The sequence below is a fragment of the Carbonatibacter coralli genome (genome assembly GCF_039592655.1).
Classification (GTDB): domain Bacteria; phylum Pseudomonadota; class Alphaproteobacteria; order Kiloniellales; family Kiloniellaceae; genus Carbonatibacter; species Carbonatibacter coralli.
This window is the reverse complement of sequence record NZ_JBBUTJ010000002.1, coordinates 506,943-620,538: the sequence shown is the minus strand read 5'-3', so window position 1 is coordinate 620,538 and position 113,596 is coordinate 506,943. Positions and strand designations below refer to the sequence as shown.

General features: G+C 54.8%; 100 protein-coding genes and 1 riboswitch (2 of these 101 only partly in view). Of the genes, 36 read left to right on the top strand and 64 right to left on the bottom strand.

The window, feature by feature from the left end; translation table 11 throughout:
- Window positions 1-295, top strand: partial view of an HdeA/HdeB family chaperone gene (locus tag AAAH10_RS08340; protein ID WP_343562442.1) — the 3' portion only. It extends 23 nt beyond the left edge of the window; only the last 295 of its 318 coding nucleotides appear in the window; its start codon lies beyond the left edge, outside the window; its stop codon occupies window positions 293-295.
- 130 nt (window positions 296-425) lie between these two features.
- The gene (locus AAAH10_RS08335) at window positions 426-1,121 is read left to right on the top strand and encodes a Crp/Fnr family transcriptional regulator (RefSeq protein ID WP_343562440.1); all 696 of its coding nucleotides are present in this window, start codon (window positions 426-428) and stop codon (window positions 1,119-1,121) included.
- An 8-nt stretch (window positions 1,122-1,129) separates the two neighbouring features.
- Here AAAH10_RS08335 and AAAH10_RS08330 read toward each other — a convergent pair whose 3' ends face one another.
- Window positions 1,130-1,834 (bottom strand): type 1 glutamine amidotransferase, encoded by a 705-nt coding sequence (locus tag AAAH10_RS08330; RefSeq protein WP_343562438.1) that lies wholly within the window; start codon window positions 1,832-1,834, stop codon window positions 1,130-1,132.
- Between the two features lie 162 nt (window positions 1,835-1,996).
- Here AAAH10_RS08330 and AAAH10_RS08325 point away from each other — a divergent pair, with 162 nt between their 5' ends.
- The 3 genes from AAAH10_RS08325 to AAAH10_RS08315 all read left to right on the top strand — a co-directional run bounded on the left by AAAH10_RS08325 (window position 1,997) and on the right by AAAH10_RS08315 (window position 6,245).
- Complete coding sequence (locus AAAH10_RS08325) at window positions 1,997-2,989, top strand: MDR family oxidoreductase (protein WP_343562492.1); 993 nt, start codon at window positions 1,997-1,999, stop codon at window positions 2,987-2,989.
- Between the two features lie 181 nt (window positions 2,990-3,170).
- Window positions 3,171-5,627 (top strand): YgiQ family radical SAM protein, encoded by a 2,457-nt coding sequence (locus AAAH10_RS08320; RefSeq protein ID WP_343562437.1) that lies wholly within the window; start codon window positions 3,171-3,173, stop codon window positions 5,625-5,627.
- Between the two features lie 87 nt (window positions 5,628-5,714).
- Window positions 5,715-6,245 (top strand): hypothetical protein, encoded by a 531-nt coding sequence (locus tag AAAH10_RS08315; protein ID WP_343562436.1) that lies wholly within the window; start codon window positions 5,715-5,717, stop codon window positions 6,243-6,245.
- A gap of 3 nt (window positions 6,246-6,248) precedes the next feature.
- On the opposite strand, the gene AAAH10_RS08310 is transcribed toward AAAH10_RS08315, so the two are convergent.
- Window positions 6,249-6,722: an Lrp/AsnC family transcriptional regulator gene (locus AAAH10_RS08310; RefSeq protein ID WP_343562434.1), complete on the bottom strand. Its 474-nt coding sequence runs from the start codon at window positions 6,720-6,722 to the stop codon at window positions 6,249-6,251.
- Window positions 6,723-6,860: 138 nt separating this feature from the next.
- Here AAAH10_RS08310 and AAAH10_RS08305 point away from each other — a divergent pair, with 138 nt between their 5' ends.
- Window positions 6,861-8,102, top strand: a complete 1,242-nt coding sequence (locus tag AAAH10_RS08305; protein ID WP_343562432.1) for an aminotransferase class V-fold PLP-dependent enzyme — start codon at window positions 6,861-6,863, stop codon at window positions 8,100-8,102.
- Between the two features lie 55 nt (window positions 8,103-8,157).
- Here the strand turns inward: AAAH10_RS08305 and AAAH10_RS08300 are convergent, their stop codons facing one another.
- The 3 genes from AAAH10_RS08300 to AAAH10_RS08290 form a co-directional block, all read right to left on the bottom strand.
- A complete protein-coding gene (locus AAAH10_RS08300) occupies window positions 8,158-9,141 on the bottom strand; it encodes a sensor domain-containing diguanylate cyclase (RefSeq protein WP_343562430.1) in 984 nt (327 codons plus the stop codon).
- Entirely contained in the window at window positions 9,138-9,377 is a 240-nt protein-coding gene (locus AAAH10_RS08295) for a hypothetical protein (protein ID WP_343562428.1), read from the bottom strand. The genes AAAH10_RS08300 and AAAH10_RS08295 overlap by 4 nt, the downstream gene beginning before the upstream one ends.
- A 105-nt stretch (window positions 9,378-9,482) precedes the next feature.
- The gene (locus tag AAAH10_RS08290) at window positions 9,483-10,385 is read right to left on the bottom strand and encodes a LysR substrate-binding domain-containing protein (RefSeq protein ID WP_343562426.1); all 903 of its coding nucleotides are present in this window, start codon (window positions 10,383-10,385) and stop codon (window positions 9,483-9,485) included.
- A gap of 71 nt (window positions 10,386-10,456) precedes the next feature.
- On the opposite strand from AAAH10_RS08290, the gene AAAH10_RS08285 reads away from it, so the two are divergent.
- Complete coding sequence (locus tag AAAH10_RS08285; RefSeq protein ID WP_343562424.1) at window positions 10,457-11,776, top strand: NAD(P)/FAD-dependent oxidoreductase; 1,320 nt, start codon at window positions 10,457-10,459, stop codon at window positions 11,774-11,776.
- Between the two features lie 55 nt (window positions 11,777-11,831).
- Complete coding sequence (locus AAAH10_RS08280; protein ID WP_343562422.1) at window positions 11,832-12,707, top strand: dihydrodipicolinate synthase family protein; 876 nt, start codon at window positions 11,832-11,834, stop codon at window positions 12,705-12,707.
- A gap of 95 nt (window positions 12,708-12,802) precedes the next feature.
- Here AAAH10_RS08280 and AAAH10_RS08275 read toward each other — a convergent pair whose 3' ends face one another.
- A complete protein-coding gene (locus AAAH10_RS08275; RefSeq protein WP_343562420.1) occupies window positions 12,803-13,342 on the bottom strand; it encodes an NADPH-dependent FMN reductase in 540 nt (179 codons plus the stop codon).
- A gap of 166 nt (window positions 13,343-13,508) precedes the next feature.
- Between AAAH10_RS08275 and AAAH10_RS08270 the strand changes: the two genes are divergently transcribed.
- From AAAH10_RS08270 to AAAH10_RS08260, 3 genes are all read left to right on the top strand, one after another.
- Complete coding sequence (locus tag AAAH10_RS08270) at window positions 13,509-14,888, top strand: MFS transporter (RefSeq protein WP_343562418.1); 1,380 nt, start codon at window positions 13,509-13,511, stop codon at window positions 14,886-14,888.
- 139 nt (window positions 14,889-15,027) lie between these two features.
- Window positions 15,028-15,963, top strand: coding sequence for a DMT family transporter (locus AAAH10_RS08265; RefSeq protein ID WP_343562417.1), 936 nt, complete (start codon window positions 15,028-15,030; stop codon window positions 15,961-15,963).
- Between the two features lie 84 nt (window positions 15,964-16,047).
- Window positions 16,048-16,878, top strand: coding sequence for a substrate-binding periplasmic protein (locus AAAH10_RS08260; RefSeq protein WP_343562416.1), 831 nt, complete (start codon window positions 16,048-16,050; stop codon window positions 16,876-16,878).
- Between the two features lie 94 nt (window positions 16,879-16,972).
- Here the strand turns inward: AAAH10_RS08260 and AAAH10_RS08255 are convergent, their stop codons facing one another.
- Window positions 16,973-17,575 (bottom strand): YceI family protein, encoded by a 603-nt coding sequence (locus AAAH10_RS08255; protein WP_343562414.1) that lies wholly within the window; start codon window positions 17,573-17,575, stop codon window positions 16,973-16,975.
- 219 nt (window positions 17,576-17,794) lie between these two features.
- Window positions 17,795-18,394, bottom strand: a complete 600-nt coding sequence (locus AAAH10_RS08250) for a YceI family protein (protein ID WP_343562412.1) — start codon at window positions 18,392-18,394, stop codon at window positions 17,795-17,797.
- A gap of 255 nt (window positions 18,395-18,649) precedes the next feature.
- On the opposite strand from AAAH10_RS08250, the gene gmhA reads away from it, so the two are divergent.
- Entirely contained in the window at window positions 18,650-19,216 is a 567-nt protein-coding gene (gene gmhA / locus AAAH10_RS08245) for a D-sedoheptulose 7-phosphate isomerase (protein ID WP_343562410.1), read from the top strand.
- A gap of 12 nt (window positions 19,217-19,228) precedes the next feature.
- Here gmhA and cutA read toward each other — a convergent pair whose 3' ends face one another.
- The 6 genes from cutA to AAAH10_RS08215 form a co-directional block, all read right to left on the bottom strand.
- Window positions 19,229-19,567, bottom strand: a complete 339-nt coding sequence (cutA, locus tag AAAH10_RS08240; protein WP_343562408.1) for a divalent-cation tolerance protein CutA — start codon at window positions 19,565-19,567, stop codon at window positions 19,229-19,231.
- 7 nt (window positions 19,568-19,574) lie between these two features.
- Window positions 19,575-20,219 (bottom strand): ABC-type transport auxiliary lipoprotein family protein, encoded by a 645-nt coding sequence (locus AAAH10_RS08235; protein ID WP_343562407.1) that lies wholly within the window; start codon window positions 20,217-20,219, stop codon window positions 19,575-19,577.
- A 28-nt stretch (window positions 20,220-20,247) separates the two neighbouring features.
- Entirely contained in the window at window positions 20,248-21,282 is a 1,035-nt protein-coding gene (locus AAAH10_RS08230) for an MlaD family protein (RefSeq protein ID WP_343562405.1), read from the bottom strand.
- An 18-nt stretch (window positions 21,283-21,300) separates the two neighbouring features.
- Entirely contained in the window at window positions 21,301-22,089 is a 789-nt protein-coding gene (locus tag AAAH10_RS08225) for an ABC transporter ATP-binding protein (RefSeq protein ID WP_343562403.1), read from the bottom strand.
- Window positions 22,090-22,093: 4 nt separating this feature from the next.
- Entirely contained in the window at window positions 22,094-23,239 is a 1,146-nt protein-coding gene (locus AAAH10_RS08220; protein WP_343562402.1) for an ABC transporter permease, read from the bottom strand.
- 89 nt (window positions 23,240-23,328) lie between these two features.
- Window positions 23,329-23,991: a hypothetical protein gene (locus tag AAAH10_RS08215; RefSeq protein WP_343562401.1), complete on the bottom strand. Its 663-nt coding sequence runs from the start codon at window positions 23,989-23,991 to the stop codon at window positions 23,329-23,331.
- A gap of 194 nt (window positions 23,992-24,185) precedes the next feature.
- On the opposite strand from AAAH10_RS08215, the gene AAAH10_RS08210 reads away from it, so the two are divergent.
- Both AAAH10_RS08210 and AAAH10_RS08205 read left to right on the top strand, forming a co-directional pair.
- A complete protein-coding gene (locus tag AAAH10_RS08210; RefSeq protein ID WP_343562400.1) occupies window positions 24,186-25,343 on the top strand; it encodes an aminotransferase in 1,158 nt (385 codons plus the stop codon).
- A 2-nt stretch (window positions 25,344-25,345) separates the two neighbouring features.
- Window positions 25,346-26,020: a LysE family translocator gene (locus AAAH10_RS08205; protein ID WP_343562399.1), complete on the top strand. Its 675-nt coding sequence runs from the start codon at window positions 25,346-25,348 to the stop codon at window positions 26,018-26,020.
- Window positions 26,021-26,334: 314 nt separating this feature from the next.
- On the opposite strand, the gene AAAH10_RS08200 is transcribed toward AAAH10_RS08205, so the two are convergent.
- Window positions 26,335-26,613 carry a hypothetical protein gene (locus tag AAAH10_RS08200; protein ID WP_343562398.1) on the bottom strand — a complete coding sequence of 93 codons (279 nt, stop codon included), beginning with the start codon at window positions 26,611-26,613 and terminating at the stop codon, window positions 26,335-26,337.
- 84 nt (window positions 26,614-26,697) lie between these two features.
- Between AAAH10_RS08200 and AAAH10_RS08195 the strand changes: the two genes are divergently transcribed.
- Window positions 26,698-27,240: a glycine cleavage system transcriptional repressor gene (locus AAAH10_RS08195; protein WP_343562396.1), complete on the top strand. Its 543-nt coding sequence runs from the start codon at window positions 26,698-26,700 to the stop codon at window positions 27,238-27,240.
- A gap of 81 nt (window positions 27,241-27,321) precedes the next feature.
- On the opposite strand, the gene ung is transcribed toward AAAH10_RS08195, so the two are convergent.
- From ung to AAAH10_RS08180, 3 genes are all read right to left on the bottom strand, one after another.
- The gene (ung, locus tag AAAH10_RS08190) at window positions 27,322-28,047 is read right to left on the bottom strand and encodes a uracil-DNA glycosylase (RefSeq protein ID WP_343562394.1); all 726 of its coding nucleotides are present in this window, start codon (window positions 28,045-28,047) and stop codon (window positions 27,322-27,324) included.
- 4 nt (window positions 28,048-28,051) lie between these two features.
- The gene (locus AAAH10_RS08185) at window positions 28,052-28,981 is read right to left on the bottom strand and encodes a LysR family transcriptional regulator (protein ID WP_343562392.1); all 930 of its coding nucleotides are present in this window, start codon (window positions 28,979-28,981) and stop codon (window positions 28,052-28,054) included.
- A 116-nt stretch (window positions 28,982-29,097) separates the two neighbouring features.
- On the bottom strand, window positions 29,098-30,387 hold the full coding sequence (locus AAAH10_RS08180; RefSeq protein WP_343562390.1) for an FAD-dependent monooxygenase: 1,290 nt from the start codon (window positions 30,385-30,387) through the stop codon (window positions 29,098-29,100).
- 335 nt (window positions 30,388-30,722) lie between these two features.
- Here AAAH10_RS08180 and AAAH10_RS08175 point away from each other — a divergent pair, with 335 nt between their 5' ends.
- Together AAAH10_RS08175 and AAAH10_RS08170 are read left to right on the top strand one after the other, a co-directional pair.
- A complete protein-coding gene (locus AAAH10_RS08175; protein ID WP_343562388.1) occupies window positions 30,723-30,950 on the top strand; it encodes a hypothetical protein in 228 nt (75 codons plus the stop codon).
- Between the two features lie 202 nt (window positions 30,951-31,152).
- The gene (locus AAAH10_RS08170; protein WP_343562386.1) at window positions 31,153-31,539 is read left to right on the top strand and encodes a GFA family protein; all 387 of its coding nucleotides are present in this window, start codon (window positions 31,153-31,155) and stop codon (window positions 31,537-31,539) included.
- Here the strand turns inward: AAAH10_RS08170 and ligA are convergent, their stop codons facing one another.
- The 23 genes from ligA to AAAH10_RS08055 all read right to left on the bottom strand — a co-directional run bounded on the left by ligA (window position 31,540) and on the right by AAAH10_RS08055 (window position 60,709).
- A complete protein-coding gene (gene ligA / locus AAAH10_RS08165; protein WP_343562384.1) occupies window positions 31,540-33,654 on the bottom strand; it encodes an NAD-dependent DNA ligase LigA in 2,115 nt (704 codons plus the stop codon). It abuts the gene before it with no gap.
- A gap of 33 nt (window positions 33,655-33,687) precedes the next feature.
- Window positions 33,688-35,412 carry a DNA repair protein RecN gene (gene recN / locus AAAH10_RS08160; protein WP_343562382.1) on the bottom strand — a complete coding sequence of 575 codons (1,725 nt, stop codon included), beginning with the start codon at window positions 35,410-35,412 and terminating at the stop codon, window positions 33,688-33,690.
- Window positions 35,413-35,468: 56 nt separating this feature from the next.
- Complete coding sequence (locus AAAH10_RS08155; protein WP_343562380.1) at window positions 35,469-36,305, bottom strand: outer membrane protein assembly factor BamD; 837 nt, start codon at window positions 36,303-36,305, stop codon at window positions 35,469-35,471.
- Between the two features lie 165 nt (window positions 36,306-36,470).
- Window positions 36,471-37,433: a UDP-3-O-acyl-N-acetylglucosamine deacetylase gene (gene lpxC, locus AAAH10_RS08150; RefSeq protein ID WP_343562378.1), complete on the bottom strand. Its 963-nt coding sequence runs from the start codon at window positions 37,431-37,433 to the stop codon at window positions 36,471-36,473.
- A 218-nt stretch (window positions 37,434-37,651) separates the two neighbouring features.
- Complete coding sequence (ftsZ, locus tag AAAH10_RS08145) at window positions 37,652-39,370, bottom strand: cell division protein FtsZ (protein WP_343562376.1); 1,719 nt, start codon at window positions 39,368-39,370, stop codon at window positions 37,652-37,654.
- A 90-nt stretch (window positions 39,371-39,460) separates the two neighbouring features.
- Complete coding sequence (ftsA, locus tag AAAH10_RS08140) at window positions 39,461-40,732, bottom strand: cell division protein FtsA (protein ID WP_343562374.1); 1,272 nt, start codon at window positions 40,730-40,732, stop codon at window positions 39,461-39,463.
- Between the two features lie 81 nt (window positions 40,733-40,813).
- Window positions 40,814-41,734, bottom strand: coding sequence for a cell division protein FtsQ/DivIB (locus tag AAAH10_RS08135; RefSeq protein WP_343562372.1), 921 nt, complete (start codon window positions 41,732-41,734; stop codon window positions 40,814-40,816).
- Entirely contained in the window at window positions 41,731-42,666 is a 936-nt protein-coding gene (locus AAAH10_RS08130) for a D-alanine--D-alanine ligase (RefSeq protein WP_343562370.1), read from the bottom strand. Before AAAH10_RS08130 ends, AAAH10_RS08135 begins: the two co-directional genes overlap by 4 nt.
- Entirely contained in the window at window positions 42,663-43,652 is a 990-nt protein-coding gene (murB, locus tag AAAH10_RS08125; RefSeq protein WP_343562368.1) for a UDP-N-acetylmuramate dehydrogenase, read from the bottom strand. Before murB ends, AAAH10_RS08130 begins: the two co-directional genes overlap by 4 nt.
- A 30-nt stretch (window positions 43,653-43,682) precedes the next feature.
- The gene (gene murC, locus AAAH10_RS08120) at window positions 43,683-45,107 is read right to left on the bottom strand and encodes a UDP-N-acetylmuramate--L-alanine ligase (protein ID WP_343562366.1); all 1,425 of its coding nucleotides are present in this window, start codon (window positions 45,105-45,107) and stop codon (window positions 43,683-43,685) included.
- Window positions 45,104-46,273 (bottom strand): undecaprenyldiphospho-muramoylpentapeptide beta-N-acetylglucosaminyltransferase, encoded by a 1,170-nt coding sequence (murG, locus tag AAAH10_RS08115; protein WP_343562364.1) that lies wholly within the window; start codon window positions 46,271-46,273, stop codon window positions 45,104-45,106. The genes murC and murG overlap by 4 nt, the downstream gene beginning before the upstream one ends.
- Window positions 46,270-47,421 (bottom strand): FtsW/RodA/SpoVE family cell cycle protein, encoded by a 1,152-nt coding sequence (locus AAAH10_RS08110; protein ID WP_343562362.1) that lies wholly within the window; start codon window positions 47,419-47,421, stop codon window positions 46,270-46,272. Before AAAH10_RS08110 ends, murG begins: the two co-directional genes overlap by 4 nt.
- Window positions 47,418-48,875, bottom strand: a complete 1,458-nt coding sequence (gene murD / locus AAAH10_RS08105) for a UDP-N-acetylmuramoyl-L-alanine--D-glutamate ligase (RefSeq protein WP_343562361.1) — start codon at window positions 48,873-48,875, stop codon at window positions 47,418-47,420. Before murD ends, AAAH10_RS08110 begins: the two co-directional genes overlap by 4 nt.
- A 3-nt stretch (window positions 48,876-48,878) precedes the next feature.
- Window positions 48,879-49,964: a phospho-N-acetylmuramoyl-pentapeptide-transferase gene (mraY, locus tag AAAH10_RS08100; RefSeq protein ID WP_343562359.1), complete on the bottom strand. Its 1,086-nt coding sequence runs from the start codon at window positions 49,962-49,964 to the stop codon at window positions 48,879-48,881.
- A complete protein-coding gene (locus AAAH10_RS08095; RefSeq protein WP_343562357.1) occupies window positions 49,964-51,409 on the bottom strand; it encodes a UDP-N-acetylmuramoyl-tripeptide--D-alanyl-D-alanine ligase in 1,446 nt (481 codons plus the stop codon). Before AAAH10_RS08095 ends, mraY begins: the two co-directional genes overlap by 1 nt.
- Window positions 51,406-52,947: a UDP-N-acetylmuramoyl-L-alanyl-D-glutamate--2,6-diaminopimelate ligase gene (locus AAAH10_RS08090; RefSeq protein WP_343562355.1), complete on the bottom strand. Its 1,542-nt coding sequence runs from the start codon at window positions 52,945-52,947 to the stop codon at window positions 51,406-51,408. The genes AAAH10_RS08095 and AAAH10_RS08090 overlap by 4 nt, the downstream gene beginning before the upstream one ends.
- Entirely contained in the window at window positions 52,934-54,700 is a 1,767-nt protein-coding gene (locus tag AAAH10_RS08085; protein ID WP_343562353.1) for a peptidoglycan D,D-transpeptidase FtsI family protein, read from the bottom strand. The genes AAAH10_RS08090 and AAAH10_RS08085 overlap by 14 nt, the downstream gene beginning before the upstream one ends.
- On the bottom strand, window positions 54,700-55,035 hold the full coding sequence (gene ftsL / locus AAAH10_RS08080) for a cell division protein FtsL (protein ID WP_343562351.1): 336 nt from the start codon (window positions 55,033-55,035) through the stop codon (window positions 54,700-54,702). Before ftsL ends, AAAH10_RS08085 begins: the two co-directional genes overlap by 1 nt.
- Window positions 55,032-56,144 carry a 16S rRNA (cytosine(1402)-N(4))-methyltransferase RsmH gene (rsmH, locus tag AAAH10_RS08075; RefSeq protein ID WP_343562349.1) on the bottom strand — a complete coding sequence of 371 codons (1,113 nt, stop codon included), beginning with the start codon at window positions 56,142-56,144 and terminating at the stop codon, window positions 55,032-55,034. Before rsmH ends, ftsL begins: the two co-directional genes overlap by 4 nt.
- On the bottom strand, window positions 56,141-56,626 hold the full coding sequence (gene mraZ / locus AAAH10_RS08070; protein WP_343562347.1) for a division/cell wall cluster transcriptional repressor MraZ: 486 nt from the start codon (window positions 56,624-56,626) through the stop codon (window positions 56,141-56,143). The genes rsmH and mraZ overlap by 4 nt, the downstream gene beginning before the upstream one ends.
- Before the next feature lie 810 nt (window positions 56,627-57,436).
- Window positions 57,437-58,330, bottom strand: coding sequence for a LysR family transcriptional regulator (locus tag AAAH10_RS08065; RefSeq protein ID WP_343562345.1), 894 nt, complete (start codon window positions 58,328-58,330; stop codon window positions 57,437-57,439).
- A gap of 194 nt (window positions 58,331-58,524) precedes the next feature.
- Window positions 58,525-59,475: a thioredoxin-disulfide reductase gene (gene trxB, locus AAAH10_RS08060; protein ID WP_343562343.1), complete on the bottom strand. Its 951-nt coding sequence runs from the start codon at window positions 59,473-59,475 to the stop codon at window positions 58,525-58,527.
- A gap of 148 nt (window positions 59,476-59,623) precedes the next feature.
- The gene (locus tag AAAH10_RS08055; protein ID WP_343562340.1) at window positions 59,624-60,709 is read right to left on the bottom strand and encodes a mitochondrial fission ELM1 family protein; all 1,086 of its coding nucleotides are present in this window, start codon (window positions 60,707-60,709) and stop codon (window positions 59,624-59,626) included.
- A 266-nt stretch (window positions 60,710-60,975) separates the two neighbouring features.
- Here AAAH10_RS08055 and AAAH10_RS08050 point away from each other — a divergent pair, with 266 nt between their 5' ends.
- From AAAH10_RS08050 to AAAH10_RS08040, 3 genes are all read left to right on the top strand, one after another.
- Complete coding sequence (locus AAAH10_RS08050) at window positions 60,976-61,473, top strand: Lrp/AsnC family transcriptional regulator (protein ID WP_343562338.1); 498 nt, start codon at window positions 60,976-60,978, stop codon at window positions 61,471-61,473.
- A gap of 126 nt (window positions 61,474-61,599) precedes the next feature.
- Window positions 61,600-62,136 carry a pentapeptide repeat-containing protein gene (locus tag AAAH10_RS08045; RefSeq protein ID WP_343562336.1) on the top strand — a complete coding sequence of 179 codons (537 nt, stop codon included), beginning with the start codon at window positions 61,600-61,602 and terminating at the stop codon, window positions 62,134-62,136.
- A 21-nt stretch (window positions 62,137-62,157) separates the two neighbouring features.
- The gene (locus tag AAAH10_RS08040; protein ID WP_343562334.1) at window positions 62,158-63,921 is read left to right on the top strand and encodes a chloride channel protein; all 1,764 of its coding nucleotides are present in this window, start codon (window positions 62,158-62,160) and stop codon (window positions 63,919-63,921) included.
- A 57-nt stretch (window positions 63,922-63,978) separates the two neighbouring features.
- Here the strand turns inward: AAAH10_RS08040 and AAAH10_RS08035 are convergent, their stop codons facing one another.
- Window positions 63,979-65,928: a methyl-accepting chemotaxis protein gene (locus tag AAAH10_RS08035; RefSeq protein WP_343562332.1), complete on the bottom strand. Its 1,950-nt coding sequence runs from the start codon at window positions 65,926-65,928 to the stop codon at window positions 63,979-63,981.
- A gap of 339 nt (window positions 65,929-66,267) precedes the next feature.
- Here AAAH10_RS08035 and AAAH10_RS08030 point away from each other — a divergent pair, with 339 nt between their 5' ends.
- Together AAAH10_RS08030 and AAAH10_RS08025 are read left to right on the top strand one after the other, a co-directional pair.
- Window positions 66,268-68,625: an ATP-dependent helicase gene (locus AAAH10_RS08030; RefSeq protein ID WP_343562330.1), complete on the top strand. Its 2,358-nt coding sequence runs from the start codon at window positions 66,268-66,270 to the stop codon at window positions 68,623-68,625.
- 68 nt (window positions 68,626-68,693) lie between these two features.
- Window positions 68,694-69,590 carry a 50S ribosomal protein L11 methyltransferase gene (locus tag AAAH10_RS08025; protein ID WP_343562328.1) on the top strand — a complete coding sequence of 299 codons (897 nt, stop codon included), beginning with the start codon at window positions 68,694-68,696 and terminating at the stop codon, window positions 69,588-69,590.
- 188 nt (window positions 69,591-69,778) lie between these two features.
- Here AAAH10_RS08025 and AAAH10_RS08020 read toward each other — a convergent pair whose 3' ends face one another.
- Together AAAH10_RS08020 and AAAH10_RS08015 are read right to left on the bottom strand one after the other, a co-directional pair.
- The gene (locus tag AAAH10_RS08020; protein ID WP_343562326.1) at window positions 69,779-70,060 is read right to left on the bottom strand and encodes a DUF1127 domain-containing protein; all 282 of its coding nucleotides are present in this window, start codon (window positions 70,058-70,060) and stop codon (window positions 69,779-69,781) included.
- A gap of 474 nt (window positions 70,061-70,534) precedes the next feature.
- Window positions 70,535-70,921, bottom strand: coding sequence for a DUF1127 domain-containing protein (locus AAAH10_RS08015; protein ID WP_343562324.1), 387 nt, complete (start codon window positions 70,919-70,921; stop codon window positions 70,535-70,537).
- Between the two features lie 490 nt (window positions 70,922-71,411).
- Here AAAH10_RS08015 and AAAH10_RS08010 point away from each other — a divergent pair, with 490 nt between their 5' ends.
- A complete protein-coding gene (locus tag AAAH10_RS08010) occupies window positions 71,412-73,229 on the top strand; it encodes an aminopeptidase P family protein (RefSeq protein ID WP_343562322.1) in 1,818 nt (605 codons plus the stop codon).
- Window positions 73,230-73,300: 71 nt separating this feature from the next.
- On the opposite strand, the gene AAAH10_RS08005 is transcribed toward AAAH10_RS08010, so the two are convergent.
- From AAAH10_RS08005 to AAAH10_RS07995, 3 genes are all read right to left on the bottom strand, one after another.
- On the bottom strand, window positions 73,301-73,768 hold the full coding sequence (locus AAAH10_RS08005) for a DUF302 domain-containing protein (protein ID WP_343562320.1): 468 nt from the start codon (window positions 73,766-73,768) through the stop codon (window positions 73,301-73,303).
- 181 nt (window positions 73,769-73,949) lie between these two features.
- Entirely contained in the window at window positions 73,950-75,188 is a 1,239-nt protein-coding gene (locus AAAH10_RS08000; protein WP_343562318.1) for an aromatic ring-hydroxylating oxygenase subunit alpha, read from the bottom strand.
- 121 nt (window positions 75,189-75,309) lie between these two features.
- Window positions 75,310-75,506: riboswitch (cobalamin riboswitch) on the bottom strand.
- A gap of 207 nt (window positions 75,507-75,713) precedes the next feature.
- Window positions 75,714-76,799 (bottom strand): FAD-binding oxidoreductase, encoded by a 1,086-nt coding sequence (locus AAAH10_RS07995; RefSeq protein WP_343562316.1) that lies wholly within the window; start codon window positions 76,797-76,799, stop codon window positions 75,714-75,716.
- Window positions 76,800-77,235: 436 nt separating this feature from the next.
- On the opposite strand from AAAH10_RS07995, the gene AAAH10_RS07990 reads away from it, so the two are divergent.
- From AAAH10_RS07990 to AAAH10_RS07975, 4 genes are all read left to right on the top strand, one after another.
- Window positions 77,236-78,219, top strand: coding sequence for a class I SAM-dependent methyltransferase (locus AAAH10_RS07990; RefSeq protein ID WP_343562314.1), 984 nt, complete (start codon window positions 77,236-77,238; stop codon window positions 78,217-78,219).
- 185 nt (window positions 78,220-78,404) lie between these two features.
- Window positions 78,405-78,530: a type B 50S ribosomal protein L36 gene (gene ykgO, locus AAAH10_RS07985; protein WP_343562312.1), complete on the top strand. Its 126-nt coding sequence runs from the start codon at window positions 78,405-78,407 to the stop codon at window positions 78,528-78,530.
- A gap of 220 nt (window positions 78,531-78,750) precedes the next feature.
- Window positions 78,751-80,238: an FAD-linked oxidase C-terminal domain-containing protein gene (locus AAAH10_RS07980; protein ID WP_343562310.1), complete on the top strand. Its 1,488-nt coding sequence runs from the start codon at window positions 78,751-78,753 to the stop codon at window positions 80,236-80,238.
- 54 nt (window positions 80,239-80,292) lie between these two features.
- On the top strand, window positions 80,293-81,540 hold the full coding sequence (locus AAAH10_RS07975) for an FAD-binding protein (protein ID WP_343562308.1): 1,248 nt from the start codon (window positions 80,293-80,295) through the stop codon (window positions 81,538-81,540).
- Between the two features lie 58 nt (window positions 81,541-81,598).
- Here AAAH10_RS07975 and AAAH10_RS07970 read toward each other — a convergent pair whose 3' ends face one another.
- Window positions 81,599-83,122: an aldehyde dehydrogenase gene (locus tag AAAH10_RS07970; protein WP_343562306.1), complete on the bottom strand. Its 1,524-nt coding sequence runs from the start codon at window positions 83,120-83,122 to the stop codon at window positions 81,599-81,601.
- Window positions 83,123-83,125: 3 nt separating this feature from the next.
- Window positions 83,126-84,037 (bottom strand): dihydrodipicolinate synthase family protein, encoded by a 912-nt coding sequence (locus AAAH10_RS07965; RefSeq protein WP_343562305.1) that lies wholly within the window; start codon window positions 84,035-84,037, stop codon window positions 83,126-83,128.
- 257 nt (window positions 84,038-84,294) lie between these two features.
- Between AAAH10_RS07965 and AAAH10_RS07960 the strand changes: the two genes are divergently transcribed.
- Both AAAH10_RS07960 and glcF read left to right on the top strand, forming a co-directional pair.
- Window positions 84,295-85,002 carry a GntR family transcriptional regulator gene (locus AAAH10_RS07960; protein WP_343562304.1) on the top strand — a complete coding sequence of 236 codons (708 nt, stop codon included), beginning with the start codon at window positions 84,295-84,297 and terminating at the stop codon, window positions 85,000-85,002.
- A 175-nt stretch (window positions 85,003-85,177) separates the two neighbouring features.
- The gene (gene glcF, locus AAAH10_RS07955; RefSeq protein ID WP_343562303.1) at window positions 85,178-86,539 is read left to right on the top strand and encodes a glycolate oxidase subunit GlcF; all 1,362 of its coding nucleotides are present in this window, start codon (window positions 85,178-85,180) and stop codon (window positions 86,537-86,539) included.
- Window positions 86,540-86,626: 87 nt separating this feature from the next.
- On the opposite strand, the gene AAAH10_RS07950 is transcribed toward glcF, so the two are convergent.
- Entirely contained in the window at window positions 86,627-87,484 is an 858-nt protein-coding gene (locus tag AAAH10_RS07950) for a DUF748 domain-containing protein (RefSeq protein WP_343562302.1), read from the bottom strand.
- A 561-nt stretch (window positions 87,485-88,045) separates the two neighbouring features.
- Here AAAH10_RS07950 and AAAH10_RS07945 point away from each other — a divergent pair.
- A complete protein-coding gene (locus AAAH10_RS07945; RefSeq protein ID WP_343562300.1) occupies window positions 88,046-88,732 on the top strand; it encodes a cell wall hydrolase in 687 nt (228 codons plus the stop codon).
- Window positions 88,733-89,019: 287 nt separating this feature from the next.
- A complete protein-coding gene (locus AAAH10_RS07940) occupies window positions 89,020-90,411 on the top strand; it encodes an alanine/glycine:cation symporter family protein (RefSeq protein WP_343562298.1) in 1,392 nt (463 codons plus the stop codon).
- Window positions 90,412-90,562: 151 nt separating this feature from the next.
- Here the strand turns inward: AAAH10_RS07940 and AAAH10_RS07935 are convergent, their stop codons facing one another.
- The 11 genes from AAAH10_RS07935 to AAAH10_RS07885 all read right to left on the bottom strand — a co-directional run bounded on the left by AAAH10_RS07935 (window position 90,563) and on the right by AAAH10_RS07885 (window position 103,854).
- Window positions 90,563-91,078, bottom strand: a complete 516-nt coding sequence (locus AAAH10_RS07935) for a molybdenum cofactor biosynthesis protein MoaE (RefSeq protein ID WP_343562296.1) — start codon at window positions 91,076-91,078, stop codon at window positions 90,563-90,565.
- Window positions 91,079-91,081: 3 nt separating this feature from the next.
- Window positions 91,082-91,336, bottom strand: a complete 255-nt coding sequence (moaD, locus tag AAAH10_RS07930) for a molybdopterin converting factor subunit 1 (RefSeq protein WP_343562294.1) — start codon at window positions 91,334-91,336, stop codon at window positions 91,082-91,084.
- Complete coding sequence (locus AAAH10_RS07925) at window positions 91,333-92,610, bottom strand: molybdopterin molybdotransferase MoeA (protein WP_343562293.1); 1,278 nt, start codon at window positions 92,608-92,610, stop codon at window positions 91,333-91,335. The genes moaD and AAAH10_RS07925 overlap by 4 nt, the downstream gene beginning before the upstream one ends.
- A 39-nt stretch (window positions 92,611-92,649) precedes the next feature.
- Window positions 92,650-93,195, bottom strand: coding sequence for a molybdopterin-guanine dinucleotide biosynthesis protein B (gene mobB, locus AAAH10_RS07920; protein ID WP_343562291.1), 546 nt, complete (start codon window positions 93,193-93,195; stop codon window positions 92,650-92,652).
- A gap of 125 nt (window positions 93,196-93,320) precedes the next feature.
- The gene (gene uvrC / locus AAAH10_RS07915) at window positions 93,321-95,225 is read right to left on the bottom strand and encodes an excinuclease ABC subunit UvrC (protein ID WP_343562490.1); all 1,905 of its coding nucleotides are present in this window, start codon (window positions 95,223-95,225) and stop codon (window positions 93,321-93,323) included.
- A gap of 1,025 nt (window positions 95,226-96,250) precedes the next feature.
- Window positions 96,251-96,631 (bottom strand): dihydroneopterin aldolase, encoded by a 381-nt coding sequence (gene folB / locus AAAH10_RS07910; RefSeq protein ID WP_343562289.1) that lies wholly within the window; start codon window positions 96,629-96,631, stop codon window positions 96,251-96,253.
- 110 nt (window positions 96,632-96,741) lie between these two features.
- The gene (locus AAAH10_RS07905; protein ID WP_343562288.1) at window positions 96,742-97,713 is read right to left on the bottom strand and encodes a calcium/sodium antiporter; all 972 of its coding nucleotides are present in this window, start codon (window positions 97,711-97,713) and stop codon (window positions 96,742-96,744) included.
- 226 nt (window positions 97,714-97,939) lie between these two features.
- Complete coding sequence (gene msrB, locus AAAH10_RS07900) at window positions 97,940-98,335, bottom strand: peptide-methionine (R)-S-oxide reductase MsrB (RefSeq protein ID WP_343562286.1); 396 nt, start codon at window positions 98,333-98,335, stop codon at window positions 97,940-97,942.
- A 193-nt stretch (window positions 98,336-98,528) separates the two neighbouring features.
- Window positions 98,529-100,079 (bottom strand): sensor histidine kinase, encoded by a 1,551-nt coding sequence (locus AAAH10_RS07895; protein ID WP_343562285.1) that lies wholly within the window; start codon window positions 100,077-100,079, stop codon window positions 98,529-98,531.
- A gap of 215 nt (window positions 100,080-100,294) precedes the next feature.
- The gene (gene uvrB, locus AAAH10_RS07890) at window positions 100,295-102,400 is read right to left on the bottom strand and encodes an excinuclease ABC subunit UvrB (protein WP_343562488.1); all 2,106 of its coding nucleotides are present in this window, start codon (window positions 102,398-102,400) and stop codon (window positions 100,295-100,297) included.
- A gap of 77 nt (window positions 102,401-102,477) precedes the next feature.
- Window positions 102,478-103,854 (bottom strand): hypothetical protein, encoded by a 1,377-nt coding sequence (locus AAAH10_RS07885; RefSeq protein WP_343562284.1) that lies wholly within the window; start codon window positions 103,852-103,854, stop codon window positions 102,478-102,480.
- A gap of 344 nt (window positions 103,855-104,198) precedes the next feature.
- Between AAAH10_RS07885 and AAAH10_RS07880 the strand changes: the two genes are divergently transcribed.
- The 3 genes from AAAH10_RS07880 to msrP all read left to right on the top strand — a co-directional run bounded on the left by AAAH10_RS07880 (window position 104,199) and on the right by msrP (window position 107,393).
- The gene (locus AAAH10_RS07880) at window positions 104,199-104,738 is read left to right on the top strand and encodes a peroxiredoxin (RefSeq protein WP_343562282.1); all 540 of its coding nucleotides are present in this window, start codon (window positions 104,199-104,201) and stop codon (window positions 104,736-104,738) included.
- A gap of 228 nt (window positions 104,739-104,966) precedes the next feature.
- The gene (locus AAAH10_RS07875) at window positions 104,967-106,169 is read left to right on the top strand and encodes an aspartate transaminase (protein WP_343562280.1); all 1,203 of its coding nucleotides are present in this window, start codon (window positions 104,967-104,969) and stop codon (window positions 106,167-106,169) included.
- A gap of 222 nt (window positions 106,170-106,391) precedes the next feature.
- Window positions 106,392-107,393, top strand: a complete 1,002-nt coding sequence (msrP, locus tag AAAH10_RS07870) for a protein-methionine-sulfoxide reductase catalytic subunit MsrP (RefSeq protein ID WP_343562279.1) — start codon at window positions 106,392-106,394, stop codon at window positions 107,391-107,393.
- Window positions 107,394-107,529: 136 nt separating this feature from the next.
- Here msrP and AAAH10_RS07865 read toward each other — a convergent pair whose 3' ends face one another.
- Entirely contained in the window at window positions 107,530-108,360 is an 831-nt protein-coding gene (locus AAAH10_RS07865; RefSeq protein ID WP_343562278.1) for an alpha/beta fold hydrolase, read from the bottom strand.
- 94 nt (window positions 108,361-108,454) lie between these two features.
- On the opposite strand from AAAH10_RS07865, the gene AAAH10_RS07860 reads away from it, so the two are divergent.
- Window positions 108,455-109,336 (top strand): LysR substrate-binding domain-containing protein, encoded by an 882-nt coding sequence (locus AAAH10_RS07860; RefSeq protein ID WP_343562276.1) that lies wholly within the window; start codon window positions 108,455-108,457, stop codon window positions 109,334-109,336.
- A gap of 93 nt (window positions 109,337-109,429) precedes the next feature.
- On the opposite strand, the gene AAAH10_RS07855 is transcribed toward AAAH10_RS07860, so the two are convergent.
- Window positions 109,430-110,860 carry an NAD(P)(+) transhydrogenase (Re/Si-specific) subunit beta gene (locus AAAH10_RS07855; protein ID WP_343562274.1) on the bottom strand — a complete coding sequence of 477 codons (1,431 nt, stop codon included), beginning with the start codon at window positions 110,858-110,860 and terminating at the stop codon, window positions 109,430-109,432.
- 13 nt (window positions 110,861-110,873) lie between these two features.
- Entirely contained in the window at window positions 110,874-112,445 is a 1,572-nt protein-coding gene (locus AAAH10_RS07850; protein WP_343562272.1) for a Re/Si-specific NAD(P)(+) transhydrogenase subunit alpha, read from the bottom strand.
- Window positions 112,446-112,959: 514 nt separating this feature from the next.
- On the opposite strand from AAAH10_RS07850, the gene AAAH10_RS07845 reads away from it, so the two are divergent.
- A protein-coding gene (locus tag AAAH10_RS07845; RefSeq protein WP_343562270.1) for an MFS transporter crosses the window boundary here: on the top strand, window positions 112,960-113,596 show its 5' portion. The gene runs 386 nt beyond the window's last position; the window shows 637 of its 1,023 coding nt (coding positions 1-637); its start codon is at window positions 112,960-112,962; the stop codon falls past the right edge of the window.

The following is a 113,596-nucleotide window of genomic DNA, read 5'->3' as shown; positions in this document are numbered from 1 at the left end:
CCTGGTGACGGCTCTGGCTGCGGGCATGGGAAGCTCCGTTGTATCAACAGCGCTGGCGGCAGAGGAAATTGATGTTTTTGATTCCTACACCTGTACCAGACTTGTTGCGCTCGACTACGCCTATGTTCCGACCGCTCTCTATTACATTCAGGGCTATCTTGATTCTGCAGGGGATGAGGAAGTCGACTTTGAGGAAGACTTCAGCGCCATCCCCGTTGAGAGGGTCTACAGCTATTGTGTGCAGAACCCCGGGGAAGTCGTTGTGGATGTGATTGGCAAGCACACAGACGGATAAGGTAAAACGTGTTGTGTCATTCCCCCTGCGGACAGGTTTTCGCAGGGGGATTTCAATTTTTCTCCACAGTTTGGTTACAAAAACAGCGCCTTTGTCTGTTTGTGTCATCTTCTGGAAACCGGGATGGATGATGAACGTGACACATTGGCATATGGCTTCCCTGAACTGGCTGGATCAACTGCCGGAGGAGGCCCTGCTTCAGCTCAGGGACAGCGCGGTTGAAATCGGTTTCTTTGATGGCGAACACATTTTTGAACCGACGGCCTCTCCGGAGTTTGTTTATTTGCTGGAAAGAGGGCTGGTACGCATTTACTGCCTGACCGAGAACGGTGAGGAGTTTACTTTTGGCTTTGTCGAGCCGGGAGAAGTCTTCGGAGAACTGCCGGTTGTCAGTGAAGGGTCCCGGGAGAGCTTTGCTGTCGCAGTCGACCTCTGTTCGGTTGTCCGGGTTCCCCGAAAGATCTTTTCCGGGCTGATGAAAGACACAGCGGCCCTCTCGTTCAGGGTTTCCGCCCAGCTTGCCCGGCGTTTCCGGCGATCAGAGATGAGGGCGGTTGATCTTGTTTTCCGCAGTGCAGCCTCGCGTCTGGCTGGTATTCTGCTCCTGCTGGCTGAGGATTTCGGAGAGAGGACCGGGAAGGGGACGGTAATTCAGCTGCGCCTGAAACAAACGGAACTTGCCTCCCTGATCGGGGCGTCCCGTCCGACAGTCAATCTGTCTCTGAACGCATTCAGAAAGCAGGGATTTGTCTCCATTGATGACGGCTACATCACTGTCCGGCAGGCGGAGGCCCTGCAGGCTGTCGCAGCACAGCTGAGGAGCTAGCCGGTTTTTCAGCGTTCCTTGAAGAAGCGTTCGATCACATCCCCGATGGAAGAGGACGACAGGACAGAAGCATCCATCCTGCTCATCGCACCATCATAGATTTCTTCGGGGAGGATATTGCGGCGAAGATTGGCCAGATCTGTCACGAAACCTTTGGTGAATTCCGGGTGGGGCTGCAATGTGAGGGCCCGGTCGCCATATTGAAGTCCGGCAATCCTGCAGAAATCGGAAGAGGCAATAACAGTTGAGCCTTCCGGCTTTTCCAGAACCTGGTCCTGATGGTAGGCCAGAACCGTGATGCTGTCGCTTTTCAGGTGTTCTGTCAGGGGGGAGGGATTGGGCAGGTCGTATTTTGTAGGGCCGACAGACCAGCCGCCCGAGAACTTTTCAACACGTCCTCCAAGAGCCTGTGCCATGATCTGGTGGCCGAAGCAGATGCCAACCATGGGAACGGCAGCAGCATAGGTTTTGCGGATAAAATCCTCCAGCAGCGGAATAAAGGCGTGATCCTCGTAAACGCCATGACGGGAGCCTGTCAGAAGCCAGCCGTCGGCTTCAAGAGGGCTTTCGGGCAGTTCACAGGCCTCGACATTGTAGGACACAAAGGTAAAACCGCGGTTTTCCAGAAACTTTCTGAACAGCCCGTGCGTTTGTCCGTGTGTTGGAACCATTTCGTCAGCGGGTTGTCCGTTCTGCAAGATACCGAGTTTCATTGAAAGCTGCCCTGTGATTTTCCTGTTCAAGTCAATTGGCATTTAAATGTAAGGCCCGTTCAGGCTTTTGCAACGCTTTTTGGAAGCGGAATAAAAGCACAATTGAGCAGGGGATTGTGGTAGCCTTTCTGAAAAGAACAAACGGACATGGGAGCAAGAAAGATGTTCAGGGCGCTGGTCGTTGATCGCAGTGAAGAAGGCGATATCTCGCAAAAAGTCACCGAGCTGGATGACAGTCAACTGCCTGCAGAAGGCGATGTGACTGTTGCCATTGAATACTCGACAGTCAATTACAAGGATGGTCTGTGCCTGACAGGCGGGGGCGGTCTGGTGCGCAATTACCCGCACATTCCGGGGATCGATTTTGCAGGCGTTGTGGAGAGCTCTGACAGCCCCTGTTACAAGCCCGGTGATCGCGTCGTTCTGACAGGATGGCGGGTTGGAGAGGTCTGGTGGGGCGGTTATGCGACAAAGGCAAGGGTCAAGGCCGAATGGCTCGTGCCTCTGCCGGATGGTCTTTCGACGAGACAGGCCATGGCCGTCGGGACTGCGGGCTTTACCGCCATGCTGGCCGTGATGGCTCTTGAGGATCACGGTCTGAGCCCGGAGCAGGGCGAGGTTCTGGTGACAGGGGCGGCAGGCGGTGTCGGTTCCGTTGCGACAGTCATTCTGGGCAAGCTTGGCTATCAGGTTGCCGCTGTGACCGGGCGCCCGGAAACCGAAAGCTATCTTCGCGATCTGGGGGCAAGCCGGATTGTTGCACGGGAAGAATTGAACGAAACAGTCAAGCGTCCGCTGGAAAGCGAAACCTGGGCTGGCTGTGTGGATGCCGTTGGTGGCGCCATGCTGGCCCGTGTGCTGGGGCAGATGAAGTACGGGGCCTCTGTTGCGGCTGTCGGACTGGCCGGTGGCGCGGGGTTGCCGGCCACAGTGGTTCCCTTTCTACTCAGAGGGGTAAACCTGCTGGGCATTGATTCTGTCATGAAGCCCTATGATGCCCGGCAAAGGGCATGGGAGCGGGTTGTAACAGACCTTCCGCTCGACAGGCTGGAGGCCATGGTGCAGGAGGTCGGGCTTGCAGAACTGCCCCGTTTGGGGAGTGATATTCTCAAAGGTGCTGTAAAGGGACGCATTGTTGTTGATGTGAAAGCCTGATCATTTCTGCCTGTTTTTGGAGAGATCGCTTTTCTGACTTTTTTACTCGGAAAAGCGATCTCTTCTTGATTCTGGTGCAAAGAAGCGTAGAACAGGCACCAGAGAGAAAAGAAGCTGCCTGAAGACTTGCCACGGAAAAGTCGCCTCCAGAAGGCTGGGCAGAGGTCAAGAGAGAGACACCATGAGCAACAGTGTGAATGGACCCGGAGATTCCGGTCCGGAGGACGGCCTGTCCCCGGATGCAACGCATCCTGCAGCCAGCAACCCTTACGATGTTCCTCATCAGAGCCCGGGCCAGTGTGACAAGGCAGAGAGCGGACAGGCACAGCAGAGCTTTTCCCCGACGAGCTTCAACCCCGATGAAGAGCGCGCCATTCGCGAGAAGGCTGCCGCCGGAACACACATCAAGACCCGCAAGGCCCGTGATGAGGATGTTGCCCCTGCGTCCCTTGGCAACAGTCACGTTGTTCCCACTGTCGATGAAGCTGTCGAGCTTTTTTCCTACCGCAAATACTGGGCGCACCGCTTCGGGACTGCGCCTTTCCTGCCGACCTCCCGCGAGGAAATGGATCTGCTGGGATGGGACAGCTGCGATATCATTATTGTGACAGGTGATGCCTATGTGGATCACCCGAGCTTTGGCATGGCGGTTATTGGCCGTACACTGGAAGCTCAGGGTTTTCGTGTCGGTATCCTGGCGCAACCGGACTGGCAGTCGGCAGAGCCTTTCCGCGAACTGGGCAAGCCGAACCTTTTCTTCGGTGTAACGGCTGGCAACATGGATTCCATGATCAACCGCTATACGGCTGATCGTAAAATTCGCCGCAATGACAGCTACACTCCGAATGATGAAGGGGGCAAACGGCCGGATCGTTCCGTTATTGTCTATTCTCAGCGCTGTCGGGAGGCTTTCAAGGATGTCCCGGTTGTGATCGGTGGCATTGAGGCGTCCCTGCGTCGTATCGCCCAGTATGACTACTGGTCGGACAAGATCCGCCGCTCTGTCATTCTGGACTCAAAAGCCGATATCCTGCTTTACGGAAATGCCGAGCGTGCCATTGTGGAAGTGGCGCATCGCTGCGCTGCCGGTGAAGCGCCGAAGGATATGAAGAATATCCGTGGAACTGTTTTTGTCGAAAACACCATTCCCGAAGGCTGGGGCGAAATTGATCTGACCTCTATCGACATGGACGAGGACATTCCGGATGCCAAGGCTGCGCGTTTGAAAATGCGCGATCTGGACAAGGCGAAAACCGTCATCCGCCTGCCGTCCTATGACGATGTCATTCAGGACCCGGCGCTCTATGCGCAAGCCTCCCGTGTTTTGCATCTGGAGAGCAATCCGGGCAATGCACGTGCCATGGTCCAGGCGCACGGCGAGCGCCAGATCTGGATGAACCCGCCGCCCATTCCGCTGACAACGCCGGAAATGGACGGGGTCTTTGATCTTTATTATTCCCGCGCGCCGCACCCGAACTATGGCGAGGCGAAGATTGCGGCCTGGGACATGATCCGTTTTTCGATCAATATCATGCGGGGCTGTTTTGGGGGCTGTACCTTCTGTTCCATTACCGAGCACGAAGGGCGCGTGATTCAGAGCCGTTCTCATGAATCGATCCTCAAGGAGATTGAGGACATCAAGACCAAGGTCAAGGGCTTTACAGGTGTGATTTCGGATCTGGGCGGTCCGACGGCAAACATGTACCGACAGGCCTGCAAGGACGACAATATCCAGAAGGTCTGCCGCCGTCTGTCCTGTGTCTATCCGGAGGTCTGCAAGAACCTTGACGTTTCACACGAGAGCCTGATCGAACTCTATCGCAAGGCCCGTGCCGTGCCGGGAATCAAGAAGATCAATATTGCGTCCGGTCTGCGCTATGACACGGCTGTCAAGAGCCCGACCTACGTCAAGGAACTGGTGACACACCACGTTGGCGGCTATTTGAAAATCGCACCGGAACACACCGAGGATCGACCGCTTTCCAAGATGATGAAGCCGGGGATCGGAACCTATGACAAGTTCAAGTCCATGTTCCAGTCCGCTGCCAAAAAGGCAGGCAAGGAACTTTATCTGATCCCCTACTTCATTGCCGCTCACCCCGGGACAGAGGTCGAGGACATGATGAACCTCGCCATGTGGCTGAAACGCAATGGTTTCCGTGCGGATCAGGTTCAGACCTTCCTGCCGTCGCCCATGTCGCTTTCCACGGCGATGTATTACAGCGAGCGCAACCCGCTCCGTCCTGTCCGCCGGAATTCCGGCGAGGTCGTGCGCACGGCCAAGGGGCTGAGAGAGCGTCGTCTGCACAAGGCTTTCCTGCGCTATCATGATCCGGAAAACTGGCCATTGATCCGCGAAACCCTTCGCAAGATGGGGCGCTCTGATCTGATCGGTCCGGCAAAGCATCATCTCGTGCCTTCCTATCAGCCCGTCGGAACCGGAAAATCCGGTGGAGAAGGCGCACGGGCCGGGCAGAAAAAGGGAACGCAAACCTTCCTGACCACTCATGCCGGCAAGGGACGTCGTGACCTGCAGGCCGCCCGCAAGAACAGAGGGGCGGACAAGCCCGGAGGACAGCGCAAGAAAGCCGGGAAGAAAACCGGCAGCAAAGCCAAAAAAGGCTGGTCGCCCATTTGAACAGAAAAAAGGCCGGAGCTTGCTCCGGCTTTTTTTGTGATAGTCTTGGGGAGTGGAGCGAAACCGGTCAGTCTCTGGGGGAATGTGATGATTTTCGGGAACCAGTCAGCCTCGCCTTACCTTGATAAAAACGGACAGCGCCTGAAGGATGTTCTGGCTGCCATACAGATCATGGCAGAATACAGCCGCTACAGTGCCAGCCTGCAACGCTGGATATTTCTGATCACAGGAACGGCCGAGGCTGATCAGACGTCCGCTGATCTGTCTTATTGGGGCAATGTTTTCAATGAGCACTCGGAGTTTTTCCGAACGGATCAGAACGGGAAAATCGCCCTGATCCACAGGCGGGTCCTCGGGTTTTATGATATCGACAGCGAAAGGGACGTGTCGCTGGATGAGCGCGGGAACATGAGTGAGGCCGACCGCAAACGGACATCCCGGCGACGCCTGACACCGGAGCAGTTAACATCATTGATGACGACAGCCATTCACCTGCACGCCGCTGCACTTCAGGCTCAGCAGGCCCGGAAGTGGTGGGTTGCGCCTTCCCTGGGAGTGGTCGGTATCGTCCTTGGTGCTTTCGTGACAGCCTGGCTCAAGGGAGAGGGCGCTGGTTGAGGTTTAGTCTTTCATCAACGGGATGGCGTGGCTGTTCTTGATGCAGTCCATCAGCAGGTAGGAGTGCATGCCTGCAATGTAGCTGGTCTGGAACTGGTGATTGATCAGGTGGCTGAACTCTTTCATGGTGTAGCAGCTGATCATAACCAGAAAATCGTATTCTCCTGTGATGGAATAGCCTTGCCGGACGATGTCGATCCGGCGGAGCAGGGCGATCAGTCTGTTGCGGGCGTCCGGTTCTGACTTGTTGAACTGGATCATCACCACGGCGGAAACGTCCATGCCGAGTTTGTCGGCATTCAGTTTGATGCTGTAGCGTTCAATCAACCCGCTTTCTTCCAGTCGCTTTACCCTGCGAAAACACTGGGCCGAAGACAGATTGACCCGTTCTGCCAGTTCCAGACGGGGGATGCGGCTGTTTTCCTGCAAGGCGTTCAGGATGAGCAGGTCCTGTTTGTCGACACTGACTTTGTGCATGGTTTCGATCATCTGGAGTTTGATTGTGAAAGAATGATTTCATTTAAGCAGAAAGAACTTGTGATGTCGATCAGACACTCGCACGCTTTTTCCCTAAGCTGAAAGGCAACTTTATGAAAAAACAGGTGAGGCCTTTTGATGACTGCCCTTGATCTCTCTTTCGTGCGCCAGCATTTTCCTGCCTTTGAGGAGGCGGAAAAAACCGGTCGGATCTATTTTGAAAATGCTGGTGGCTCGTACGTTTGCGCACCTGTCATGGAGCGCTGGAACAGCTTTTGCCGGGAGTGCAAGGGGCAGCCGGCCTATCCCAATGCGGCATCCCGTCAGGCCAGTGTCATGATGGAAGAAGCCTACAGCTCCATGGCGCGCTGGCTGAATGTTCCGGCAGATGAAATCTATCTGGGGCCTTCGACATCGCAAAACAGCTATGTTCTGGCTCATGCGACAGAGGACTGGTTGCAGGCCGGGGACGAGATCATTGTGACCAATCAGGATCATGAAGGCAATTCCGGGGTTTGGCGCAAGCTGGAAAAACGGGGGATTGTGGTTCGGGAATGGACGGTTGATCCCGTCACAGGTCGGCTTAATCCGGTTGATCTGCCTGGATTGATGACAGAAAAAACCAGGCTGCTGACCTTCCCGCATGTCTCCAACATTCTGGGGGAGATCAACCCTGTGCGTGAAATCTGTGATCTGGCCCGCTCCAGGGGGGTGCGGACAATCACAGATGGTGTTGCCTTCGCCGGACATGGCCTGCCCGATGTGCAGGAGCTGGGCTGTGATATCTACCTTTTCTCCCTTTACAAGGTTTTCGGTCCGCATCTGGGCCTGATGGTGATCCGCAGGGACATGGCTGAAAAGCTGTCCAGTCAGGGACACTATTTCAATGCCGATGTGCGGGACAAGCGTTTGATGCCGGCTGGTCCCGATCATGCGCAGGTTGCTGCGGTCAAGGGCATGAGCGACTACTTCGATGCGCTTTATGATCATCATTTCGGGGAGGGGACGCAGGTTTCGGATCGGGAAAGGGCTGCTGCTGTCAGGAAACTGCTGAGTGAGACAGAGGCTGCTCTGATGGAGGAGCTTCTGGGCTATCTTTCTGCTTGTCCCGCCTTGCAGGTTGTTGGTCCAGACAGCCATGAGGGCAGGGCGCCGACCATTTCTGTTGTCCCGACGAACGGAATGACGCCTGTGGAGATCAATGCGAAGCTGGGTGAGCGCGGGTTGCTCTGCGGGTCAGGGCACTTTTATTCCCTGAGGCTTGTCGAGGCTCTGGGGCACAATGGAACAACCGGTGTGTTGCGGTTCTCTCTGGCGCATTACACCTCGCGGGAAGATATCCGCAAACTGATTGCTGCGCTTGATGAGGTTCTTGGCTGACAAGAGGGCAGGAGCAACAGCAGAAAGGCCGGAGATCTCTCCGGCCTTTTGCCTGTCAGTTGCTGTAAACGACAACCCTGTTTCGTCCTGTTTCCTTGGCCTGATACAGGCGCTGGTCGGCGCGCTCCAGCAGGGGGGGAAGAAACTCCTTTTCCCGGAGGCTGGCAATCCCTGCACTGATCGAGCAATGAATTGTCTCGCCTCCCCCGATGGGGATAGGGCTGTCCTGAAAGTTTTTCCGGATCCGCTCCAGCAGGTTTTTGCTTTCCTCCTCGCCGGTTTCCGTAATGAGGAAAACAAATTCCTCACCGCCATAACGACCAAAGAAATCGGACTCCCGTTTTTCATCAATGCAAAGGTTGGCCAGGAACTGAATGACCCTGTCGCCAACAGGGTGTCCATAGGTGTCATTGACGTGCTTGAAGTGGTCAATGTCCAGAATGGCCAGGCTGAGTTTGCGCTTGTAGCGGTGGGCCCGCTTGATTTCGCCTTCTGCGATTTCACACCATGCGCGTCTGGTCATGGCGCCTGTGAGGGCATCTGAAGAGGCGATTTGTCTGAGTTCCAGCTCGTCAACGACAATCCGTGCAAAGGATTTCATGATTTCCACCTCGTGAGGCTGGAAGTCGCGGGGCTTGATGTCAATCCCGCACAGACTGCCGATGTTGTAGCCTTCCGGTGTCTGTAGCGGAATGCCTAGATAGGAACGAATGTGCGGGTCTTCCGTAACCAGGGGATTGTTCATGAACAGAGGATCTTCCTCTGCATTGTTGACGATAAAGGGATCCGTCTGCTGGATCGCGTGAGTGCAAAATGAAATGTCGCGTCCTGTTTCGCAAACGCCCAGACCACGCCGGGCCTTGAACCACTGGCGGTGTTCATCCACGAGCGATACGGCGCACATGGGCACCTGCAAGGTTTGCTGTACAAGATTTACAACATTTTCAAAGGGTTGTTCTTCGGGGGTATCCAACACATCATAACGGTGTAGTGCTGAAAGCCGTCCTGCTTCATCATTCAGCTTCGTGTGCGTTGTCATTGTTCATTTCCCAAGGTGACAATCGTTTTTGTGAGCTCCTTTTTGTAGGAAGAAAACGCACTATCAAGGATCTCGAGAATTTCCTGCTCGCTTTTTCCGGCAACCAGCAGGGCCTTTGCCAGCGAGAGAAGATTGTCCTGATGCTGTTCTATGCTTCTTCTCAGGGCAACTGGCGTTCTTAAGTCATTCAGAGAGGCTGTGGTCTTTTGAACAAGTTCATTGGCTCTTTCCGGCATGAATTCGCCTCTTTCTCATCGTTTATATGAGAAAAAATTAAATCATGCGGTGTTTAAGAACAGGTTAATACTCAATTACTGATAGAATTTTATCTGTTGGATGTTCTATATATTCTCGTGATTGAGGCTGATCCATTCTGCGAATATTCGCTTGTAGGGTGCAATACTATCGTGTTCCGGTCCGACAACATAAAAAGCGTAACCTGTTGAGACTTCATGTGGAAGAGGCCGGACAAGCATTCTGCGATTGACCAGTTGCCGGGATGTCACGCTCCAGCCCATTGCAATGCCTTCACCCGCCAGACAGGCCTGAAGGACGAGCTGGTAGTCGTTCATGAAGACACTCTCCGGCAGGCGGGGGCCGGAATATCCCAGTTCCTCAAGCCAGCCCTGCCAGTTCAGGCGCTTTCGATAGGGTTCCTTGTTGTGCAGGATGCTGTGGGAGGACAGATCATCCAGTGTGGTGAGCGCCGGTGCATCCTGAAGATAGGCCGGGCTGCAGATCGGATAGAGGATTTCATCAACGAGATACCAGACATTCGGGCGATCCCAGGCACAGGGGCCGCGCAGAATGGCAAAATCGACGTCGTGCCCCGGCTCCATATCGCGATCACTGGTCAGCAGTCGCACCTGGACATCGGGGTTCTGGCGGTGAAAGGCCGTTACAAGGGGAAGAAGCCACTGTGCTGCAACAGATGTGGACGCTGCAACCGTGATGATGCGTTTCTTCTTCTCGCTGAGTTTGACGAGGCGGGCTTCTATCAGGTTCAGGGCAGGAGCCAGATCGTTGTAGAGTTCCTCGCCTTCTGTTGTCAGGGAAACACCTCTGTTCCCGCGATGAAAAAGCTTTGTGTCCAGATGTTTCTCGAGTCCGCGTATGGAATGGCTGATGCTGGGTTGTGTGACATTCATTTCCTGTGCAGCAGCCTGAAAACTCAAGGTGCGGGCTGCGGCTTCAAAGACGAGGAGACTGTTTGCCGAAGGAAGGAGCGAGCGAAGTTTTGACATAGAAAAAATTTATATCAGATTGAATTTTTTGCGTCTACAAAAAGACCTGAAAATAAGGGACTGTGCCCGGTATGAAGATACAGTCCGTACAGATGGAACCAACAGATTCCGGCTGGTATGCTGCTTTGGGCAAACAGCCGGCGGCGAAACCTTTGAAAACAGACATCGCTTGCGATTATCTGGTCGTCGGAGGTGGCTGGATGGGGATTCATTGCGCGCGTCGTCTGGCGGAGCTGGCTCCACAGGCTTCTGTCGTGCTGATTGATGCTGGACGGATCGGCAACAATGCTGCCGGGCGTTGCGCAGGATTTGCGATCGATCTGGCTCACAATCCGCGCAACCCGCACTTTGCCGAGGATCTCAGGGGCAATGCGGAGGAACTCCATGTGAATTCCGAAGGTATTGACTATATCCGCTCTGCAGTGGAAGGCGCTGGAGTGGACTGTGACTGGGATGAAGGCGGGAAGTATCATTCTGCTGCAACAAAACGCGGCAGGCAGTGTCTGGATGAAATGGCCCGGGCGCTGGATGTTATCGGCAAGGAATACCGTTGGCTGGAGCGTGACGAAATCTGTCAGCTGACAGGGTCCGAGCATTACTTTTCTGCTCTTCACACGCCCGGGACCATTTTGCTGCAGCCTGCAAAATATCTGGTGAACCTGATGAAGGCCCTGCCGGAGAACGTGCAGGTCTATGAAAAAACGCCACTCGTTGATGTTGAGTACGGGCGAGGGGAGCAGTTTTGTCAGACACCCCAAGGAACAATCAGAACTTCGCAGCTGTTGCTGTGCAACGCGGCCTATCTGACAAAATGCGGATTTTTCCCGAACACGGCGATCCCTGTCTACACCTATGCCTCCATGACGAGACCCCTGACGGAGGAGGAGATGCAGCAGGCCGGATTGCACCGGCCCTATGGTGTCATTCCGGCCGAGAGCTTCGGGACGACGATGCGCTTTACTCATGACAGGCGTCTGTTCCTGAGAAATGTCTATTCCTATGCCCGCGGGTTCCGTTCGACCCGCAGTGATGTTGAGGCAGCGCACAGCAAGCATGTTATCGCCTTTGAACGCCGTTATCCGCAACTGGCACAAATCGGCTATGAACACAGCTGGGGCGGATTGCTGGTTATGGCCCACAATGGTGGTATGGTTTTTGGCCAGTTGGCTGATGGTGTCTACGGGGCCGCTTTCTGCAATGGAACCGGTGTTGCGCGGGGAACCGCCTTTGGCAAGGCGCTGGCCGAGATGGCACTGGGGCAGCAAAGCCGCTCCATCGATATTCTGAAAGGCAGACCAAAACCGGACAGGGGATATCCTGCCTTTCTGACCGAGATGGGTGTCAGGGCCACGACACGGTACCGTTTCTGGCGCGCCGGTCTGGAAACCTGAGGAAATCAGGCGATGAACAAGAGACAAACGAGAGACAAGCAAGAGGAAAGAAAAGATGGCTGATCTGGCTGGTATCAATCTGGCGATGCAAACGCCGTTTCACGAGGACAGCTCAATCAACTATGCCCGCTGGGAAGAGCTGATTGACATTTATATTGATGCCGGTGTGCACGGGCTGGTTTTCGGATCCGGTACAGGGCAGCACCCCTATCTGTCGGAAGAGGAAAGCAACAGGCTTTACGAACTGGGGCTGAAGCGGGTGAACGGGCGCTGCAAGGTGATTTGCCAGAGCTCTGCTCTCAACATGGAAGAAATCGTGCGCCGCTCCCGTCATTCCGAAGATCACGGCGCTGATGCGCTGATGATCCTTCCGCCCTATCTGGAAGGTCCGGATGATGACGATGGCCTTTTTGAGTTCTACAGGGAGATTGATGCGGCGATCAGCACTGACATCGTCGGGTATAACATTCCCCAGGCCACGGGACTGTCCGTGTCTCCTGCCCTGCTGGACCGTCTGGGAGATCTGCCGAACTTCAATTACATCAAGGATTCAAGCGGGGATATGACCATTCACCAGGTTTACCTGCGCAACAAAAAGGTACGCCTGCTGAACGGTGCGGATACCACGGCTGTTTTCTCTTTCATGGCCGGGGCCTACGGTTCGATCTGGGGCGGGGCAAACTACATGCCGCACGAGTGTGTGAAGCTCTGGGATCTTGTGCAGGCGGGTGATCATGCCGGGGCTCTTGAGCTCTGGAAAAAGATGGAGCCTTCCCTGAGCTGGATCTGGAGGCACAACTATTTCTCTGCCGTCAAATCTGCAGTCCGTGTGCGCGGATATGAAGGTGGTTCGGTGCGAAAGCCGCAACGGCCACTTTCCGAGCAGGAGGAAAGGGAATTCTTTGAAACGCTCGCCTGTCTGGATGCCTAGGACGGACAGGGTTTGAAGGAACAAAACCGGAAACGGGAAAGCCCCTGCACTTGTTGCAGGGGCTTTTGTTCAGGATGGTTTTCCTGACAGGCGGATCAGCCCAGCAGGCTTGTCACAGCCATTTTGACCTCTGCTTTGATTTCATCATTTCTGAAGCTGTTGCTTTCAACGTCAAAGTTTTCACCGAAACTTGGTACAGAGAGGCTGGCTTTCAGGTCGGCCTTGAAGTGTGGTGCGGAGTTCACGGCCTGCGTCAGAACGGATTTTGCGCCTCCCTTGCCCGGAGAGGTGGAAAGATAGACAGCAGGCTTGTTCTGGAAGACCTGATAGTGGACGCGGGACGTCCAGTCGAAGATGTTCTTGAAGGCTGCGGAGTAGGTGCCATTGTGCTCGGCATAGGAAACGAGAACAGCATCGGCAGAACCGATCTTGTCATAAAAGGCTTTGGCCAGTTCAGGCTGGCCCAGTTCCTTTTCCCGGTCTTCGCTGAAAAGTGGCAGCTCGTAATCATTGATATCCAGCAGTTCAATCTCAACGGAGGGGCTGGCTGATTTCAGCAGGTCGGCTGCTGCTGAAACAAGTTTCTTGTTAATGGAGTTGCGGCTGCTGCTTGCGGCAAAGGCCAGAACTTTCATTGATTGGTCTCCCAATGGTTATAGAGGTCTGATTTCAGGAGCTTTCCATGTGGGGAAAGTGGTTCCTGAATCAAGTCGTGCGGCCATCTCGGCATTGACAGCATACCCGAAGAGTTCGAAAGTGTGCAGAAAGAATACAACGCATTTAGCAGCAGAAAGTCAGGACATGTTTTCGATCTTGGGCAATGCCACCTTCAGGCACCTTTTTGGCGCGCAGGTTTTCTCCCTGATGGGGTCGGGGCTGGCGACTGTGGCCCTGGCGCTTCTGGCCTTTGATCTTGCGGGAGACAGGGCAGGAACCGTTCTGGGAACGGCCTTTGCCCTGAAAATGGTGGCCTATGTCGGCATTTCCCCCGTGGTCGGTGCCTATGCAGCACGTTTTCCGCGACGCGGTTTTCTGGTCGGGCTGGATCTGTGCCGGGCTGCGATGGTCTGCCTGCTGCCTTTTGTCGATGCCATTTGGCAGGTCTATGTTCTTGTTTTCCTGTTCCAGAGTTTTTCTGCGGCTTTCACCCCGACCTTTCAGGCCACCATCCCGGATGTCTTGCCCGATGAAGAGGAATACACACGCGCTTTGAGTCTGTCGCGCCTTGCCTATGACCTTGAATCTGTCCTGAGCCCGGTTTTTGCCGGGCTGTTGCTGAGTGTTGTGTCGTTCCACTGGCTTTTTGCGGGGACCGGTGTTGGCTTCCTGATCTCTGCCCTGCTGGTTGTCACGGCGGCTCTGCCTGCTGCCAAAAAGGCGCTGGATCAGCAGGATACCCTGCGCAAGCGTTTGGGCAAGGGCTTCCGTATCTATATGAAAACCCCGCGTCTCAAGGGCCTGCTTGGCATGAGCTTTGCCGTTTCCGCTGCCGGTTCGATTGTGCTGGTCAACACGGTCGTACTGGTGCAGGGGCAACTCGGGGCGGATCAGACCATCCTGACGCTTTTTATGGGTGTCTATGGTGCCGGCTCAATGGTTGTTGCCTTCACCATTCCCAGACTGCTGAGAACCGTTCATGACCGCAAGGTCATGCTTGCAGGCATTCCCATGCTGATTGTCGGTCTTTTGCTGGCCACAGAAATTGACTCGGTTGTAACAGGATTGCCGGTCTGGTTCCTGCTGGGCGTTGCGGGTTCTGTTATCCTGACGCCTTCCGGGCGGCTGCTGGCACGTTCGGCCCATCCGGAGGATCGTCCTGCGATCTATGCGGCTCACTTTGCGCTGTCTCATGCCGGTTGGCTGATCACCTATCCGCTTGCAGGATGGGCCGGTGTTACCTTTGGCCTGCAGGAGACAATGCTGATCATGGCGGCACTGGTGCTTGTCGGAGGAGTTGCCGCGCTCTGGTTCTGGCCAAGGGAATTCGGGAGGGAGCTGGAGCACGAGCATCCTGCGCATCACCATGGCCACATGCACGTGCATGATGAGCATCATGACCACAAGCATGAAGGATGGGAAGGACCTGAACCCCATGTCCATCCGCATCACCATGAGGCTGTGCGGCATGTCCACGACTTTGTTATTGACGACCACCATCCGGCCTGGCCGACACGTCTGTGACAGGCTGCTGTAACAAAAAAGGCTTAAAGTGTTTTTCTGTTTGCCTTGTGACAGAAGCTGTTACAGAGTCCAGCTGTGTAATTTGCGTTTAAAAAACAGAAGAAAAAGCAAAGCACTATCCGTTCCAGACGAGGGCAAAATGACAGAGGCTATAGAAGCATTCCGCAGAATACGTGCGCGTTTATCAGAACAAAATCGCGCCTACCTGTTGCTTGTGGCTGCTACTCTTATGTGGTCCGGGAATTTTATTCTCGGACGGGCTGCAGCCTTTGAAATCCCGCCGGTTACGCTTGGCTTTTGGCGCTGGATCGTTGCCTGTTCCATTCTGGGATTTATCGGGTGGCGCTCTGTTGTCAGGGAGTGGCATATTATCCGGCCGGTCTGGTTCAGGCTTTCCATTCTGGGCATCCTGGGTGTGTCACTGTTCAATACACTTGTCTATGCAGGGCTTCAAACCACGCTGGCGACAAACGGTCTTTTGATCAATTCGGCCATCCCTGTGCTGATTGTTCTCCTGTCTGCCATTCTGCTTGGCAAACATCTGGTCTGGCGTCAGGCGCTGGGAATTCTGCTGTCAACTTTCGGTGTCCTGCTGCTGGTGGTGCAAGGGGATCTGTCTGCGCTTTTGCGGGTGGAATTCCATAAGGGAGACCTCTTTATCGTCACAGCAGCGCTGGCCTGGGGTTTTTATTCTGTCTGGCTTGCCTGGAAGCCCAGGGAACTGTCTCCGCTTGCCTTTCTGACCTTTATTGCCTTTGTCGGGATAATCCCGCTTTCTGTTGCCTATTACTTCAACATTTTTGATGAGCCTGCGATTGTGCTGTCTGCCCCCAATCTCGGGATTATTTTTTACACGGGCATCATGGCATCAGTCATGGCCTTCCTTTGCTGGAATCACGCTGTGCGTGTTGTGGGGGCAGCCGTTGCAGGGCAGTTTGTGCATCTGATGCCGGTTTTTGGCGCGATCATGGCTGTTTTGTTCCTGGGTGAGGTGCCCAAAGCCTTCCATGCTGTCGGGGCCGGCTTTATCGTGGTGGGCGTTCTTTTTGCACTTTGGCGCAAGGACAGGCTCTGAGATCGTCAGAACGATGGTTGCAAACAGCTTTCTTTGTTACACTGTTACTGTTCAATCTGTGTGTTTTCTGTCTGGATCAGGCCTATGCGGTTGCTTGAAGCCCTCGGACTCAGGTCCGCAATCTTTCCCTGTTTCTTCTGTCACTTTGTGACAGCGCTTGTGACGGTTCTGTGGACCCTGTCAGGTGCGACAAGCCTTGCCAGTGAGGACAGTTGTACCTTGCGTATCGCATGGAACTCCTACCCGCCCTACATGATCGACAGGGGAGAAGGGCGGGAACCGGAAGGCGTTGAGCCTGTTATCCTCAAGCACATTCTGGAACCGGTGGGGTGCCGCCTGGCCTTTGTGGAACTGCCTGTGAAAAGGGCTTTCAGGGCCCTGGAAAACGGAACTGTCGATATTATTCCCATTGCATCCTTCGTTCCCGAGCGTGAACGCTATGGTCTGTTCAGTTTGCCTTACAGGGATGAAGAGGCGCGATTGTATGGCCGTCCGGAAACAATCGAGGCGCATCTCGGCTATTCCTTTGAGGAATTGATGGAACGGCCCCTGACAATCGGTGCTGTGAACGGTGGCTGGTACGGAAAGGCCATAGAAGAGCTTGAACGTCGCCAGTATGAGGATCCTGCGGTCCTGATGAGGCTTCACCGGGTGCCGGATCATGACACACTTCACGGGACTGTACTGGGCGGACGGCTGGACATGATGGTTTCGGACCGGCTCTGGTGGGTATGGAACCGCCAGATAAGAGGCAATCAGGACAGGCTTGTTGATCTGGGTGTCCTGCTGCATCGCGACGCTGTCCACATGATGCTTTCCAGAACGCTTTCAAAGGATCTTGTTGCTGCTGTCAATCGTTCCATTGCCTGTTTCAGGGAACAGCCGGAAACGCATCTCCGGTGTTTTTCAGAATAGCAGACGCAGGCAGGAGGTGAGTCTCCCGGCCCCGTAGAACAAAAAAGCCCTGCAGAAGCCTGCAGGGCTTTTTCATCGGAATTTGTCTGATCGGTTACTTGGCTTTTGCAAGCTCTGTGTTGATCACGATGTTCACGTTGTCTGATGTCAGTGGTGCGTATTTACCCAGACCGAAGTCACTGCGAAGCAGGTCGCCGGTAATACGGAAGCCGAGGTACTGGGCACCTTTGTAAACGTCAATGAACTGACCGAGCGGGTGCTCGCCTTCAAAGGTTTTAACCGCTGTCAGGGTAACGGGCTGCGTATTGCCCTTGATGGTCAGATCGCCAACGATTGTGTAGATGTCTGCGCCGGTCTGTTTGACGGATGTGCTTTTGAATGTGGCCTGCGGGTGATTTTCGCTGTCAAAGAAATCGCCGCCTTGCAGGTGACCGTTGAACACTTCGATGTTGGTACGAACAGAAGCAGTATCGATGGTGACGTCAACCTGGCTGTTGGCCGGATTTTCCTTGTCGATCATGATCGTGCCGTCAAAGGTTTCGAACTTGATCGTTTGTGTGGAAATACCGGAGTGGTTGAAAGCGGCTGTGATTTCACTGTGACCGGCGTCAAAGCTGTATTGATCAGCCGCAAAGGCTGTTGTGGACGCCAGCATCAGAGCCGTGGCTGCGATAGAGGATTTCAAAAAGCGGGTCATCAGATTGCTCCTGTTAAACATCTGTGAGTTTAGGTTGTAGCGCAGCGGGTTAAGATCAAGCCCTTTGAGTGAGAAACTTTTCCTGTTTTCCCGTTTGGCTGTTGCATAGACAGAATAGTGGGGTGCTTTCATAGCGGAAACAACTGCGGGAAATGGAAACGGTTTGTCGCGTTTATGGAAACAATTTGCTTGAAGCCCCGGGGTCGTGCGGTTTTTGCGTCAGGATTTTGTAACTCTGACAAGCTCTGTCTGTATTCTCAGGTCGACCTCATCTGATGTCAGGGGAGCGTTGACACCGAGGTCGAAGTCGCTTCTTTTCAGTTGACCCTCCAGTTCAAACAGGAGGGTTCTTGCAGGATCGTTCGCCGTGCCCGCCTGTCCGGTTTGCCGTGCGATCAGGGTGACCGACCTTGTAATGCCCTTGATCATCAGATCACCCGTGACCTGATAGCTGTCCATGGCAATGCGTTCAACGCTGGTGCTTTTGAAGGTCGCATCCGGATGGTTTGCGGTATCAAAGAAATCTGTACCCCGCAGAAGTTCACTGAAGAACCCCACAGAGGTCCGAACACTTTCAGCCCTGATTGTGACATCAACTTCTGATTTGGAGGGGTTGTCAAAGTCGATTGTAAAACGGCCTTCAAAATCACGGAACAGAAGACTTTGGGTGCTCAGTCCTGAAAACACATAATCGACAGAGATATCACTGCCTTCGGTATCAAAGCTGTAGAGCGAGCTGGCCCAGCCCTGCACCGGAGCAAGAACGGTGCAAAGGACCAGGGCTTTCATCAGGGTGGGGATGGGGGATGACAGGGACATGACTGCTGTTTCCTTCCGGGCTGGTGTGTCGGAGTGGCGGTGACTTGATCTGTGAACAATTATGTTTGACGACGGCTTTTTATTCTTTCAAATCCCTGTGACCGGACTGTGATTCTGTCGTGTTCTTTGCCTTGTTTGCGCCCAACAAGGTTGTTACTGTCCACAGGAAACGGGGGGATCGTCTTGGTCCCCTGCCAGAAAAATTCGCTAATCCGCTTCGGTGCCTGCCGTCAATTTTGAAAGATTTTGCCTGTTATGAGCTTTGCTGCCTATTGCACAACTGTTGCCCGCAATTTTGAAGCCCTGCAATCCCTGGAGGCGGAACTGGAAGCTGCAGCAAAGGTCTGGCATGAAACGCTGGATCAGGGTGGTAAAATTCTCTTTTGCGGAAATGGTGGTTCAGCTGCGGATGCCCAGCACCTCGCTGCAGAGCTGGTCGGGCGTTACAAGAAGGACCGTCCGTCACTTCCGTCCATTGCCCTGACTGTTGACAGTTCAGCGCTGACAGCGATTGGCAATGACTACGGGTATGAAGAGGTTTTTGCCCGTCAGGTTGCCGGTCTGGCCTGTGAGGGGGATCTGCTGGTCGGGATCAGCACCAGCGGCAACTCGGCCAATGTGATCAGGGCAATTGAACGCGCTCGGGATCTTGGCGTCCGGACAATGACCTTTACCGGTCAGAGCGGCGGGACGCTGCGTGGTCTTTGTGATCTTTGTCTGGCGGTTCCTTCGGATCAGACCAATCACATTCAGGAAATGCACATTGCCGTTGGTCACTACCTGTGCGGAGAAGCCGAGCGTCGTTTGGGACTGGTGGACTGAGCGAGGATACGCTCAGGACCGCTTTGGTGTTTTTGTTTCTGATCTGATCCAGTCCAGAAAATCACTGTGCCCGTCTGATACCGGCAGTGCGGTGATACAGGGGCAGTCATAGCTGTGCAGTTCCAGAACGAGCTGTTTCAGAGCCGCGAATTTCTTCCGGGTAGTTTTGAGAATCAGGACTGTTTCCTCTGCTGTTTCCACCTGTCCCTGCCATTGAAAGACAGAGGTCATGGACGGCAGGATGTTCGCGCAGGCTGCCAGATTTTTCTTCACTGCTTCCGCGGCAATTGCTTTCGCTTCTTCCTTGGAACCGGCTGTTACATAGACAAACAGGAACTCTGTCTCTGTCATGTGAATGCTATCCCCGGTATTTGCTGTTGGCTGTGGTCAGTGTCCATTCAACCAGTTGGCGCATTGTTTTGCCAAGGGCATCATCCATGGCCCGGACAATCGCATCCAGATTGTCAGCCTCGGCAGGGACGCGCTGTTCAAAGGAGCGGGAGCCGATAATGACACGCCGCGGCATCTGGACGATTTTTGCCGTGATTGTCACCAGGGCTTCAGGCTTTCCGTCCGGATAGACGGTCTGGAATTCCCTCAGTTCAGTTTTCAGGATGAAATCCGAACGCAGACCAATGGCTTCACGTCCCACGGAAATGATTTTGTCCGTGTTTTCGAAGGATTCAACCAGCAGTGTCTGGACCATGGAAGGCGCCTTGTCGATCCAGCCGGCATTGGCATAGTACTCGAGCTTGATCGGGTCCCGCTGCAGGGCAATCTTGGTCGTGTTCAGGCTCGCATTGGCCGAGGTCGCTTCCAGTACCAGCTGCCAGTCAACTCTGGGCAGGTCCTCCCGGAAGGTGCTTTTGGGGGAAAGGCGATAGAGAGAGGGAAGCGGTCCCCGTCCGGGCAGAATACCGGAGCATCCGGCGAGCGCTGTTGCGCCTGCAGCCATTGAGGCGGCCTTGAGAAAGTGACGGCGGGTCGAGCTGTTTTTTTGCATGAAAGCCTCTATTCTTCCTGTGAACCTTTTATTCGCCGGCAACAAAGCCATCCTGTGCATCGCCAAAGAAGAAGCGTGCCGGGTCGCGTTTGATATCCGTTGTCAGGAGCTGGATGTCCTGGATCAGGGCGCGGGTTTCGCTCAGGAGCGAGGAGAGTTCATAGAGCCCTGTTGAAGCGAAATCCTGAATGGGCTGGCGGTTTTCCCGGAGCATTTCTTCAAGCTGCCCGCTGGTGCGCTCAAAGGATCTGGCGGTGTCGTTGAGAGAAACAAGCAGGTTGCGTACATCCGGGGCACTGTCTTCGACCAGTGCGTCTACCTGAACAGCGGCGGAATTGATGGCCTGAAGTGTTTCACGGGCTTCTGCAGCCATACCCGTTGTATTGTCTCTGAAATCACGGGTTACGGACTGGACGTCCTCCGTGATCAGGCGGACGTTTTCTGTTGTCTGCTGGGCATCGGCAATCAGCGCGCGCAGAGAGTCTTCCTGCTGGGCAAGGACACGGGTGATGGTGGCAATGCTGGCAAGTGTCTGGGCAATGTTGTTCCTGTTTTCGTCGTTCAGCAGATCCTGACCCTGTGCGAGCAGCACATTGGCATTGGCAATCAGCTCAGGGGCACCTTCCAGCAGTTCTTCAATGGCTGATGTTCCCGCCTTGATAACCGGCTCTCCATAGGGGCCGTCATTTTCCAGGGCCTCTGCGTCGTGACCTTCTGTAGCCAGTGTGATGGTCTTGGTTCCGGTAATGCCCTGATGCTGAAGCGTTGCGATTGTCTCTGTCGTGACCGGAGTGTTGGCATCCACTTCCAGCTCGATCAGGATTTCCTCGGTCGGGTTGCCGGGGGCAAGCCGGACATTGATGACCTGACCAACCGAGACCCCCTGATAGTTCACCGGGCTTCCGGACTTCAGGCCGCCGACATCACCCTTGTAGATAATGTGATAGCGGTCAAAGACCTGATCACCCTGAAAGTTGGCAAGCCAGATGACAAAGGCGCAGGCTCCGAAGAAGAGAGCGATGACAAAGCCGCCGATGAGCAGATGATTGGCACGTGTTTCCATACTCCGGGTTCTCTCTTTCTATGTATCCTGTCTGGAGGCGGCACGCCCCCTTGGCCCGCCAAAGTAATCCGCAAGCCAGGGATCGGGTTCCCTAATCAGCTCCGGAATGGTGCCAACTTTCATCTTCTTGTTCAACAGCACGCCGATCCGGTCACAGATGGCATGGAGGGAATCAAGATCATGGGTGATCATGACAACGGTAAGACCCAGAGCCTTGTTGAGATCGAGAATGAGCTGATCAAACTGATGGGCACCAATCGGGTCCAGACCTGCGGTCGGTTCATCGAGAAAGACAATATCCGGATCAAGGGCCAGTGCCCGGGCCAGACCGGCCCGTTTGCGCATGCCGCCGGAGAGCTCTGAGGGATACTTTCCTCCGGCTTCAGGCGGCAAACCGGCCAGAGCGATCTTGAGGGCGGCCAGCTCTTCACGCATCTTGCCGGAGATGCCGGTGTGTTCCTTCAAAACCGCTTCAATGTTCTGGGAGACTGTCAGGGAAGAGAAAAGGGCACCATCCTGAAACAGGACGCCAAGGCGTTGCTGAATGCTTCTGGTCCCCGCGCGATCAAGCGTGTCTGTATCCTGTCCAAGAATGCGAATGGTGCCTGCAGCCTTCCGGTTGAGGCCGATGATGGTGCGCATGAGAACAGACTTGCCTGTTCCCGACCCACCAACGACGCCAAGTATTTCCCCGGATCTGACGTCGAGTTCCAGCTGGTCATGAAGGATCTGGCTGCCAAACTGGTTGCGCAGGTTCCTGATTTCGATGGCAATCTTTTCTGTGCTGGTTTTTTCCGGATTGCTCATGATTTCAAATTCCCAGTGCCGAGAAAAGAATGGAGAGGAGGGCGTCGAGAACAATCACAATAAAAATGGATTCAACCACTGCACGGGTTGTCTGCTGCCCGACAGATTCAGCGCTGCGGGAAACCTTGAAGCCTTCGTGGCATCCGACCATGGCAATGATGAAGGCAAAGACGGGTGCCTTGATAATACCGACGAAAAAGTCGTTCAGACCCGCAGCACCGTGCAGGGTTTCGATAAATTGCAGAGGAGTGATCCCCAGAGTGGCAAAGCTGATCATGGCACCACCGAGCAGCCCCATCATGTCGGCGTAAAAGGTCAGCAGGGGCAAGGCGATCAGCAGCCCAATGATGCGGGGCAGGGCGAGAACCTCGATCGGGTTCAGGCCGATTGTCTGCATGGCATCGATTTCCTCGCTGACCTTCATGGTGCCGATTTCCGCCGTAAAGGCACTCCCCGACCGGCCTGCGACAACAATGGCGGTCAGCAGGATACCCATTTCGCGGAGCACGCCAATGGCAACCAGATTGACCGTGAAGATTTCGGCCCCGAAATTCCGGAGCTGCCCGGCCCCCTGAAAGGCCAGCACAATACCGATCAGAAAAGAGATCAGCCCGACAATGGGAAGAGCGCTGGCCCCGGTTTTCTGGACCTGTGTCAGAATGGCGTTGAAGCGCAATCGTCGCGGGTTCAGCAGGGCCATGATCAGGGTCTGCGTGATCAGTCCCGTGAAGGCAGTGAGATCGCGAAGCGAGGACAGAAATTCCAGTGCAATTGCGGCGGCGCGGTTGAGGATGCGTTCCCAAAGAGGGAGGCGGGGGGAAAGACCGGGGCTGATCTGTGCGTGGGGTTCGACTGCTTTCAGAATTGAGGCCGCAGCAGGGGAAACACCATTGCGCTCCAGGGAGAAACCCTGTTCAAGCAGGTGCTTTTCCATGCGGAGAAAGAGCAGGGCACCAGCCGTATCCATACGCTGTACCGCGCTGAAATCCACAATCAGGTTTCCGGGAGCTGTCTTTCGCGACAGCCACTGTCCGATGCACTTTTCCAGAGTGGGAACGTGCTGGGTAATCCAGGTTCCGGACAGCCTGATGTCCTGATCGCTTCCGGTTTCAATGGAAGGCAAAAGAGGGGAAACCGTCGTGTCGTCCATGAAACCTGCAAATCCTGATCAAACCTGATTTTGAGAATACTGTATTTTGAAGGACTTGGGAATCCCCCGCGACAGGCCTGATCCCTTCATCAGATGTTGATGAGGTCCGCCTTGAGGATGATGTCTTCAGCAGGCGGCAGGGGTTTGTGCTTGATGAAGGCGTCCATGACCCTTGCGGCATAGTCCGGATCGGAAAGACGTTTGTTGGTCAGAGCCTTGCAATGGCGCTCCATTCGTCCCATGGCATGGTTTTTGAGGATGTCGGGAACAGAGGGAACCTCGCGATCCTCGGCAGGCAGCTCGACTTCTGCAAGGGCAAAGTAGGTCACTCCGTTGTGCTTCAGAAAATCGACATCCCAGATAATGGTGCCTTCAACCTTTTTGAAGCGAATTTTCTCAACCGGTTTTTCTGCTACGGTCCAGAGGCGATTGAAGTCATCCTCTTCGATGTCGGTTTCAATTTCCACAACATCGTCTTCAACCCGGTGCTTGTAGGAGAAGATGAAGCGGTGCTTCCCGTTCGGACCCTCGTTCCATTCCCTGACCCTGCAGCCCTTGCGCAGATAGCCCTGTCTGATCGTGATCTTTTGAAAATCCGGGTGGGTTTCCATCGTGCGTTCCAGAGTCCCGTCCGGATCGTTCAGGGGAAACTTGTATTCATTTTCAATGGGCATCGTTCTGCTACAGGCCTCGTTTGCAAGAATGCGAACAGTTGCGGTTTTATGCTGGGAGTGCAATAGCGATTTGTCCATTAAAATACCAGAGCAGGATCAAAGTGTCACAGAAGTTTCATTCTTCCGGTCGCGTCTGGCATTGTTCGGGAGCTTTGCCCGGATAAAAATTCTCTTTGTTTTTTAAAGCTTTTTTCTGTGGTTTCCTGCGGATTGGTGTAAGCTTTTACGCAAGGGTCTGCTGTATCTGTCCTCCTGCCGGAAAGGGAATTGCCATGAAGGAAACCAATGCTCTCTTTGCCTCTTTTGGCCTGACTGTCTTTGAGGTCATGTCCCAGCTGGCTCTCAAGCATGATGCGATCAATCTCGGACAGGGTTTTCCTGATGAGGATGGTCCGCTTGCCATTCGTGAAGCGGCAGCCAAATCCCTTCTTGAAGGACCCAATCAATATCCGTCCATGATGGGAATTCCGGCGCTCCGGCAGGCTATCGCGGAGCATGATCGTGAATGCTATGGACTTGACCTGGACTGGCAGAAAGAAGTCATGGTAACCTCTGGTGCCACAGAGGCGTTGCAGGTGGCGCTTTTCGGGCTGATCGAACCCGGTGACGAGGTAGTGGTGATGGAACCGGCCTATGATTGCTATGTTCCCATGATCAAGCGCGCTGGCGGTGTTCCCGTGATTGTCCGGATGGAAGCTCCGGACTGGCGTCTTCCCATGGAGGCTCTGGAAGCCGCCTTTAACGGCAACACCAAGGCCATTGTCCTGAATTCGCCGCTCAATCCGGCTGGCAGGGTTTTCTCCTGGGATGAACTGGAGGCGCTGGCAGAGCTTTGTCTGCGCCATGATGTCTACGCCGTTTGTGACGAGGTTTATGAGCACCTGACCTTTGAGGGCCACAAACACTATCCGCTGATGTCATTGCCGGGCATGCGCAATCATGCTGTGCGCATCGGATCGGCGGGTAAAAGCTTTTCGCTGACAGGCTGGAAGGTCGGTTATATCTGTGCCGCAGCCGAGTTGATGCCTGTCATTGCCAAGGCTCACCAGTTTGCAACCTTTACGACGTCTCCCGCGCTTCAGGCCGGTGTGGTCGAGGCCATGACGAACCGGATGGACTTTACGCGTGATCTTGCCTGCTCCCTGCAGGGCAAACGCGATCTTCTGGCCAGCGGGTTGGAAGGGCTCGGATTTAAAATCCTTCCAACAGAGGGAACCTATTTCCTGACGGTTGATATCTCGGGACTTTACGATGGCAGGGATGAGGAATTTTGCCATGTCATCACCAGAGAGGCCGGAGTTGCGGCCATTCCTGTATCCATCTTCTTTGATATGAACGGTCCCACTCATCTGGTGCGCTTCTGTTTCTGCAAAAGGGAAGAGGTTCTCAAGGAGGCGCTCGTGCGCCTGAAAAAGTGGCTGGGGCGATAGCGATGGATTTTGAAAGACTCGGGCTTTTTGCCCTGACGGAAACCCTGCTGTCCCTGTCACCGGGACCTGCGGTCTTTCTGGTGATTGGCCTGTCTGTCCGCTATGGCTTCAGGTTTGGCGTTTTTTCGGCTCTGGGCATTGCCTCGACCAATGCACTCTATTTCTCGCTTTCTGCCTTGGGAGTCGGTGCGGCCATTCTGGCTTCTGCCTTTCTCTTTACAGTGATCAAGTGGATCGGTGCGGCCTATCTCGTCTGGATCGGTATCGGGATGATTCGTCCGCTGCTCGCCAGATTTCTGTTCAAAAGGGAAACGAATGCCGCTGTGATCGACGAGAACAGCGCCGCCCGGGCCGTTAGTGGTCAGAAAATGAACGACAGGGCTGCGTTCTGGAAGGGTTTTGCCGTTCAGGCCTCAAATCCCAAGAATATTGCTTTCTTTGTGGCGATCCTCCCGCAGTTTATCGATCCCGGAGCGGGTGATGTTGCCTTGCAGCTTCTGATACTGGGCGTGGTTTCCATCTCGCTGGAGATTCCGATCCTGCTGGTCTACGGGCTTGCTTCCTCGTCTCTTGCTGCCCGTTTGAAACAGAAGGCGCTGGACTGGCTGGAAGCTGTCTCCGGTTCGGTTCTGGTTGCGCTGGGTGGTCTTCTGGCTCTTTCAAAGCGCATGGAATAGGACGAAAAAAAGCCCCGCGCTAAAGAGCGCAGGGCTGAAAAAAGTTTGGGAGCTATCAAATGCGTATAACGCAAGGAGGCAAACAAAACGGTTATAAAGAAACTGCACTAAACCGTTTCGGATGGTGACAACCATCGTTGCTGAAAACCTTTATATATTTGTCATCTAATCTTCACAAATGCAGTCTTTGTACCTCTGCCATGCAGAAAGTGCATTCCTGCTTCAGGTCCGGGAAACGGGCGTGTCCGGTGGTCTCATGCGAGATTGTGCGCCGTCTTTCCGACGGGGAAAGGTCTCGTGCAGAATGCCGCGGTTCACAGGGTGGACAGAGGCTCTAAAAAATGACGGTGGTCCGGGCCACCATCCTTGCCTGCTCCTTGCAGGGGCCGGAACTGCCGGAAGGCAGATTTCAGAGGAAAATGGACAAGCCGCGGAAGCTCCGGATTTTTGCAGGTGGCGCTGTACATTCGCCTGAACAGCAATTTTCCGGGTTTGTCCTTGTGTAATAATGTTGTGTGAATATGTCTTCCTGGCGCAATTTTCTCTCTTTTTTTGACGTTCTGAGTCTGTTCCTGCGGGAAAAAAGCTGTCATGCTGATTTCTGTCGAATGGGAAAGAACTTCAGTTTTTGACCTGTTGGGCAATGTTTACAAAAGAAGTGAAACAGGGGATTGATAATGGCAAAAACGCTGGTATTGACAGTTATTGGACCAGACAAAGCAGGACTTGTTGATCAGCTCTCGGCTGCAATCAGCAATGCCGGTGCATCCTGGCTGGAAAGCCGGATGTCCAATCTGTCCGGTTATTTTGCAGGGATCCTCAGAGTTTCTGTTCCAAATGATAAAAATGAAGGGCTGAAGCAGGCACTGGCTTCAATGGAAAAGGACGGTTTGCGTCTGGTCATTGAAAGCGAGCTGTCCAGCAAGGTCGAGAATCCTCATCGCGAGATTTCCATGGAAATCGTAGGCCCGGATCATCCGGGTATCATTCATGATATTGCTCATGCTCTGGCCGAGCGGAAGATCAACATTCTCGAGTTGGCTTCCGAGGTTCAGAACGGTGCGATGTCCGGTGAGGATATCTTTATTGCCCATATTGCAGGATCTGTCCCCGAAGGACAGGACATGGACGAACTCCATGATCAGCTGTCCGATCTTGCCAACAAGCTATTGGTGGATATCTCTCTGGATGATCTGGAAGGCAACGTAACCCAGATTTGAGTTCAAGACCTCTCCGGTCTGAATGTTTATATGAGAAAGGCCCGTCCTGTGCGGGCCTTTTTCTGTTTCGGATCAATCTGCTCAGATTTGGGCGGTGTCGAGTTCTTCCCGCTCGGGAAGCTGCCAGTTGATCGGGGGCAGGCCCTGCTGTTCCAGATAGCTGTTGGCCTGGGAGAAATGCCTGCAGCCCAGAAATCCGCGATGTGCTGAAAGGGGAGAGGGGTGAGGAGACTGGAGAACCAGATGGCGATCCCTGTCGATAAAGGCCCCCTTTTTCTGGGCGTAGCTTCCCCAGAGCATGAAAACGATACCTTCGCGCTGTTCTGCCAGATGACGGATGGCCTGATCCGTGAAGGTTTCCCAGCCGCGTCCCTGGTGGGAGGCAGCCTTGTGCTGCTCAACGGAGAGGACAGAGTTCAGGAGCAGGACGCCCTGATCTGCCCAGGGCAGGAGGCAGCCGTGGTCGGGAATGCTCAGGCCAAGATCGCTCTCGAGTTCCTTGAAGATATTCACGAGCGAGGGAGGAGCCTGGATACCGGGGCGGACGGAAAAACAGAGACCGTGCGCCTGATTGGGGCCGTGATAGGGATCCTGCCCCAGAATGACGACACGCACATTGTCAAAGGGCGTCCGGTCAAAGGCCTGAAACATTTCTGCCCCTTTGGGGTAGATGACTTTGCGCTGGCCTTTCTGCTCTTTGAGGAAGCTGCGGAGCTGCTTCATGTAGTCCTTGGAAAACTCGGATTTCAGAACGGCTTTCCAGCTTTCTTCCAGCCTGATTCCGTCATCTGTCGCAGAAGTGTTCATCCTCTCAGCCTTTGTTGCTCACGCCCACGTTGAGTTCTGCCAGCAGTTTGTCCATATCCTGGCGGCGGGTGTGCTTGAAGAATTCCTTGGCAACGGGCGAAGCCGGATCGCGTTTGGAAATCACAAGCCCGATCTTGTTGGTCAGGCGGGGTTCCGTCAGCGGAATGGCGACAATGCCCTGCAGGTTGCTCAAGACATGGATCAGGGAGATGGGGACGATGGAGGAGGTGTTGCCAAAGCGGGTTTCATGCAGCAGCTGCGTGATGGCATTGGTCTCGGTCTGGGGATCGACATGGCAATCGAGGTCGGCGAAGACCCTGTCGATGATACGGCGATACTGCATGTCCGGCGTCAGGAGGCTGAGCGGGACATCCGCTGCCTCGCGCCAGGTGATCGACTCCCTGTCCCGGAGAGGTCCGTTTTCAGAGTGGATCAGGGAATACTCTTCCTCGAAGAGTTCGAGGATTTCAACGTTGCTTGGCAGTTCCTCGCTCAGATAGGTGATGCCGACTTCCAGTGCGAAGCTGTCCAGTCCGTTGTGGATTTCGCGCGATGACATGGAGGAAAGGGTGACTTTCACGTCCGGATGCGCGCGGGAGAAGGGCGCCTTGAGCAGGGACATCATCGGCATGGCAGAAGGAATGACGCCAATGCGGAGATGCCCGACAAGGCCCTTGCCAACCATAGACAGCTTTTGCTTGAGATTTCGGGACTCTGCCAGAATACGCTGCGCTGCCGCGACGACCATTTCGCCTTCGGGGGTCAGGCCCTGAAAGCTGCGCTCCCTGAGAACAATCGGAACGCCCAATTCACTTTCCAACTGGCGAATACGCGCAGAAAAGGCTGGTTGTGAAATATGGCAGACCTTGGCAGCACGCCCGAAATGGCGCTGTTCTGCCAAGGCACAAAGCAATTCCAGTTGTCTTAAATCCACAGTTTGCTGATCCCCGGCTGAATCCCGTTCAGAGACGGTATGGTTTTTATTGTGTCAGCCTTTATAGCCCCGGAGGCGCTATTCTGCAAATTCCTCAAAAGATAGAAGGGCAAAAATCAGGACTGGATGTGGGGAATGGGTTTGCCGGTCATCAGGTTGGGTGTGCCTGTGGGCGAGTCCATCCCGACCTTCATCAGCACGCGTCGTGCCGGGCCGATCTGGCGCAGGAAACCCAGACCCAGATCGCGGATGGAATGCAGGACAACCGAGTTGTTCGAAGCAAAGCGGTTGAAACTGTCCGCGGCAGCCATTCGTGTGACCACATCAAAGCGGCGGGATTTGTCATAGGCGCGCAGGACATCGGCAGAGCCGGCGTCCCTGCCCGAGGAAACGGCACTGATCAGCTGGTCTGCGAGCTCTGCGACATCCCGAAGGCTCAGGTTCAGGCCCTGCGCAGCAATCGGGGGAAGGCGGTGGGCCGCTTCGGCAATCAGAGCCAGACGTGGCGCATGGAAGCTGTCAGCAATCATGGAAGAGAGCGGAAAGCCTCCCTGTGATCCAAAGAGCTCGACGGTGCCAAGACGATCGCCAAGCTTTTGTTCGAGGGCTTCAATGAACTCCTCTCTGGGACCGGAGAGCAGTCTTTTTGCGCGGTTGCTCTCCTCGACCCAGACAATGCTGGAGCGCTTCAGGCTTCCATCCTGGCTGTGCATGGGAACCAGAACAAAGGGGCCGGCAGGATAGTGAGTTTCTGTTGAGATGCAGTCGTGTGGCTTGCTGTGTTCGATGTAGCAGGTGATCGCGGTCTGGGGGTAATCCCAGGACGTGGTTTTGATCCCGGCCATCTGCCGTGTCGGAGAACCCGCACCATCCGCAGCAACAACGAGTTCTGCTGTTATCCTGTCTCCGTTTTCCAGTTTGATCACGGCCTTCGGGCCTTTGTTGTCAAGCTGTGTGACCTTGCTCAGATAGCGGTGATCGACGCACTCCAGTTCTTCCAGTCGTTTGCAGAGGCTTCTGCGCAACAGGATATTGGGAACATTGTAGCCAAAGGCACCGGCGCCGACTTCCTCAGAACGGAAATCGGTCTCGGAGGGCTTGCGCATCAGACCGCGGGGCAGATTGACGATCCGCATGACTTCCAATGGTGTGCTGTGTTCCTTGCAGCCCTCCCAGACACCGCAGGCGCTCAAAAAGGAAAGGGAGTTCTGGATCAGTGCCGTGGTGCGGTTGTCGTCAACCTCGAAGAAGGGTCGATCATCCGGTTCACCTTCCGTGTCAATGACTGTGGTTCTGATCCCCGCCGTTCCCAGACAGGCTGCCATGGAAAGACCTGCAAGGCCGCCACCCACCACCGCAATGGTTGTTTCGGTCTCTGGTTCTGAAGCTGTGAACTGTGCATTCATGGCGGTGCCTCACCTGGGGAAAGGAAGAGAGGGGATCATAGCCCCATGTCCGGACAGAGAAAAGGGATCACATTTGCCGTGATTTCTGTTTTTCTTCGTCATTCAGACATGAGCAGATCAAAAAAAATCCTGATCTTCGGGGTACTCCTGCTCTGGACTGAAAGCAAGATGAGTCATGATCTTATAAGGTTAACAGACGTGTGTTTATTGTCGCAGCAACGTTTCTCACACGCTTGTGCAGGGCTGTTATGCGTTGATGAGATTGAAAAAAGTGCTCATATGACCTATATTGAGTAAGAGAGAGAAAACTCTCGCATGATTTGAGGAGTGGTTCGATGGAACTGTCACAGGTACAGAATGTCAATGCGCTGATCCGTACAGGCACTTCGTCTGATGTGGCATCTTCCGGCGAGCAGGCCGTGCAACAGGCAGTGCGTGAGCAGACCTCTGTCTTTGATGCACAGCCGGCCTACCAGCTCAATCTCAGCGAAGCAGCGCGTGAGTTGCTGGCGACCAATCCTCCACGAGACGTTTCTTCGAGCTCGTCTTCATCGTCGAGCTGATCATTGAAAAACGCTTGCAGACGCGTTTTTCATTTTTTATCTCCAGAGACGACAAACCCGCTGTGAAAAAAAACACAGCGGGTTTTGTTTTGCCCGCCCTGTACTGGTTCTTCAACTGCTATGATATTGAGGTGAAGCAGGCGGACTGGTCTGTGCCTGTGAACAGTGATCATGCAGAACCGGAGAAGAACAGGGGGACGATATGCTGAAAGGCCGATGTGACTGTGGACGGGTTTCCTTCGAGCTTGATGAGGCCCGCAAGGCCATAACGGTTTGTCATTGTGGACAGTGCCGACGGACAAGCGGGCACCTCTGGGCCTCTACCCACGCAGCGTCCTATGATGATCTTCGTTTCCTGAATGATGAGGGACTGAGCTGGTACGCGTCCTCTGACTTTGCAAAGAGAGGGTTTTGCAGGTTCTGCGGCTCCAGCCTTTTCTATCGCATGAATGATGAAAAGGGTGTGGGCATCGCTGCCGGATGTCTGGACATTCCGACGGCCATGCACACCGCAAAGCATATCTTTGTGAAGGACAAGGGGGATTACTACGAGATCACGGACGATCTGCCACAGATGGACGAACTGTGATCAGGACACCAGGCTGTGCCAGTCCTCTTCCGACAGGACAGTCACGCCCAGGCTTTCGGCCTTTTTCAGTTTGGAGCCTGCATCTGCACCGGCAACAACATAGTCGGTTTTCTTGGAAACAGAGCCTGCAACCTTGGCTCCCAGGGCCTCTGCCCTGACCTTGGCTTCATCGCGTCCCATCGTGACAAGCTTTCCGGTAAAGACCACGGTTTTCCCCGCGACCGGACTGTCTTCGGCGATTTCCAGTACGAAGTCCTCGATCGTCAGTTGCTCCTGCAGATCACTGACGATGGCCCGGTTGTGCTGTTCCGTAAAGAACTCCCGCAGATCGCGGGCCATGGACGGGCCAATGCCGTCAATGGCGAGCAGTTCCTTCAGGGCATCGCTTTCGGCTCCGTCCCGGCTTTCCTCCTCGATCAGTTCAAAGAGTTTCAGCAGTGCATCCAGTGAGCTGTAGGTTCTGGCCAGAAGCTTGGCGGTTGCCTGACCAATCTGCGGAATGCCGAGGGCAAAGACAAAGCGGTCCAGAGAGACCGTTCTGCGGGCCTCGATTGAATTCCAGAGATTGCTGGCTGACGTGTCGCCCCATCCCGGAATGTCCTTCAGGCGAGGAGAGCGGTTTTCATCGTCGCGCTGGAGGCGAAAGATGTCTGCTGGCGACTTGATACGGCTTTCCTCAAAGAAGAAACGGATCTGCTTGTCACCCAGCCCCTCAATGTCAAAGGCGTTGCGGCTGACAAAGTGTTTGAGACGTTCAACGGCCTGGGCCGGGCATTCCAGGGAGTTGGTGCAGAGAGTGACAGCGTCATCTGCATGACGCACAGCAGGGCTGTCACATTCCGGGCACCTGTCCGGGAAGACATAGGGGCTGCTGTCTGCAGGACGCTTTTCCGGAAGGGCACTGACCACCTGCGGAATCACATCGCCAGCCCGCTGAATGATGACAAAGTCGCCCTCGCGGATGTCTTTGCGTTCAATTTCGTCTCGGTTGTGCAAGGTGGCGTTGGAGACAACCACACCACCAACGGAGATGGGCTCCAGCCTTGCGACAGGTGTCAGAGCCCCGGTGCGGCCAACCTGGATATCAATCTTCTCGATACGGGTTACGGCCTGTTCTGCCGGAAACTTGTGCGCAATGGCCCAGCGCGGGGCACGGCTGACAAAGCCCAGACGCTCCTGCCAGTCCAGCCGGTTCACCTTGTAGACGACACCGTCAATTTCGTAAGGCAGGTCCGGGCGTTGCACGCTTTGCTGCTGGTAGTGTTGCAGCAGGGCTTCGGCAGATTCAAAGAGACCGTCCGGGTTGAGTGTGAAGCCCCAGTTCCGGAGTTTCTGGCGGCATTCCGTCATGGTTGCGCCAAAGGATTCGGAGACTTCTCCCCAGGCGAAGGCGAAGAATTTCAGGGGGCGTGCTGCGGTCACGCCGGCGTCTTTCTGGCGCAGGGAACCGGCTGCGGCGTTACGCGGGTTGGCGAAGACCTTGCCGCCCTGTGCGGCCTGCTGTTCGTTCAGGCGCTGGAAATCATGCCGGTCCATGTAAACCTCTCCACGGACTTCCAGAACGCCCGGGAAGCCCGAGCCGGTCAGCTTGTGCGGAATGTTGGCAATGGTCTTGATATTGGCAGTGATGTTCTCACCCTCGGCACCGTCGCCCCGTGTCGCCGCCAGCACCAGTTCCCCGTCTTCATAGCGCAGGGAACAGGAAAGGCCGTCAATTTTTGGTTCTGCCAGTATTTCGACCTTTTCCCCGGCAGGGAGCGTGAGGAAACGGCGGATACGGTTTACGAACTCGACGACATCACCATCCTCAAAGGCATTGCCCAGGGAAAGCATGGGGATGCTGTGCTGAACCTTGGCAAATCCGCTGGTTCTGGAAGGGGAGGCGCCAACACGTTCTTCCGGACTGTCCTTGCGCTTGAGGTGCGGAAAACGCTCCTCAATGGCCTTGTTGCGGATGCGCAGGGCGTCATAGTCGCCATCTGAAATGCTGGGTTCGTCTTTCAGATAATAGGCCTCGTCATGCTTTTTGATCGTGGAGGCAAGAGCGCGCAATTCACGGCTGGCTTCTGTTTCGCTCAGGGCTTCAACGGCCTTGTCGGCAAAGGGTGTTGTCATTCTTCTGTCCTGTATGCCTCTGGCAGAGGCTCGTTACTGTCCCAGCAGGGTTCGGGCAGCTGCGCGGGCTTCTTCTGTGATTTCGGCACCTGCCAGCATCCGGGCCACTTCGTCAAGGCGCTCGGCCTCTGAAAGAGGGGTTACGGAGGTGCGGGTGATCTCGTCACCGCTTTCGCCCCTTGCAGAGGCCTTGGCGACCTGCAGGTGCTGGCTGCCTTTGGCGGCGACCTGCGGGCTGTGTGTGATCACAAGAATCTGGCGTTCCCGGGCGAGGCGAGCCAGACGCTCGCCGACAGCGTGGGCTGTTGCACCACCAATACCGGCATCCACTTCATCGAAAACAAGAGCACCGGAAGGCGTGACGCTGGAGAGAACCACCTTGAAGGCGAGCAGGAAACGCCCCAGTTCGCCACCGGAAGCAATCTTGCCCAGCGGTCCGGGTGCTGAGCCGGGATTGGTTGAAACCATGAAGGCGACCTGGTCCAGTCCGCCGCTGTTCCACTGGTAGGGATCGTCGCTTGTTGTGATCTCGGTGACGAAGGAAGCTTTCTCCAGTTTCAGAGGGGGCAACTCGGCGTTGATCGCGCTGTCCAGTTCCCGCGATGTCGCATGGCGGGCGGCAGAAAGGGCGCGGGCTTTGTCTTCATAGAGTGCTCTTGCAGCCTGGGCCTTTTGATCCAGTTCCTGCAGGGCGTCCGTTCCCGTGTCGATCAGGGCAAGCCGGTTCTGAAGCTGTTCCAGCAGTTCCGGGAGCTGATCGGGATCAATCCGATGTTTGCGGGCCAGATCCTGCAGAAGGAAATAGCGATCCTCGATTTCCTGCAGGGCTTGCGGGTCTGCATCCAGCTCTGAAAAATATCGGCTGATGTGGCTGACGGCTTCCTGGATTTCAAAGGCGGAACGCTCCAGCGATTCCATGGCCGGGTCGAGATCATCTCCCGCCGTGGTCATGGCATCACCAAGATGGCGCTGGGCGGACAGCAGGAGACTCTCGGCAGAGCTGCTGTCCATATCATCGTTCATCGCGCCGTCGCCACCAGTCAGGGCTGCCAGGCAATTGTTCAGGGCCTGCACCATCTTTTCACTGTGCATCATGCGCTGGCGTTGTTGTGCCAGTTTTTCGCTTTCGCCCTCTTCAGGAGCAAGCTTGTCCAGCTCTTCGACAGAATGCCTTAGAAAGTCCTCTTCCTTGCGTGCCTGTTCGAGGGAGGCTTCTGCCTCGTGCCGGGTGCGTTCGCAGTCCTGCCATCTGTTCCAGAGTTCGAGTGTTCGGGCCGCGAGTGTTGCTGTTTGATGGGACTGCTCGCCTGCGGCATCCAGAAGGGCGCGGTGGGTTGTGCTGTCCATCAGGCCGCGCTGATCAAACTGGCCCTGAATCTCGATCAGGCTTTCTGCAACAGAGCGCAGCAGAGAGGCAGAAACCGGCGTGTCATTGATATAGGCCTTGCTGCGTCCATCCTGCGTCAGGGTGCGGCGCAGAATGATCTCCCGATCCTCGCTGTCAACATCGGCCTCTTCCAGCAGGGCGTGAGCCGGATGATCAGCGGGGCATTCAAAGGAAGCGATAACGGTTGCCTTGTCAGTGCCCTTGCGCACCAGCCGGGCTTCTGCCCTGGCACCCATTGCCAGCCCGAGGGCGTCGAGGAGGATTGATTTGCCTGCTCCGGTTTCACCTGTGAGAACACAGAGTCCGTCCTCAAAGGTGAGGGAGAGACGATCAATCAGAACAACGTTGCTGATGGAAAGGGTTTGAAGCAAGAGGCGCTCCACTCAATGGCTGAAAAAGTCGTTAACCACAGGAGGACATGGGGCTGTTACAGAACGGAATCCCAGACTTCGGAAATCCAGCTTCCTTCCTTTTCTTCCGGTTCAAGCTGTTCGCCGGTGAGCAGGGCATAGCTGTCCTGGTACCAGCGGTCTCCCGGATAGTTGAAACCCAGCACGGAAGCGGTTGCCTGTGCTTCTTCTGTCAATCCGAGGGCCATGTAGGCTTCGACCAGACGGTGAAGGGCTTCCGGTACGTGTGTTGTAAACTGATAGCTTGCAATCACCAGACGGAAGCGGTTGATGGCAGCAAGATAATTGCCCGAGTTCAGATAATAACGCCCGATGGTCATGTGCTTGCCTGCAAGGTGATCCTGCGCCAGGTCGATTTTCAGCTGGGCATCCTTGGCATACTTGCTGTCGGGGAATCGTCTGACAACTTCTGTCAGGGCTCGCAGGGCTTCTTCTGTGTTGGCCTGATCGCGCTCAACGTCGGAGATTTGCTCATAGTAGGAAAGCGCCTTCAGATAAAAGGCGTAGTCTGTGTCCCTGTTGCCCGGGTGCAATTCAATGAAGCGATCAAGGGCGATGATGGCTTCGTCATACTGGTTTTCTTCATAGTGGGCGTAGGCGGCCATCAACTGGGCCTTGGTTGCCCAGACGGAATAGGGGTGCTGTCGTTCGACTTCATCAAAGAGTTTGGCGGCTTCCTCGTTGTTGCCGACACGCAACTGGGAGGCTGCCCTGTTGTAGAGAACCTCGACCGGAGTTTCGTCAATAAACTGTGACTCATCGTTGGAGGAGCAGGCGCCTACAGCCAGCAGGGCAATCGCGAGAGTTGAAGCGCGAAAAAGTCTTGAGCGCAGTGAACCGGTCAACGCGTACATCAGTGGATGTCTCCAAAGCAGGGCAAATTCTGGAGGCTACTATACGAACTCTGGATCAAGGCGACAAGACTGTCCGAAAGAATTGATCCGGAAGTGAAAAGCCGGAATGGCAAAAGCCCTGCAGGGCAGGGCTTTCTGGTTGGTAAAACAAGGGATTTCCGGCAATCAGGCGACTTCGAGTTCCTTGACCGGAGCACTTTCGGCTTTCCCGATTTTTGGCGCTTTCAGAAGCTCTGCGGACAGTGTTGTCCATTCCCAGGCTGTTTCATCCGCAAAAAGCTTCCGAAGCAGGCGGAGTGTCTGTGCGTGACCGGACTTGTGCCCGTGATAGTGCCCGACAATCTGGTGGCCTGCGAGATAGAGATCGCCGACAGAATCGAGAACCTTGTGGCGGACAAACTCGTTGCTGTAACGCAGACCGCCCTCGTTCATGACCTCGTCACCGGAAATGACAACGGCATTGTCGAGGGAGCCACCACGGGCAAGACCCATTTTGCGGAGCTGTTCGACCTCGTGCAGGAAGCCGAATGTCCGTGCACGGGAAACTTCGCGTTTGTAGTGATGCGGTGTGACGTGCAGGAAGAGTTCCTGGCGACCAATGGCGCTGCTGTCGAAATCAATCTCGAAGCTGGCGGTATAGGCATCCGGCGCATTGTCGTCGGCAGCACTCAGGGTTGCAAAGCGCGATTCTTCAACATCCCGGATTTCCTTGAGAATGCGGATCGCCTTGCGCGGAGCATCCTGTTGCTGCAGACCGGCGCATTCAATCAGGAACAGGAACGGCGCAGCAGAACCGTCCATCACTGGAACCTCGTCGGAGTTGATTTCGATGCGGCAGTTGTCAACTCCCATGCCGACGAGGGCAGACATCAGGTGTTCGATCGTTGCAATTTTGACATCACCCTGAACGAGAGTTGTGCAGAGCGGAGTTTCAATTGCATTTTCCCAGGTGGCAGGGATGACGGCGCCGCGACCGGCAATGTCTGTGCGGTGGAAAACAATGCCTGTGTCAGGCGCTGCAGGATGAAGCTTGAGAGTAACCTTGTGACCACTGTGGACACCGACACCGGAACAGTTGATGGCATTCTTCAGGGTGTGCTGCATCTGAAGAGAGCTGTTGATGGTCATGGTGCGGTCCTGTGATCGTTACAATTTTATCTTTCGATGATCACAGACTAATTGAGGCTTTGTCAGCAAACAAATCACTGTTTGTTTCAATGTGTTACGACTTGAAATATGGCGTAATACGAAGAGAGAGCCTCTTGGAAAAAATCTTTTAACGCTTTGTTTTAAAATAAAAAAGCCTGCCGGTGAGGCAGGCTTTTTGCAAGGCGAATCTGATTGGCTCAATTGGCCTGTCTGCGCAGGAAGGCTGGAATATCAAGCAGATCCTCTTCTGTGGTGCTTGATGATTCGGTGTCCATGCCGCTCAGCGTTTGCTGCTGAGGCCTGGATGCTGCAGGTTTTTTCTCGCCGGTTGCCGGTGCATCAAAGGTTGGCTCGTTGTGAGTCCTGATTGTTGGCTCTGACGCCTGAGTGGCTGCCTGCAAGGCCCGTGCTGCTCCGCCTGTCAGACGTCCGAACAGTCCAAGGCCCTTTTTCTCTTCAGCGTGACCGCTTGCATTGGTCATGTCGCTTTCAGCAAAGGGGTCAGCCTTTTGAGGGGCTGGCTCTGCAACAACAGTGGCTTCGCGTTTGGGCATGACAGGCTTGGGAGCTTCGAAGCTGTCACGTGTCTCGGTTACCTTGGCTTCAAGCTCGGGTGCAGGCTGGTCCTCAATGTTCAGATCCAGATCGAGGGCTGCTTCTGCAGGAGCTTCTTCCGGTGTCTCTGCTTCTTCGGTTGCCATTGCAGCGGAAGCTGTTTCCTGAAGCTGTTCCGGCTCCTGCTCTGCAGTTGGCTTGGCATCACTGAGAACATCGCTGATCGCCTGTGGTGCAGCAGTGATTTCTGCTGCTTTGGCGACGATGCTGGTTTCAGTGTCCAGGCTGCCTTCTGCAACCTCGCTTGCGGCGGGCTGTTCCTCTGCCCCGGGCTCTTCCCTGACAGGGGTAACGCTTGTTCTGAGAGGGCGTGGCACAGGCTGGATGTTGTTTTCGGAATCAATTCCTGTTGCAACGACAGAAACACGCATTGTGCCTTCCATGCTCTGATCGAAGGTTGAGCCGAAGATGATGTTGGCTTCGGGGTCCACTTCGTCACGAATGCGGTTTGCAGCTTCGTCCACTTCAAAGAGCGTCAGGTCCATGCCGCCTGTGATGTTGATCAGAACGCCACGGGCACCTTTCATGGAGACTTCATCAAGAAGCGGATTGGAGATGGCTGCTTCAGCGGCTTCGAGCGCGCGGTTTTCGCCAGCGGCCTCGCCTGTTCCCATCATCGCCTTGCCCATTTCGGTCATGACGGAACGGATGTCGGCAAAATCAAGGTTGATCAGACCGGGCATCATCATCAGGTCTGTCACACCGCTGACGCCGGAACGCAGAACATCGTCAGCCAGTTTGAAGGCATCGGCGAAGGTTGTTTTCTCGTTCGCAATACGGAAGAGATTCTGGTTCGGAATGATGATCAGTGTGTCAACATGTCGGGAAAGCTCTTCAATGCCGGCATCGGCCAGACGCATGCGATGCACGCCTTCAAAGTGGAAGGGCTTTGTGACAACTCCGACAGTCAGGATACCGGCTTCCCGGGCAGCACGCGCGATCACAGGGGCGGCACCTGTCCCTGTACCACCACCCATGCCAGCGGTGATGAAGACCATGTTGGACCCTTCCAGATACCCCAGAATTTCGTCCAGCGCTTCCTCTGCGGCAGCCTGTCCAACATCGGGGCGTGATCCCGCACCGAGGCCCTGGGTGATCTTGCGACCCAGCTGAATGTTCTTGGAACACTGTGACTGCGCAATGGCCTGTGCATCGGTATTGGCAATCAGGAACTCAACCCCTTCAAGGGAGCCCTGAATCATGTTGTTGACGGCATTGCCGCCCGCGCCACCAACACCGATAACGGTGATTTTTGGCGTCAATTCAGGTTCGATTGAGGGAATGTCAAGGTTCAGTGCCATCTGTGCCTCCAGGTGTTGCGACTCCGACATGTACTCGTTGTCAAGTATTACAAGAATCGGAAGAATCCGTCGAGCAAATTCCTCATAAATCTAGAAATTTTCACGGAACCAGTGACCGATCTTCCCAAAAAGGCTTTGCGGATGAGTCACTTCCGGTGTTTTTTCGATCGGTACATCCGTATCGACCAGTGTTGTATAGGTCAGCAGCCCGGCGCAGGTGGCAAAATTCGGGCCGCCTGTCGCATCTGCCAGGCCGGTCACACGGATCGGTTTTCCGATCCGGACCTGGGTGTTGAGGATGTGTCCGGCCAGATCGGGAAGTCCGGGCAACTGACTGGCTCCGCCTGTCAGAACAACCCTGCGTCCGCCGACCTTGTCAAAACCGCTGGAGACCAGACGGTCGCGCACCAGTTCCAGGGTTTCCTCGATACGGGGCTGAATAATTCCAACAAGCAGGGAGTGCGGAACCTGATGACTTTGTCCGGGTTCTTCTTCGCCAACCTGGGGAACATCGATGAAGTTGCGATCGTCGGCTTCGGCAGCGATGGCGTGTCCATAGAGTGTTTTCATCCGCTCTGCTTCGGCAACAGGTGTGGAGAGGCCGCGGGCGACATCATTGGTGACATGCTGGCCACCGACAGGAATGACATCGCTGTGGACCAGATGGCCCTCGCAGAAGACGGCAATGGAGGTTGTCGTGCCCCCCATGTCAATCAGCGTCACACCGAGTTCCATTTCGTCATCGACGAGTGTGGCAAGGCCAGAAGCATAGCCGGACAGGGCAAAGGCGGAAAGTTCGAGGTGACAGCGGTTGATGCAGGAGATCAGATTGCGGCGTGTGTTCAGGGCAGAGGTGATCAGGTGCATGTTCACACCCAGCCGTTCACCGTGCATGCCACGCGGGTCGCGGATACCCCGATTGCCGTCGAGTGTATAGCCGGTGAAAATGGAATGCAGGATATCCCGGCCGCTTTCGTCCTCGATTGTCGGTCCCTTGATCTGGTTTGCGTGATTGATGGCGTGATGCAGATCCTGATCGGTTACGGCATGACCGGCAACAGCGATCTCCAGATTGAGCCGGTGGGAGCGCGGCTGCCCGCCGGAGACATTGACAATGACGCGTTCAATGGTTTCGCCTGCCATTTGCTCTGCAGAGTGAACGGCATTGACGATTGCATCCTCCAGGGCTTCGATATCGACGATATTGCCGCTTTTCATCCCCTTGCTGGCCTGCTGTCCGATTCCAATGACACGCGGGTCCTGCTTGCCATCAATATGGGCGATAAAGCAGCAGATCTTGCTGCTGCCGACATCGAGAGCAGCAACAGTACCGTTTTTGATGGCGCCGGTTGAACGTTTCATCGGGAGTATGGGGTCCTCAGGCCATGGTATGAAGTTCGAAGAAAATAACGCACGGATGGAAAGGAGAGGGGCCGGTTGAAATCAGGTGGCCTTCTCGTTCTTGGGGCGCCTTTTGCCGGGGCGCACACCGTCTGCTGTACGAACAATCAGGCGATCCGGCAAGCGCAGATCGACGGCGATGACATCGCGTTCCAGTACGGAAGCCTCGCGTTCGATCTCTGCAAAGTAGGCCCAGGCGGCCTGCGGGTTCTCTTCCGGGAGCTTGATATCAACACCGTTGTCCAGTCTCAGGTTCCAGCGGCGGCCACTGACCAGAACAGCAGCGGTGATGCGGTCTTTCAGCTCCGGTTCGCTTTCGATCAGCGCCAGAACCTCATGGGCATGTTGCGGGGCGTCCTGCCCGACAATGACCGGAAGGGAGGAAAACTGCGCAGGCCTTGCGCCTGTGATGACTTCGCCGGACTGGTCAATGACGTTCATGCGGGCGTTGGACTGCCACAGCGCCAGCGGACGGCGTTCTTCCAGCTGAACATAGACAATGTTGGGCAGCCGTCTTTCAACCGTTGCGGACTTGACCCAGGGAAGCTCCTCGATCCGCGCCTTGGCTGTGTGGGGAGAGAACTCCAGAATCGGCGTTCCCCTTTCGACATCCAGCTTTGTCAGGATGGCATCGATCGAGCTGCGGTTCCTGCCTTCAACCAGAACATCTGCAACCTGCAAACCCCTGTCGGCTGTGAAGCTGAAGAGGTCTTCAACGGTTTCATTGTAGACACGGGGCAGTGTTCCATTGTTCCAGTAAATGGCGCCAGCCCCTCCTGCAAAGAGAAGAACGGCTGTTAATCCGCCATATCCCAGTCCGCGCCAGTCCGTTGCATCCCAGTCAATGCCGACTGAGCGAAGGAAAACCCTGGACAGGGGTTCCCTGACCTTTTTGGCCTTGGCTGACTTCTTGCTGCGGGCCTTTGCGGGTGTTTTGACTTTGCTGCGTTTCGGGGCTGTCATGATACCTCCCTGGCTACAAGAGCCTGTTCGATGAGCCAGCGGCAGAGTTTCGGAAACGGCATCCCCTGATATTCGGCCTGTTCGGGAACAAGCGAGAGCGGGGTCATGCCCGGCTGGGTGTTGGTTTCCAGATAATAGAGTTTTCCGTCACCATCCGGCGTGTCGTCATAACGGAAATCGCTGCGGCTGATGTGACGGCAGTCCAGCGTTTTGTGCGCGATTTCTGCAAAGCGCAGGGCCTCGTCAAAAACCTCCTGCGGGATTTGTGCCGGAACCATGTGCTCTGTCAGACCATCACTGTACTTGGCTTCGTAATTGTAGAAGCCTTCCTTGGGAACCAGTTCGGTCACAGTCAGGGCCTTGTCGTTCATGACGGTGACTGTCAGCTCCCGTCCGGGGATGTAGCGTTCTGCCATCAGGGCGAGTTCCGCATTGCTGAAATTGGCTTTTGTCAGAACACGGTTGTCACCATCCTGCAGGATATGAACGCCGACACTGGAGCCTTCACGCATGGGTTTTACGACAAAGGGACGCGGGAGCGGGTCATCACCTCGCGCCAGCTGTTCCAATTCGACAGCCTTGCTTTCGGGAATGCGGACACCGGCCGTTGCGACCATGGCCTTGGCGCGTTCCTTGTCCATGGCCAGAGAGGAGCCGAGCACGCCTGTATGGGTGTAGGTCAGACCCAGCAGGTTCATCAGCCCCTGAATGCAGCCATCTTCGCCGAAGCGGCCATGCAGGGCATTGAAGACCACGGCAGGCTTGCAGGCTGTCAGGTCTGCGATCAGTTTGTTGACGTCTTTGGTGACATCAATATCGTGTACATCAAAGCCTTCGGTCCTCAGGGCTTCCGAACAGGCCTTGCCACTGGTCAGGGACACTTCGCGTTCGGCGGAGATCCCGCCCATCAAAACAGCAACAGTGAGTGTCATTCCGTGTCCTTTCCCGGCGCTTTTGATCCGGATGCCTTTGGCTCTGTCCGGCCAATGCGTTTGATTTCCCAGTGAAGCTCGACCCCGCTTTGATCCAGAACCCGTTTTCGAACGGTTTCCCCGACTTCTTCCAGCTGTGCGGCTGTGGCCTTGTCGCGATTGATCATGAAGTTGCAGTGCTGTTCTGACATCTGTGCATCACCAATGCTGAACCCGCGGCATCCGGCGGCGTCAATCAGCTGCCAGGCCTTGTGCCCTTCCGGGTTCTTGAAGGTGCTGCCGCCTGTACGGGATTTGATCGGCTGGGTTTCGCCCCTGGCTGTCTGGATATCCCTGATGCGGGTCTCGATGGCCTCGGGGTCGCCGGGCTGGCCACGCAGACAGGCCCTCAGGAAGATCCATTCACCGGACAGATCACAGTGGCGATAGCTGTAACCCAGCTCATCGGGAGTAAAGCGTCTGACTTCCCCGTCGCGATTGACGGCTTCTGCCCAGACCAGAACATCCCTGGTTTCGCGACCATAGGCGCCTGCATTCATGCGCAGGGCCCCGCCAATGGTTCCCGGAATGCCACTGAGGAATTCAAGACCGGTCAAACCGGCTTTCAGGGCAGCTTTTGAGGCCTTTACATCCTGAGCTGCTGCACCGGCCAGAATGTAATCACCGTCATGCGACACCCCGGCAAAGGCTGGTCCCAGGCGAATGACAACCCCTTCGAGCCCGCCATCGCGGACCAGAAGGTTTGATCCCACGCCGATTGGCATGACGGGAATATCTGTCGGTGTGTTCCTGAGGAAGTCGACAAGATCGTCCTGATCTGCCGGTGTGAAGAGAACATCACAGGGGCCGCCAACCTTGAACCAGGTCAGGCGGGCCAGAGGAGTATCGGAACGCAATTCGCCGCGAACAGCGGGCAGGCGCGTCAGGAGCGGGTTCCCGCTGTCCTGTCCGGTGGCTGTTCTCTTGTGTGTTTCTGCTGCGTTCATTGTTCTTCTTCGTATCGGTAGGTTTCGGGGTCAGTTGTCCTGATGGAGCTTTTCAAGTTTGGCCGGAAGCTCGTTGGCCCAGGCAGAAATGCTGCCGGCTCCGACACAGACAACCAGATCCCCGGGCTGTGTTGCTTCCAGCACCATGCCGGGCAGGTCTTCCGGGCGATGCAGCGGAACGGCATGACGGTGTCCGCGTGTCAGCAGTCCGGTGACCAGATTGTCACGATCGTATCCTTCAATTGGGTCTTCTCCGGCCTCGTAGACATCTGCAACGATGACATGATCTGCGTCGTTGAAGCAGGAGCAGAAGCCCTCGAAGTGATCCTGCAGTCTGGTGTAGCGGTGGGGCTGGACGACCGAGATCACCTTGTTGTCTTCCTTGATGGCCTGGCGGGCCGCCTGCAGGACCGCAGAGATTTCAACGGGATGGTGCGCATAGTCATCAATGATTGTCACGCCATTGACTTCCCCTGTCTTGGTGAAGCGACGTTTGACACCGCCAAAGCCTGACAGGGCCTTTTTCAGTGTTTCGTCCGACAGTCCAAGATTGATGGCAACAGTCAGGCCGGCCAGGGCGTTCTGGACATTGTGATTGCCCAGCATGGGAAGGTGAAGCCCCTCGATGGTCCGGCTGCTGTCATCCTTGCGATCGGACACGACGATGTCAAAGGTGGTGCCACCCAGATTTGTCGTGAGGTTGATGGCGCGGACATCAGCCTGAGGATTGAAGCCGTAGGTGACGATGCGACGATCCTGAATGCGGCCGATCAGGGACTGCACAACCGGGTGGTCGCTGCAGAGAACCGAGAAGCCGTAGAAGGGAATATTGGTGACAAAGGTCGCAAAGGCGTCGTGCAGCGCTTCCAGCGAGCCATAGAATTCCATGTGCTCCGGATCAATGTTCGTGATGACAGAAATCGTCGCGGGAAGCTTGATGAAGGTGCCGTCACTTTCGTCAGCCTCGACGACCATCCACTCGCCATCACCCAGACGGGCGTTGGTTCCATAGGCGTTGATAATGCCGCCGTTTACAACGGTCGGGTCCATGTTGCCGCCATCCAGAAGGGCTGCGATCATGGAGGTTGTCGTCGTCTTGCCGTGCGTTCCGCCCACGGCGATGCAGGAACGGAAGCGCATCAGCTCTGCAAGCATTTCCGCGCGGCGTACAATCGGGATCAGGCGGCTGCGGGCCTCTGCGATTTCCGGGTTGTCCAGCCTGATCGCGGAAGACACAACAACAACGGCAGCCTCTGCAACGTTTTCAGCCTTGTGGCCGATCATGACATCGATGCCCATTTTGCGCAGTCGGTGAACATTGGCTGATTCCGCAATGTCGCTTCCCTGAACGCGATACCCCAGATTGTGCAGGATTTCGGCAATGCCGCTCATGCCAATGCCGCCAATGCCGACAAAGTGCAGGGTGCCGATATCAAGGGGAATACCGTTCTTCATGCGGCGGTCTCTTCTGTTGTCTGTTGGGGTTGCGTTTGAAATGGGTCTGCTCCGTCTCTGGAAGGTTTGATCTGCCCGCATACGACATCTGCCAGTCGCGCTGCAGCCTTGGGCTGAGCAAGCGACAGGGCGGAGCGGGCTGCCTGTTGCAGGGTTTCCGGATTTTCCAGAAGTGCTTTCAGCTGTCCGCTCAAACCCTCTGCGTTCAGGGAGTCCTGGGGCATCATCCAGCCACCGCCTGCATCGGCAACATCGTTGGCATTGGCCGTCTGATGGTCATCAGTGGCATAGGGATAGGGCACAAGTATGGCCGGGATACCAGCTGCAGCCAGTTCTGTCACGGTCGAAGCGCCGGCGCGGCAGATCATCAGGTGACAGTTTTGCAGCTGGTCCGGCATGTCGTCGAAAAAGGCGCGCAGGTCACAGGAAATTCCGGCATCCTGATAGCGTGCGCTAATAATTTCCTGTTCATCGCCGCGCACCTGCTGGGCAATGTGGATGCGCTTGCGCAGTGTCCCGGGCAGCTTGCCGAGAGCTTCGGGTACAAGGCTGTTGAAGACACTTGCACCCTGACTGCCTCCGGTCACCATCAGGCGAACGGGGCTTTGCTCTCCTGTCTCCGGATAGGGCTGTTGCCCGATGGCTGTGATGTTTGCGCGCACGGGATTGCCTGTCATGATCACGCGTTCAAGGGCCGATGCGGGAATCTTGCTGACCTTGCGGAACGATGTGCAGATTGCTTTCGCGCGATTGGCAAGCAGGAGGTTGGCCCGTCCCAGAACGGCGTTTTGCTCATGCAGATAAAGCGGGATGCGAACCTGCCCGGCTGCCCAGGATGCCGGAACGGCTGCGTACCCGCCAAAGCCGACAACGGCATCGGCCTGAAGGGTCTTCAGGAGTTTGCGAGCCTGCATTGTTCCCTTGAAAATGCGTGTAAGGGAGATGAACTTACGAATTATATTCCCGCCTGCGACACCACTGCCGGGCAGTCGGTAAACTTCGACTTCGCTCAGGCCTTCGCCAAAACCTTCTCCGCGGCTGTCTGTAAAGAGGGAAACGCGATGACCACGTGCCAGCAGTTCGCTTGCCAGTGCGCGCGCCGGGAACATGTGCCCGCCAGTTCCGCCAGCTGTCAGAACGATATGTTTTGAGGGCGTGTCGGTCATAAAGGATCCCCGAACTGGAAGCGTCTGCGTGTCATGGCAAGGACCATTCCCATTCCAAGGGCAAGGGCGAGAAGGGAAGAGCCGCCATAGCTGAGGAAGGGCAGGGTCATGCCTTTTGTTGGAATGATGCTGAGGGCTGAAGCCATGTTGATGGTGGCTTGCAGGGCAAACTGTGCCAGAAGGCCTGCGCAGGCCAGCAGCACAAAGAGGCTGGTTTCGTTCATGAGACGGGCCAGTCCCCGCAGCACGATGAAAGCATAGAGACCGACAATCACGAGGCAGACGATCAGTCCGAGTTCTTCGCCGGCAACGGCAAAGATAAAGTCGGAATGTGAATCGGGCAGCTGTGCCTTGACGGTACCTTCACCGGGGCCCTGTCCCATGAGGCCGCCGTTTTTGAAGGCATCAAGGGAGCGTTCGATCTGGTAGCGATTGCCTGAGTCCTTGTCGAGGAAACCGTCAATCCGCGCTGTCACGTGAGGCAGTGTCAGATAGGCCATGATAAGGCCGACCAGCCCCAGAAGGAAGAGGATGCCGACAAAGATCAGTGGCAGACCGGCAAGGAAAAGCTGAACACAGGCCACTGCGGTAATCAGGATTGTCTGACCCAGATCCGGTTGCATCAGCAAAAGGCTTGCGACGACCAGATAGATCCCCAGCGCAATGCGCTGTCCCGGAAAGGCTGCATCGCTTTTGCCTGTGGCAAACATCCAGGCCATCGTCACTGCGAAGAAGGGTTTGAGGAATTCGGAGGCCTGAAGGGAAAAGCCGAAGACATTGATCCAGCGAGTGGCACCCTTGGTTTCATCGCCGAAAGCAAGGGTGAGCAGAAGCATGACAAGACTGCCTGCCAGTCCGAGAACAGCCATGCGGCGCACAGTCCGGATGTCCATCAGCGAGATACCGATCATCAGCGCAACAGCGGCTGGAAGAAAGATGAAATGACGCTGGGCAAAGTGAAAGCTGTTGCTCAGGCCCGGAATACGGGCAACAGAAGCAGGGGAGGCTGCAAGCATCAAAAGGGCGCCCAGTCCCATAAGGGCCAGCAATCCTGCGAGCGTCCAGCGATCCACGGTCCACCACCAGCGGCCCAGAACAGAGGTGTCTGTGCGTGTAAAGCTGTTGCGGGTTGGCGTTGTGGAGCTCATGCCTTGTCCCCCTTTGTCTTTTCTTTCAGGCTTTCGCGAACAAGAGCCTTGAAGTGATCACCCCGTGCCTCAAAGGATTTGAACTGGTCAAAGGATGCGCAGGCCGGTGAAAGAAGCACTGTGGCGCATTCACCTGTCTGTTGATGCAGTTCCCCGGCCGCGGCAAGGGCTGCGGGAACGGCCTGTTCGAGTGTCCGGCTCATGACGGTGGCGGGCAGTGAATCTGAAAGTTCACGGTTCATCTGTTCGGCGCCCTCGCCAATCAGGAAGGCTTTTCTGACGGAATGCAGCAGAGGTTTGAGTGCTGTAAAGCCGCCTTCCTTTGCCAGCCCTCCGGCAATCCAGATGATGTTGCTGAAGCTTCCGAGTGCCCGGGCTGTGGCTTCAACGTTGGTTGCCTTTGAGTCGTTGATAATACGCAAGACCGGTGTCCGGAGGCAGAGCTCCTGTCTGTGGACAAGGCCACCAAAGCTTTGCAGGCCCTGTTCAATTGTCTGGATGTCGAGTCCCAGAAAACGGCAGATTCCATAGGCTGCAAGGGCGTTCTGATGGTTGTGCTGTCCAACCAGGGTCGGAAGTTCGCCCAGATCGAGAACGGCGTCGCGGTGGGCAAAGCGGTCATCGCAGAGCTGTCCTTCAACGGCAAAGAGTCCTTCGGCAACCCTTGTTGTGACAGACAGGGGAATGACCTGCTGGTTTTTCCGGCTGTTCAGAACATCGAAGATCTGGCGGGAGTGTTCGTCATCCAGCCCGACAAAGGCAGCGTCATTTGTCGTCTGATTGTTGAAGATGCGCGCCTTTGCCTTTGCGTAGCCTTCCATATCCCCGTGACGGTCGAGGTGATCCGGGCTCATGTTCAGGAGCAGGGCTGCGTTGAAGCGGAACTGGTGACAGAGATCAAGCTGGTAGGACGAGAGTTCAAGGACGTAAACGCCATCTCCTGAAAGATCAGGCAGCTCAAAAACGGCCGTCCCCAGATTGCCGCCACAGACGACATTCATGCCTGCTTCACTCAGAAGGTGCGCAATCAGAACTGTCGTTGTGGACTTGCCATTTGTTCCTGTGATGCCGACAAAACGCGGTGCATCAGAGCCTTTGAGCGCGTGAGCCCGGTAAAGGATCTCCAGATCGCTGATCACTTCAATACCGGCTGCCTGTGCCTGCATGACAACAGGGTGAGGCTGCGGATGGGTCAGGGGAATGCCGGGCGCCAGAACAACAGCCTGCAGACTTTTGAACTCAACGCTTTCAGGCGCAACAACCGCAAAGCCTTTTGCAGCCGCCGCCTGACGGCTCTTTTCCTGATCGTCCCAGACCATGACGGTTGCCTCGGCTGCCTGAAGGGCTGTTGCAGAGGCAAGCCCTGAACGCCCCAGTCCAACCACATAGAAACAGGCGGACCCGTCCGGGGTCCGGCTTTTCAGGTGATTGATATAGGGGCGCAGGTCAGTCATGGCTTATCGCAGTTTCAGAGTGGAGAGGCCGATCAGGGCAAGGATCATGGCAATGATCCAGAAACGGATGACAACGGTCGGTTCGGCCCAGCCCTTCTTTTCGAAGTGGTGATGGATCGGGGCCATGCGGAAAACACGTTTGCCTGTGGTTTTGAAGGACACAACCTGAACAATGACAGAGACCGTTTCCAGCACAAAGAGGCCACCGATAATTGGCAGGACCAGTTCGTGCTTTGTGATGATGGAAATGGTGCCCAGTGCGCCGCCGAGGGACAGGGAGCCGGTGTCCCCCATGAAAACCATTGCCGGTGGCGCATTGAACCACAAAAAGCCCATGCAGGAGCCGACCAGTGCACCGCAGAAGACAGCCAGTTCTCCTGTGCCGGGAACGTAGGAAATCTGAAGGTATTCTGCAAAGATACTGTTGCCGACCAGATAGGCAATCAGGCCAAAGCAGGCCCCGGCAATCATGACCGGTACTGTCGCCAGGCCATCGAGACCGTCTGTCAGATTGACTGCATTGGAGGAACCAACCATGACAAAGACGGCAAAGGGAACGTAGAAGAAACCCAGATTGACCAGCAGGTCCTTGATAAAGGGAATGGTCAGGTGACTGTTCATGGTTTCCGGTGCCGTCATGGAAATGCCCAGTGCAGCCAGAACGGAAATGGTGATTTGTCCCAGCAGCTTCAGCTTTCCGGGCAGACCTTTGGTGTTGCGCTTGGTGAGTTTGAGATAGTCATCACCAAATCCGATCAGTCCGAAGCCGATGGTCACGAGCAGCATGATCCAGACATAGCTGTTGGACAGATCGGACCACAGCAGCGTCGAAATACTCAGGGCCAGCAGGATCAGGCTGCCTCCCATTGTTGGTGTGCCCTGCTTGACGAAATGTGACTCGGGGCCGTCGTCACGGATGGGCTGGCCTGCACCCTGTCTGGATTTCAGCCAGCGGATCAGTTTTGGCCCCAGAAGAAAGGAAATCAGCAGCGCTGTCAGGACAGCTCCGCCACTGCGAAATGTAATGTAGCGAAAGACGTTAAAAGCAGTAAATTCATCGGCCAGTGGCAGAAGAAGGTCATAAAGCATCAGGCTTCACCTTTTCCGGTGAGTTTGTTGGTTTTATCCATGGTTTTAAGGGCTTCAACAACAACGGCCATGCGGCTGCCAAGTGATCCCTTGACGGCGATAATGTCACCGTCCTGAAGATCGGGCAGCAGGCGCGATGTCAGCTCTGTGGAGCTGGCTTCATGCACGACGACCAGGTCGTTTGAAAGGGATTTTTTTAGGGCCTGCATCTGGCTTCCGCAAGCATAGACAGCGTCGATGGAATTTTCCATAACGGGTTCAGACAGTTCGCCGTGGAAACGTTCCGAATCCCTGCCCAGCTCCAGCATGTCGCCCAGCACGGCAATGCGTCGTCCAGTGCCGGCGGGCTTTTGCTCCCCCAGCATTTTCAGCATTGCGCGAACAGAGGCAGGATTGGCATTGTAGCTTTCGTCAATCAGATGAACTGTCCCCTTTCCCTGTGGCAGGGCAAGAGTGCTGCGTTCGCCGCGCCCGGACAGGCCGGGCAGTGTTGCAAGGGAAGCCATGGCGCGTTCGATATCAGCTCCGAGTGCATCGACAGCCGCCAGCACGGCTGCGGCGTTCATGATCCAGTGTTCACCGGGACTGGCGAGTGTGAAGGCGACTTCCATACCCCGGAGGTTGGCTTCAATGACGGAGCGGTCTGCCTGACAATCTGCCCTGAGGACGCGATAGGTCGCATCCGGATGGTAGCCGAAGGTACGAATGTCGGTGACACCACTGGTTCTGGCTGCTGCAGCCATCTGTTCAAACAGCTCGTGATCGCGGTTCAGGATGGCAATGCCGTCTGCAGACATACTCTCGAAGATTTCGCTTTTGGCGGCGGCAATCTCTTCCAGTGAATTGAAAAACTCCATATGAGCGGGCGCAATCGTCGTGATGATCGCAACATCCGGCTGGACGAGTTTTGTCAGTTCCCGGATTTCACCGGCAGCACTCATGCCCATTTCATTGATGGCAAAGGCTGAATCGGGATGCATGCGGCAAAGACTGAGCGGTACGCCCCAGTGGTTGTTGAAGCTGGCTGCTGATGCAGAGGTTACAGCCTGTTCGCCGAGACAATGGGCAAGAGCTTCCTTGACGCTGGTTTTTCCGGCTGATCCTGTAACTCCCACAAACTTTGCCGGGGAGGAGGAACGCGCGGCTGCTCCCATGCGGTTGAGTGCTGCAAGGGTGTCATCGACCTTGAGAAGGGGGGCGTTGTCAGGCAGGTTCTCGATCGCGTGGTGGACAACGGCAACAGAGGCACCCTTGTCGAAGGCATCGCGGACAAAGTCGTGACCGTCAAAGGTCGGGCCCTGCAAGGCGAAGAAGAGGTCGCCCGGTTCAATGGTGCGGGTGTTCAGTGACAGGCCGGTGGCTTCCCAGTTGGCTGTATTGATGCCACCAGTGGCCTGCGCAGCCTGTTCTGCAGTCCAGAGAACGGTTTTTCCGGTCGCATTCATCGGGTTTCTTCTCTTTCTTCTCTGGCCTTCAGGGCCTTGCGTGCTTCGTCGCGGTCATCGAAAGGCAGCTTCCGGGTGCCAACGATCTGTCCGCTTTCATGTCCCTTGCCGGCAATGACGAGGCAATCGCCAGCTTCAAGCTCGTTTACGGCCTGTGTGATTGCCAGGCTTCGACCGTCAATGACCTGACAGTCGGCTTTTGTGTCTCGGGGCAGGCCGGCGACCATCTGTTCGCGGATAGTTGCCGGATTTTCAGTTCTCGGGTTGTCATCGGTGATGTAGACGCGTTCTGCCAGATCTGCTGAAACCCTTGCCATTATGGGGCGCTTGCCCGGATCCCTGTCTCCTCCGCAGCCGACAACCACGGCAAGCCTGTTGCTGCAGTGCGGGCGCAGGGCTTTGAGGACTGTTTCCAGTGCATCGGGTGTGTGTGCAAAATCAACATAGACAGAGGCCTTGTCCTTTGTCTGCCCAACGCCTTCCATCCTTCCGGGGACACCCTCCAGTCTTTCCAGAAGCGGCAGGATTTTTTCAAGAGGATTGCCTGTTGCCAGAAGCAGGCCAAGGGCAATCAGAAGGTTCTCGGCCTGAAAGGCTCCTGCAAGAGGGAGATGCAGATCGTGACTGGTTCCGTTCCAGGCCAGGGTGATGTCCTGTCCTGTTGCTGTCGGCTTGCGGGACAGAAGGCGGAGATCGGCTTCGCCGCCTTGTCCTGTTCCCAGCACTTTCCGCCCTGTTTTTTGACACAGTTCCGCGAGTTTGCGGCCTTCCGGACTGTCGAGGTTCAGGACGGCTGTTTTCCCTTCCGGCAGAAGGGGAACGAAAAGACGGGACTTGGCTGCGAAGTAGTCATTCATGTCCTCGTGATAGTCCAGATGATCGCGCCCCAGGTTTGTGAAACCTGCCGCTGACAATCTCAGGCCGTCGAGGCGGTACTGGTCCAGCCCGTGACTGGAAGCTTCAATGGCAAGGTGATCGAAACCTTTCTCGCAGAGTCCCTGCAAGGTGCGGTGCAGGCCGATGGTGTCCGGCGTTGTCAGTTCCGCGATATCACCCAGAACAGGCGGAATCAGACCAAGTGTTCCGAGACTGGCCGCCTTCAGACCCATTCCCGACCAGAGCTGCTGAAGGAAGTTGGCGACGGAGGTCTTGCCATTGGTGCCGGTAATGGCGATCAGGGTTTCGGGCTGTCTGTCATAAAAAGCAGCGGCCATGGCAGAGAGAACGGCTCTGGGATTGCTGTGCAGCAGAACAGGAACGGTGTCCGGCAGCAGGCTTGTATCGCTGTCCGATGTTGTCAGGATTGCTGCAGCGCCTTTTTCCAGAGCCATCGGGATAAAATCGCGTCCGTCAACTCCCTGGGCATGCATGGAGCCTTTCGCGGCTGTCGGCAGAGCTGCAAAAAGGCAGCCTTCTGTTGAGCGGCGGCTGTCCAGAACCAGTCCGGTGAGGGTGCAGTCTCTTGTTTCTGTACCATTTTCAAGCGGTACAGGGCGTAAGGCTTCCGGCAAACTGTTGAGAAGCTTACTGATAAGCAATCGGACGTCCTTCCATTCTGGCCTTGGCCTTTTTCAGCAGTGTCTCACTGCCTTCGTCAGCGACTTCAGTTTCAAATTCCGGCGCAATGCCCAGCAGTGGAGCCATGCGTTCCACAACATTTTTCACAACAGGGGCGGCGACCCAGCCTCCCGTAGCGAAGCCGTATGTTTCCTTGATGCCTTTGGGTTCGTCGACCATGACATAGACAACGTAGCGCGGGCTGGACATCGGAAAGGCGCCGACAAAGGAGGAAACGCGCGAGTTCTTGGCATAGCGCCCGCCCTTGAGCTTGTCGGCTGTGCCGGTTTTTCCGCCAACCAGATAACCTTTGGCATCTGCGTTGCGACCGCTTCCGTGCAGAACGACAAGGCGCATCATGTCGCGCATGCGTTTCGATGTGGCTTCACTGATCACACGGCGGCCCGGTACCGGTTCGACTGCCGTGCGTTTCAGGAAGGTGGCAGGCTTGATGATGCCACCATTCACCACGGAAGAGATCGCAGTGGAAAGTTGCAGGGGACTTACGGCAAGACCGTGACCATAAGAGATCGTCATTGTGTTGATTTCACGCCAGGGCGAGGGCACCAGCGGTGTGCCGACTTCCCGCAGCTCCGTTGCCGCAGGTTGAAGCAGGCCAAAATTGGTGAGGTATTTGCGCTGGGTTGTCGTGCCCAGTTCCATGGCCATCTGCACGGTACCGATATTTGATGAATAGATCAGGATCTCCGGTACGGACAGCCACTGTTTCTTTGGCTTGTAGTCATTGATCGTGAAGCGGGCCACGCGGATCGGCTTGCTGACATCGTAGCCGTCGACAGGGGAAACCACGCCTTCATCAAGCGCCATTGCGGCTGTCAGAACCTTGAAGGTGGAACCCATCTCGTAGATGCCGAGTGTTGCACGGTTAAAGCGGGCGTCTTCACTGGCGTTGCCGGGATCATTCAGATCAAAGGAAGGCAGGGACGAACTGGCGAGAACTTCCCCTGTTTCAATGTCCATGACAATGCCGGTTGCGCCAATTGCGCTGAAACGGTCCATGGCGGTCTGGATTTCCTCTGTCAGGATGTGCTGAATGCGCATGTCCAGAGAAAGGGAAAGGGGATCCTTGCTTTCGGACAGAGTCGTGTTGAATGCCTGTTCCATTCCCGCAAGACCGCGGTTGTCAACACCTGCAAAGCCAATGATATGTGCTGCAGATTCTCCCAGGGGATAGAAACGGCGCTCTTCGGTTTTGAAATTCAGGCCGGGGATGCCCAGGGCGTTGATTGTGTACTGCTGACGCGGAGTGAGATTGCGTTTGATCCAGACGAAACCACGGTCTTCTGAGAAGCGTTCCAGCAGTTTGCTGCGGCTGAGGGACGGAAGAACCTCCGACACCATGCGGGCTGCTTCAGAGGGGTTCGGGATCTTGCGCGGCTCGGCGTAGAGTGATGCAGTGGGCAGGCTTGTTGCCAGCACAATACCGTTGCGATCAACAATATCAGCCCGCGGGAGTGTTTCGGGCACTTCACTTTCGAAGCTCGATTTCGCTGTCTGATAGGCAGAAGACTGGAAAACTGTCAGATCAACCAGCTTGGCTGCGATGGCGAGAAAGACAACAATCATCAGGCCACCCATGACGAGCATGCGGTTGCGGCCTGTCTCCAGTGCCACGCGCGTCTGGCTGTCCAGCGAGATAACGGGTTCGAAATCCTTGCCACCACTGATTTTTGTAATGCGTCCGGGTTTCGGGCGAAGGGAGAAGCGTGTCATCAATTCTCCCCTGCAGATGTAATCTGACGCAGCCGGAAGGGAGCGGGTTCTCCGTTCTCGAGGTTCTCGTTGATGGAACTGACGGGGCTGAAGCGTTCGGCGCCCAGTGGCTCAAGACGCAGATATTTTTCCGAGAGCTGCTGGAGGCGATCCGGTCTGTTCAGGTAACTCCATTCGGCTTCCAGAACGCGAATGGCCTCTTCATCCTTTTCAATGCCGGTGTTCAGGGTGGCCAGTTGACGTTCCAGTTCCTGAACCTCCTGCTTGACCTGAAAAAGGAAAAGAGCACAGGCCGTTCCGGCAACAATCCAGATTGTCAGCACGATGTTTTTCATGAAGCTGCTCCCGGATTGTCTGTCCTGCCAGGGGATGGGGCATCGGTGCGCTCTGCAGCACGCAGCTTTGCGGAGCGCGAGCGCGGGTTTTCACTGCATTCTTCCTCGCTGGCTTCCAGAGCCTTGCGGGAAAGCTGTCTGAATGTCGGAGCCGGACCTTCAGGAGTTTGAGCAGGGCCGTGACGCGAACCCTGCGGGATATCGCCCGAGCGTTCGCGCATGAAGTTCTTGACGATGCGGTCTTCGAGTGAGTGGAAGGAGACGACAACCAGTCGCCCGGACGGTTTGAGAAGCCTTTCGGCTGCGGCCAGTCCGCGCTCCAGTTCTCCCAGCTCGTCGTTGACATGAATGCGAAGGGCCTGGAAGGTACGGGTTGCCGGATCGATTGTTTTCTTGCCCTTGCGGTGAGCGGGCATGCGCACGATGGAGCGCACCAGATCGGCCAGCTCTGTTGTGCGGGAGAAAGGCCGTTCTGCGCGCTTTTCGACAATGGCGCGGGCAATATGGCGGGATTTTTTCTCTTCGCCATAGGTGTAGATAATATCGGCCAGCTCTTTTTCCCCGACTGTGTTCACGACGTCTGCAGCAGAGGCGCGTCCTTCAGCCGACGGGCCTTCCATGCGCATGTCGAGAGGACCGTCTTCCTGGAATGAGAAACCGCGCTCGGCCTGATCGAGCTGCATGGAGGACACACCGATGTCCAGAACGATGCCATCCAGTGTGTCGTTGACCTCACCGGAGCTGGAATGGGCCAGCAGTTGATCCATGTCGCCAAAACATCCGTGCAGCATTCTGATCCTGCCGTTCTGCACTTCCGGATAGCCGGAAGCCCGCTCGTGTGCTGTGGGATCGCGATCCACACCAAACACTGTGCACTCTGCCGTGGCAACAATGGCGCGGCTGTATCCGCCTGCGCCAAAGGTTCCGTCCAGATAAAGACCGCCGTTCTTCGGCGCCAGTGCCAGAAGGATTTCCCTGAGCATGACAGAGTAGTGGCCATGCTGTTGCGGGTCTGCGGTGGCAATGCGTTGCAGCAGGTCGTCAGGAAGATTTTCGCCGTTCTGTTTCACAAACGGGGTTTTGGGGAGCTGTCTGAGCAGATCGTTCATGACTGTTGCTCCTCCGGCCCGCTTGTGCGCCCCTTGCGAAGGGGGAGGGTGAGTTTTTTGGCTCTGGCGCGCTCCCTTGCTTCCTTCTTTTTCTCGGCCAGACGATCAGGGTGCCAGATCTGGAAAAGATCGCCCATGCCTACAAAGGCCACGCGGTCTGTCAGACCGGCATGCTCAAGAAGATCGGGAGGAAGGACAATTCGCCCGTCCTGATCAATCTGGAGGGGGTGGCTTTCGGCCAGAATGCTGGTTGCGAGATCGTCCTGTTCTTCAGAGAAAAGATCAAGGGAGCCGCTCAGGCTCTGGTGGAGCTCGCGCAGGAATTCCTGGCTGCAGGCCTCAAGGGCATCTGCGCGGTATGACGGGAAGATGACGACGCCTTTGAAGGCACTTTCGGCAAGCATGGCGCGGAAGGGCGCAGGTACAGATACCCGGCCTTTCTTGTCCAGCTTGTTCTCGTATGTGCCGATGAAAAAGGTCACCGATTTCTCCCACCCCTGCGTTTCGTGAACAAGAGACGGGGGGAGGTCTCTGTCTTTTGAAACGCTTGCAGCACAAGGCTGCAGAAAAAGTACCTGTTAAAAGTCTTTGGTCTTTATTCCCGCTTTCCTCTGTTCTGTTCCAAATGCCGGAGTGCAGTGATCAATTGCGAGGCGAAATGGATCAAAATGGATTCAAATGGGATAATCTGGGATAACATGGAATTTATCTGGGTGTCAATGGAATCAGATATCTTGACGTGCTGATTTTTCCAGTGTTTCCGCGGGGTTGCGTGGGGGCTGGGTGAAAAAATTTTTAATCAAATTTTAACCATGGCTCTGCGGTTCGGGCTGTGTGCTGCGCGGAAGAAGCAATGGGATTTGGAACCGGATCGATGGGAGAGGGCGAGGTGTTTAGGCAAAAAGAAACCCCCTGAGCCAAAAGGCGCAGGGGGCAAGTTGAACAGGGAGGCTTCACGTCTGGGAGACGTGGGGTCCGAAGACCCGCCGGGCAGACCCGGCTTCCAAAATCCGGAGCAAAGCTCAACAAATTTTGGCTGGGACATTGCTGAACAACGTCCGCTGAAATTGAATTTAGTCTTTTTGGCGAGAATGTCGAATATTAATCTTACAACGCACCCATGCAGCTGCTGCATGGCTTGTAATCTTTTGATAACAATAGGAAAATACAGTTTTCGGAAGGGGGTAGTGCAGTTTTTTCAAGGCAGGAAAAGTAAGCCCTCTTGACAAAATGAGGTGTCAGGACACCTCAGAAGAAGGCTCCGCCATACGTTTTTTGTGGCAGACAGGTGATCAGAATTTGCTTTCGGCAACCTTGCGGAGAAGGAAATCCCGGAAAACGGAGATGCGGTTTGAAGAGCGCATTTCTTCAGCGTAGACGAAATAGGCGTCAAACTGGGGGCCTTCCAGATCAGGGAGCACCTGGACCAGACCGGCTGTCTCTCCCTGATGCATGAAGTCCGGAAGGGCGCCAAGACCTGCGTTTCCTTCCAGTGCCTTCATCATTCCGTAGAGATTGTTGATTTTCAGTGCAGGTTTGCGCGGGTTCTTGCTGTCGCGTCCTTCGTGCAGAATCCAGTCCAGATCAGGCAGGGGCGGTTTCGTCGCGCTGCCATAGGCCAGGAGACGGTGATCGTCCAGATCTTCTGCGCTTTGCGGTGTGCCGTACTTTTTCAGATACTGCGGGCTGCCATAGACGTGAATCTGTGCGGTCAGCAGGTGGCGCTGAATCAGCTCTGCCTGACGGGGCGGTTGCAGGCGCACAGCCACATCGGCTTCGCGCATGCCGAGATCCAGCTCCTTGTCCGACAGAATCAGTTCAACTTCGATTTCCGGATAAAGATCCATGAATTCAGACAGGCGCGGCGCCAGCCAGATTGTGCCAAAGGCAACGGTGGTCGTAATCTTCAGCGGGCCTTTGGGGCGATCCTTGCTCTCTGCTAGCTGGGCTTCGACCATGGACAGCTTGCCAAAGACATCGTGTGCCGTCCTGTAAAGAAGCTCGCCCTGCTCTGTCAGAATCAGGCCCCGTGCATGGCGGTGAAAGAGTGGAACCTTCAGGCTGTCTTCCAGAGCGGAGATCTGACGGCTTACAGCGGACTGGCTGAGGTTCAACTGCTCTCCGGCATGCGTAAAGCTGCCCGCTTCAGCAACAGAGTGAAAGATGCGCAGTTTGTCCCAGTCCATTGTTTTTAGCCTTTTTAATACTGGTCTGAATTCGTCACGAGATTTGACAGGCAAATCCCAAAATTGCGTTAATGGTATCAGGCTTTTCATGGATTTTCTCCAAAAAAACCTGATGAGACCATTTGCCCGCTTTCAAATGTGAAGCAGGGTAACAAAAAAGGGCGTTGCCGCCCTTTCTGTTTTATATCGGGCCTTTAGGCAGCGTGATCGTCTTCGGAGAGCAGGCGTTCTGCTTCAAGGGCAGCCATGCATCCCATGCCTGCCGCTGTGACGGCCTGACGGTAAACCTTGTCCACACAATCGCCGGCTGCAAAGATGCCCCTGACGTTTGTTCTGGTCGAGTTTGGCGCGGCCAGAATGTAGTTTTCGTCATCCATGTCCAGCTTGTCCTTGAAGATCTTTGTCGCCGGATCGTGACCAATGGCAACGAACATGCCGCTGACGTCGACAGTTGTGTCCTCGCCGCCCCGGGTGTCCTTCAGGCGAAGGCCTGTCACGCCATCCTGATCCGTGCCGAGAACCTCCTCGACTGTCTTGTTCCAGAGGACTTCGATCTTTTCGTGCTTGAAGAGACGCTCCTGAAGGATTTTCTCGGCGCGAAGCTGGTCGCGGCGGTGAACGAGAGTCACCTTGTCACAGATGTTTGCCAGATAGAGTGCTTCTTCCACAGCTGTATTGCCGCCACCAATAACGGCAACTTCACGCCCGCGATAGAAAAAACCGTCACAGGTTGCGCAGGCAGAAACGCCCTTGCCGTTGAAAGTCGTCTCCCCTTCAAGGCCAAGCCAGCGGGCCTGCGCGCCTGTGCAGACAATCACGGTGTCGGCAATGTAGGTGTCGCCGCTGTCACCCTGGCAAACGAAAGGACGCTTGCTGACATCAATGTCTGTGATGATGTCAAAACGGTTTTCCGTGCCGACCTTTTCAGCCTGCTGGCGCATCTGCTCCATCAGTTCCGGTCCCATGATCATGTCGGCAAAGCCGGGGTAGTTTTCAACCTCGGTTGTGATCGTCAGCTGACCACCCGGTTGAAGACCCTGAACCAGCAGCGGTTTCAGGCTGGCGCGTGCGGCATAGATGGCAGCTGTATAGCCGGCAGGGCCGGAGCCGATGATCAGAACTTTGGTGCGGTGTGTTTCAGCCATGAATGTGCCCTTTTGGGAATCGGAACTTTTGGGAAAAATCTGAAGCAGCAGTTCAGGATTGGGCACTGAACATAGAGGTGCCGGCCCGGCTGTTCAAGAGATTCAGGCTCTTTTTTCGTGACAATTCCCTTCACGATTCAGCCGGGGGTCATGAAGCCTGTTTTTCAAAGCGTCGGGCAAGCTCCCGCGCAATGCGCAAGGCTTCCTGAAGAGGAGTGGATCGCCAGTCTTCAGGCGTATCTGCAAGCGGACGGGTGAAAGACTTTTCCCGGAGGGACTGATGAAAGCGACTGAATTTCGCAGAACCGCCCGAAACTCCGGCGATCCAGACCGGTTTTCCGGTGCTGGCGGCTTCTGTGACCATGTTGACAGAGTCTTCTGTTGCAACAATGTGTTCAGCCACAGCCAGATAGCCAAGGTAGGGGTTGGGGCCACCTTCACCGGACCCGCCCTCTGCTTCGGACTTTTCCCCATCCCAGTAGAAATGGGGAATGCCTGCAAGCTGCTTGCGGATCATGGCCTTGAGGTCATGCGGTGTTCTGCGTGAGGGAGTGACCAGAAAACTGCAGCCACTGGAGCGATGCCACTTTTCCAGTGTAGCCAGAAGCTTTTCCAGATCTTTCGCGCTCAGGTCATGGGCCTTGCTTTTTCCTCCGATCAAAACGCTGACAAGGGGAGTTGGCAGATGGCTGATCCGGCCTGAAAGCTCCTGTGCCGCTGCACTCAGGCGTTCGGGCGTGACGGTGTTCAGACCGCCTTCTGTGATCAGGACATTCTTCCCCCGCAACCTGTCGTGCTGTGGTGTCACCACAAAGTCATAGAGCGCAGGAGGGATTTTGGGGTCCTGGACCTGGACAACCTTTGTTGACAGCCCTTTCAAGCGGGCAATCCTTCTGGCAAAGACCCCGAACAGGGCAGCCTGCCTGCCACAGCCGACGATGAGTTTCGGCTCGGCACGTCCTTCTTTCAATTGCTGCAGTCTGTCTCTGGCTGCGTTTTTGTAGACGAGCTTTTCCATTCCTGAAAAACGGGGAATGAAGGCGGGGGGAAGCCATCGCCATGGACGGCGCATTTCCAGATGCAGTCTGTCCGGTTCTTCCCCGAAAGCCATGATCAGACTAACGGTCTGGATTTCAATCCCGGCACGGCCGTCACTGACAGCCCAGCAGTCTCCGTTGCCCGGAAGGCTGACTGGTTGTGTGTCCTGTTCTTTGATGGATGACGATTCGATCATGAAACCTGTTTCGCTGGGCCGACATACGGCACCTGTAATTGGGACTGTCCGTCCTTTTTCTTAGCAAGAAGCCCTGAAAATACAAGCCAAAGCCTCTTTTCGCAAAGCCACCGTGCAGGAATGACAGGGGGTGACTTGCAGTTTTTTTTCAATCAGTCTTGCCTTTGCCCTATCGAGAGTAATATTGTTACCCAAAATCTTCAAATGCTTTGCCTTCTTTGCTTCAGGAAGGTTCTCTCGTACAAAAATATAAGGACGTGTCTCCCATGCGCCGAGTAAAACTCGACCGTATTGATCTGAAAATTCTGCAGGATTTACAAGAAGATGGCCGTATCACGAACGTGGAGCTGGCCAAGAGGGCCGGTATCTCTGCTCCTCCCTGTTTGCGCCGTGTGCGTGCTCTGGAAGAGGCTGGCTACATCAAGGGGTATCACGCTGATCTCGATACCGAGGCACTGGGATATGAAGTGGTCTTCTTCGCACTGGTTGGCTTGACCGGACAGTCGGAAACAGTGCTGAACGAGTTTCAGGAACACGTCAATGCCTGGCCGGAAGTGCGCGAGTGCAACATGGCGCGCGGACAGCATGACTTCGTTCTGAAACTGGTTGCGCGCAACACATCACACGAAAATGATCTGACCAGCAGTCTGACGGCGGCGCCACATGTTTCCACGGTGCAAACCCTTCAGGTAATCAGGCAATCCAAGAACCAGAGCGGTGTTCCCATTGATCCTGCAGACCCTGCTTTTGTTGTCGAAGAGTAGCTTTTTAGGCCCCCGGGACTGGCTCTGACAGCTTTCAGTGCCTATATTCACAAAGGAAGTATTTGAAAAAACGCCTCTTTCACTTGTGCTTGAGGCGATTGTGCAGATCCGGACAAGGCGGCCTTTATGAAGTCTTTCATCAGATTCTGTTGTGTGATGTTCTCTCTCTTTGCAGTTTCAGCGGCAATTATTCCCGGTTTTTCCCCTTTCCCGGTCCGGTCCGCTCTGGCGGCCTGCACGGATCCTCCGGAGCCGGGGGTGAACTGGCAGCGTTGTCTGATGAACAGCAGTCAGCTCGACGCAGTTGATCTGACAGGCGCAAAGCTGCGGGACAACAGTCAGTTCCGTTCAATCCTGGATCAGGCGGTTCTGAGGGATGTTGACGGTTTCAGAGCAAAGTTCGTCAATGCATCCATGATTGGTGCGGACCTTGAAAACGGCAGGTTTTCCGAAGCTGATTTTACCAAGGCTGATCTCAGTCAGGCCAGCCTCAAGAATGCGGATCTGAGGCGTGCGAAGCTCTTCAGGGCAATCTTGCGGGGAGCGGATTTGAGCGGTGCCCGGCTGAGCGGTGCAGATATAGGCAAGGCCGATTTCAGCGGTGCGACCTGGACAGATGGTCAGAAGGTTTGTGCCGAGGGATCAATCGGACGCTGCAAATAGGGAAAACAGGGTAGGGGACGGATGACGCAATTGATCCTTTTGGTGAGGTCCAGGGCACAGGTGCTCCTGTTTCTTGCTGCTATTGTGATCGGTCTTGCGTCAGGCCTTGCTGCGACAGCCTTCCGGGCTCTGGAAGGTGCGGTTCAGGAACTGTTCTTCGGCTATGGCGGGGAAAGGCTCGCCAGCCATCTGGAAAGCCTGCACTGGGCGCACATTCTCCTGGCTCCTGCTCTGGGCGGGCTGCTGATCGCTCTTTTCACCTATTACTGTTTGCCCAATCGGAAGCCGCAGGGAGTCGCGCATGTGATTGAGGCCACAGCCCTGCATGGCGGACGGATGTCCCTGTGGGACGGGTTGCGCGTGGCTTTTGCGTCTGCGGCCTCGCTTGGTGTCGGCGCTTCAACCGGGCGGGAAGGACCGGTTGTGCATCTGGGGGCTTCAATCTCGTCCTGGATGGCCCAGCGTTTGAAAATGGACTATGCCATGACACGCACCTTGCTGGGCTGTGGTGTGGCCGGTGCCATTGCTGCTTCCTTTAATGCACCGCTTGCAGGAGTCTTCTTTGCCCTTGAAGTGGTGATTGGAAACTATGCCCTGACGGCTTTTGCGCCGGTTGTTGTTGCCTCTGTGATTGGTACGCTGGTGACGCGTTTGACCTATGGTGACTATCCGGCCTTTATCCTTCCTGATGTTATCGAGATCGCATCCTTCTGGGAATTCCCGGCCTTTGCGCTGCTGGGGGTGACCTCTGCACTGGCCGCGATCTGCTTTATGTCGAGCATCATGAAGGCGGACGATCTTCTGAAGGCCGTTCCGGTCCCTTTCTGGCTGAAGACGTCGCTTGGGGGATTGGGGCTGGGGGCTCTCGCACTGGTCTTCCCGCAGATTCTGGGTGTGGGATATGAAGCGACCGATCAGGCCCTGAACGGCAGTTACGGACTCTGGATCATGATTGCCCTGATCGGGGTGAAGACACTTGCAACGGCTCTCAGTCTGGGGTCCGGTTTTTCCGGAGGAGTCTTCTCACCGTCGCTCTTTGTCGGGGCCATGGTTGGCGGAGCCTTCGGTCTGGTTGCGACCTATGCCTTTCCGGAGCTTTCATCTGGACACAATGCCTACACCATCGTTGGCATGGGGGCTGTTGCAGGCGCTGTGCTCGGGGCACCGATTTCGACAGTCCTGATGATTTTCGAGCTGACCAACAACTACGAGATCATGATCGCGGTGATGGTGGCGACTGCGATTTCCTCCCTGATCACCCAGCAGGTGCACAAACGCTCCTTCTTCCTCTGGCAGCTTGAGCGCCGGGGTGTGTCAATTGACAAGGGGCGTGAAAACTCCCTTCTGCGGGAGACAACGGTTGGCCGTTTGCTGAAAGAGGATTTTTGTACCCTGCGCCCGGATGCCTGTTTGAGTGATGTGCGCAACACTCTGGGACAATGTCGCTACGGGCAGGTTTTTGTTACCTGTGAAGACAATTGCCTGAAAGGGCGTATTTCCTATGCTGACCTTGAGCGTATCAGGCAGGAACACCAGACCAATGACTGGGCAACACTGGCGGGATTGTCTGCACAGGATGTGATGTCGGAGGTGCCTGTCAGGCTCTTCAGGGAAGACAGCCTGAACGATGCCATCCAGGCGCATGACATTCATGGGGAGGTTCACATTCCCGTCGTTGATCATGCCGCAGAACCACGACTTCTTGGCATTCTGCACGAACACGATGTTCTGCTGGCCTATCGCAGTACGCTGGAACGGATCCGTGCAGAAGAGCGGGGGCACTGAAGATAAAAAGGAGGGGTTTGCCCCTCCTTTTTCCTGTTGTCTGTTCTGCGACTTGCCCTATGCAGATTTGAGTTCATCCAGAAAGTGCGAAACGCTTTGGCGCAGGTCTTCTGTCTGGCGGCTCAGTTCGCCGGAGGCTTCGGATACATTGCTGGCTGCAATGCCTGTTTCCCTGGCGGCTTCATGGACATTGGACGCATTGCCATCCAGTTCCTGAATGTTCTGGGCCGAGCTTTGTGTGTTTCTGGAAATCTCAGCCGTTGTTGCATTTTGCTGCTCGATTGCAGCAGCAATGGCCGAGGAGGCATCGTTGACTTCATTGATGGTCTTTTCGATGTTCTTGACGGCTTCAACGGAACCGCTGACCTCGGCGCGGACAGAGGCAACCTGCTGGGTGATCTGTTCGGTTGCGTTCGAGGTCTGCTGGGCCAGGGACTTGACTTCTGTTGCTACGACAGCAAACCCCTTGCCGGCTTCTCCTGCTCTTGCGGCCTCGATGGTCGCATTGAGGGCCAGAAGGTTTGTCTGCTCGGCAATGTCCTGGATCAGATTGACGACATCGCCGATACGTTCGGAGGTTTGCATCAGGTTTTCAATCTGTCTGGAGGTCTGCTGAACTTCCAGAGTGGCGCTTTGTGTCGAGTTGTTTGTGATGCTGATTTGTGAACTCAGTTCGTTGATGGAGGCGCTCAGTTCCTCTGCACTGCTGGCAACAGTCTGGATATTTTCCATGGTGGTGGTGGACATGTTCTTCATGGAGTTGGACTGATCCAGTGCGCTACTGGCTATGGAACTCATGGAATCAGACGTGGAGGACAGTTCGGTGGAGGCGGAGGCAAGAGTGCTGACCAGTTCTTCCACATGGGCTTCGAACCTGTTGGCAATGTCCTCGATCTTTTCACCCCGTTCGATCTGGAGACGCTGCTGCTTCATTTGCTCCTCGATTGAGTCCTCTGCCTTGATCAGGTTGTCCCTGAAAACTTCCAGGGCCGCAGCAATCTGTCCGATCTCGTTTGAAGAGGCTTCGGGCAGTTCGATATCCTTGTTGCCGTCAGCCAGTTCAAGCGTGGCTTCCAGTGTTTTGTTCAGGGACTTCTGTGTGGTTCTGATGGTCACAAGAAGGAAGAGGATAATGACAACCAGTGCAGAGAGGGTCAGGGCGGAGAGGATGAAAATCTCGGTCTCAATGGAATCGATCTCTCCGGCCATGGTGTCGAGAAGATCATCGGCCAGTTTGTTTTCGATCTCTTTCAGCAGATTGATTTTTTGGGTGATGGTTTCAAACCAGTCTCCTGCTTCCACGCCCAGATTGCCAGCGAGGTTTTCTGAGCGACCCGCACTGTTGAAGGCAACCTGACGCATGTCCTCGACCTGCCGCACGGCGGGGGCATCCATTTTGTTCCGGTAAAAGTCGGCTTGTTCTCCGGTGGCGACGGCCATGAAGGCGCTGATGTAGGTGTTCTGGATTGTGATGAGATCCCTGAAGCGGTTCAGGGCATTGGTATCAAACTCTCCCTTTGCAAAGGCTCCCGCTCCGACAGCACGTTCAATGCCGGCCCTTTCCTTTGACTGCATGAAATTGACATAGCTGTGAATCAGGTTTGTGATACGTGCATTGCTGCTGAGCAGGGCCATGCTGGCGCTCAGATTCAAACTCTGATTGTTCAGGCCAGTATAGTAGCCAATGGCCTGTTTGGGAGGGATCGAGAGGGAATCAACCTGTGATCTGATCGCAGGCATTTCGTCGAGGTCTGACAGCATTCGGGACAACTGGTTCTGGAAAGCGTCATTGAACCGGGAACTGTCAAAGCTCTCGAGATAGGTCGCAAGCTCCTTGCGTTTTTCATCGGTTAATGTGCGTTGCTTGGCCAGAATGTCGGAAAATTTGGTTCCCCTGCTGTTGAGGAAGCCGGCTGTGGCTCCGCGTTCCTTTTGCTGTTCGTGCACTAGGTTGCTCATCTTGACGGAGAGGGATGTCAGTTCGGACAGCTTTTCTGTTTCCCGCATACCTTGAAAGTCTGCAGTCAGAAAAATACCGGTCAGAGCAATGGAAAACAGCAGTGGAATTGCAGCAGAAAGAGAAAATAAAGTTCTGATCTTCAGGCTTTTCAGGACTTTTTGCATGATGCTTCTCACTCGTGAATATTACTGTATTAAGAGTGGAAATTGCATCCAGTAATATTAACATTAAATTAAATGTAAAAATTAAACACAATCTTTTTGAGGATAAACCGGAGCGCAGATTGTCGCATCTCCCGGAGCAGAAACTGTCAGTGTGGAACAAAGGCGGAACGTCAGGGGAATTAACGCTGGTGCTTGTGTATCAATCCACGGTATAACGCCAACATGATTGATGATGATTTTGACAGCTTTCTTGGCGATGATTCTTTGCTGGATGATCCGCGTGATGCGGGCCCGGCCGGTGCAGGTTCCTATCTGGATGGTCTGAACGAGGCCCAGAGAGAGGCTGTGGAAGCAACAGAAGGCCCAGTGCTGGTTCTGGCGGGCGCCGGAACGGGCAAAACACGGGTTCTGACGACGCGTCTGGCGCATATTCTGGCAGAAGGGCGCGCCTTCCCGGGACAGATTCTGGCCGTGACCTTTACCAACAAGGCCGCACAGGAAATGAAGGAACGTGTGGGCGCGATCCTGAATGATTCCACTGTTGGCGCCTGGTGGCTGGGCACCTTTCACTCCATCGCGGCACGGATGCTGCGGTGGGGCAATGCGGCCGAACTGGTTGGCCTTGGAAGTGATTTTGCCATTATCGACAGCGACGACCAGTTGCGGGTGATCAAGCAGATCCTCAAGGAAAGCAACTACGATGACAAGAAATGGCCGCCCAAGGCTGTTCTGGGAGCAATCCAGCGCTGGAAAGACAAGGGTTTTACACCCGACAAGGTGCCGCAGGCCGAAGGCAGCGAGCTGGGCGGTGGTCGTATCCTGCGGATATACAAGGCCTATCAGGAGCAGCTCAAGCGCCTGAATGCCTGTGACTTCGGTGATCTTCTGCTCCATACGCTTACACTGTTCCAGAGCAATCCCGAGATCCTCGCGGATTATCACCGCCGTTTCCGCTACATTCTGGTCGATGAGTATCAGGACACCAACGTTGCGCAGTATCTCTGGCTGCGACTGCTGGCGCAGGGCAGCAAAAACATCTGCTGCGTGGGGGATGACGATCAGTCGATTTATGGCTGGCGTGGTGCGGAAGTGGGCAACATTCTGAAGTTCGAACAGGACTTTCCGGGTGCCCGTGTTGTCCGTCTGGAGCGCAACTATCGTTCGACAGCACGCATCCTTGCTGCAGCTTCCTCTGTGATCAGGAACAACGATGGTCGACTGGGCAAGACGCTCTGGACAGAGGATGAGCCCGGAGAAAAGCTCCGTGTGCGCGGTCTCTGGGATGGTGAAGCCGAAGCCCGTTTTGTCGGCGAGGAAATCGAGGACCTGCAACGCAAGGGGCATTCCCTGTCGGACATGGCCATTCTTGTCCGGGCCGGTGCGCAAACCCGCGAGTTCGAGGAGCGTTTCATTACGCTGGGGCTGCCCTATCGTGTGATCGGCGGACAGCGTTTCTATGAACGACTGGAAATCCGCGATGCGATTGGCTACCTGCGCCTGATCAATGCGCCGGATGACGGTCTGGCTTTTGAGCGTGTTCTCAATACACCGAAGCGCGGTCTGGGTCCGGCAGCGGTAACGGCTGTGCAGACAACGGCGCGAACGCTGGACAAATCCCTGTTCCGGGCTGCGCAGGATCTGGTTGAAACAGACGAGTTGCGCCCCGCAGCCCGCAAGTCCCTGTCTGCTTTTGTGGTACAGGTCGAAAGATGGCAGGGGTTGGTGGAAACAACGCCGCCTTCGGAACTGGTTGATCTTGTTCTGGATGAGTCCGGTTATCTTGAAATGTGGCAGCAGGACAAGTCTGTTGAGGCCAAGGGTCGGGTTGAAAACCTGCGTGAGCTGGTCAATGCCCTTGGTGAATTTGAAAGCCTGACAGACTTTCTGGAACATGTCTCGCTGGTGATGGACGCCAATCAGAGACAGGATCAGGAAATGGTCAGCCTGATGACACTTCACGGAGCCAAGGGGCTGGAATTCAAGACTGTCTTTTTGCCGGGATGGGAAGAAGGCCTGTTTCCAAGCCAGCGCTCCATGGATGAACAGGGGCTCCGGGGACTTGAGGAGGAACGCCGTCTGGCCTATGTCGGGATCACGCGTGCCAGAGAGCGCGCTGTTCTGTCCTTTGCTGCCAATCGGCGCATGCATGGGTCCTGGGCCTCGGCCATTCCGTCCCGTTTTCTGGATGAACTTCCGGCAGAGCACATAGAGCGCGAGAATGATCGCGGCCTCTATTCAGCGCCTCTTGAATCCTCCGGGTCTGTTTGGGGACATGGATCTTCCTTCGGGGGAGGGTCTCACAGCCGCAATTCGGACAGCCTTTCAACACCGGGCATGCGCCGTGCGCAGGAATTCATGGCCTCTTCAAGGGGGCGTTCCGGTCTGGGAGCGGGCACAACGCCAGCCATGAAGCAGGCTGAAGAGGGCGGCTATGGCCGTGGAGCACGCGTTTTTCATCAGAAGTTCGGCTATGGAACGGTACGGATGGTTGAGGGCGATCGCCTGACCATCGCCTTTGACAAGGCCGGTGAAAAGAAGGTTCTCAGTAATTTTGTTGTGCCACAGGATCAGGCGGGTTAGAGCTGCCTGATCGCAATGGCCCTGGCCTTGCCTTTTTGAAAGAGACAGGCGAAATCAAGGAAAGAAACATGACTGACAGCACTCAGCAGCACCCTGATATGTGGTGTATCAGCTTTGCTGCGCCGGAAGAGCATCTGGGCGGCTATGAAATGGCTATGGAGCCTCTGGATGGCGCGATTGTCACCTCCGGCAAAACCGAAGCTGGCATTCCTGTCCAGGTTTATGTGCAGCGCGATGTTCCTGTTGCAGAGGTTGAGGCTTTGCTTGGGAATGTCGCTGAAGTCTATGGGGATCCGATCCCGGCGGTGACAGTGGAAAAGCTTCCGGATGTTGACTGGGTTGCAGAAAGCCAGAAGGCCCTTCCTCCCATCCATGCCGGTCGTTTCTACGTTTATGGATCTCATGTTCAGGACGCGCCGCCCGCGGATTCCATTCCCCTCCTGATCGAGGCGAACGTTGCTTTCGGAACAGGGCAGCATGACACCACCAAAGGCTGTCTGCTGGCTTTGACCGATCTGGCTGAGAAGGAAGCTGTTCCCGTTGCTTCGGCTCTGGATATGGGGACGGGTTCGGGAATTCTGGCAATGGCGCTGCGTCACCTCTGGCAGGAGTCGAAGGTTCTGGCCGTTGACATCGATGAACCCTCCATTCGCGTGACAATCGAAAACGCGGAGCTGAACAGGGTGAGCGGCATTGAGGCTCTGGCCGGTGATGGCTATGCAACCGCAGCTGTTGGAGAGCAGGCGCCGTTCGATCTGATTGTTGCAAATATCCTGGCTGAACCGCTTTGCATGATGGCTGCTGATCTGGACAAGGCTCTGAAGCCCGGCGGACATGCTGTTCTGTCCGGCTTGCTGATCACCCAGCAGGAACAGGTGCAGAAGGCGCACGAGGCTCTCGGTCTCACCCTGAAGCGGGAGTTGCATCTCGGGGACTGGGCGACACTGGTCTTTGAAAAGCCCTAGTTGTCTTTGTTCCGAAAGCTCTCTGGTCTCAAAAGAATAAGACATTAAAGCGTCTGATCATTTGCAGCCCTGTCAACAGGGCTGTTTGTGCGGATGAGGTTCCTTATGGCAATGCAAAAGCCCCGCGAGTTGTCTCGGCGGGGCTTTGTGCATGAACAATCCTTGGTGTCCGTTAGGACAGGAAACCGTTAGACGATTTCGCGTGGGTCCTGACCCGGGTTTTTCACAGACAGGCGAGCAATCGCTTCGATGTTGCCGCGGGCAATACCCAGATCGCTCAGCTCTGTGTTGCTCAGTTCAGCCAGTTCGTTGGCCAGTTTGTGTGCCTTGTAACGGTCGGAAACGACTTTGAAAGCTGCTTTGAAGGTTTCGTTGATCTGGTAGAAAACAGAATAGCGTTGTGGAACGACGGAAACCAGAACCGGAGCCTGTTGAGCCGGGTTGCTTGCGATGTTGAAAAGAGCGCTCATGATCTTTGTCCTTTTAAATGGCAGTGTCCTGATGTCTGCCGGTTTATGATCTGCACTTTGTCCGAAGCCCTATTCGATAAGCCTCGCCTCGGGTCGCCAACGTTCCGGTTTTTCAGGTCTTACGCTAGTCTGTTTCGGCCTGTGTTTCCGGGGCAGATCGCTGTCTTGTCAGCGGCTGTGAACAAAAGATAGTCGCATGGGGAACAGGTTTGAATCGCAAAGACCTGAATTCTGCTATGCATAAAAGGTATAAACTTATTTTTTTATTATTTATCAAATATTTAAGCTATGCATTTTTGTTTTTGTTAACCATTTTTGCGATTTTTTGACGCTTTTTGAGAGGGTTTTTAATGAAAAAAGCGCACTGCTATGCAAGCAGTGCGCTTCTGGTATCCCTGAAGGAGAGGGTAAGGCTGCAGGGACCTTGTCTGTTCAACCTGATCCCGGAGGACAGGCCGGATGCGTCTGATGCCTTCAGGCGACAGACTGGCGGTCCTTGCCGCCGCAGTTTGCTGCAACGACAGAACCGTGATCGTATTTGGTGAACTCCGCACTGCTGGCGAAATCGATTGTGCCGGCCCGGCCGCGCTTTTCAGGTTGTGCAGCATAGGCATTGTTCAAAGCTTCGGAAATCTGGCCGCGAGACAGGCCGATGTCAGCCAGTTCACGATCAGAGAGGCGGGACAGTGCACGTGTCGCACGGCCTTTGTTGTATGCATTGACGACAGCGTTCAACGCTGCTTTGGCCAGCTTGAAAACGCGGTAGTGAACGGTGTAACGCTCTGCTGCCACTGAAACCAGTGTCGGGGTGTTGGCTGCTTTTGGAGCGGCAGAAGCAAGATCGTAGATTGTGTTTGTCATATCCCTACTTCCTTTCATAAAAAATGTGACGCAGTTGCCTGATCCAGGGGCGGTTGATCGGGATCACTGAAAACCTGTATCCCGCTGAAGGGCTCTCTGCGTAAGAGAGACTTCCCTGAAATTCGTTTGACCTGTGGCCTGCGGTGTTGATGTAAACTTAGTGACAGTAATGTTACAAAAAAATTGCAAATATTTTTCAGCTGATATGCGAAAAGAGCATATCGGGATTTATTATATTAATATCAATTACTTGATGCGGATTTCTGGAGAGGTTTCCAGCGTTTTTTTCGATGGGATTTTTTGCCACTCTTGAAAAAGAACAGGCCGCTTCCAGTGCTGTTTGTCACAAAGGAGACAGGAAAAAGGGGCTTTTCCTGCAGAAAGACTCGGGCAGGTGGTGGCGTGAAGAGAAAAGTTGCCTGAATGCTTGGCTGTGTGCATCCTGTGTACAAAACAATCCTGTCAAACTGGAACAATGGGAATTTCCAAAATGGCTGAGCACGGGCAAAGACTTGAAAAACTGAGAGAACTGCTGAGGGAAAAGGGGCTGGACGGCTTTGTTGTTCCGCGAACCGACGAGCATCAGGGTGAATATGTGCCTCCCAGTGCAGAACGCCTGAAATGGCTCTCCGGTTTCAGTGGCTCTGCTGGTCATGCCATTGTTTTGCAGAACAAGGCCGCAATCTTTGTTGACGGGCGTTACACCATTCAGGTGAGAGAGCAGGTGGATGGCGAGCTGTTTGAGTACTGCCATCTGATTGACGACCCCTCTTCGCAGTGGCTGGCGACAAATACCGCCGAGGGCAGCAGAATTGCCTATGATCCCTGGATGCATTCCGAAAACCAGATCAAGACTCTTTCCGGGAGCTGCGAAGGTTTCGAGCTTGTCCCTCTGGACGTCAATCCCGTGGACAGCCTCTGGGACGATCAGCCGGCTGCTCCTGTGACAGAGGCCTTTGCGCACAACCCTGCGATTGCCGGAGAGGGGGCGTCTGAAAAGATCGTGCGTATTGCCGAGGGACTGGTGGAGCAGGGTGCGGATGCAACTGTCCTGACCCTGCCTGACTCTGTTGTCTGGCTTCTCAATGTGCGGGGAGCGGATGTTTCTCATACACCCCTGGTGCTTTCCTTTGCGATTGTCCGCTCATCGGGGGCTGTTGACTGGTTCGTTGATCCGGCCAAGATCACGGATGATGTTAGAGCTTCATTGCCGAACTCTGTTGCGATTTTGAACCCTGCTTCCTTTGATGAGGAGCTGGACGGGCTGGCTGGTGGCCGTGTCTCTCTTGATCCGGCGACCGCGCCTGTTCGTCTGTTTCAGCGTCTGGAAAAGGCTGGTGCGGAAATTGTCAGGGCACAGGATCCCTGTCAGCTTCCGAAGGCCTGTAAAAACGAGAGCGAATTGCAGGGAAGTCGTGTTGCGCATGAACGGGATGCTCTGGCAATGGTGCGCTTCCTGAAATGGCTGGAGGAGACAGCCCTGCCGCGTGTGCGCAGTGGTGACCCGCTGACAGAGATCGAGGTTGAGCAAAAGCTTCTGGCGTTTCGTCAGGCGCTGCCGGGCTTCAGCGATCTCTCCTTTGATACCATTTCCGCGGCCGGGCCTCATGCTGCGATTTGCCATTACAAGGTGGATGAACAAAGCAACCGTGCCTTGCTTGAGGGAGAGACCTTCCTGATTGATTCCGGTGCCCAGTTCCCGGAAGGAACGACCGACATCACCCGGACTGTTTATATCGGAACGCCGGATTCTGCATTGGGGCAGGAGATTTCACGTCGCTTCACGCTGGTTCTCAAGGGGATGATTGCCCTGTCCATGGCGCGTTTCCCGGAGGGAACGACCGGAACGCATCTGGATGCCATTGCGCGCGGGCCTCTCTGGGCTGAAGGGCTGGATTTTGACCACGGAACCGGTCATGGCGTTGGCGCTTTCCTGGGCGTCCACGAGGGGCCTCAGCGGATTTCCAAGGCCTGGAACACGAATGCTCTGAAAACAGGCATGATCCTTTCAAATGAGCCGGGCTATTACAAAGCGGAAGGCTATGGAATCAGGATCGAGAACCTTATAATCGTTCAGCCGATGTCGAAACTGGACGAGCAGGCGGCAAAGCAGGCTGACCGGACCTTTTATGGCTTTGAAACGCTGACGCTCTGTCCCATCGAGCGGGAACTGATCATGGTGGAGCTGCTGACTGTGCAGGAGCGACAGTGGCTTGATGCGTACCACAAGCGTGTGCGCGAGACGCTTGGTCAGCATCTGGAGCCTGATGTCCGGAAATGGCTCGAGGAAAAGACAGCGCCTCTGTAGAACAGCAATGTAGACATGAAAAAGCCTCTCCGATCTTTTGGAGAGGCTTTTTTGTTGCGGGATGATCAGGATTACTGTGTTGCAACGGCTTCGAGTTTTTTCATCACCCCTGTCAGCTTTTGCAGGGCTGCGTGATCGTCCTTGAGACCATGGGGATCACCGATCAGAACAGGCAGGTGGTAGGAAAGGAAAACCTGTCCGCTTTCATCTTCCCAGGCCAGGGCGCGCAGGGGCAGATCAAGTCCCATGGTCTGGGATGCCAGCATCGCCGGGGTGCCGATTTTCGGATTTCCAAAGAGGATCATTTCTGTCGGGCGGAGATCCTCGCCGACTTTCTTTGCGCCTGCTGCATGATCAACGCGGGCGAAGATTACGCCACCGCCGTTGGTGACAGCACCGGCCAGACGATCAAGGGTTTCGGTTACAGAATAATTGCTTTTCTTGGTCACAAGGGAAGACGTCATTTCATCAGCCTGGGCAGTCAAAAGGGAAAGGGACAAAAGAGCGAATGTTGCCAGAAGCGTAACGAGCTTTTTCATTGGAATGCCTCTCTGTTTCATACATTGAAGGTGCCTGTCGTTTTTTCGCATGAAAAATCAAACATGATTTGTTTCGGCAGACCAATAACAACTCTGTGTTTTCCTGTGATATTTCTGTTTTGAATACAAAAAAGGCCTGCGACGTTGCAGGCCTTTTTGTGTCTTGGTGAGCGCGGAGTGCTTATTCCGCAGCTGCTTTCAGGTGCACGCCTGTCAGGCGGTTGCGCAGCTCTGTTGTGTACCACTCAATGAACTGGATCACGCCGTCTTCCTGCTTTTTGGAATAGGGACCAGGCGTGTAGGCCGGGGAGTTGATACCGATCTGGTTTTCCTCGACGATTTGGCGGTCTTCATCGTTGGTTGCAATCCAGACCTCGGTCAGGCGTTGCAGATCGTAATCCTTGCCTTCCTCTGCGTCCTTGTTAACCAGCCATGTGGTGCGGACTTCCGTTTCTGTCGGGCTGATCGGTGTGACGCGGAACAGCAGAACATGGTCGGACAGGAAGTGGTTCCATGTGGAAGGGTAGTGGAAGAACAGCAGGCTGCCTGCGTCCTTGTAGGGCAGGGTGCCCAGTGGCTTTGTCACAGCCACTTTTGTGTCCATCGTGTAGCTTTCGCCGGACCCCAGCAGAGGCATGCGGGCCAGACGGTACTGACCGTTGGCAGAAAGGTGGAATTTCGATTTGACGCCCGCGTTTTCAAAGCGTGTGACGTGTTTCATCACGTGTTCTGCTTCCCCGCCGCCGTCAACACCAGCAACATCGGGATCGTCCGGGAAGGTGCGCGTCAGGGACGGATGGCTGCCACTGCAGTGATAGCACTCGCGGTTGTTCTCAAAAACGAGCTTCCAGTTGCCTTCTTCAATGATGGTGCTCTCATAGGCAACCTTTGCATTGTTCAGGTCGTGTGGAACCAGATAGGCGCGCGCGGTTTCGGCAAAGCTGTCGAAATCGGGGGCACGGTCTGCGAGACAGATAAAGACAATACCTTCAAGCTCACGGCAATGAACGGTTTTCAGGCCGTGATCCTTCGGGTTGAAGCTTTCATCCATGTCGCGGGCGAACAGCAGGCTGCCATCAAGTTCGTAGGTCCACTGGTGATAAGGGCAGACGAGCTTCGGGGATGAGCCCTTTGCTGCAGAGCAGATGCGGGAACCGCGGTGGCGACAGGAGTTGTGGAACGCACGAATTTGACCATCGTTGCCGCGAACGATGATGACAGAATAGGCGCCAACCTTGTGGGTGACGTAATTGCCGGCTTTCGGAATTTCGCAAGCGGCGATGGTCAGAAGCCAGTCATTGTAAAAGAAGGTTTCCAGGTCAGCCTGATAGATGTCGGCATCATTGTAGAACGCCTGCGGGAGGGAATGGCCTTCCTTGTGCTGCGTTAATGCGGCCAGTGCTTTTTGTTCGTGCAACATGTCAATGTTCTCCTGAAAAACCGCGCCCCGCGGTTTGTGTTGCTGTTTAATCTTCGAATTGGGGACAGGGTGCCGTTAAGCAGGCCAGGTGAACGTCTGGTTCTCCGCTTTCAGCAGTATTTTTTTATGCTTTAGCAAGGCTGGTTTCCGGGCTTCAGGCGGGTTCTTCGTCAAGAACCTGGGGCAGATCCTTCCCAAGGAATGACCTCAGTGGAGTTGTTCTGCCTGTCAGCCTGTTACCGTTGCGGGGGCAGCACTGGTGTCTCACCAGTTTCCCAATTCTCTGCGTTTTGCAGCACCCTGCTAAAAATGATTTTTCTTCCTCTTTGACCTTTTAAGGCCGCTTAAAAACGACCCAATCTGAAAAATCTGCGAAAGGATGAAAAAGAAAATGCAAGGTGGCTTCTTCTTGGCTTAACTGAATTTGTCTGATGGTGGAAATGGCTCACCCGTTCAGGGTTCAAAAACGATGGAAGGCCCGCAATTGCAGGCCTTCTGTCAGGGGTTGAACGCGATTTCAGCAGATCAGACTTCTACTGCAACCTTGCCGATCGGGTTGGAGCAGCAGGCCAGAATATAGCCGTTTTCGACGTCTTCGTCGCTGATGCCGCCGTTGTGGACCATGTGGACCTCGCCCTCTGTCTTTTTGACCTTGCAGGTGCCGCAAACACCGAAAGTACAGCCGGATGGAATGTTGAGGCCAGCTGCCTTTGCGGCAGCGAGAACGGTGTCTGTCTGTGTACAGGTGTGGCTGACACCGGAATTTGTAAACTCGATGACCGCTTCCTTGTCATCTTCAAGGATAACGTCGTCTGTCTCGGGTGCGTCAGCTTCGTTTTCAACAGGAGCACCAAAGCTTTCCTGATTGTAGTTGTCCATGTTGAAGCCCATGGCGATGAGCATTTCGCGGACAGCCTGCATGAAGGGATCGGGACCGCAGCAGTAAACCTCGCGCTCCAGATAGTCCTGCGCAATAAAGCCCAGAACAATCTGGTTCAGCATGCCGCGGTAGCCGGACCAGGTTCTGAAGGGATCGTCTTCTTCCACAATGAAGTGAAGTTTGATGCCCGGAACGCGTGATGCCATGTGCTCCAGATCCGAACGGGCAATGATTTCCGAGGGACGCTTGGCGCAGTTCACAAAACAGATGTCCGGGTCCTGTCCGCGGTCGAAGAGATATTTGGTCATGGACAGGGAAGGCGTTACACCGGAGCCGGCGGAGATGAAGAGGTACTTGCCTGTCGGGCGGTTTGGAAGGGTGAAGATACCCGCAGGTCCCATGGCCTTGATCCTCATGCCCGGGCGGAGGTGATCCAGCATCCAGCGTGTGCCGATACTGTCCGGCTGTGCCTTGACGGTCACGGAAAGGGACAGGGGCCGGGACGGAGAGGAGGAGATGGTGTAGGTTCTGTAAACCGTTTCACCCGGTACGGGAAGTTCAAGCGTTACAAACTGGCCCGGCTGGTATTTGAACCAGGCCCCGGATGGCGCGCGAAAGGAAAAGGTCGCTGTGTTTGGTGCTTCGGGAACAACGGCGACACACTCAAGAAGTTCGTCATCCTTCCAGGATGGTGCCTCATCAAGAGTCTCAAAGTTTTCTTGCAAACCCATGCTCATCTCTCCGGATGTATATGTGATCAATAGTCTGGAAGCCGACGTACCTGCTTCTCATCTTCGTTTTCTGATTTGTGAAAGCCTTGTGAAATTCAGGATCGCTTGAAAGCGACTTGAATTGCCTGAAAAACGTTTGGGAAGATATTTCGCTTATTGCGCGAACGTTTTGAAAAGGGTGTTTGCCCCGCTTTTCCCGGTCCGATCAATTGTGACAAATTATGAAAAAAAAGTCTGGCGAAAGGAATTTTTGTTAATCTTTTTAACCTAGGATCAGCGCTGAAATTTGCGTAATGGCAGTAATATAGTTAGAAGATAGCGGATTCGTTCTTTGTTAGTGGGTTCAAAGGCGGGATTGGTATTTAAAAAATAAATTGTGTGCCTCAGCAGAAAACAGGCAAAAATCTGGAAGGCGCATGCGGGATTTAGCGGGATCGTGTCTGTTGATGCGATCATGGGGTGTCAGGCGTTGAGTGAAAAATCAGATAAGCTGCCAGCACAAATCACCTTCATGGACAAGCTGAAGGCTTGGTGGAACGGGTATGAAATCCACGTTAAAACCCGTTCTGTCGGTGCGAAGGACAAGAGTGACGAGAAACTGCCCGTCAGCGATGAAGAGCAGGAAAATGCCCGCATTCAGTTGCTGCAGGAACTGTGGGGGGAAGGCTATTCCTCCCCGGGAGAGCAGGAGTATATCCTCGAGTTGATCAAACCCTTCGGGCTGGACCCGGCGATGAATGTCGCAGATATCGGGGCCGGTCTTGGCGGCTCTTCCCGGCTGATGGCGGACAAGTTCGGAGTCTGGGTCAACGCGTTTGAGCGGGAAACTGCAATGGTTGAAAAGGGCATGGAGCTCTCGACCAAGGCAGGGCTGGCCAAAAAGGCTCCGATCAAGGGGTTTTCTCCGGAAAAGCAGGTTTTTGACGAACGCTCCTTCAACTGCATCTTTTCCAAGGAGATCCTCTATACCTACAAGGACAGGACGCGCCTGATTACCGACCTGTGCAAGGCCCTGAAGTCCGAGGGACAGTTTCTCTTTACCGATTTTGTTCTTCAGGAACCCAAAAATCCCAAGGACACGGAGAACGAACGGGCCGCGTTTGACTGGAACGAGAATGAATTCCATGACTGTGATCTCTGGAAGGTCGGGGACTATACCGAGACCATGACGGAGAACGGTCTGGATGTCAGGATTTCCGAGGACATCAGCCCGAAGTATATCGACATGGTTGAAGGGCGCTGGCGCGAGTTTACGCTTGGACTGCAGGGAAAGAAGATCCCGGACCATCTGGCCGATGCAATTGTGGTTGAAGCCGAAATGTGGACGGAGCGGGTTCGCCTGCTGAAGGAAGGGCGTATTCGTTTGTATCGTTTCCTGGGAATGCGTCCTTCGAATTCCAAGCTGATGTCTGACTGGTAGGATTTTCTTCGGAGAAATCAGAAAAAGACGCGGACTCGTGACTTTTTCCTTTTGTTGGCGGGGAAATTCGGCTATGACCCCCTCAGCTTTATCTGCAAGTCTCGGTGGTTGACAGTTGAAAGGGCTGACTTCTGGTCAGTGCTTCAGCATCCCGAACCGGACTAAACAATGCCGAGGGTAGGATTATGAAAGTTGTAAACTCTTTGAAGACAGCAAAGCTGCGCGACAAGAACTGTCGTGTGATCCGTCGTCGCGGCCGCGTCTATGTGATCAACAAAAAGAACCCACGTTTCAAGGCACGTCAGGGCTAAGCCTGATTGCTGAAGTGACTGGTTTTTGAAAAACGCTCTTTCCATCCGGAAAGGGCGTTTTTTACATTTCGCCCCTGCAGAGTCTTTTATTCCCTCGAAAGACAGGGTATGTATAATTGGTCTACTTTTCAGACCAATTGAAAATGTGTATGATGTTTCAGTGAAGATCCCGTCTGTAACAAGGGATCGCGAAACGACAAAAGTCAGAGAGGTTATAGCCATGGAGATGCCCAGGCCGGATCAGGCTGTGCTGGATCGCCGGGAGAAGATTGCAGCAGCAATGCGATCGATCCTGCCGGCTTCGTCTGTGGTGACGGAATTGCAGGAGTTGCAGGCCTTTGAATCTGACGGACTGACAGCTTACAGACAGCCGCCCCTGATGGCTGTCCTTCCCGAGACAACGCAGCAGGTTTCAGCAATCCTGAAATACTGTCATGACGAGGGGATCAAGGTTGTGCCGCGTGGTTCCGGTACATCGCTCTCGGGTGGAGCCCTTCCGCTGGAAGACGGCATTCTGCTTGCAATGGGCAAGTTCAACAGAATTCTGGACATTGATTATGAGGATCGCTGCGTGGTTGTCCAGCCGGGCGTCAGCAATCTGGGAATCACCAGGGCTGTGGAAGGGAACAACTTCTATTACGCGCCTGATCCCTCCAGTCAGATTATCTGTTCCATCGGTGGAAACGTGGCTGAAAATTCGGGGGGTGTTCACTGCCTGAAGTACGGATTGACGACAAACAATCTGCTGGGACTCGAGGTGGTGCTGATCGACGGTACGGTCCTGCGTCTTGGCGGGCGACATCTTGATTCAGGTGGCTATGACATCATGGGGCTTCTGACAGGGTCCGAGGGGCTGCTGGCTGTGGTGACAGAAGTGACGGTGCGCATTCTGCCCAAGCCTGAAACGGCCCGTGCCGTTCTCATGGGCTTTCCAAGCTCCGAGCAGGCCGGGGAATGTGTCGGGAGCATTATTGGAGCCGGTATCGTGCCGGGCGGTCTGGAAATGATGGACCGTCCTGCCATTCATGCGGCTGAAGATTTTGTCCACGCAGGCTATCCTCTGGATGTGGAGGCCTTGTTGATTGTGGAACTGGATGGCCCGGCGGGAGAGGTTGACCTCTTGATTGAAGAGGTTTCCAGACTCGCCGGGGAAAACGGTGCAACCTCCATTCGCGCCAGCAACAGTGAGGAAGAACGCCAGACCTTTTGGGCCGGTCGTAAATCGGCTTTCCCGGCTGTTGGGCGTCTGGCTCCGGATTACTACTGCATGGACGGGACGATTCCGCGCAAGAAACTGCCCGAAGTCCTGCGCCGGATGAAGGAGCTGTCGCAGCATTACGGGCTGGATGTGGCAAACGTCTTTCATGCGGGTGATGGCAATCTGCATCCCCTGATCCTTTTTGATGCCTCAAAGGAAGGGGACCTGCACAAGGCTGAGGAGTTCGGAGCCGATATTCTGCGCCTCTGTGTTGAAATGGGTGGTGTTCTGACAGGGGAACATGGTGTCGGCGTGGAAAAACGCGATCTGATGCCGGAGATGTTTTCCAAAACCGATCTGGAGCATCAGCAGCGTCTGAAATGTGCCTTTGATACGCAAGGACTGCTCAACCCCGGCAAGGTCTTTCCCCAGTTGCACCGCTGTGCGGAACTGGGGCGGATGCACATTCACAAGGGGCAGATGCCCTTCCCGGATATTCCGCGTTTCTGATCAGGCTGATCCTGTCGTAGCGTTTTTCCTTGTTTCAAGCTGGAAGTGATTGTCATGCCAGAATTCTTTAAACCTTCCAATGTCCAACAGGTTCAGGAGATCGTTCAGTGGGCTCTGTCCGGAGACGAGAAGCTGAACGTTGTCGGAAGTGGATCAAAAGCTCATCTGGACAACGTCTCGGCAGAGAGCAGAAATGACGAGCACAGGGTTGATATGACAGCTCTGTCGGGCATCACCCAGTATGATCCTGACGAGATGGTGCTCTGCGCGCGGGCCGGAACGCCCATGACAGAGATACTGGAGGCGGTGACAGCTGCGGGTCAGCAACTGGGATTTGAGCCGCTGGTGTCCGGACCTTTCCTCAAGGGCGACGGGGCTGTGCTGGGAACCCTTGCAGGGGTTGTCAGCAGCAACTTTGCCGGTCCTCGCAGGCTGACAGCCGGGTCTGTCCGGGATCACGTCCTCGGGTATGATGCTGTCTCGGGGCGTGGAGAAATCTACAAGGCCGGTGGGCGCGTGGTGAAAAATGTGACGGGCTATGACCTGATGAAGCTGGTCTGTGGATCCTATGGAACTGTGAGCCTTCTGACTGACATTGTCATCAAGACGCAGCCGGGTTTCAAGACAGAGCAGAGTCTTTTCATGGGGGCACAGACTCCTGAGGAGGCTGTTGAGCTGATGACACGTGCCCTGGGATCGGCCTTTGCGGTGTCTTCGGCCGCTGCTGTGCCTGCATCGGGGTTCAGGGGGGAACTGCCGCTTTCCGTGCCCTGGGTTGCTGTCGCGCGGCTTGAGGGGCATGAGGCGGCTGTGCGGGAGCGCACAGAACGTCTGTCCGGTCTGATCCTCTCCGGGGGGCAAAAGACTGAACTTCATGTGTCAGATGAGGCCCGTTCAAAGGCCTTTTGGGCGGCTGTTGGCCAGAGCGGTCTCGAGCTGGGACGCACGGACGGGCTGTGGAAGATTTCTGTCGCGCCTTCGAAAGGGGCAAGGCTGATGCGCAGTCTGCTGGTTGATCGTCCCGAGCTTGATTTTACGATGGACTGGGGCGGGGGGCTGATCTGGGTCAGGGTGCCTGAAACATATGATTTCGGAGACTGCGCTGCAGCTCTGAGGGAAGAGGTCGAGGACTTTGGCGGCCATGCGACCCTTTGGGTTCAGCCGGAGGACTATGATCACGAGACCCCGGTTTTTCATCCCCTGTCACCGGCTGAAGAGCTGCTCAGCAAGCGGATCAAGGCGAGTTTTGATCCTGAGTGCATTCTCAACACTGGTCGGATGTTTCATCATTTCAAGGCCTGAAGCACAAACAGCCCGCACAAGGGCGGGCTGTTTTTTATCGGGTGTGCCTGAAGGCGACTTATACGTCGTCATCAATGCTTTCATCGCTGGTGTTGATCCAGATGGTTTTGACCTCGGTGTACTGGTCGTGTGCCATCAGGGAGTTGTCGCGACCACCGAAGCCGGACTGCTTGTAGCCACCGAACGGCGTGGAAATGTCGCCTTCGCTGTAGCTGTTTACAGAAACCGTTCCCGCCTTGAGGGCGCGGGAGAAGCGGTGGGCCTTTTTCAGCGAGCCTGTGTAGAGGGAAGCCTGCAGGCCATAGCAGGTGTCATTGGCCAGTTCGAGGGCTTCGGCATCGGAACCAACTGTCATGACAGCCATCACAGGGCCAAAGATTTCTTCCTGTGCAATTGTCATGTCGCGTGTGACGTTGTCAACAATTGTGGGTTCGATGAACAGGCCCCCGTTCAGTTCGATTGCCTTGCCGCCATGGATGATCTTGCCGCCGTCCTTTTTGGCGATTTCGATGTAACCCATGATCTTGTCGAACTGTTCCTGTGAGACGATCGCGCCCAGTTGATTGCTCGGGTCGAGAGGATCGCCTGTCTTCCAGTTGCGGATCTGCTGATCAATGTGTTTCATCAACTCGTCCTTGACGTCCTTGTGAACGATCAGGCGGGAGTTCGCTGTACAGTTCTGCCCCATGTTCCAGACGGCAGAATAGACAACGTGGCGTGCGACATTGTTGAGGTCTTCTGCATCAGAGAGAACCACAGCAGGGTTCTTGCCACCGCATTCCAGAATGACTTTCTTCAGGTTGCTTTCTGCCGAGAACTTCAGGAAGAGGCGTCCGACTTCTGTGGAGCCCGTGAAGGAAAGGGCTTCGATGTTCGGGTGACGGCCCATGGGCTCGCCCACATCCGGCCCCATGCCGGTCAGAACATTGAGAACACCGGCAGGGATACCGGCTTCAACGCTGAGCTCTGCAATGCGCAGCAGGGTCATGTTGGTTTGCTCGGCAGGCTTGACGATGACAGAGTTGCCTGTTGCCAGGGCCGGGCCGAGTTTCCAGGCTGCCATCATCAGCGGATAGTTCCATGGCAGAACGCAGCCGACAACACCCAGGGGCTCGCGGACGATCATGCTGATGGCATCGTCATTGGTCGGGGACATCTGGTCATAGAGCTTGTCGGCGGCTTCGGCGTGCCACTTGATCGCATGGATTGTTTCCGGAACGTCGGTTTGCTGGCATTCGCTGATCGGCTTGCCGCTTTCAAGACTTTCCAGAACTGCCAGCTCGTGGCGGTGGCGCTGCATGAGCTTGCACCATTTGATGATGATGTCCTTGCGCTCGGAAGGTGCAAGATTGGACCAGACGCCATCGTCGAAGGCCTTTTGGGCGCGTTCGACAGCGTAGTCCACGTCGCTGGAATCGCAGGCAGCAATCTTGGCGAGAACCTCGCCCGTTGCCGGGTTGACTGTCTCGAAGGTCTTGCCGGATTTGGCTTTCTGGAATGTGCCGTCGATAAAGGCATTGGTCGGGAAAGTGATCTGGGCAGCAAGGGCGCGATAATCGTCGTGTGTCAAAAGATCAGACATGGCTTATTCCTTTTCTTCCAGAATAGCGTTAACGGAGATGCGCACATTGCGGATGATCTCATCCATCTCGCGCTTGAGTTCCTTTTTCAGGGGCAGCAGTGGCGGGCGAGGGCCTGCGCCGGACGGCAGACCCTGCAGCTGGGCACCGTACTTCACGCACTGAATGAATTTTCCGCCCTGCTCCAGAGTGTGCATCAGGGGCAGGAAAGCCTTCATCAGGCGACGCCCCTTGTCGAAGTTGCCTTCAACAGAGCAGACCTCGACCAGGCGACGGCATTCCTTCGGGAAGATGTTGCCCGCAGCAGATACCCAGGAGGTTGCACCCCAGGCCATGAATTCGAGAACCTGATCGTCAGCACCTGTGCAGAGTTCGATTTGCGGGAAGTGGCGCACGAACATGTGCAGGCGGTTGATGTCTCCGCTGGATTCCTTGATACCGCAGATATTGGAGCTTTGGGCGACGCGGCTGAGGAACTCCTCACCCATCATCACGCCCATGCGTCCCGGGTAGTTGTAAAGCATGATCGGCAGGTTTGCGATCTTGTCGACGCGCAGGACGTGGTTCGCAAGCTCTGCTTCTGTCGGGATGGAGTAGGGCGGGGCGCCGACCAGCATGGAATCTGCGCCGATGTCCCTGGCAGCCTGTGCCATCGTGTAGATTGTTGCCGCGCTCAGATCGTTCACACCGGCCATGAATTCGGCCTGACCCTTGATGCGGTCCTTGGCAAATTTCAGCTGTTCGATGCGCTCTTCAACTGTCAGAGCATAAACTTCGCCGGTGGTGCCACCGATAATGATGCCTTCGATACCGTGTTTGATCTGGTTATCGATAATTTCTGCATAAGCATCCCAGTCAATCGAGCCGTCCTCGTGGAACGGCGTGATCACGGGAGTGTAAATTCCCTTGAAGCGCATGTTTGTCTCCTCGCACTCAAAGCTGGACAGAGGTGTATTCAAGCTCTGGAAACCCGGTTTCAGGTCTCATGGATTCAGGCTGTCGACAGAGACTATATAAACATTGGCGACAGTCTGTATACAAGAATCTGGACGAAAGTGATATTTCTTGACTAAACTGCTTTTGATAGCGAAGAAGATCAGGCCATTCGTTCCTGCGTGAAAAGCAGACGACAGCTTTGAATTTCAGGACTGTGTAAACCCGAGAGGAGACTCCTATGACAGTGGCAAAGGCAGGAAGAGGCTTTGGAGCTGCCCGGGTTTATGATGTGTTGCGGCGCGAGATTCTGATTCTTGAACTCAAGCCGGGGCAGGCGCTGGATGAAACGAGCCTGTCCGAGCGCTTTGGTGTCTCCCGTTCACCTGTTCGCGAAGCCCTTGTTCGCTTGGTCAGTGACGGCCTCGTCCAGACGCTTCCGAACAAGGGGACCATTGTGTCCCTGATCCATCTGGAAGAGTTTCCCCAGTACATTGATGCGCTTGATCTGGTTCAGCGTGCTGCGGTCAGGCTGGCAAGCGGGTTGCGGACCGAGAAAAATCTGGTCGAGTTGCGCGAGACACAGGACATTTTCAGCAAGACCATCGAAGACAATGATATTCTTGGCATGATCGAGGCCAACCGCAATTTCCACGTCGCAATCGCCCGTGCTTCGCAGAACCCCTACGTCGAGGAAATGAACAGTCGTCTGCTGGACGAGGGACGGCGTGTGCTGCGTCTCTATTGTCAGTCCTATGATGATGTCCTGCAGCCCATGATGAATGATGCGCACGAGGATATCATCAAAGCCATCACCGACAGAGATGCCGATCGCGGCGAGGCGCTGGTGCGTGAGCATTGCCAGGGTATTCTGGATCGCTTCCTGAAGTACATGAGCCGCAGGGAGCTAAGCGGTCTTTCTACAGACATGATGAGTGCTGAAGCCTGAGCAGCTGGAATTGATGATTGCGGTCACGCTTCAGGACGGACCTGTTTTTGATGAAAAAGAGAGAGGTCTAAAAAATATACCTCTTGCTGCAAGGTGAGGCTGTCTGTATGCTTTTTGCCAAGAGATCGGCGATGAATCGATCTGTTTTGCGTCAAAAAGAGAGAAAACAGGGCCAATGCAAACCAATTTCAGTCTTGCCCAGTTGGCAGTGGACAGAAACAGGGAGGCGGAAAAGATCATCCGCAGCTGTGTACACTGCGGCTTTTGTCTGGCGACCTGCCCGACCTATACGTTGCTGGGGGATGAACGCGACAGTCCGCGGGGGAGAATCTATCAAACCAAGACACTGCTTGAGGAAGATCGCGCGGTGACTGAGGGCTTTGTGCAGCACATTGACCGTTGTCTGTCCTGTCTGTCCTGCATGACCACCTGTCCCTCCGGCGTGAACTACATGCACCTTGTTGATGAAGCCCGGACACATATTGAGGAGTCCGGTATTCGCCCCAGGCAGGAGCGCTGGCTCAGAAGCGGTTTGGCAACCCTGCTGACACGTCCGGGGCTGTTTCGAACGGCTCTGGTTCTCGGGAGTGTTTTTGCACCTCTGGCCAGACCGTTTGCCTCCGGGCGGTTCCGTGCGATGCTGGACCTCATGCCGGGGCAACTTTCTCCGAAAAGCTGGGCAAACGATGCGGGCACGCATCCTGCCCGATCTCCTGCCGAACCCGTGCGACAGGCGAAGGGGCGTGTTGTGTTGCTGAAGGGCTGTGCCCAGCAGGTTCTGGCACCGGAAACGAACGAGGCGACAATCCGTCTTCTGAACAGACTGGGCTACAGTGTCGAGATTGTTGCGGAGGAGACCTGTTGCGGTTCCCTTGAACTTCACATGGGGAAGGAAGAGGCTGCGAGAGAAAAGGCGAGACAGAATGTGCTGGCCTGGTCAGGAGAGCTGAAAAAAGGCGATCTGAAAGGCGTTATTGTCACAGCCTCGGGCTGCGGGACCACGGTCAAGGACTATGGGCATCTGCTCAGGAATGATTCATCGCTTTGTGTGATGGCAGAACAAATCTCGTCTCTTGCCAAGGACATAACAGAGTTTCTGGTCGGGGAAGAGGTGGCGCTTGCCGCGCTGTCTCAGAGGGCAAGAGAGAGTGCGTTTGATCCTCTCAGATCTTCACTGGGGCCTGTTGCCTGCCATCTGCCCTGTTCCATGCAGCACGGGCAGAAGATCACATGGCAGCCTCAAAAGCTGATGCGTGCTGTCGGGCTGGAGGTTCGCGAACCGGCGGAAGGGCATCTGTGTTGTGGTTCTGCTGGAACCTACAACATCATGCAACCCGAACTGGCAGGTAAACTTCGCGACAGAAAGGTTTCGGCGCTGGAAAACACGGGGGCTGTGGCTGTGATCAGCGGAAATGTCGGATGCATTGCGCAAATCGGTGGCGGGACGGAACGCCCGGTTCTCCACACAGTGGAGCTTCTGGACTGGATGACGGGCGGTCCGGCACCGGACTCCCTGTCGGCTCTGCGCGAGAGGTAAGTTCTCACAAAAAAGAGCGGCACCAGGCCGCTCTTTCTGTTTTGGAAGTGTCGGGATCTGCTGTCCTGAAGACAGTTGCTCCGGCACTCAGTTTCCAAAGAGATTGTTGATGGCTTCACCTGCGCCCTCTGCAGCATCGCCCAGGCCTTCACCCACAGCGCCTGCAGCTTCGCCGACATTCTCGCCAACGCCTTCGACGGCTCCCTGTGCTGCTCCTGCCGCATTGTTCAGGACCTCGCCGGCTCCACCGAGAAGCTCGGTGACGTTAACGGAACTGGCCACAGATGTGATGGAGCCTGTGATGGAGTCCAGAGCGGCCTTGGCTGCCTCGGCCGGTGTTGCGCCGCCTTCGTTTTCACCGATGTTTTTCAGGTGAATGTCAGGAAGCGGAATGTTGGCTGTGTTGTCTCCCAGAAAAGGCGCTGCAAGACGGATCGTTCCATCTGTCAGGTAAAAGTTTTCAATCACAACCTTGGGGCCCGCTTCTTCGGAGGAGGAGGCAGAACCGCTTTCCCCGGAAGAGGAGTCCGCGCCTGTGCCATAGCTCTCGGCGTTTTTGCCGATTGTCTCAATGTTGCTCAGGGACTGCGAGAGTTCATAGGTCACATCCGGGCTGGTGATGCGCACTTCCTTGATACGGATTACATCCGTGGCCAGGGACTGGATGTCCAGCTGAACCGTAATGTCGGAGAACCTGAAGGCCGTGTCGCTTTCAAAGCCATCCGGGTTGGTCATCCGGAAGCCGCCAATGCTTCCCAGTCCATCTGTCGGAGAGATGGAGACGTTGTCCAGGGTGACCTCTGTCTGTGTGACATCAGAGGCAACATCCTCAATGGCTGTCTTTACAATGGAGTCCAGCGAGGAATAGACAAAAACCAGAAGGGCGACGATCAGCAGACCTGCTGCTGCGAAAATGCCCAGTGCAATTTTCAGAACCTTGTTCATGGGGGCCTCTTGTTGTCTGGAAGGTAAAATTCCGGGGTGTTTTATAGAATATCACTATAATTTGATTGGTTGATCGCTCAAATAAAAAAATGAGAGAGGATTAACTTTTAAGGTCATGATTTTCAAAGGTTTGCAGGGGAAATCCTGACTGGGGGAGAAACAGGAATGAAGTTATCATTTTCGCTATATTGTTGAAAAAACAATAACTTTCAGGGAAGGAGCTGTGAAAGTTTTTTCTTTTGTCTGTTTTTTGCAAATTGCTTTTTTTTCTCGTTCGTTAACCATTTTGGACTGCCTTTCAAGTTGTAAAAGTAATTATTCGCATTGCGAATACAGTAAAGGCTCTTTTGTTTTTATTTTAACTTTGCTTTAGTTCAGTGTGTTAAGAAAATCCTGTGATAATTTTATGAAAAAAGTTTTGACGCGCCCTGTTATTGTCACGTATTTATTCTTATATGGTTTTTTGAAGATGCTGCGCTGTCTGTGCAAACCTGTTGTGATTGCCTGATCAGACACCATCTTCACAGTGCGCCCCGGTCTGTAACCTTTGAGAGAGACTAGATGAGAGTGTTCAGGAAAACAGCTGCAATTGCTGCGTACCGCCTCCGCGGTTTTGGCCGGAGGTACTGGTTCGGGCTGTCTGCACTGCTGATTGCCGGTATTGTCTCTTTGGGATCTGTTTCTCCCTATCCGTCATTTTACGCCACCCAGGAAGAGGCTGATGCCTTCGCCCGTCCTTTGTCTGTGAAGCGGCTGGTGTCGTCTTTTGGTGTCGAGGCTGAGCTGGCCAAGCGGATGCCGACCAGCGCCAATCTGCAGGAAGAACTGCAGTGCATGGCAGAAAACCTCTATTTTGAAGCGCGGGGCGAAAGTCTGTCCGGAATGCGTGCCGTTGGACATGTCGTGATGAACAGGGTGGCCAGCAAGCGTTTCCCCGACACGGTCTGTGGTGTTGTAAAGCAGGGCGGTACGCGTTTGCACCGTTGCCAGTTCTCCTGGTGGTGCGATGGTCAGAAGGACGTGATTGATGACAATCGTGCCTGGGAAGTGTCCCAGGACATGGCGCGTCTTGTTTTCTGGAATCTTTCCTCTGATCTGACGGAAGGTGCGCTGTGGTATCACGCGGATTATGTCAGCCCGAAGTGGAGAACCGCGTTTGAAGAAGGCCCAACCATTGGCCGGCATATTTTCTACAGAGAGCCGGGCAAGGACAGTGAGTCGACACGCGTTGCGAGTTTGCAAGAGTAGTTTTTGCACCTGTGGCGTTGTGATTCTCGCATGGCAGCCATGAAAAAGATGAAAAAAAATACCTCCCGAAAGTCCTGATTTTTTCAGGACTTTTTTACATTTTGCTGAATCAAAAAAGGCAAAAATGTGATCAAATCGTAAATTTTAGCTTTACGAACGACATGAATTGGCCTTTAAAGGTCATCAATAAAAACAAATCCATTGTCCCACCAAAACTTAAAATCACGAAACCTCCTGCTCTTTTCATTTCAGATGCAGGGGAACAATGAACATGTGGAGATAATTCAATGGAAGCCATTGAAAGTCTGATTAGTTCAATTAACGGGATCGTCTGGGGCGTTCCAATGTTGATTGCCATTCTCGGTATCGGTATCTATCTGCAAGCTGGCCTCGGCCTGCTTCCGATCCGCAAGATTGGCTACGGTTTTTCTCTTTTGCTCGGCGGTAGCAAGGACAAGGAAGAGTCCAGCGATGAGGGTGAAATCAGCCCGTTCAACGCTTTGATGACATCCCTGTCAGCGACAATCGGTACCGGTAACATTGCCGGTGTTGCAACTGCGGTTGTTATCGGTGGTCCGGGTGCTCTGTTCTGGATGTGGTGTACTGCGCTGGTTGGTATGGCCACCAAGTACGCCGAAGCTGTTCTGGCTGTAAAGTACCGTGAAGTTGATGAAAACGGTGACCACGTTGGTGGCCCGATGTACTACATCAAGAACGGTCTGGGTAAGGGCTTCTACTGGCTCGCTCCTGCCTTTGCGATCTTCGGTGCTGTTGCCGGTTTCGGTATCGGTAACACTGTTCAGGCGAACTCTGTTTCCAATGCTCTGGAATCCACATTCGGTGTTGATCCGGTTATCACCGGTATCGTTCTGCTGGTTCTGACTGCTGCTGTTGTTCTCGGCGGCATCAAGCGTATCGGTAGCGTTGCCGGTAAGCTGGTTCCAACCATGGCGATTGCCTATTTCGTATGCGGTATCATCGTTCTGCTGCTGAACGCTGACCAGATCCCTGCTGCGCTGGCTGATGTCTTCAAGTATGCCTTCACACCATACGCTGGTGCTGGTGGTATCGCTGGTGCGACTGTATGGCTTGCAATGACCAAGGGTGTTGCCCGTGGCGTCTTCTCCAACGAAGCCGGTCTGGGTTCTGCTCCGATTGCTCACGCTGCTGCGAAAACAAACGATCCTGTTCGTCAGGGTTTCATCGCGATGCTGGGTACTTTCATTGACACCATCATCATCTGTTCCATCACTGGTCTGGCAATTCTGACTTCCGGTGCATTCGGTTCTGTTGATGCAGATGGTAACGTCATCAACGGTGCGGCTCTGACTGCTGCGTCCTTCGGTGCGACCATTCCTTACGGTGGTGAAATCGTTTCCATCGTTCTGGCTGTCTTCGCCTTCACAACCATTCTGGGTTGGGCGTTCTACGGCGAGAAATGTGTCGAGTTCCTGCTGGGTGTCAAGGCGATCATGCCTTTCCGTATCCTATGGTGTCTGGCTGTTCCGCTCGGTGTTCTGGTGAACCTGGACTTCATCTGGCTGCTGGCTGATACACTGAATGCGATGATGGCTCTGCCGAACATTGTGGCTCTGGCTCTGCTGTCTCCGGTTGTCTTCAAGATGACCAAGGAGTACATGGCCAAGCTGAACGGCAAGGCTGAAGAAGCTGCCGAATAAGCCAAAGTGCTGATTTCGTGAAAAAGGGATGGTCCTGTGACCATCCCTTTTTTGTTCTCAGGCCCCTCAGGTCTTGTGATCAGGGAAAAAGGAAAGAGGCAGGGCTCCGGGGAGCGCCTGCCTCTTTCGGTTTGTTTCCTTGCCTGGAGTGTCAGGACTGTGTCTTGTCTGAGGGGGCTGCCTTGTCCCAGCGCGCTCTGGCGAGGTCGTCTTCTTCGCGTGCGTCGACCCAATTGCCCTGTCCCTGATCGTCTTCCTCAAGCTTCCAGAAGGGCGCGCGTGTTTTCAGCCAGTCCATCAGGTAGTGACAGCTTTCAAAAGCAGCTTCCCTGTGACGGCTTGTGGTGATGACCATGACAATCTGGTCGCCGGGTAACAGGCGGCCATAGCGGTGGATAATACGACAGCCACTCAGCGGCCAGCGTTCACAGGCCTTGTCGATCAGGGCGGAGAGCTGTTTTTCCGTCATGCCGGGATAGTGTTCCAGGGTCATGGCAGAAACATGGTCGGCATCAGGCCCGCTGATATCCCGGACAAGACCGACAAAATTGCAGACTGCCCCAACCTCGGTCCGTCCGGCCGTCAGGGCCTTGAGTTCTGCGCCGACATCAAAGTCCTCTTCCTGAACGGAGAGGCTCTTGAGAGGGGCTGTGAGAGACCCGGACATAGGCTATCCTCCGGTCACAGGAGGAAAGAGAGCCACCTCGTCACCATCATTCAGCGTGGCGTCGGGCTCTGCGAAGTCCTGATTGATGGCAACGCGAATGCGGTCGCGCTTTTCCAGAGCCTTGCTGTAGCCTTCACCCTGTCCGGAAAGCCAGTCCAGCAGGTCGGCAACCGTCTGGACACCCTCCGGTTTTCCATCCAGCTGGTCCATGCCTTTGCCGATTGTCGAACGCACCCAGGCAAAGTAGAGAATTTTCATAATCCGAGTTCCCTGAAAGAATAGAAGGTCACCAGATCGCCCGACTCAATGCCAAGGGCGTTTTCCGGTAACTCGATCAAACCGTCACTGAGGCAGACAGAGGACAATACACCGGCACCATCGCGTGGATACTTTACAAGCTCAACGGTGCCATCACTGTTCAGATGACAGCTGGCCCGCACCCATTCCCGTCTGTCTTTCTTCTTTTTGTGTTTGAAGCCTGCCTTCAGTTGCTGGCCCATGGGTTCTATATAGGTCTGATGGGACAGATGGCAAAGGAAAGGCCACACAACTCCCAGAAAAGTCACCACGACGGCAACCGGATTGCCGGGCATCCCGATGAACGGAGTGCTGCCGATCTGCCCGAAGGCGATCGGGCGTCCGGGTTTGATGGCCAGACGCCAGGCGTGAATGGAACCCAGAGCCCCGATGGCGTCCTTGACGTGGTCTTCCTCTCCGACTGACACGCCGCCGGAGGTCATGACAAGGTCATGTTCCCTGGCTGCATCGGCCAAAGCTGTTTTCATGGCTGCGCCGTCATCCGGAAGAATGCCCAGATCTGTGACTGTAATCCCGCGGCTTTTGAGGAAGCCCAGCAGAGTGTAACGGTTTGAGTCAAAGATGGCGCCCTCGGGCAGGGAGGCATCATCGGTCCGGGTGACAGGGTCATGCAGCTCGTTGCCTGTGGAGAAGAGCGCAATCTTCAGCGGAGTGTAAACCCGGAACTGCCCGTAGCCTGCGGATGACAAAAAACCCAGATCAACGCCTCTGAGGCGGTGACCTTTTTTCAGAAGGGTTTCCCCTTTCAGAATATCTTCGCCTGCGGCACGGGCATTGGAGCCCTTCTTCAGCCCCTTTGGCAGGACAACAATTGTGTCGTCCTGTTCAAGGCTGCAGTCTTCCTGCATGAACACAGTGTCAAAGCCGGGAGGAAGAATGGCACCTGTAAAGATGCGCAGGGCTGTCCCTGCCTCGTAATGCTCGGCCGGTCTGTCTCCGGCAGGCAGCCTGCCACCGATCTTCAGGCGGGTTTCGCTGTCTTCGGACAGATCGCCATAGGACACGGCATAACCGTCAACTGCCGAGTTCGGATGAGGCGGGACCGAAGCCGGGGCGATGATGTCCTCTGCCAGAACGCGGCCGAGTGCATCCGGAAGCCGGCAGGCCTCTGTTGCAACGAGGGCTTCCGTCCGGGAACGGAGCATCTCCAGAGCCTCGGGAACTGTCATCAGGGCGCCGCCGTGGGCGAAACAGTCATCTGAAAGCTGGGCCATCAGATTGATGTCCTTTCGTGTCCGTGTTGAAAGGCGGGATCAGTCCTTCAGCACAAGGCTGTCCAGACGTTCAACGATAAAGTCCGCAATTGCATCGGCATCGTCAAGATCGATCAGGGGCAGGGGGCAGTCTGCCAGAGCCTCGCAATCAGGGCTTTCCGTTGCAATGGCAATGATTGCAGGGTCTTCCCTGTACAGAAGCGGTTTGTCGACAGACGGGCGATAGATCTCGATTTTCGGGTGACTGTTGCGTTTGAAGCCCTCGACGAGGACAAGATCAACGGCAGACATCTTCGGAAGAAGATCTTTCAGCTCCGGCTCCTTTTCCTCGCGCAGTTCATGCATAAGCGCCCAGCGCTTGCCTGAAGAGATCAGAACCTCTGTTGCCCCTGATTCCCGGTGGCGATAGGAATCCTTGCCGGGCTGGTCGACATCAAAGTTGTGGTGGGCATGCTTGACCGTTGAAAGCGTGATATTACGCTTTCGCAGGGCGGGAATCAGGTCCACCAGCAAGGTGGTCTTCCCGCTGCCACTCCAGCCTGCGAAGCCGAGTACCTTGGTGTTTTTTGCAGTTGCATCAGTCATTGGGCTAGCCTTTGTGTAACGCTGTCTTGATCGGGCCTGATGTTTGAGCCTTGGTATAAGAAATAAGCCCCGGAAGAAGAGCTTCGCAACGTGCCAGATCAATTGCGTCAATCTGGCGCAGTTTTTTATTCGGTGTTGAAGAAGTCATAGATTTTTTGGGCGATGGCGGAGGAAATGCCCTCAACCGTTTCCAGGTCCTCCTTCGAGGCGCGGGAAACCCCGTCGGCAGAGCCGAAATGGTGCATCAGGGCCTTCTTGCGCTTGCTGCCAATACCGGGGATGGAATCCAGTGTGGATTTCAGACGTGCGTTGCTGCGCCCCTTGCGGTGGGTTTCAATGGCAAAGCGGTGGGCTTCATCACGCAGGCGCTGAATGAAATACAGCACCGGATCGCGTGGGGGAACGAGGAACGACGGACGTTCGGGCAGGAAAATACGCTCTCTGCCGGCATTCCGGTCCTGTCCCTTCGCAATGGCGACAATGGGGATATCTGTCAGACCCAGTTCCCTGAGCACCTCGACACCCACTCCGAGCTGCCCGGCTCCGCCATCCAGCATCAGAAGTGACGGCCACTGATCGGTTTTGCGCTTCGGGTCCTCTTTCAGGCTTCTCGACAGGCGGCGGGTGAGAACCTCGCGCATCATTGCATAGTCATCGCCGGCTTCAAAAGGCACAGCGTTGCCTTGTGCGTCATCCGTGTTTCGGGGGCTGTTCCTGTTGTCGCCCCTGATTTTGAATTTGCGATAGGCCTTTTTCATGAAGCCTTCCGGTCCGGCGACAATCATGCCGCCATAGGCTTCACTGCCCATGGTGTGGGAGTTGTCGTAGACTTCGACGCGTTCCAGCGGTGTGTCTTTGTCCAGCTCGAGCAGTTCCTGCAGGCCTTCGAGCAGACGTTTCTGGCTGGAGCTTTCCGCCAGTCTTCTGCTGAGGGCTTCGCGGGCATTCAGCAGGGCATTGTCCATCAGCTTCCTGCGTGCACCGCGCTTGGGACAGATCACCTCGATTTTCTGTCCGGCCTTTTGTCCCAGTGCTTCTGCGAGGACAGGCTGTTCCGGCAGGTCGTGACTGGTGAGAACCTGTTTGGGGATTGGCTTGTTGGCGTAGAACTGGGCGATAAAGGAGGTCAGAACCGTTTCGCTGTCCAGTGTCTTGTCGTGACTTGGAAAATAGGAGCGGTTCCCGTAGTTGCGTCCGGCCCTGAAGAAGAAAACCTGAATGCAGGACTGACCGGACTGTTCGTGCAGGGCAAAGATATCGCCGTTGTTCAGCTCGGCAACGTTGATGTCCTGTCTGGACTGGATGGAGCTCAGCGCGCGGATACGATCCCGGTAAATGGCGGCCTTTTCGTAGTCCATGGCTTCTGCAGCCTGTTGCATTTCGGCAGCCAGTTTCTGTTGAAAGTCGGTCGAGCTGCCGCTGAGAAACTCGGCAGCCTGCTGCACCAGCTCGTTGTAGGCGTTGATGTCCACACGCCCGACGCAGGGGGCCGAGCAGCGCTTGATCTGGTACATGAGGCAGGGGCGCGTGCGCTGTGCATAGATCGTGTCAGAACAGGAGCGTAACAGGAAGGCCTTTTCCAGTGCCGTGATGGTCTGGTTGACCGAGCGGGCATCCGCAAAAGGACCAAAGTACTGCCCCGGGCGCTTTTGTTGACCTCTGTGCTTTGTCACCATCGGGGCTTCGTGATCCCCGGTCAGAAGGATATAGGGAAAGGACTTGTCATCCCGCAGCAAGACGTTGTAGCGGGGTTTGAGGCGCTTGATGAGATTGCTTTCGAGAAGCAGGGCTTCTGCTTCGGTTTTCGTATGTACAATCTCCATGGTGCGGGTTTCGGACACCATGCGTTTCAGGCGATAGGGAAGCTGGTCCACCCGGGTATAGGACACGACCCTTTTGTTGAGGCTCTTGGCCTTGCCGACATAGAGGGCATCGCCGTCTGCATCCAGCATCCGGTAAACACCCGGAGTGGCGGGCAGGGTGCGGACAACATCGCGGATGATGGCCTGACCGCGCTGGAGGCGGCTCATGCCGTCCAGAATGTCATCATCCAGAGCTGTTTCCGGTTTTTCCGGCTCGTCGGTGCCCGAACCGGCAAGAGGGCTGTCCCGCCATTCAATGTCCTGTTCCGAGAGTTCGCTTAAGGGGTTTTCAGGGCTGTCCTGCTCATAGGACAGGTTGATGGTGCTGTCCTTGAGGAAACGGTCATCAGCGCTGTCAGGCTTTGCAAAGCTGTCCTCGCGAATGGGCATTGCGCTTCTTTTGCCACCCTGTGACGGGTCAGGGCGCTGCTTGCTGATGGCATTGGGATGTGAAGCACGGGGTTTGCGGGCCATGTTTCCGTTTGTTGTTTCCGGTTGTCCTGACGAGAGGCCGGGCAGGTCCGGACTGTTGGAAAATCACGGACGGGCCCAGGGTTGTTGTTGCCCGGATTGTTCAGCAGGAGCTGAATGTCACCGCAGCACTTTCCAAGAGAATAAAAGGGGGCGTGGTGTGATGCAACCGGGACTGTTCCCTTTTTGTTTTCAGGGCTCGAAAAAGAGCTGTTTTGGTGCTCTTTTTCGAGATTCTTCAAGGTTAACAAAAGATTAATTTGAACAGGCAGAATCTGTTGAAACGGTTATCCACGGTTTCTGTGGATAACTTTGTGGCTAACATGTGGGGATAACCGTACACCCTTAGGAGAATCTCGACTTGCCTCAAACTGCACAAAAAATGGGCAATGCAATTAAGTTATTGATTTTTAATAAAAAAATAAAGTCAATAAGATGACAGTAAAAAAAAATCTTCATTTCTGTCTTGACGGGGCATTCGGGAATCGGCTTGTGCACAAATGAATAAAATTGCACTTTTTAAAGGTGGCTTTTTCCGTGGATTCTGTGCCCGGATGTCGCCTCTTTACTGGCTGGACAGGTGGTTGAAGAATTTTTTTTGACGCCTCCCGGAATGGCCGGGGAACCCGTTGCGTCCGGCAGTCTTGTGGACAGTTTTCGCACAAAAGAAAACCTTCCCGAAGGAAGGTTTTGCTTCTGATTGAAAAGGGAGTGTTGCAAACCTAGTTGCGCTCGCGAACCATTTCAATTCCGATGCCGGCGACGTCCGGATAACGATCCAGCTTTTCAATCTTTACGGCGACCTTTTTGATGCGGTCATCAAAGAAGCAGGCCTCGACGACCTGATCAAAGAGCGTCTCAAGCAGGCGAACCCGGTTTTCCAGTACAGTCTGGCGGACCACTTTGGTCAGTGTGCCGTAATTGATGGTCTCATCAATTGCATCGTTCGGCGTTGCCTGCGGATCAAGCGTCAGGGTTACATTCAGGCGCAGGCGTTGCGGGCGTTCCCGTTCTTCGTCTGTCAGGCCGATGTGACAGGAAACCGTCATGTCCCGGATGTGGATCAGCTGTTCGGTCAGTGTTGTGTCTTTGAGGATACTCATGTCTGTTTGGGTCCTGTGTTCCCGAAAGGTTAAAGAGCCCGGCCCTGCAATCTGTAAAGGACTGGCAGCGAGAGCTGTATATCCTTTCACGATAACCGGAATGGCTGTCCCTAGACGAGGCCGAGCTGGTCGCGGAATTGATAACCGATGTAGAGGGCATAAAGCAAAAGAAACAGTCCGCCGCGTGAACGGCAGATTTTCCCGCCGCACAACATGACCGGAAGGACAAGAAGACTGCTGGCCAGCATGGCCCACATATCAAACTCGACGACGTCCTGTGCGACAGAGAAGGGACTGACGAGTGCCAATACACCCAGAATCAGCAGGAGATTAAAGATATTGGAGCCCAGTACATTGCCCAAAGCGACATCTGAGTGCCCGCGAAGCCCGGCGACAACGACAGTGGCAAGCTCCGGCAGGGATGTGCCAAGCGCAACCAGTGTCAGGCCGATGACGACCTCCGGAATACCGGCAGCCCGGGCGATAAAGAGAGCGCCGTCAATCAGGAAGTCGGAACCCAGAATCAATCCCAGAATACCGGCAACAATGAAAAAGGACGCAATCACCAGAGACTTTGGAGCGGCTTCCATTTCCTCGGAAGGTTCCTCTTCTGCGTCATCGCCCTGGTCTTTTGTTTCTTTCCAGTAGCTGTAGGCCAGATAGGCGACCAGGGCAGCAATCATGATCAGGCCCTGGAGGGGGCCTAGTTCACCGGTCAGGGCAAAGAGAATGAAAAGGGCTGTTGCCCCCAGCATGGCGATAGCGTCCTTGAAGGCCTCGCAGGGAAGGATCTTGATGGGGGCGATCAGGGCTCCAACGCCCAGAATGAGCAGAACGTTTGCGATGTTGGACCCGATCACGTTACCAACACCGACGTCTGCGGCATCCTGCAGTCCGGCAGTCACCGTCACCATCAGCTCCGGCATTGATGTTGCTGCAGCGACAATCGACAAACCGATCAGCATCGGCGAAAGCCCGAGATTCCTGGCGATACCAACCGCGCCGCGAAGCAGGACCTCACCGCCAACTGTCAGTGCGACCAGACCGCCGAAGACCATGAGGAATGCAATACCCAGAGTCATGAAAGGGTACTCCGGAGATCATGGAACGGGCCTGATAGGGGGGCTGGAAAAGGAAACGCAGATGCAAAAAAGGTCATATGAGATTTTTCGCTAAATTCACTGTTGGCTGTTCGCAACCGGATGAACAGGCTTTGACTTTAATGAAGAAGAACCATAGCAAATGATCTGCCATGGTTCTTCCTTTCTTTTTGTCAGAAAAGACTATTTTGCCTTTTCTGTGTGAAGTTTATTCCTCTTCCAGATCCAGGGAAGCGGAATTGATGCAGTAACGCAGACCTGTTGGCTGCGGGCCATCGTTGAAGACATGCCCCAGGTGCGCATCGCATTTGCTGCACAGCACCTCGGTGCGGCGCATACCGTGAGAGAGGTCTTCCTTTTCGGCGACATGGTCACTTTGCTTGGGAGCATAGAAAGAGGGCCAGCCGCTGCCGGAATCATATTTTGTCGAGGAGTGGAACAGCTCTGTCTTGCAGCAGGCACAACGATAGGTGCCCGGTGTTTTCGTCTCGTAATACCTGTTTGCAAAGGCGCGCTCTGTTCCACCGGCACGCGCAATGCTGAAGGTCTCCGAGTCCAGTTCTGCTTTCCATTCTGCTTCTGTTTTTTTGATTTTGTCTGTCATTGATATTTCCCCTGAGGCGTATGGAAAAGACAACACCGTGTCTCTCCGGAAGGCGTTTCGCCCAAAGATATGAGTGTTGTGGAAGAGGAAGTAAAGGGGGGAGGGCTGAAGTTCCTGTCGCTGACGGGAACTGTGGTGGTCGGACCACGCGTTGTGGCTCGGAAATCAGAGGCTGTCCTGACAGCAGACAGCGTCAGATATTCTGCTGCGGGAAAACCAGTGTAACATTAGAGCCCTGACCGCTTTTGCTCTCAATTCTGAGTTCGCCTCCGTGGGCCTGCATGATCTGGTTGACGATGTACAGTCCCAGTCCAACGCCTTCGCTGGCAGCCAGTCCGTTTTCACGAACTTGTGTAAAGGCTGTCTTGACGGATTCAATCTTGTTTTCCGGAATGCCGACACCTGTGTCCAGAACGTGCAGAAGAATCTGCTGGGGCGCCGTCTGTACCTCGATGGCAATCCGTCCATGATCCGGCGTGTATTTTGCGGCATTTTCAACCAGATTGATCAGGGCCTGACGAATGCGTTGTTCATCGGCTCTCAGAATGATGCCTTCAGGCGGCAGAACACAGGTGAAGCCCTGGTTTTTGGGTTTGCAGATGATTTCCAGTGTATCCTGAAGCTGGCTGAGGAAGCATCGCAGCTCGATCGGATCGCTGTTGATCTTGACCTTTCTGCTTTCCAGTGCAGAGGCATCCAGCAGATCATTGATGAGATGGAGCAGATCCCGCCCCCGTTCGTGAACGCTTTGCAGGATTTCACTCTGGCGTTCCTCCAGCTTTCCGTAGACACCGTAGAGCATGGCTTCCGAAAAGCCGATGATTGCGTTCAGCGGTGTGCGGAGTTCATGGCTGACAGAGGCCAGAAACTGGGTCTTGGCCAGATTGGCACTTTCTGCCCGTTCTAGAGCCGCCGCCAGATCGGCGGTTTTTTCCTCAACCCTGATTTCGAGTTCGTTGTTGATGCTGTGAAGACGGTTCAGGCTCTCGATGCGAACAGTGATGTCCTCTTCGGTGATGACAAACAGCGGGCCGGCTGTAATCGGGTCACGACCCTTTCTGATGCGCAGGGTGTGCCAGACGTTCTGGCCTGTGTGCGGATTGACAACACAGGCATCAAGATCAAGGCTGCTGCTGGTGTTCAGTTCTGTTTCCATTAGCTTGCCCTTGAAAACGAGGCCGTAGCGCCGTTCAAAATCGCTTTTCTCGTCGTTTCCGTTTCTCAGGGCTGTTCCAAGAGGGCCATAGAACTCTTCGGCCGCAGGGTTCTGGGTCAGCAGGGAGCCTTCCTTGTCGAAGGTGCTGATCATCAGGGAGCTGTAACGGGAGGCTTCCAACAGACGCTTTTCATCCTGCCCGCCCTGGTTCTCCTGCCTTCTCAGGTGAATGAGAACAGCCTTTTCCCGCTTTTCACCGACGACAAGCGGACTGAAGGTCAGGCGGAGTGCTACAGGTTCGTTGTTCGGATAGATCACCCAGCTGTCATCGACATGGCCCTGTCTTGAAGACGCTTCATAGGACAGTTTCAGACGTTGCCTGACTGTCGCACTGTCTTCGGAAAAGTCCTTTGCGATCAGCTCTTCGTAGGATGAAACCTTCCAGAACTCCATGGCAGCCGTATTGCCCCACCAGATACTGTGGCTTTCAAGATTAAAAACCCAGATAGCCTTGTCCAGCAGGTCGAAGGTTTTTAAATCTTCCGGTTTCGCTATGTATTGAGGGGAGGTCAGGGAGCCTTTTGTCATGGCTTGTTTTCTGTTTGGGGTAACAATCCTCGTTCTTTATACAAAAAGCAGACGTGTATAAAGCATTCTAATGGAAAGATTTGAAAAAAACATTACTCTTTGTGTGATTTTCCTTGGAGCAGCAGGGATTGTTATGCGGTTTTTCTCTTTAAAACCACCGTTTTAGTTTGATTTCTCTTGGCGAAGAATCCGGGAGGAACAGCAGGATGAGCCTGCTATTTCCTTTTTCCCCTTGATCTGGACTTGCTTTTGGCTTCTGCCGTTGCAATCCGGCTGGCGAGGGAGGAGGACTCTGCACCACTTGCATCTCCGACGCCGAGTTCCTGTTCTTCCAGCTTGTGAATTTCATCGCGCAGCCGGGCAGCTTCCTCGAACTCGAGATCGGCAGCGGCCTCGTGCATGCGTTTTCTCAGATCGTCGATCAGGCTGCGCAGGTTGTGTCCGACCATATTGGAAGCAGCGCTGTCCGTGGATACGGTGACGTGGTCCTTTTCGTAGACGCTTTCCAGAACATCGCTGATCTGTTTGCGGACTGTTTCGGGGGTGATGCCGTGTTCGTCGTTGTAGGCCTGCTGCTTTTCCCGGCGCCGGTTTGTTTCATCCAGAGCCTGTGTGAGGGATGGCGTCATCTTGTCTGCATAGAGAATAACCCGGCCATCAACATTTCGGGCCGCGCGACCGATTGTCTGAATCAGCGCGGTGGTGGAACGGAGGAAGCCTTCCTTGTCCGCATCAAGAATGCAGACAAGGCCGCATTCCGGAATATCCAGACCTTCCCGGAGCAGGTTGATTCCCACGAGGATGTCGAACACTCCCTTGCGCAGGTCCCGGATGATCTCGATGCGTTCCAGTGTGTCGACATCGGAGTGGATGTAGCGCACCTTCAGATTGGCATCGTTGAGGTATTCGGTCAGATCCTCCGCCATCCGCTTGGTCAGGGTTGTGACAAGGACACGATGCTTGCGGGTTACGGCTTCCTTGCACTCCTTGATCAGGTCGTCGACCTGGGTTTCTGTCGGACGGATTTCGCAAACGGGATCCAGCAGTCCCGTCGGACGGATAATCTGCTCTGCGAAAACGCCACCGGTCTGCTCCATTTCCCATTTGCCGGGTGTTGCAGAGACAAAAACGGTCTGCGGACGCATGGCGTTCCATTCCTGGAACTTCAGGGGGCGGTTGTCGACACAGGACGGGAGGCGGAAGCCGTGCTCTGACAGGGTTGTCTTGCGGGCAAAGTCACCGTTGAACATGCCGTTCAGCTGTCCCACGGTTACGTGGCTTTCATCCACAAAAACCAGCGCGTTGTCCGGAAGGTATTCAAAGAGCGTGGGTGGTGGTTCACCCGGTGCACGCCCGGTCAGAAAGCGGGAGTAGTTCTCGATCCCCGCACAGTGGCCGGTGGCCTCGATCATTTCCAGATCAAACATGGTTCTCTGTTCAAGGCGCTGGGCTTCAAGCAGCTTGTTCTCCCCGTTGAAGCGCTCCAGCGTTTCCTTCAGTTCGATCTTGATCTCCTTGGCGGCCTGCATCAGGGTCGGGCGCGGTGTCACATAGTGGCTGTTCGCATAGACCTTGATGCCTTCCAGATCCCGGATTTTGGAGCCTGTCAGAGGGTCGAATTCCATAATGCCTTCGATCTCGTCGCCAAAGGTGGAAATGCGCCAGGCCCGGTCCTCATAGTGAGACGGGAAGATTTCGACAGTGTCGCCGCGCACGCGGAAGGTGCCCCGTTCAAAGGCGACATCGTTGCGGGTGTATTGCAACTCGACCAGGGATTTGAGCAGGTCGCGCATCTCGACAAGCTGTCCGGGTTGCAGCGTAAAGGTCATCTGCGCGTAGGTTTCCGGGGAGCCGATACCATAGATGCACGAGACCGAGGCAACGATGATGACATCTTCGCGCTCGAACAGGGCGCGCGTTGCAGCGTGGCGCATACGGTCGATCTGTTCGTTGATCGAACTGTCCTTTTCGATATAGGTGTCCGTTTTGGGAACGTAGGCTTCCGGCTGGTAGTAGTCGTAGTAGGATACGAAATACTCGACAGCATTGTCAGGAAAGAAGGCTTTCATCTCGGCATAGAGCTGGGCTGCCAGAGTCTTGTTGTGGGCGAGGATGAGGGCCGGACGCTGAAGGGTCTCAATAACATGCGCCATGGTAAAGGTCTTGCCGGAGCCGGTCACACCCAGCAGAACCTGATCGCGCTCCTCGCCGCGAATGCCCGCCGTAAGCTCGTTGATGGCCTGGGGCTGATCGCCTGAGGGCTGGAAATCCGAAGCAATGCGGAAGGGTTGTGAATCCTCCCGAAAGAAGCTGTCTTCCATTCTCTCAACAAGTGGGGAGTTTTGTTCGGATGTCATGCTCATGGCTGCGGCTATCCCTGGGGGCTTGTTTGTTTGGCTCAGTCGGTAATCAGAAACCGCGAGTCCGGCGAGATTTTCAGGCGTTTGCGTAGATCATCATGAAGACAGCTTGCAATGCTTGCGCCGATGCCTGTGAACAGCGGGGCTGCTTCATCCCCGGAGAGTTGCTTTCCTTCCTTCTCCGGGAAGAAATCCTGAAGCGTGACAACATTGTCTGCAAGAGTGCTTTCCAGAGAGATCATATGATCAGTCACCTTGTCCATCAAGGTTTGACAGAGCTTGCGAAAGCGTTCATCGGGATTGTCTTCAACAGCCGGACCAATCAGGGACTTGAGATTGGGTTCGTTCTTTTCCAGAGGTTCGAACGAGCTGACCTGCTGATAGAGCGGGCTTTTTCCTTTGGTTTCGACGATGACGAGGTGAGGGCGGCGCTTCTCGTCCATGCACCACAGCAGATGGGAGACAGCCAGCAGGCGCTCCTTCGTCGGGTTGCACAAAAAGATGTGGCTCGGCGGGATGGAATCCCGGAAAGGGCGGTCCAGATAGCTTTCCAGCGTGAGAAAGAGCGGGAGAGTATCGTTTGTCCATCTGGCCAGTTCAACCAGATGCGGGTAGCTGTCATTTGCCTTCAGGGCTTCGCCTCCCTTGCTGATCAGGTGATCCTGCAAGGCGTCATGGGCGGGCTGGAACTGGTTTTCCAGACAGTGCACAACAGTGTGGGAAAAGGTTCTAGGAGCGGGTTCCTTTTGAAACAGCGATTGTTCAAACCTGCTGAAACTGTCCCAGACCGGTGAAGGGATGAAGACAGAAAGAGGAATGTTGCTGGCTCTTGAGGCTTCGCGGTGGGCCATGAGCTCTTCGAAGTTTGTGACAGTCGCTCCTGCTCTGGCTTCCTCCGGCAAAACAGTTTGCCAGTAGTTTGTTCCGTTGCTTTTGCCGGTTGGTTTGAGGGGGATCTTGTGCTTCAGCGCGATCGAATTGAGCTGTAGCAGGATTTCCAGACGTCTGAATTCCGAATGGTAGGTCTGAAAGCCAGGCATGGCATTAAAGCCGAGGCTGATGTCGGCAATGTTGAGTGCTGCAGCCAGTTCCCGCCAGCGAACCGGGTGATGCAGATCCTCGACAGTGTTGGATTTGCGGGGCGCTGTCTTTTGGGGAGCGACTTTCCGTTTGCCAAGAAAAGGCAGGTTGAAGGCTTTTTTTGCAGGCGCCCTTGTTTCTGTTGCTGCCGGGGATGCAATGGCTTTGGGAGCCAGAAAGATGTCCCGTTCTGTTTCCAGGGCAACAAGCATGCTTTCACGGGGGCAGCCTTTCAGTGCTCTGGAATTGTAGGACACCTCGTGCTCGATATCGTTTCCGCGTAAAATCGAAAGGTCAGGTGTTTTCCATGCAGAAAGATGGTCTGGTGAAAGCATTTTAAAAGATCGTTTCCTGTCGGTCATTCCCTGGAAACAGTCATAGCGTTTTAGTGGTGGGCGAATCAACCGCAGGATTGTCAATTCATGCGATCACTGTCTGGCCGGTCCGGACGGGGAAGGGTGGCTGTCCCCGTTCGGGAATGGCTCATTTGCGACCTCCTGACGGCTTCACTGAACAAGTTATAAAATAAAGACATTTGGTCGCAATTTAGAATTATTCAAAAAAACTTGACTTTGTTTGTTTGATCCCTTTATCTCCAGTTCGAAGCGCTTTGGAGAGAGCGTTTTGAAGGACGAATTTCCCCTGATCGGGGCTGACTATTTTATTAGGGACGACCACAATGCTGACTATCGGTGATAAGCTGCCAGAGTTCAACCTGACTGGCGTTGTTTCCAACGAAATGAGCGATGCTTTTGTCGACATTTCCGACAAGTCTTACGACGGCAAGTGGAAGGTTATCTTCTTCTGGCCAAAAGACTTCACATTCATCTGCCCGACAGAAATCGTTGCGTTCGGTAACCTGAACGACGAATTCCAGGAGCGCAACACACAGGTTCTCGGTTTCTCTACAGACAGCGACTTTGTTCACCTGGCGTGGCGTCGTGATCACCAGGATCTGAACGATCTGCCTTTCCCGATGGTTTCCGATATCAAGCGCGAGCTGTCTGAAGCACTGGGTATTCTGGATCAGGGCGCGGGCGTTGCCCTGCGTGCAACTTTCATCGTTGATCCGAACAATGTGATCCAGCACGTTTCTGTCAATGGCCTGAACGTTGGTCGTAACCCGATGGAAATCATCCGTATCCTGGATGCGCTGCAAACTGAGGAACTCTGCCCTTGTAACTGGAACAAGGGTGAGGAAGTTCTGAAGGTTGCCTGAGGCCTGAACGAACTGTTCATTCGTACAGAGGGCGGGCACCGGCTGGTGCCCGCCTTTTTGCTTTCCGGTTCCACGATTTTCCCTGTTGCGCAGGGGAGAGGACTGCTCTAACGTGCGATAAAGATATGTCAGAAACCATGCACCCTTTTTGGGTGCTTTTCTCTGTACAGATCGCAACAGCAGAAAAAACTGCTTTTGATCCTGTTTCAAATAGAAGGAGTTCCGGTTATGCCGCAAATCGCGGATCGCCTTTCACGCATCAAGCCATCCCCAACCATCGCCGTGACCAACAAGGCGCGCGAGCTGAAAGCTGCAGGCCATGATGTTATCGGTCTTGGCGCTGGCGAGCCAGATTTTGACACGCCGGAAAACATCCGTAATGCCGCCATTGCTGCGATCAATGCCGGTGACACGCGCTATACGGCTGTGGATGGTACTCCGGCCCTGAAACAGGCGATCTGTGCGAAGTTCAAGCGTGACAACAATCTGGACTACGAACCGGCAAACATTACGGTTGGTACCGGTGGCAAGCAGGTTCTCTACAATGCCTTTATGGCGACACTGAACCCGGGTGACGAGGTGATCATTCCCGCGCCGTTCTGGGTGTCCTATCCTGATATGGTTCTGCTGGCAGAAGGCGAGCCTGTTGTCGTACCCTGTACACAGAGCAACAATTTCAAACTTCAGCCGGAAGACCTGGAAGAAGCCATCACGGAAAAGACACGCTGGGTTCTGCTGAACTCTCCGTCAAACCCGACCGGTGCAGCCTACAGCTTTGCGGAAATGAAGGCGCTGACCGATGTTCTTAAGCGTCACGAGCATGTCATGATCATGACCGATGACATGTACGAGAAGCTTGTTTACGACGGCTTTGAATACTGCACCCCTGCACAGGTGGAGCCGGAGCTGAAAGAGCGCACACTGACGGTAAATGGTGTGTCCAAGGCCTATTGCATGACAGGCTGGCGTATTGGCTACGCGGCGGGTCCGGTTGATCTGATCAAGGCAATGGGCAAGATCCAGTCCCAGAGTACCTCCAACCCGAGTTCTGTATCCCAGGCGGCTGCTGTCGAGGCCCTGAACGGTGACCAGTCCTTCATCGACAAGCACAATGAAGTCTTCAAGGCGCGTCGTGACATGGTCGTGGAGATGCTCAACGACTGTCCGGGACTGAACTGTGCGACACCGGAAGGCGCGTTCTATGTCTATCCGTCCTGCGAAGGCGTGATTGGCAAGGCAACACCGGATGGAAAGCAAATTACATCTGATAGCGATTTTGTGACCTACCTGTTGGAAAGTGAAGGCGTTGCGGCCGTTCAGGGTGAGGCTTTCGGCCTTTCTCCCTATTTCCGTATCTCCTATGCGACCTCGACAGAGTTGCTGCGCGATGCCTGTACACGGATCAAGAAAGCGTGTGAAGCCCTGAAATAGAGCGGCTTTGGCAAGAAAATCGCAAGGATTTCAAAGGTGCAGTTCTTCGGGGCTGCACCTTTTTTCGTTGATCTCTCTTATCCGTGATTTGCTTCATGTGTTGGTGGGGCGTAACACTCTTTCTTAAGAAAAACACGCCATGATGCGTCTATCTGAAGGCTTTGGGGCTGCGGGTAATGCGTTGGGGCCGACTGATGAGACAGGCGGAGCAAAGAGGTAAGGATGCTTTTCAAATTCAAGCGCGGATGGGAAATCAGGGAAAGTGACGTGACGTCAGAGAGCGTCTACGTCAATCGTCGCAGTTTTATTCGCAAGGCAGCGCTGGGATCCCTCGCTGTTTCCGGCGGATTGCTTGCCGGTTGCGACGAAGGTGAAAACAAGGCCTCTGCTGCAAAGACGGAAAATACCTCCCAGCCCAGTCCTTCTGCCGGGCTTTATCCGGCGCAACGCAACGAGCGCTTTCAGCTTGATCGCGAACTGACATCCGAAGAACTGGCAACGACCTACAACAATTTTTACGAGTTTGGCTCCTCCAAGAACATCTGGCGCAAGGCACAGGATCTGCAGATCCGTCCCTGGAACATCGTGATTGATGGCCTTGTCGACGCCCCGCAGGAGCTTGATTTTGACGACCTCCTGAAGAAGGTTACTCTTGAGGAACGCCTTTATCGCCATCGCTGTGTCGAGGCCTGGTCCATGGCTGTTCCCTGGACAGGCTTCCCCATGCGTGATCTCGTTGCGCTGGCCCAGCCGCAATCCGGTGCAAAATATATCCGTATGGAGACCTTTAACCTGCCGGATGTTGCCTCCGGTCAGAAGGCTTTCTGGTATCCCTGGCCCTATGTTGAGGGGCTGACAATCGAAGAGGCCACCAACGAACTGGCTTTCATTGCAACAGGGATTTACGGCAGGGAAATGCCCAAGCAGAACGGTGCGCCGCTGCGTCTGGTGACACCCTGGAAATACGGCTTCAAATCCATCAAGTCGATTGTGAAGTTCACTTTCACGGATCAGCGCCCCATTTCCTTCTGGGAGGAAATCCAGGGCAGTGAGTATGGTTTCTGGGCCAACGTCAATCCTGAGGTCTCCCACCCGCGCTGGAGTCAGGCGACCGAACAGCCTCTTGGTCAGACCGGTCGTATCCCGACCCAGCTCTACAATGGTTACGGGGAGTACGTTGCTGATCTTTACAGCAACATAAAGGGCGAGCGTCTCTTCGTCTGAGGTCCGTTCTGTTTTTCAGGCGCTCACGAGAAGAGTGTGACCGCTTTAAAACATTGATCCGGAGCCTGATGACTGTGCTTGCTGTTTCAAAAACGGGGGCTGCCTCTCTGCTTGAGGGGCAGCCCTTTGTCTTGTTTTACCCTGTGATGCTGTCCAGCCAGTCTTCGAGCCTGTTTCGGAACAGCTGGGGCGTGTCGAGCATTGCGAAATGCCCGGCATCCGGCAGGATTTCGAAAGAGGAATGCGGAATAAGTTCGTGGAGCTTCTCTCCGTTGGCAAGTGGCAGCCACTGGTCCTGCTGCCCCCACATGATCAGTGTTGGTATGGTGATTTCGGGGTAGAGTCTTTCCAGTTCTGTTGTGAAGTCATAATCGTACTGCGCGACCTGACGGTAATAGGCGGCCTGCCCTTCTGTTCCGAGCCAGGGGGCGAGGAGGGCTTCTTGCATGTCCGGTTTCATCGGATGATTGACGGCTGTTTCAAGGTGTGCCCGGAGTGTGGCCTCGTGAATGTAGGGTGGAACGGCAGCAAAAACCTTTTCGTTTTCCCTGACGTGTCTGGAGAAGGGAGTTCCCCATGGAGACAGGGTGACGCCGTCGCAGACTGCAATTGCCTTTGGACTCAGTTTCTCGATCAGATGGGCGCCGAGAACGGTTCCGCCGCCGAAATCATGTCCGATGAGGATGTAATCTTCCAGCTGTCTGTGCTGAACGAATTCTGCCAGAATGCGGGCAAAGCTGCGCAGGCGGACATCCTGCCCGTCAAACATCGCGGACTGTCCGTATCCGGGAAGATCCAGAAGGTGAAATCTGAATTTGTGTTTCAGCGCGTGAACGAGTTCGCTCCAGATCACCGAGTTGACCGGAGTGCCGTGAACAAGAATGACATCGGGGCCGTCGCCAAAGCTGTCATGTGCAATATCTCCCTGAGAGGAGCGGAAGCGTTTTTCCAGTTTAATCTTCGTCATGTATTTATTCCTTTTGAAAGAGCTTTTGTATTATTTCTTTTGCTGTAAGCTTTTTGTCGAATGATCGTTCTTCAAACAAACATGACGGATTTTCATGCTTCCTTCGCTCCAGAATCTGCAGGCCTTTGTCGCTGCTGTTGAGACCGGGCAGCTGCGCCGGGCGGCCTGGAAACTGAACCTGACAGAGTCTGCAATCAGTCATCAGATCAGGAAGCTGGAGGCTTTTCTCGGTGCCAGATTGCTGCTTCGGGACCGGAGCGGGGTGAAGTTGACGCCGGAAGGAGAACTCTTTCTCGACCATGCCCGCTCTGCCTTGTGGGAGCTGGAGCAGGGCATGAAGAAGCTCAGCAGGTCGCAGAATGAAACGGTGACCATTACGGCCCCGCGCACCTTTGCCGCAATGTGGCTCGCTGCGCGTTTGCAGGGGTTTTATGCGCGGTATCCCGATGTGGAAATACGCATCATCACAACAGACCGGTTGTGTGATCTGGAGGTTGAGGACATTGACTTTGCTTTCCGGGTTGAGGAGCGGCAGGATGAGCAAAGGGAAGGCTTTCTGCTGTGTGATCAGCTTTTGACGCCCGTCTGTAACGGATCACTGGCAGAGGAAATCAGAGGACAGTCCCCGGCAGAGGTTTTGCGAAACTATCCCCTGCTGCTGAACGAGGTGCATTCCGATGAATGGGAACTCTGGTGCAGGGCACAGGGTGTGCCTTTGCCCGAAGGCAAGGCGTTCAGACGGCTGAAAGGCTATGATCTGGTCCAGACAGCCTGTCTTGAGGGGGCAGGCATTGCGATGGGGCGTGCGCCCCTGTGGGATGGTCCCCTGCAGGCAGGGTTGTTGCACAGGATCTGGTCGCAAAGAGCCTTGAGGGATGGGTCCTACTGGGTCCTGCAGTCGCGTGCCTTGCTGAAAAGCGAGGCAGCGAAGGCCTTTCACAGCTGGATCGGGGATCAGCGCCTGAGGCGGTTGTGAGCGATGCCTGTAGCCAGTATCCGGGTATGGCAAAGGCCCGCTCCGGTCAGGGAAACGGGCCTTTGCTGTGTGTGATCCGCCGGAACAGTCCTGTCAGATTGTGGCCAGAAGCTGATCGAGCGATTTTTTGGCATCCCCGTAGAGCATGCGGGTGTTTTCCTTGAAGAAAAGCGGGTTTTCGATGCCGGAATAGCCTGTGCCCTGACCGCGTTTGGAAACGATCACCTGCTTGGCTTTCCAGCACTCGAGGACCGGCATGCCGGCAATGGGGCTGTTCGGATCTTCCTGTGCTGCCGGATTGACGATGTCGTTTGAGCCGATGACGATGGCGATATCCGTTTCGGGGAAGTCGTCGTTGATTTCGTCCATTTCCAGCACGATATCATAGGGCACCTTGGCTTCAGCCAGCAGGACGTTCATGTGACCGGGCAGGCGTCCGGCAACAGGGTGGATGGCAAAGCGAACATTCTTGCCCTGTTCGCGCAGCCTCTTGGTCAGTTCGGACACAGATTGCTGGGCCTGTGCCACGGCCATGCCGTAACCCGGAATGATGACAATGTTGTCCGCATCCTGCAGGGCGGTGGCGACGGCCTCTGACTCAATGGCAATCTGTTCGCCTTCAATTTCCTGCTGGGGGCCAGTTGCGCCGCCAAAACCACCCAGGATCACAGAGATGAAATGACGGTTCATGGCCTTGCACATGATGTAGGACAGAATGGCACCGGATGATCCGACGAGGGCGCCGGTCACAATCAGCAGGTCATTGCCCAGTGTGAAGCCGATGGCTGCGGCAGCCCAGCCCGAATAGGAGTTGAGCATGGAGACAACAACAGGCATGTCAGCCCCGCCAATTCCCATGATCAGATGCCAGCCGATAAATCCGGCAATGGCTGCGACTGCAACAAGCGTCCAGATTTCAGCACCGTTGAAGTACAGCACGCCCAGAGCAACAGAGGCAATTGTGGCGAGGGCGTTCAGGGCGTGTCCGCCGGGAAGCTTTTTCGGCTTTCCGTCGATCCGGCCTGCCAGCTTGCCAAAGGCGACAATGGAGCCTGTGAAGGTAACAGCACCGATGAAGACGCCCAGAAAGACTTCAACTTTCAGGATGGCAACTTCAACGGCATCCTTGCTGCCCAGTTTCTTGGCAAAGCCCTTGAGGATTTCAAGATCGGGCAGGTCCAGGACAGTGACGGCCTGCAGTTCCAGCTCGGCATTGATGCCAATGAAAACCGCGGCCAGTCCCACAAAGCTGTGCAGGGCTGCGACCAGTTGCGGCATCTCGGTCATCTGGACCTTTCCGGCCACGCGAAGCCCGATGGCAGAACCAATCAGAACCACTGCGATCAGAACAGGGTAGTTGCCGCTGTCCGGCGAGAGGATTGTGGCAATCACGGCGATTGCCATTCCGACAATACCATACCAGACGGCGCGTTTGGCGCTTTCCTGATTGCTGAGGCCACCCAGGCTCAGAATGAAAAGAACGGACGCAGCGATATAGGCTGCTGAAAGAATTCCTGTACTCACTGTGCTGTCCTCTTCAGGATTTCTGGAACATGGCCAACATGCGGCGGGTGACCATGAAGCCCCCGACGATGTTGATGGTTGCAATCAGGATGGAGATCGAGGCCAGTGTGACGACGATCCAGTCTCCGGAGCCGACCTGAAGAAGAGCCCCCAGAATGACAATGCCGGAAATGGCATTGGTCACGGCCATCAGCGGGGTGTGGAGGGCGTGGGAAACATTCCAGATCACCTGAAAGCCGACAAAGCAGGACAGGGCAAAGACGATGAAATGCTGCATGAAGCTTGCCGGGGCAAAGGCGCCGACGAAGAGCATGAAGACACTGCCGATGGCAAGCATGCCGATTTGCTGAAGCGTCGCCTTTTTGAAGGCGGCTGCTTCCTGTGCCTTCCTTTCCTCGGGTGTCAGCTCCCTGACTTCTGTCTTGCTGTGTCTGGCAATGGCCTGGATTTTTGGCGGCGGGGGCGGGAAGGTGATTTCGCCCTTGAAGGTGGCTGTTGCGCCCCGGATTACATCATCCTCCATGTTGTGGTTGATCTGCCCGTCCTTTTCAGGGGTCAGATCAGAGACCATGTGGCGGATATTCGTGGCATAGAGGCTGGAGGACTGCGCTGCCATACGGCTGGGAAAATCCGTGTAGCCGATGATGGTTACACCATTGTCCGTGACGACCTTTTCATCCCGGACTGTGCCTTCCACATTGCCCCCGCGCTCTGCTGCCAGATCGACGATGACAGAGCCGGGTTTCATGGCTGCAACCATATCCGACAGCCAGAGCTTCGGGGCGTCGCGGTTGGGAATGAGCGCTGTGGTGATCACAATGTCGACTTCCGGGGCAAGCTCGCGAAATCTGGCAAGCTGCGCTTCCCTGAATTCGGGGGAAGAGACAGAGGCATAGCCTCCCGAGGAAGCGCCGTCCTGTTGTTCCTCCTCAAAATCCAGATAGACGAACTGTGCACCCATGGACTCAACCTGTTCGGCGACTTCCGGGCGAACATCAAAGGCAAGGGTTTCTGCACCCAGTGAGGTCGAGGTGCCGATGGCGGCCAGACCGGCAACGCCTGCACCGACGATCAGAACCCTGGCAGGGGGCACCTTTCCGGCTGCTGTGATCTGGCCGGTAAAAAAACGTCCGAAATTGTTGCTGGCCTCAATGACAGCCCGGTAACCGGCAATATTGGCCATGGAGCTGAGGGCGTCCATCTTCTGCGCGCGGGAAATGCGCGGAACCATTTCCATGGCGATGACGTTTGCACCTTTATTTCTTGCAGCCTCCATTCCCTCCTCGTTCCCGGCAGGATTGAAGAAGGAGATGAGTGTTTTGCCGCTGGAGAGATGATCCAGTTCTTCACGAACAGGCTGGCGGACCTTTGCGATAATATCGCTCTGCTGCCAGAGTTCTGCGGCGGTGTTCAGAATTTGAACACCTGCGTCTTCATAGCTTTTGTCTGAAAAACCGGCCGCCAGGCCCGCGCCGCTTTCCAGGACGCATTCATAACCCAGCTTTGCCAGCTGTCTGGCCGAATCAGGTGTCATGGCGACACGGGACTCACCGGCTATCGTTTCTTTGGGGGTTCCAATAATCATCTCTGCTTTTATCCATAGTCGATCGTTCGCTGGATAAAAGTGGTACGGTAGAAAAGACGATATGGGAAGTCTTAAAATGTGCCAAATATGGTCGCTTTTAGTCAAAAATAGTTTATTAGCTGCAGGAAATTACCTGTTTTTACATCTGTGCTTTTTTTGAATTACATATTTTAAATCAAAGAATTAGTTCAATTCATTTCACAGGAAAATGTCAGACGGTCGTAAGCCGGGTTTTGTCGCTTGCCCGAAGGCAACGGATGGCTATTCCTCCGGGATACCTGTCGTCAGACACCTCGCGCAACAGACCTGTTTGACAGTGTTTGCATGCTCTCAAAGTGTTTCCTGTTTCTTTTTGTATCGATGTAACGAATTGAAGCCAAAAATAAATGCTGTGTTTTTTGAACGCGCATTATCCTTGAGTTTGCTGATGTTGGAGGATGAGGCGTGTAGGGCTCCATACGCTGAGTTTGAAAATTGAAATTCAGGAAAATCAGTTGAACAAGAAGTGTCCGGAATGCAGTCATCTGCAGACGTAACCAGGCTTATTTATTTTGGCGCTTTTTTTAGTGCTTTGAGAATGCTTGTAGGGGGCGTGTCTGCTCTGTACCTGATTTCAAAAGGCGTTAGCCTGCAGGAAATCGGCATTCTGAAGTCCTTTCAGGCAGGTGTTATTTTTGTTTTTGATGCACCATTGGCATATATTGCTGATCGTTACAGCAGAACGATGTCAATTAAACTGGCGGTTCTGTTTTCTGCTGCCTGGCTCTTGGTGACAGCTGTTTCCAGTGATTTTGAGCACTTTCTGCTGGCCGAGCTTTTGAATGCTTTGTCTCTGGCTTTATTCAATGGCGCATTTTTGTCTTACCTTTTGTCGAATACAGGGAAGGAAGAGAAAAAGCCTATACTTTCAAGATATACGAAAATTCAGCATGTTCTGATGGCATTGTTTGCATTGTTGGGGCCGATGACAATTGAAACTGTCTCGTCATCTTTCCTCTGGTATTACGCTTCAGTGGCAATGTTTTTCTGGTTTTTCATGTCATTTGTCCTGATTGAAAAAGAAAAATCGAAAGAGCGTTCTGTGGCAGAGGAGGTGGCAATCACTGTCAGGGAGGATTTAAAAAAGGCTGTATCCGCAGTCGTGAATATGA

Bases quoted from the DNA above. Each gene is read 5' to 3' on its own strand.
- AAAH10_RS07935 (WP_343562296.1), bottom strand. From the start codon at position 91,078: ATGTCCGGGTCTCTCACAGCCCCTCTCAAGAGCCTCTCCGTTCAGGAA.
- AAAH10_RS08035 (WP_343562332.1), bottom strand. From the start codon at position 65,928: ATGCGGGAAACAGAAAAGCTGTCCGAACTGACATCCCTCTCCGTCAAG.
- AAAH10_RS08260 (WP_343562416.1), top strand. From the start codon at position 16,048: ATGCGGTTGCTTGAAGCCCTCGGACTCAGGTCCGCAATCTTTCCCTGT.
- AAAH10_RS08200 (WP_343562398.1), bottom strand. From the start codon at position 26,613: ATGACAGCTTTTTTCCCGCAGGAACAGACTCAGAACGTCAAAAAAAGA.
- AAAH10_RS07965 (WP_343562305.1), bottom strand. From the start codon at position 84,037: ATGCGCTTCAAGGGAATTTACACTCCCGTGATCACGCCGTTCCACGAG.
- AAAH10_RS07975 (WP_343562308.1), top strand. From the start codon at position 80,293: ATGCCAGAATTCTTTAAACCTTCCAATGTCCAACAGGTTCAGGAGATC.
- ligA (WP_343562384.1), bottom strand. From the start codon at position 33,654: ATGACAACACCCTTTGCCGACAAGGCCGTTGAAGCCCTGAGCGAAACA.
- AAAH10_RS08085 (WP_343562353.1), bottom strand. From the start codon at position 54,700: ATGACACGCTTCTCCCTTCGCCCGAAACCCGGACGCATTACAAAAATC.
- trxB (WP_343562343.1), bottom strand. From the start codon at position 59,475: ATGGCTGAAACACACCGCACCAAAGTTCTGATCATCGGCTCCGGCCCT.
- ftsA (WP_343562374.1), bottom strand. From the start codon at position 40,732: ATGAAACGTTCAACCGGCGCCATCAAAAACGGTACTGTTGCTGCTCTC.
- AAAH10_RS08095 (WP_343562357.1), bottom strand. From the start codon at position 51,409: ATGAATGCGACCGGAAAAACCGTTCTCTGGACTGCAGAACAGGCTGCG.
- AAAH10_RS08170 (WP_343562386.1), top strand. From the start codon at position 31,153: ATGCTGAAAGGCCGATGTGACTGTGGACGGGTTTCCTTCGAGCTTGAT.
- AAAH10_RS08045 (WP_343562336.1), top strand. From the start codon at position 61,600: ATGAAGTCTTTCATCAGATTCTGTTGTGTGATGTTCTCTCTCTTTGCA.
- folB (WP_343562289.1), bottom strand. From the start codon at position 96,631: ATGAGTATCCTCAAAGACACAACACTGACCGAACAGCTGATCCACATC.
- AAAH10_RS08275 (WP_343562420.1), bottom strand. From the start codon at position 13,342: ATGAAAGTTCTGGCCTTTGCCGCAAGCAGCAGCCGCAACTCCATTAAC.
- AAAH10_RS08195 (WP_343562396.1), top strand. From the start codon at position 26,698: ATGGCAAAAACGCTGGTATTGACAGTTATTGGACCAGACAAAGCAGGA.
- msrP (WP_343562279.1), top strand. From the start codon at position 106,392: ATGCTTTTCAAATTCAAGCGCGGATGGGAAATCAGGGAAAGTGACGTG.
- lpxC (WP_343562378.1), bottom strand. From the start codon at position 37,433: ATGACCATCAACAGCTCTCTTCAGATGCAGCACACCCTGAAGAATGCC.
- AAAH10_RS08320 (WP_343562437.1), top strand. From the start codon at position 3,171: ATGAGCAACAGTGTGAATGGACCCGGAGATTCCGGTCCGGAGGACGGC.
- AAAH10_RS08315 (WP_343562436.1), top strand. From the start codon at position 5,715: ATGATTTTCGGGAACCAGTCAGCCTCGCCTTACCTTGATAAAAACGGA.
- mraY (WP_343562359.1), bottom strand. From the start codon at position 49,964: ATGCTTTATGACCTTCTTCTGCCACTGGCCGATGAATTTACTGCTTTT.
- AAAH10_RS07945 (WP_343562300.1), top strand. From the start codon at position 88,046: ATGAGAGTGTTCAGGAAAACAGCTGCAATTGCTGCGTACCGCCTCCGC.
- rsmH (WP_343562349.1), bottom strand. From the start codon at position 56,144: ATGAACGATCTGCTCAGACAGCTCCCCAAAACCCCGTTTGTGAAACAG.
- AAAH10_RS08250 (WP_343562412.1), bottom strand. From the start codon at position 18,394: ATGTCCCTGTCATCCCCCATCCCCACCCTGATGAAAGCCCTGGTCCTT.
- AAAH10_RS08135 (WP_343562372.1), bottom strand. From the start codon at position 41,734: ATGACAGCCCCGAAACGCAGCAAAGTCAAAACACCCGCAAAGGCCCGC.
- ung (WP_343562394.1), bottom strand. From the start codon at position 28,047: ATGAACACTTCTGCGACAGATGACGGAATCAGGCTGGAAGAAAGCTGG.
- AAAH10_RS07905 (WP_343562288.1), bottom strand. From the start codon at position 97,713: ATGACTCTGGGTATTGCATTCCTCATGGTCTTCGGCGGTCTGGTCGCA.
- AAAH10_RS08295 (WP_343562428.1), bottom strand. From the start codon at position 9,377: ATGCCGGAAAGAGCCAATGAACTTGTTCAAAAGACCACAGCCTCTCTG.
- AAAH10_RS08235 (WP_343562407.1), bottom strand. From the start codon at position 20,219: ATGCAAAAAAACAGCTCGACCCGCCGTCACTTTCTCAAGGCCGCCTCA.
- AAAH10_RS08330 (WP_343562438.1), bottom strand. From the start codon at position 1,834: ATGAAACTCGGTATCTTGCAGAACGGACAACCCGCTGACGAAATGGTT.
- murD (WP_343562361.1), bottom strand. From the start codon at position 48,875: ATGACTGACCTGCGCCCCTATATCAATCACCTGAAAAGCCGGACCCCG.
- murC (WP_343562366.1), bottom strand. From the start codon at position 45,107: ATGAAGAACGGTATTCCCCTTGATATCGGCACCCTGCACTTTGTCGGC.
- ftsZ (WP_343562376.1), bottom strand. From the start codon at position 39,370: ATGGCACTGAACCTTGACATTCCCTCAATCGAACCTGAATTGACGCCA.
- cutA (WP_343562408.1), bottom strand. From the start codon at position 19,567: ATGACAGAGACAGAGTTCCTGTTTGTCTATGTAACAGCCGGTTCCAAG.
- murB (WP_343562368.1), bottom strand. From the start codon at position 43,652: ATGAACGCAGCAGAAACACACAAGAGAACAGCCACCGGACAGGACAGC.
- AAAH10_RS08265 (WP_343562417.1), top strand. From the start codon at position 15,028: ATGACAGAGGCTATAGAAGCATTCCGCAGAATACGTGCGCGTTTATCA.
- ykgO (WP_343562312.1), top strand. From the start codon at position 78,405: ATGAAAGTTGTAAACTCTTTGAAGACAGCAAAGCTGCGCGACAAGAAC.
- AAAH10_RS07895 (WP_343562285.1), bottom strand. From the start codon at position 100,079: ATGACAAAAGGCTCCCTGACCTCCCCTCAATACATAGCGAAACCGGAA.
- AAAH10_RS08130 (WP_343562370.1), bottom strand. From the start codon at position 42,666: ATGACACTCACTGTTGCTGTTTTGATGGGCGGGATCTCCGCCGAACGC.
- AAAH10_RS07995 (WP_343562316.1), bottom strand. From the start codon at position 76,799: ATGGGTTTGCAAGAAAACTTTGAGACTCTTGATGAGGCACCATCCTGG.
- moaD (WP_343562294.1), bottom strand. From the start codon at position 91,336: ATGAAAATTCTCTACTTTGCCTGGGTGCGTTCGACAATCGGCAAAGGC.
- AAAH10_RS08305 (WP_343562432.1), top strand. From the start codon at position 6,861: ATGACTGCCCTTGATCTCTCTTTCGTGCGCCAGCATTTTCCTGCCTTT.
- AAAH10_RS07980 (WP_343562310.1), top strand. From the start codon at position 78,751: ATGGAGATGCCCAGGCCGGATCAGGCTGTGCTGGATCGCCGGGAGAAG.
- AAAH10_RS08005 (WP_343562320.1), bottom strand. From the start codon at position 73,768: ATGAAAAAGCTCGTTACGCTTCTGGCAACATTCGCTCTTTTGTCCCTT.
- AAAH10_RS08280 (WP_343562422.1), top strand. From the start codon at position 11,832: ATGGCTGATCTGGCTGGTATCAATCTGGCGATGCAAACGCCGTTTCAC.
- AAAH10_RS08210 (WP_343562400.1), top strand. From the start codon at position 24,186: ATGAAGGAAACCAATGCTCTCTTTGCCTCTTTTGGCCTGACTGTCTTT.
- AAAH10_RS07865 (WP_343562278.1), bottom strand. From the start codon at position 108,360: ATGACGAAGATTAAACTGGAAAAACGCTTCCGCTCCTCTCAGGGAGAT.
- AAAH10_RS08015 (WP_343562324.1), bottom strand. From the start codon at position 70,921: ATGACAAACACAATCTACGATCTTGCTTCTGCCGCTCCAAAAGCAGCC.
- AAAH10_RS08175 (WP_343562388.1), top strand. From the start codon at position 30,723: ATGGAACTGTCACAGGTACAGAATGTCAATGCGCTGATCCGTACAGGC.
- AAAH10_RS08220 (WP_343562402.1), bottom strand. From the start codon at position 23,239: ATGGACGACACGACGGTTTCCCCTCTTTTGCCTTCCATTGAAACCGGA.
- AAAH10_RS08205 (WP_343562399.1), top strand. From the start codon at position 25,346: ATGGATTTTGAAAGACTCGGGCTTTTTGCCCTGACGGAAACCCTGCTG.
- AAAH10_RS07885 (WP_343562284.1), bottom strand. From the start codon at position 103,854: ATGCTTTCACCAGACCATCTTTCTGCATGGAAAACACCTGACCTTTCG.
- AAAH10_RS07960 (WP_343562304.1), top strand. From the start codon at position 84,295: ATGACAGTGGCAAAGGCAGGAAGAGGCTTTGGAGCTGCCCGGGTTTAT.
- AAAH10_RS08040 (WP_343562334.1), top strand. From the start codon at position 62,158: ATGACGCAATTGATCCTTTTGGTGAGGTCCAGGGCACAGGTGCTCCTG.
- AAAH10_RS08180 (WP_343562390.1), bottom strand. From the start codon at position 30,387: ATGAATGCACAGTTCACAGCTTCAGAACCAGAGACCGAAACAACCATT.
- glcF (WP_343562303.1), top strand. From the start codon at position 85,178: ATGCAAACCAATTTCAGTCTTGCCCAGTTGGCAGTGGACAGAAACAGG.
- AAAH10_RS07970 (WP_343562306.1), bottom strand. From the start codon at position 83,122: ATGTCTGATCTTTTGACACACGACGATTATCGCGCCCTTGCTGCCCAG.
- AAAH10_RS08225 (WP_343562403.1), bottom strand. From the start codon at position 22,089: ATGAGCAATCCGGAAAAAACCAGCACAGAAAAGATTGCCATCGAAATC.
- AAAH10_RS07860 (WP_343562276.1), top strand. From the start codon at position 108,455: ATGCTTCCTTCGCTCCAGAATCTGCAGGCCTTTGTCGCTGCTGTTGAG.
- AAAH10_RS08285 (WP_343562424.1), top strand. From the start codon at position 10,457: ATGAAGATACAGTCCGTACAGATGGAACCAACAGATTCCGGCTGGTAT.
- AAAH10_RS08335 (WP_343562440.1), top strand. From the start codon at position 426: ATGAACGTGACACATTGGCATATGGCTTCCCTGAACTGGCTGGATCAA.
- AAAH10_RS08310 (WP_343562434.1), bottom strand. From the start codon at position 6,722: ATGCACAAAGTCAGTGTCGACAAACAGGACCTGCTCATCCTGAACGCC.
- AAAH10_RS08270 (WP_343562418.1), top strand. From the start codon at position 13,509: ATGTTTTCGATCTTGGGCAATGCCACCTTCAGGCACCTTTTTGGCGCG.
- AAAH10_RS08010 (WP_343562322.1), top strand. From the start codon at position 71,412: ATGGCTGAGCACGGGCAAAGACTTGAAAAACTGAGAGAACTGCTGAGG.
- AAAH10_RS08065 (WP_343562345.1), bottom strand. From the start codon at position 58,330: ATGGACTGGGACAAACTGCGCATCTTTCACTCTGTTGCTGAAGCGGGC.
- AAAH10_RS07950 (WP_343562302.1), bottom strand. From the start codon at position 87,484: ATGAACAAGGTTCTGAAAATTGCACTGGGCATTTTCGCAGCAGCAGGT.
- AAAH10_RS08300 (WP_343562430.1), bottom strand. From the start codon at position 9,141: ATGACAACGCACACGAAGCTGAATGATGAAGCAGGACGGCTTTCAGCA.
- AAAH10_RS07850 (WP_343562272.1), bottom strand. From the start codon at position 112,445: ATGATTATTGGAACCCCCAAAGAAACGATAGCCGGTGAGTCCCGTGTC.
- AAAH10_RS07925 (WP_343562293.1), bottom strand. From the start codon at position 92,610: ATGGCCCAGCTTTCAGATGACTGTTTCGCCCACGGCGGCGCCCTGATG.
- gmhA (WP_343562410.1), top strand. From the start codon at position 18,650: ATGAGCTTTGCTGCCTATTGCACAACTGTTGCCCGCAATTTTGAAGCC.
- AAAH10_RS08055 (WP_343562340.1), bottom strand. From the start codon at position 60,709: ATGATCGAATCGTCATCCATCAAAGAACAGGACACACAACCAGTCAGC.
- mobB (WP_343562291.1), bottom strand. From the start codon at position 93,195: ATGACTGATGCAACTGCAAAAAACACCAAGGTACTCGGCTTCGCAGGC.
- uvrB (WP_343562488.1), bottom strand. From the start codon at position 102,400: ATGGAAGACAGCTTCTTTCGGGAGGATTCACAACCCTTCCGCATTGCT.
- murG (WP_343562364.1), bottom strand. From the start codon at position 46,273: ATGACCGACACGCCCTCAAAACATATCGTTCTGACAGCTGGCGGAACT.
- AAAH10_RS08215 (WP_343562401.1), bottom strand. From the start codon at position 23,991: ATGGACAAATCGCTATTGCACTCCCAGCATAAAACCGCAACTGTTCGC.
- AAAH10_RS08020 (WP_343562326.1), bottom strand. From the start codon at position 70,060: ATGAGCGCTCTTTTCAACATCGCAAGCAACCCGGCTCAACAGGCTCCG.
- AAAH10_RS07875 (WP_343562280.1), top strand. From the start codon at position 104,967: ATGCCGCAAATCGCGGATCGCCTTTCACGCATCAAGCCATCCCCAACC.
- AAAH10_RS08230 (WP_343562405.1), bottom strand. From the start codon at position 21,282: ATGGAAACACGTGCCAATCATCTGCTCATCGGCGGCTTTGTCATCGCT.
- AAAH10_RS08255 (WP_343562414.1), bottom strand. From the start codon at position 17,575: ATGACCCGCTTTTTGAAATCCTCTATCGCAGCCACGGCTCTGATGCTG.
- AAAH10_RS07880 (WP_343562282.1), top strand. From the start codon at position 104,199: ATGCTGACTATCGGTGATAAGCTGCCAGAGTTCAACCTGACTGGCGTT.
- msrB (WP_343562286.1), bottom strand. From the start codon at position 98,335: ATGACAGACAAAATCAAAAAAACAGAAGCAGAATGGAAAGCAGAACTG.
- ftsL (WP_343562351.1), bottom strand. From the start codon at position 55,035: ATGAAAAACATCGTGCTGACAATCTGGATTGTTGCCGGAACGGCCTGT.
- AAAH10_RS07940 (WP_343562298.1), top strand. From the start codon at position 89,020: ATGGAAGCCATTGAAAGTCTGATTAGTTCAATTAACGGGATCGTCTGG.
- AAAH10_RS08030 (WP_343562330.1), top strand. From the start codon at position 66,268: ATGATTGATGATGATTTTGACAGCTTTCTTGGCGATGATTCTTTGCTG.
- AAAH10_RS08155 (WP_343562380.1), bottom strand. From the start codon at position 36,305: ATGTACGCGTTGACCGGTTCACTGCGCTCAAGACTTTTTCGCGCTTCA.
- AAAH10_RS08050 (WP_343562338.1), top strand. From the start codon at position 60,976: ATGCGCCGAGTAAAACTCGACCGTATTGATCTGAAAATTCTGCAGGAT.
- uvrC (WP_343562490.1), bottom strand. From the start codon at position 95,225: ATGAGCCGCCTCCAGCGCGGTCAGGCCATCATCCGCGATGTTGTCCGC.
- AAAH10_RS08290 (WP_343562426.1), bottom strand. From the start codon at position 10,385: ATGTCAAAACTTCGCTCGCTCCTTCCTTCGGCAAACAGTCTCCTCGTC.
- AAAH10_RS08025 (WP_343562328.1), top strand. From the start codon at position 68,694: ATGACTGACAGCACTCAGCAGCACCCTGATATGTGGTGTATCAGCTTT.
- AAAH10_RS08110 (WP_343562362.1), bottom strand. From the start codon at position 47,421: ATGAGCTCCACAACGCCAACCCGCAACAGCTTTACACGCACAGACACC.
- AAAH10_RS08000 (WP_343562318.1), bottom strand. From the start codon at position 75,188: ATGTTGCACGAACAAAAAGCACTGGCCGCATTAACGCAGCACAAGGAA.
- AAAH10_RS08325 (WP_343562492.1), top strand. From the start codon at position 1,997: ATGTTCAGGGCGCTGGTCGTTGATCGCAGTGAAGAAGGCGATATCTCG.